122 protein-coding genes, 1 tRNA gene and 2 pseudogenes (2 of these 125 only partly in view) are annotated in these 111,028 nt (G+C 65.1%); 55 read left to right on the forward strand and 70 right to left on the reverse strand.

The genetic code is table 11. The annotated features are described in order from the left end of the window. From AB0J29_RS11240 to AB0J29_RS11250, 3 genes are all read left to right on the forward strand, one after another. Positions 1–840: the 3' portion of an ATP-binding cassette domain-containing protein gene (locus tag AB0J29_RS11240; protein WP_364782974.1), read on the forward strand. The gene continues 252 nt to the left of window position 1, outside the view; the window shows 840 of its 1,092 coding nt (coding positions 253–1,092); its start codon lies beyond the left edge, outside the window; the stop codon is at positions 838–840. 513 nt (positions 841–1,353) lie between these two features. Further along, on the forward strand, positions 1,354–2,181 hold the full coding sequence (locus AB0J29_RS11245; protein ID WP_364782977.1) for a DUF1460 domain-containing protein: 828 nt from the start codon (positions 1,354–1,356) through the stop codon (positions 2,179–2,181). 405 nt (positions 2,182–2,586) lie between these two features. Further along, positions 2,587–3,822: a DUF5933 domain-containing protein gene (locus tag AB0J29_RS11250; RefSeq protein ID WP_364783343.1), complete on the forward strand. Its 1,236-nt coding sequence runs from the start codon at positions 2,587–2,589 to the stop codon at positions 3,820–3,822. On the opposite strand, the gene AB0J29_RS11255 is transcribed toward AB0J29_RS11250, so the two are convergent. Next, complete coding sequence (locus tag AB0J29_RS11255; protein WP_364782980.1) at positions 3,819–4,307, reverse strand: hypothetical protein; 489 nt, start codon at positions 4,305–4,307, stop codon at positions 3,819–3,821. The two genes, AB0J29_RS11250 and AB0J29_RS11255, sit on opposite strands and share 4 nt — an antisense overlap. A gap of 177 nt (positions 4,308–4,484) precedes the next feature. Beyond that, positions 4,485–5,342, reverse strand: coding sequence for a 3-hydroxyacyl-CoA dehydrogenase (locus tag AB0J29_RS11260; protein WP_364782983.1), 858 nt, complete (start codon positions 5,340–5,342; stop codon positions 4,485–4,487). A gap of 142 nt (positions 5,343–5,484) precedes the next feature. On the opposite strand from AB0J29_RS11260, the gene AB0J29_RS11265 reads away from it, so the two are divergent. Then, entirely contained in the window at positions 5,485–5,847 is a 363-nt protein-coding gene (locus tag AB0J29_RS11265) for a helix-turn-helix transcriptional regulator (RefSeq protein ID WP_364782986.1), read from the forward strand. On the opposite strand, the gene AB0J29_RS11270 is transcribed toward AB0J29_RS11265, so the two are convergent. The 5 genes from AB0J29_RS11270 to AB0J29_RS11290 all read right to left on the reverse strand — a co-directional run bounded on the left by AB0J29_RS11270 (position 5,848) and on the right by AB0J29_RS11290 (position 10,935). After that, positions 5,848–6,441 (reverse strand): ATP-dependent Clp protease proteolytic subunit, encoded by a 594-nt coding sequence (locus tag AB0J29_RS11270; protein ID WP_364782989.1) that lies wholly within the window; start codon positions 6,439–6,441, stop codon positions 5,848–5,850. After that, positions 6,438–7,043 carry an ATP-dependent Clp protease proteolytic subunit gene (locus AB0J29_RS11275; RefSeq protein ID WP_364782992.1) on the reverse strand — a complete coding sequence of 202 codons (606 nt, stop codon included), beginning with the start codon at positions 7,041–7,043 and terminating at the stop codon, positions 6,438–6,440. Before AB0J29_RS11275 ends, AB0J29_RS11270 begins: the two co-directional genes overlap by 4 nt. 75 nt (positions 7,044–7,118) lie before the next feature. Then, on the reverse strand, positions 7,119–7,394 hold the full coding sequence (locus tag AB0J29_RS11280) for a DUF2277 domain-containing protein (protein WP_364782995.1): 276 nt from the start codon (positions 7,392–7,394) through the stop codon (positions 7,119–7,121). Between the two features lie 99 nt (positions 7,395–7,493). Next, positions 7,494–9,293: a thiamine pyrophosphate-requiring protein gene (locus AB0J29_RS11285; protein WP_364782998.1), complete on the reverse strand. Its 1,800-nt coding sequence runs from the start codon at positions 9,291–9,293 to the stop codon at positions 7,494–7,496. A 385-nt stretch (positions 9,294–9,678) separates the two neighbouring features. Further along, on the reverse strand, positions 9,679–10,935 hold the full coding sequence (locus tag AB0J29_RS11290; RefSeq protein ID WP_364783001.1) for a serine hydrolase domain-containing protein: 1,257 nt from the start codon (positions 10,933–10,935) through the stop codon (positions 9,679–9,681). Positions 10,936–11,303: 368 nt separating this feature from the next. On the opposite strand from AB0J29_RS11290, the gene AB0J29_RS11295 reads away from it, so the two are divergent. From AB0J29_RS11295 to AB0J29_RS11310, 4 genes are read left to right on the forward strand one after another with little or no spacing between them, the layout of a single operon-like run. After that, positions 11,304–12,104, forward strand: coding sequence for an SAM-dependent methyltransferase (locus tag AB0J29_RS11295; RefSeq protein WP_364783004.1), 801 nt, complete (start codon positions 11,304–11,306; stop codon positions 12,102–12,104). A 52-nt stretch (positions 12,105–12,156) separates the two neighbouring features. Then, a complete protein-coding gene (locus tag AB0J29_RS11300; RefSeq protein ID WP_364783007.1) occupies positions 12,157–12,720 on the forward strand; it encodes a hypothetical protein in 564 nt (187 codons plus the stop codon). Further along, positions 12,721–12,972, forward strand: a complete 252-nt coding sequence (locus tag AB0J29_RS11305; RefSeq protein WP_364783010.1) for a BON domain-containing protein — start codon at positions 12,721–12,723, stop codon at positions 12,970–12,972. 21 nt (positions 12,973–12,993) lie between these two features. Further along, positions 12,994–13,737 (forward strand): metallophosphoesterase, encoded by a 744-nt coding sequence (locus AB0J29_RS11310; protein WP_364783013.1) that lies wholly within the window; start codon positions 12,994–12,996, stop codon positions 13,735–13,737. On the opposite strand, the gene AB0J29_RS11315 is transcribed toward AB0J29_RS11310, so the two are convergent. After that, entirely contained in the window at positions 13,715–14,383 is a 669-nt protein-coding gene (locus AB0J29_RS11315; RefSeq protein ID WP_364783016.1) for a TetR/AcrR family transcriptional regulator C-terminal domain-containing protein, read from the reverse strand. The genes AB0J29_RS11310 and AB0J29_RS11315 overlap by 23 nt on opposite strands. Positions 14,384–14,455: 72 nt before the next feature. On the opposite strand from AB0J29_RS11315, the gene AB0J29_RS11320 reads away from it, so the two are divergent. From AB0J29_RS11320 to AB0J29_RS11350, 7 genes are all read left to right on the forward strand, one after another. After that, a complete protein-coding gene (locus AB0J29_RS11320) occupies positions 14,456–15,934 on the forward strand; it encodes an FAD-dependent monooxygenase (protein WP_364783019.1) in 1,479 nt (492 codons plus the stop codon). 138 nt (positions 15,935–16,072) lie between these two features. Then, positions 16,073–16,600, forward strand: coding sequence for a hypothetical protein (locus AB0J29_RS11325; protein ID WP_364783022.1), 528 nt, complete (start codon positions 16,073–16,075; stop codon positions 16,598–16,600). Positions 16,601–16,713: 113 nt separating this feature from the next. Further along, on the forward strand, positions 16,714–17,385 hold the full coding sequence (gene atpB / locus AB0J29_RS11330) for a F0F1 ATP synthase subunit A (RefSeq protein ID WP_364783346.1): 672 nt from the start codon (positions 16,714–16,716) through the stop codon (positions 17,383–17,385). A gap of 83 nt (positions 17,386–17,468) precedes the next feature. Beyond that, positions 17,469–17,726: a F0F1 ATP synthase subunit C gene (locus AB0J29_RS11335; RefSeq protein WP_040687366.1), complete on the forward strand. Its 258-nt coding sequence runs from the start codon at positions 17,469–17,471 to the stop codon at positions 17,724–17,726. Positions 17,727–17,732: 6 nt separating this feature from the next. Continuing rightward, complete coding sequence (locus AB0J29_RS11340; RefSeq protein WP_364505816.1) at positions 17,733–18,236, forward strand: F0F1 ATP synthase subunit B; 504 nt, start codon at positions 17,733–17,735, stop codon at positions 18,234–18,236. A gap of 3 nt (positions 18,237–18,239) precedes the next feature. Next, positions 18,240–18,848, forward strand: a complete 609-nt coding sequence (locus AB0J29_RS11345; RefSeq protein WP_364505814.1) for a hypothetical protein — start codon at positions 18,240–18,242, stop codon at positions 18,846–18,848. 43 nt (positions 18,849–18,891) lie between these two features. Next, entirely contained in the window at positions 18,892–19,620 is a 729-nt protein-coding gene (locus tag AB0J29_RS11350; RefSeq protein ID WP_364783025.1) for a Mut7-C RNAse domain-containing protein, read from the forward strand. A 98-nt stretch (positions 19,621–19,718) separates the two neighbouring features. Here the strand turns inward: AB0J29_RS11350 and AB0J29_RS11355 are convergent, their stop codons facing one another. The 6 genes from AB0J29_RS11355 to AB0J29_RS11380 form a co-directional block, all read right to left on the reverse strand. After that, positions 19,719–20,279, reverse strand: a complete 561-nt coding sequence (locus AB0J29_RS11355) for a UTRA domain-containing protein (protein ID WP_364783028.1) — start codon at positions 20,277–20,279, stop codon at positions 19,719–19,721. Then, positions 20,161–20,460: a hypothetical protein gene (locus tag AB0J29_RS11360; RefSeq protein WP_364783031.1), complete on the reverse strand. Its 300-nt coding sequence runs from the start codon at positions 20,458–20,460 to the stop codon at positions 20,161–20,163. The genes AB0J29_RS11355 and AB0J29_RS11360 overlap by 119 nt, the downstream gene beginning before the upstream one ends. Positions 20,461–20,635: 175 nt before the next feature. After that, complete coding sequence (locus tag AB0J29_RS11365) at positions 20,636–20,953, reverse strand: hypothetical protein (protein WP_364783034.1); 318 nt, start codon at positions 20,951–20,953, stop codon at positions 20,636–20,638. A gap of 66 nt (positions 20,954–21,019) precedes the next feature. Next, the gene (locus AB0J29_RS11370; protein WP_364783037.1) at positions 21,020–22,357 is read right to left on the reverse strand and encodes a glycosyltransferase 87 family protein; all 1,338 of its coding nucleotides are present in this window, start codon (positions 22,355–22,357) and stop codon (positions 21,020–21,022) included. 199 nt (positions 22,358–22,556) lie between these two features. Beyond that, positions 22,557–24,155: a hypothetical protein gene (locus AB0J29_RS11375; RefSeq protein ID WP_364783040.1), complete on the reverse strand. Its 1,599-nt coding sequence runs from the start codon at positions 24,153–24,155 to the stop codon at positions 22,557–22,559. 563 nt (positions 24,156–24,718) lie between these two features. Next, positions 24,719–25,120, reverse strand: a complete 402-nt coding sequence (locus AB0J29_RS11380; protein WP_364783043.1) for a nuclear transport factor 2 family protein — start codon at positions 25,118–25,120, stop codon at positions 24,719–24,721. Positions 25,121–25,390: 270 nt separating this feature from the next. Here AB0J29_RS11380 and AB0J29_RS11385 point away from each other — a divergent pair, with 270 nt between their 5' ends. The 5 genes from AB0J29_RS11385 (at position 25,391) to AB0J29_RS11405 (ending at position 29,264) form a co-directional block, all read left to right on the forward strand. Then, the gene (locus AB0J29_RS11385) at positions 25,391–26,425 is read left to right on the forward strand and encodes an alpha/beta hydrolase family protein (protein ID WP_364783046.1); all 1,035 of its coding nucleotides are present in this window, start codon (positions 25,391–25,393) and stop codon (positions 26,423–26,425) included. A gap of 78 nt (positions 26,426–26,503) precedes the next feature. Beyond that, positions 26,504–26,752, forward strand: coding sequence for a CopG family transcriptional regulator (locus AB0J29_RS11390; protein WP_364783049.1), 249 nt, complete (start codon positions 26,504–26,506; stop codon positions 26,750–26,752). Beyond that, positions 26,749–27,207, forward strand: a complete 459-nt coding sequence (locus AB0J29_RS11395; RefSeq protein ID WP_364783052.1) for a PIN domain-containing protein — start codon at positions 26,749–26,751, stop codon at positions 27,205–27,207. The genes AB0J29_RS11390 and AB0J29_RS11395 overlap by 4 nt, the downstream gene beginning before the upstream one ends. Before the next feature lie 348 nt (positions 27,208–27,555). Next, positions 27,556–28,641 carry an S-(hydroxymethyl)mycothiol dehydrogenase gene (locus tag AB0J29_RS11400; protein WP_364783055.1) on the forward strand — a complete coding sequence of 362 codons (1,086 nt, stop codon included), beginning with the start codon at positions 27,556–27,558 and terminating at the stop codon, positions 28,639–28,641. Further along, complete coding sequence (locus tag AB0J29_RS11405) at positions 28,638–29,264, forward strand: MBL fold metallo-hydrolase (protein WP_364783058.1); 627 nt, start codon at positions 28,638–28,640, stop codon at positions 29,262–29,264. Before AB0J29_RS11400 ends, AB0J29_RS11405 begins: the two co-directional genes overlap by 4 nt. Positions 29,265–29,317: 53 nt before the next feature. On the opposite strand, the gene AB0J29_RS11410 is transcribed toward AB0J29_RS11405, so the two are convergent. Further along, positions 29,318–30,160 (reverse strand): alpha/beta hydrolase, encoded by an 843-nt coding sequence (locus tag AB0J29_RS11410; RefSeq protein WP_364783061.1) that lies wholly within the window; start codon positions 30,158–30,160, stop codon positions 29,318–29,320. Positions 30,161–30,253: 93 nt separating this feature from the next. After that, positions 30,254–31,093, reverse strand: coding sequence for a DUF72 domain-containing protein (locus tag AB0J29_RS11415; protein WP_364783064.1), 840 nt, complete (start codon positions 31,091–31,093; stop codon positions 30,254–30,256). Positions 31,094–31,190: 97 nt separating this feature from the next. On the opposite strand from AB0J29_RS11415, the gene AB0J29_RS11420 reads away from it, so the two are divergent. After that, positions 31,191–31,502 (forward strand): pyrimidine/purine nucleoside phosphorylase, encoded by a 312-nt coding sequence (locus AB0J29_RS11420; protein ID WP_364783067.1) that lies wholly within the window; start codon positions 31,191–31,193, stop codon positions 31,500–31,502. Between the two features lie 20 nt (positions 31,503–31,522). Here AB0J29_RS11420 and AB0J29_RS11425 read toward each other — a convergent pair whose 3' ends face one another. From AB0J29_RS11425 to AB0J29_RS11435, 3 genes are all read right to left on the reverse strand, one after another. Next, entirely contained in the window at positions 31,523–32,392 is an 870-nt protein-coding gene (locus AB0J29_RS11425; RefSeq protein ID WP_364783070.1) for an NAD-dependent protein deacetylase, read from the reverse strand. 148 nt (positions 32,393–32,540) lie between these two features. Then, entirely contained in the window at positions 32,541–33,089 is a 549-nt protein-coding gene (locus AB0J29_RS11430) for a YceI family protein (RefSeq protein WP_364783073.1), read from the reverse strand. A gap of 297 nt (positions 33,090–33,386) precedes the next feature. Further along, positions 33,387–34,088, reverse strand: a complete 702-nt coding sequence (locus tag AB0J29_RS11435; RefSeq protein WP_364783076.1) for a TetR/AcrR family transcriptional regulator C-terminal domain-containing protein — start codon at positions 34,086–34,088, stop codon at positions 33,387–33,389. A 53-nt stretch (positions 34,089–34,141) separates the two neighbouring features. On the opposite strand from AB0J29_RS11435, the gene AB0J29_RS11440 reads away from it, so the two are divergent. Together AB0J29_RS11440 and AB0J29_RS11445 are read left to right on the forward strand one after the other, a co-directional pair. Further along, positions 34,142–35,599, forward strand: a complete 1,458-nt coding sequence (locus AB0J29_RS11440; protein ID WP_364783079.1) for an MFS transporter — start codon at positions 34,142–34,144, stop codon at positions 35,597–35,599. Positions 35,600–35,776: 177 nt separating this feature from the next. Continuing rightward, positions 35,777–36,571: a hypothetical protein gene (locus AB0J29_RS11445; RefSeq protein ID WP_364783082.1), complete on the forward strand. Its 795-nt coding sequence runs from the start codon at positions 35,777–35,779 to the stop codon at positions 36,569–36,571. Between the two features lie 145 nt (positions 36,572–36,716). Here the strand turns inward: AB0J29_RS11445 and AB0J29_RS11450 are convergent, their stop codons facing one another. Continuing rightward, positions 36,717–37,283 (reverse strand): TetR/AcrR family transcriptional regulator, encoded by a 567-nt coding sequence (locus AB0J29_RS11450; protein WP_364783085.1) that lies wholly within the window; start codon positions 37,281–37,283, stop codon positions 36,717–36,719. A 66-nt stretch (positions 37,284–37,349) separates the two neighbouring features. Here AB0J29_RS11450 and AB0J29_RS11455 point away from each other — a divergent pair, with 66 nt between their 5' ends. Continuing rightward, complete coding sequence (locus AB0J29_RS11455) at positions 37,350–38,222, forward strand: alpha/beta fold hydrolase (RefSeq protein WP_364783088.1); 873 nt, start codon at positions 37,350–37,352, stop codon at positions 38,220–38,222. A 5-nt stretch (positions 38,223–38,227) separates the two neighbouring features. Here the strand turns inward: AB0J29_RS11455 and AB0J29_RS11460 are convergent, their stop codons facing one another. Further along, the gene (locus tag AB0J29_RS11460) at positions 38,228–39,358 is read right to left on the reverse strand and encodes a serine hydrolase domain-containing protein (RefSeq protein WP_364783091.1); all 1,131 of its coding nucleotides are present in this window, start codon (positions 39,356–39,358) and stop codon (positions 38,228–38,230) included. A 126-nt stretch (positions 39,359–39,484) separates the two neighbouring features. Next, positions 39,485–40,138: an SDR family NAD(P)-dependent oxidoreductase gene (locus tag AB0J29_RS11465; RefSeq protein ID WP_364783094.1), complete on the reverse strand. Its 654-nt coding sequence runs from the start codon at positions 40,136–40,138 to the stop codon at positions 39,485–39,487. A 227-nt stretch (positions 40,139–40,365) separates the two neighbouring features. On the opposite strand from AB0J29_RS11465, the gene AB0J29_RS11470 reads away from it, so the two are divergent. The 5 genes from AB0J29_RS11470 to AB0J29_RS11490 all read left to right on the forward strand — a co-directional run bounded on the left by AB0J29_RS11470 (position 40,366) and on the right by AB0J29_RS11490 (position 47,540). Next, positions 40,366–41,910 carry an LCP family protein gene (locus tag AB0J29_RS11470; RefSeq protein ID WP_364783349.1) on the forward strand — a complete coding sequence of 515 codons (1,545 nt, stop codon included), beginning with the start codon at positions 40,366–40,368 and terminating at the stop codon, positions 41,908–41,910. 125 nt (positions 41,911–42,035) lie between these two features. After that, on the forward strand, positions 42,036–43,250 hold the full coding sequence (locus AB0J29_RS11475) for an Ig-like domain-containing protein (RefSeq protein WP_364783097.1): 1,215 nt from the start codon (positions 42,036–42,038) through the stop codon (positions 43,248–43,250). 226 nt (positions 43,251–43,476) lie between these two features. Next, on the forward strand, positions 43,477–44,073 hold the full coding sequence (locus AB0J29_RS11480; protein ID WP_364783100.1) for a TetR/AcrR family transcriptional regulator: 597 nt from the start codon (positions 43,477–43,479) through the stop codon (positions 44,071–44,073). A 96-nt stretch (positions 44,074–44,169) separates the two neighbouring features. After that, positions 44,170–46,623 (forward strand): glycoside hydrolase family 3 C-terminal domain-containing protein, encoded by a 2,454-nt coding sequence (locus tag AB0J29_RS11485; RefSeq protein WP_364783103.1) that lies wholly within the window; start codon positions 44,170–44,172, stop codon positions 46,621–46,623. Further along, positions 46,620–47,540 carry an alpha/beta fold hydrolase gene (locus AB0J29_RS11490; protein WP_364783106.1) on the forward strand — a complete coding sequence of 307 codons (921 nt, stop codon included), beginning with the start codon at positions 46,620–46,622 and terminating at the stop codon, positions 47,538–47,540. Before AB0J29_RS11485 ends, AB0J29_RS11490 begins: the two co-directional genes overlap by 4 nt. On the opposite strand, the gene AB0J29_RS11495 is transcribed toward AB0J29_RS11490, so the two are convergent. After that, entirely contained in the window at positions 47,529–48,542 is a 1,014-nt protein-coding gene (locus tag AB0J29_RS11495; RefSeq protein ID WP_364783109.1) for a helix-turn-helix domain-containing protein, read from the reverse strand. The genes AB0J29_RS11490 and AB0J29_RS11495 overlap by 12 nt on opposite strands. A gap of 104 nt (positions 48,543–48,646) precedes the next feature. Between AB0J29_RS11495 and AB0J29_RS11500 the strand changes: the two genes are divergently transcribed. Continuing rightward, positions 48,647–49,069: a nuclear transport factor 2 family protein gene (locus AB0J29_RS11500; protein ID WP_364783112.1), complete on the forward strand. Its 423-nt coding sequence runs from the start codon at positions 48,647–48,649 to the stop codon at positions 49,067–49,069. A 756-nt stretch (positions 49,070–49,825) separates the two neighbouring features. Here the strand turns inward: AB0J29_RS11500 and AB0J29_RS11505 are convergent. The 5 genes from AB0J29_RS11505 to AB0J29_RS11525 form a co-directional block, all read right to left on the reverse strand. Further along, a complete protein-coding gene (locus AB0J29_RS11505; protein ID WP_364783115.1) occupies positions 49,826–50,371 on the reverse strand; it encodes an Rv3235 family protein in 546 nt (181 codons plus the stop codon). A 148-nt stretch (positions 50,372–50,519) separates the two neighbouring features. After that, positions 50,520–51,707, reverse strand: a complete 1,188-nt coding sequence (locus AB0J29_RS11510) for an ROK family protein (RefSeq protein ID WP_364783118.1) — start codon at positions 51,705–51,707, stop codon at positions 50,520–50,522. 62 nt (positions 51,708–51,769) lie between these two features. Beyond that, complete coding sequence (locus tag AB0J29_RS11515; protein WP_364783121.1) at positions 51,770–53,011, reverse strand: ABC transporter permease; 1,242 nt, start codon at positions 53,009–53,011, stop codon at positions 51,770–51,772. Continuing rightward, positions 53,008–53,778, reverse strand: coding sequence for an ATP-binding cassette domain-containing protein (locus AB0J29_RS11520; RefSeq protein ID WP_364783124.1), 771 nt, complete (start codon positions 53,776–53,778; stop codon positions 53,008–53,010). The genes AB0J29_RS11515 and AB0J29_RS11520 overlap by 4 nt, the downstream gene beginning before the upstream one ends. A gap of 75 nt (positions 53,779–53,853) precedes the next feature. Continuing rightward, positions 53,854–54,936, reverse strand: a complete 1,083-nt coding sequence (locus tag AB0J29_RS11525) for a substrate-binding domain-containing protein (RefSeq protein ID WP_364783127.1) — start codon at positions 54,934–54,936, stop codon at positions 53,854–53,856. A 1,045-nt stretch (positions 54,937–55,981) separates the two neighbouring features. Here AB0J29_RS11525 and AB0J29_RS11530 point away from each other — a divergent pair. The 3 genes from AB0J29_RS11530 (at position 55,982) to AB0J29_RS11540 (ending at position 57,613) form a co-directional block, all read left to right on the forward strand. Then, positions 55,982–56,434: a hypothetical protein gene (locus AB0J29_RS11530; protein ID WP_364783130.1), complete on the forward strand. Its 453-nt coding sequence runs from the start codon at positions 55,982–55,984 to the stop codon at positions 56,432–56,434. Positions 56,435–56,716: 282 nt separating this feature from the next. Then, positions 56,717–56,965 carry a hypothetical protein gene (locus tag AB0J29_RS11535; RefSeq protein ID WP_364783133.1) on the forward strand — a complete coding sequence of 83 codons (249 nt, stop codon included), beginning with the start codon at positions 56,717–56,719 and terminating at the stop codon, positions 56,963–56,965. 69 nt (positions 56,966–57,034) lie between these two features. Then, positions 57,035–57,613, forward strand: coding sequence for a TetR/AcrR family transcriptional regulator (locus AB0J29_RS11540; RefSeq protein WP_364783136.1), 579 nt, complete (start codon positions 57,035–57,037; stop codon positions 57,611–57,613). 172 nt (positions 57,614–57,785) lie between these two features. Here AB0J29_RS11540 and AB0J29_RS11545 read toward each other — a convergent pair whose 3' ends face one another. The 3 genes from AB0J29_RS11545 to AB0J29_RS11555 form a co-directional block, all read right to left on the reverse strand. After that, positions 57,786–58,283, reverse strand: a complete 498-nt coding sequence (locus AB0J29_RS11545) for a CGNR zinc finger domain-containing protein (RefSeq protein WP_364783139.1) — start codon at positions 58,281–58,283, stop codon at positions 57,786–57,788. 443 nt (positions 58,284–58,726) lie between these two features. Continuing rightward, positions 58,727–60,016, reverse strand: coding sequence for a diguanylate cyclase (locus AB0J29_RS11550; RefSeq protein ID WP_364783142.1), 1,290 nt, complete (start codon positions 60,014–60,016; stop codon positions 58,727–58,729). Positions 60,017–60,040: 24 nt separating this feature from the next. After that, positions 60,041–60,850: an SAM-dependent methyltransferase gene (locus AB0J29_RS11555; protein WP_364783145.1), complete on the reverse strand. Its 810-nt coding sequence runs from the start codon at positions 60,848–60,850 to the stop codon at positions 60,041–60,043. Between the two features lie 246 nt (positions 60,851–61,096). On the opposite strand from AB0J29_RS11555, the gene AB0J29_RS11560 reads away from it, so the two are divergent. Genes AB0J29_RS11560 through AB0J29_RS11570 form a run of 3 tightly spaced genes read left to right on the forward strand, consistent with a single transcriptional unit; the run spans position 61,097 to position 63,794 of the window. Further along, the gene (locus AB0J29_RS11560) at positions 61,097–62,140 is read left to right on the forward strand and encodes a cation diffusion facilitator family transporter (RefSeq protein WP_364783148.1); all 1,044 of its coding nucleotides are present in this window, start codon (positions 61,097–61,099) and stop codon (positions 62,138–62,140) included. Between the two features lie 50 nt (positions 62,141–62,190). Beyond that, entirely contained in the window at positions 62,191–63,282 is a 1,092-nt protein-coding gene (locus tag AB0J29_RS11565) for a MerR family transcriptional regulator (RefSeq protein ID WP_364783151.1), read from the forward strand. Next, positions 63,279–63,794 (forward strand): hypothetical protein, encoded by a 516-nt coding sequence (locus AB0J29_RS11570; protein ID WP_364783154.1) that lies wholly within the window; start codon positions 63,279–63,281, stop codon positions 63,792–63,794. The genes AB0J29_RS11565 and AB0J29_RS11570 overlap by 4 nt, the downstream gene beginning before the upstream one ends. Before the next feature lie 152 nt (positions 63,795–63,946). Here AB0J29_RS11570 and AB0J29_RS11575 read toward each other — a convergent pair whose 3' ends face one another. Together AB0J29_RS11575 and AB0J29_RS11580 are read right to left on the reverse strand one after the other, a co-directional pair. Continuing rightward, positions 63,947–64,675 carry an NIPSNAP family protein gene (locus AB0J29_RS11575; protein WP_364783157.1) on the reverse strand — a complete coding sequence of 243 codons (729 nt, stop codon included), beginning with the start codon at positions 64,673–64,675 and terminating at the stop codon, positions 63,947–63,949. Positions 64,676–64,783: 108 nt separating this feature from the next. Next, entirely contained in the window at positions 64,784–65,689 is a 906-nt protein-coding gene (locus AB0J29_RS11580; RefSeq protein WP_364783160.1) for a sigma-70 family RNA polymerase sigma factor, read from the reverse strand. 72 nt (positions 65,690–65,761) lie between these two features. Here AB0J29_RS11580 and AB0J29_RS11585 point away from each other — a divergent pair, with 72 nt between their 5' ends. Next, positions 65,762–67,534, forward strand: a complete 1,773-nt coding sequence (locus tag AB0J29_RS11585; RefSeq protein ID WP_364783163.1) for an MFS transporter — start codon at positions 65,762–65,764, stop codon at positions 67,532–67,534. A gap of 96 nt (positions 67,535–67,630) precedes the next feature. On the opposite strand, the gene AB0J29_RS11590 is transcribed toward AB0J29_RS11585, so the two are convergent. From AB0J29_RS11590 to AB0J29_RS11600, 3 genes are all read right to left on the reverse strand, one after another. Further along, on the reverse strand, positions 67,631–68,662 hold the full coding sequence (locus tag AB0J29_RS11590) for a HEAT repeat domain-containing protein (RefSeq protein ID WP_364783166.1): 1,032 nt from the start codon (positions 68,660–68,662) through the stop codon (positions 67,631–67,633). After that, positions 68,656–69,303, reverse strand: coding sequence for a HEAT repeat domain-containing protein (locus AB0J29_RS11595; RefSeq protein ID WP_364783169.1), 648 nt, complete (start codon positions 69,301–69,303; stop codon positions 68,656–68,658). Before AB0J29_RS11595 ends, AB0J29_RS11590 begins: the two co-directional genes overlap by 7 nt. A 592-nt stretch (positions 69,304–69,895) precedes the next feature. Next, positions 69,896–69,969: transfer RNA gene (locus tag AB0J29_RS11600), tRNA-Met, on the reverse strand. Between the two features lie 100 nt (positions 69,970–70,069). Here AB0J29_RS11600 and AB0J29_RS11605 point away from each other — a divergent pair. Continuing rightward, a complete protein-coding gene (locus AB0J29_RS11605) occupies positions 70,070–70,474 on the forward strand; it encodes a VOC family protein (RefSeq protein ID WP_364783172.1) in 405 nt (134 codons plus the stop codon). 1 nt (position 70,475) lies between these two features. Here AB0J29_RS11605 and AB0J29_RS11610 read toward each other — a convergent pair whose 3' ends face one another. Continuing rightward, complete coding sequence (locus AB0J29_RS11610; RefSeq protein WP_364783175.1) at positions 70,476–71,219, reverse strand: hypothetical protein; 744 nt, start codon at positions 71,217–71,219, stop codon at positions 70,476–70,478. Positions 71,220–71,254: 35 nt separating this feature from the next. Next, positions 71,255–71,743: a MarR family transcriptional regulator gene (locus AB0J29_RS11615; RefSeq protein ID WP_364783178.1), complete on the reverse strand. Its 489-nt coding sequence runs from the start codon at positions 71,741–71,743 to the stop codon at positions 71,255–71,257. Positions 71,744–71,824: 81 nt separating this feature from the next. On the opposite strand from AB0J29_RS11615, the gene AB0J29_RS11620 reads away from it, so the two are divergent. Then, the gene (locus AB0J29_RS11620; protein WP_364783181.1) at positions 71,825–73,042 is read left to right on the forward strand and encodes an FAD-dependent monooxygenase; all 1,218 of its coding nucleotides are present in this window, start codon (positions 71,825–71,827) and stop codon (positions 73,040–73,042) included. Positions 73,043–73,209: 167 nt separating this feature from the next. Here the strand turns inward: AB0J29_RS11620 and bla are convergent, their stop codons facing one another. Beyond that, on the reverse strand, positions 73,210–74,082 hold the full coding sequence (bla, locus tag AB0J29_RS11625; RefSeq protein WP_364783184.1) for a class A beta-lactamase: 873 nt from the start codon (positions 74,080–74,082) through the stop codon (positions 73,210–73,212). Between the two features lie 345 nt (positions 74,083–74,427). Between bla and AB0J29_RS11630 the strand changes: the two genes are divergently transcribed. Both AB0J29_RS11630 and AB0J29_RS11635 read left to right on the forward strand, forming a co-directional pair. After that, the gene (locus AB0J29_RS11630; protein ID WP_364783187.1) at positions 74,428–75,132 is read left to right on the forward strand and encodes a flavodoxin family protein; all 705 of its coding nucleotides are present in this window, start codon (positions 74,428–74,430) and stop codon (positions 75,130–75,132) included. Positions 75,133–75,460: 328 nt separating this feature from the next. Further along, positions 75,461–76,192 (forward strand): VIT family protein, encoded by a 732-nt coding sequence (locus AB0J29_RS11635; protein WP_364783190.1) that lies wholly within the window; start codon positions 75,461–75,463, stop codon positions 76,190–76,192. A 78-nt stretch (positions 76,193–76,270) separates the two neighbouring features. Here the strand turns inward: AB0J29_RS11635 and AB0J29_RS11640 are convergent, their stop codons facing one another. Both AB0J29_RS11640 and AB0J29_RS11645 read right to left on the reverse strand, forming a co-directional pair. Then, positions 76,271–77,848, reverse strand: a complete 1,578-nt coding sequence (locus AB0J29_RS11640; RefSeq protein WP_364783193.1) for a Na+/H+ antiporter — start codon at positions 77,846–77,848, stop codon at positions 76,271–76,273. Positions 77,849–77,883: 35 nt separating this feature from the next. Then, on the reverse strand, positions 77,884–78,900 hold the full coding sequence (locus AB0J29_RS11645) for a DUF418 domain-containing protein (RefSeq protein ID WP_364783196.1): 1,017 nt from the start codon (positions 78,898–78,900) through the stop codon (positions 77,884–77,886). 214 nt (positions 78,901–79,114) lie between these two features. On the opposite strand from AB0J29_RS11645, the gene AB0J29_RS11650 reads away from it, so the two are divergent. Beyond that, positions 79,115–79,585: a MarR family transcriptional regulator gene (locus tag AB0J29_RS11650; protein ID WP_364783199.1), complete on the forward strand. Its 471-nt coding sequence runs from the start codon at positions 79,115–79,117 to the stop codon at positions 79,583–79,585. Beyond that, positions 79,582–79,950, forward strand: coding sequence for a DUF5313 family protein (locus AB0J29_RS11655; RefSeq protein ID WP_364783202.1), 369 nt, complete (start codon positions 79,582–79,584; stop codon positions 79,948–79,950). Before AB0J29_RS11650 ends, AB0J29_RS11655 begins: the two co-directional genes overlap by 4 nt. A 78-nt stretch (positions 79,951–80,028) precedes the next feature. On the opposite strand, the pseudogene AB0J29_RS11660 reads toward AB0J29_RS11655, so the two are convergent. The 7 genes and pseudogenes from AB0J29_RS11660 to AB0J29_RS11690 form a co-directional block, all read right to left on the reverse strand. After that, positions 80,029–80,124, reverse strand: a pseudogene (locus tag AB0J29_RS11660) (hypothetical protein); the annotation flags it as partial. Between the two features lie 566 nt (positions 80,125–80,690). Then, entirely contained in the window at positions 80,691–81,572 is an 882-nt protein-coding gene (locus AB0J29_RS11665; RefSeq protein ID WP_364783205.1) for an aminoglycoside phosphotransferase family protein, read from the reverse strand. Positions 81,573–81,618: 46 nt separating this feature from the next. Continuing rightward, positions 81,619–82,434 (reverse strand): hypothetical protein, encoded by an 816-nt coding sequence (locus tag AB0J29_RS11670; protein ID WP_364783208.1) that lies wholly within the window; start codon positions 82,432–82,434, stop codon positions 81,619–81,621. A gap of 115 nt (positions 82,435–82,549) precedes the next feature. After that, positions 82,550–82,690, reverse strand: a complete 141-nt coding sequence (locus AB0J29_RS11675; RefSeq protein WP_364783211.1) for a hypothetical protein — start codon at positions 82,688–82,690, stop codon at positions 82,550–82,552. Between the two features lie 3 nt (positions 82,691–82,693). Then, the gene (locus tag AB0J29_RS11680) at positions 82,694–83,785 is read right to left on the reverse strand and encodes an ionic transporter y4hA (protein ID WP_364783214.1); all 1,092 of its coding nucleotides are present in this window, start codon (positions 83,783–83,785) and stop codon (positions 82,694–82,696) included. 84 nt (positions 83,786–83,869) lie between these two features. Next, positions 83,870–84,265, reverse strand: coding sequence for a nitroreductase/quinone reductase family protein (locus AB0J29_RS11685; RefSeq protein WP_364783217.1), 396 nt, complete (start codon positions 84,263–84,265; stop codon positions 83,870–83,872). 44 nt (positions 84,266–84,309) lie between these two features. Continuing rightward, complete coding sequence (locus AB0J29_RS11690; protein ID WP_364783220.1) at positions 84,310–84,543, reverse strand: hypothetical protein; 234 nt, start codon at positions 84,541–84,543, stop codon at positions 84,310–84,312. Between the two features lie 86 nt (positions 84,544–84,629). Between AB0J29_RS11690 and AB0J29_RS11695 the strand changes: the two genes are divergently transcribed. Beyond that, positions 84,630–85,289, forward strand: a complete 660-nt coding sequence (locus AB0J29_RS11695; protein WP_364783223.1) for a PhoU domain-containing protein — start codon at positions 84,630–84,632, stop codon at positions 85,287–85,289. Here the strand turns inward: AB0J29_RS11695 and AB0J29_RS11700 are convergent. Further along, positions 85,286–86,194: a LysR family transcriptional regulator gene (locus tag AB0J29_RS11700; protein WP_364783226.1), complete on the reverse strand. Its 909-nt coding sequence runs from the start codon at positions 86,192–86,194 to the stop codon at positions 85,286–85,288. The genes AB0J29_RS11695 and AB0J29_RS11700 overlap by 4 nt on opposite strands. A 70-nt stretch (positions 86,195–86,264) precedes the next feature. On the opposite strand from AB0J29_RS11700, the gene AB0J29_RS11705 reads away from it, so the two are divergent. After that, on the forward strand, positions 86,265–87,413 hold the full coding sequence (locus AB0J29_RS11705) for a TDT family transporter (protein ID WP_364783228.1): 1,149 nt from the start codon (positions 86,265–86,267) through the stop codon (positions 87,411–87,413). Between the two features lie 58 nt (positions 87,414–87,471). Here the strand turns inward: AB0J29_RS11705 and AB0J29_RS11710 are convergent, their stop codons facing one another. Further along, positions 87,472–88,332, reverse strand: a complete 861-nt coding sequence (locus AB0J29_RS11710; protein ID WP_364783231.1) for an RNA polymerase sigma factor — start codon at positions 88,330–88,332, stop codon at positions 87,472–87,474. Between the two features lie 113 nt (positions 88,333–88,445). Beyond that, positions 88,446–89,318 carry a haloalkane dehalogenase gene (locus AB0J29_RS11715; protein ID WP_364783234.1) on the reverse strand — a complete coding sequence of 291 codons (873 nt, stop codon included), beginning with the start codon at positions 89,316–89,318 and terminating at the stop codon, positions 88,446–88,448. Positions 89,319–89,941: 623 nt separating this feature from the next. Here AB0J29_RS11715 and AB0J29_RS11720 point away from each other — a divergent pair. The 3 genes from AB0J29_RS11720 to AB0J29_RS11730 are packed head-to-tail and all read left to right on the forward strand — an operon-like array spanning position 89,942 to position 91,232. Continuing rightward, on the forward strand, positions 89,942–90,721 hold the full coding sequence (locus AB0J29_RS11720) for an HNH endonuclease family protein (RefSeq protein ID WP_364783237.1): 780 nt from the start codon (positions 89,942–89,944) through the stop codon (positions 90,719–90,721). Between the two features lie 35 nt (positions 90,722–90,756). Further along, positions 90,757–90,981, forward strand: coding sequence for a hypothetical protein (locus tag AB0J29_RS11725; RefSeq protein WP_364783240.1), 225 nt, complete (start codon positions 90,757–90,759; stop codon positions 90,979–90,981). 2 nt (positions 90,982–90,983) lie between these two features. Then, positions 90,984–91,232: an HNH endonuclease family protein gene (locus AB0J29_RS11730; protein ID WP_364783243.1), complete on the forward strand. Its 249-nt coding sequence runs from the start codon at positions 90,984–90,986 to the stop codon at positions 91,230–91,232. A gap of 172 nt (positions 91,233–91,404) precedes the next feature. Here the strand turns inward: AB0J29_RS11730 and AB0J29_RS11735 are convergent, their stop codons facing one another. Next, a complete protein-coding gene (locus tag AB0J29_RS11735) occupies positions 91,405–91,848 on the reverse strand; it encodes a hypothetical protein (RefSeq protein ID WP_364783246.1) in 444 nt (147 codons plus the stop codon). An 86-nt stretch (positions 91,849–91,934) separates the two neighbouring features. On the opposite strand from AB0J29_RS11735, the gene AB0J29_RS11740 reads away from it, so the two are divergent. After that, the gene (locus AB0J29_RS11740) at positions 91,935–92,741 is read left to right on the forward strand and encodes a helix-turn-helix transcriptional regulator (protein WP_364783249.1); all 807 of its coding nucleotides are present in this window, start codon (positions 91,935–91,937) and stop codon (positions 92,739–92,741) included. Between the two features lie 83 nt (positions 92,742–92,824). Here the strand turns inward: AB0J29_RS11740 and AB0J29_RS11745 are convergent, their stop codons facing one another. From AB0J29_RS11745 to AB0J29_RS11765, 5 genes and pseudogenes are all read right to left on the reverse strand, one after another. After that, on the reverse strand, positions 92,825–92,992 hold the full coding sequence (locus tag AB0J29_RS11745; RefSeq protein ID WP_364783252.1) for a hypothetical protein: 168 nt from the start codon (positions 92,990–92,992) through the stop codon (positions 92,825–92,827). Positions 92,993–93,138: 146 nt separating this feature from the next. Then, positions 93,139–94,347 carry an FAD-dependent monooxygenase gene (locus AB0J29_RS11750; RefSeq protein ID WP_364783255.1) on the reverse strand — a complete coding sequence of 403 codons (1,209 nt, stop codon included), beginning with the start codon at positions 94,345–94,347 and terminating at the stop codon, positions 93,139–93,141. Between the two features lie 221 nt (positions 94,348–94,568). Next, positions 94,569–95,216, reverse strand: a complete 648-nt coding sequence (locus AB0J29_RS11755; RefSeq protein ID WP_364783258.1) for a PadR family transcriptional regulator — start codon at positions 95,214–95,216, stop codon at positions 94,569–94,571. Positions 95,217–95,271: 55 nt separating this feature from the next. Then, entirely contained in the window at positions 95,272–95,505 is a 234-nt protein-coding gene (locus AB0J29_RS11760; protein ID WP_364783261.1) for a hypothetical protein, read from the reverse strand. 19 nt (positions 95,506–95,524) lie between these two features. Beyond that, positions 95,525–95,767 (reverse strand): annotated as a pseudogene (locus tag AB0J29_RS11765) (MFS transporter); the annotation flags it as partial. Positions 95,768–95,980: 213 nt separating this feature from the next. On the opposite strand from AB0J29_RS11765, the gene AB0J29_RS11770 reads away from it, so the two are divergent. From AB0J29_RS11770 to AB0J29_RS11780, 3 genes are all read left to right on the forward strand, one after another. Further along, positions 95,981–96,856 (forward strand): oxidoreductase, encoded by an 876-nt coding sequence (locus tag AB0J29_RS11770; RefSeq protein ID WP_364783264.1) that lies wholly within the window; start codon positions 95,981–95,983, stop codon positions 96,854–96,856. A gap of 99 nt (positions 96,857–96,955) precedes the next feature. After that, complete coding sequence (locus tag AB0J29_RS11775; protein WP_364783352.1) at positions 96,956–97,378, forward strand: transcriptional regulator; 423 nt, start codon at positions 96,956–96,958, stop codon at positions 97,376–97,378. A gap of 71 nt (positions 97,379–97,449) precedes the next feature. Beyond that, entirely contained in the window at positions 97,450–97,755 is a 306-nt protein-coding gene (locus AB0J29_RS11780; RefSeq protein WP_364505906.1) for a DUF3817 domain-containing protein, read from the forward strand. Between the two features lie 154 nt (positions 97,756–97,909). Here AB0J29_RS11780 and rdgB read toward each other — a convergent pair whose 3' ends face one another. The 10 genes from rdgB to clpS all read right to left on the reverse strand — a co-directional run bounded on the left by rdgB (position 97,910) and on the right by clpS (position 104,952). Further along, a complete protein-coding gene (gene rdgB, locus AB0J29_RS11785; protein ID WP_364783267.1) occupies positions 97,910–98,521 on the reverse strand; it encodes an RdgB/HAM1 family non-canonical purine NTP pyrophosphatase in 612 nt (203 codons plus the stop codon). Continuing rightward, positions 98,521–99,291, reverse strand: a complete 771-nt coding sequence (gene rph, locus AB0J29_RS11790) for a ribonuclease PH (RefSeq protein ID WP_364783270.1) — start codon at positions 99,289–99,291, stop codon at positions 98,521–98,523. Before rph ends, rdgB begins: the two co-directional genes overlap by 1 nt. Before the next feature lie 41 nt (positions 99,292–99,332). Next, entirely contained in the window at positions 99,333–100,097 is a 765-nt protein-coding gene (locus AB0J29_RS11795) for a cyclic nucleotide-degrading phosphodiesterase (RefSeq protein ID WP_364783272.1), read from the reverse strand. A 78-nt stretch (positions 100,098–100,175) separates the two neighbouring features. Next, positions 100,176–100,907 (reverse strand): rhomboid family intramembrane serine protease, encoded by a 732-nt coding sequence (locus AB0J29_RS11800; protein WP_364783274.1) that lies wholly within the window; start codon positions 100,905–100,907, stop codon positions 100,176–100,178. A 103-nt stretch (positions 100,908–101,010) separates the two neighbouring features. Continuing rightward, positions 101,011–101,973 carry a cysteine synthase gene (locus tag AB0J29_RS11805; protein WP_364783277.1) on the reverse strand — a complete coding sequence of 321 codons (963 nt, stop codon included), beginning with the start codon at positions 101,971–101,973 and terminating at the stop codon, positions 101,011–101,013. Between the two features lie 8 nt (positions 101,974–101,981). Then, on the reverse strand, positions 101,982–102,254 hold the full coding sequence (locus tag AB0J29_RS11810) for a MoaD/ThiS family protein (protein WP_364783280.1): 273 nt from the start codon (positions 102,252–102,254) through the stop codon (positions 101,982–101,984). Positions 102,255–102,305: 51 nt separating this feature from the next. Then, positions 102,306–102,728: a M67 family metallopeptidase gene (locus AB0J29_RS11815; RefSeq protein ID WP_364783355.1), complete on the reverse strand. Its 423-nt coding sequence runs from the start codon at positions 102,726–102,728 to the stop codon at positions 102,306–102,308. Between the two features lie 182 nt (positions 102,729–102,910). Further along, positions 102,911–103,972, reverse strand: a complete 1,062-nt coding sequence (locus tag AB0J29_RS11820) for a P1 family peptidase (RefSeq protein ID WP_364783283.1) — start codon at positions 103,970–103,972, stop codon at positions 102,911–102,913. A gap of 66 nt (positions 103,973–104,038) precedes the next feature. Then, positions 104,039–104,608, reverse strand: a complete 570-nt coding sequence (locus tag AB0J29_RS11825) for a DUF2017 domain-containing protein (protein WP_364783286.1) — start codon at positions 104,606–104,608, stop codon at positions 104,039–104,041. A 23-nt stretch (positions 104,609–104,631) separates the two neighbouring features. Beyond that, positions 104,632–104,952 carry an ATP-dependent Clp protease adapter ClpS gene (clpS, locus tag AB0J29_RS11830; RefSeq protein ID WP_364505654.1) on the reverse strand — a complete coding sequence of 107 codons (321 nt, stop codon included), beginning with the start codon at positions 104,950–104,952 and terminating at the stop codon, positions 104,632–104,634. A 120-nt stretch (positions 104,953–105,072) separates the two neighbouring features. Here clpS and AB0J29_RS11835 point away from each other — a divergent pair, with 120 nt between their 5' ends. The 3 genes from AB0J29_RS11835 (at position 105,073) to AB0J29_RS11845 (ending at position 109,414) form a co-directional block, all read left to right on the forward strand. Further along, positions 105,073–106,368, forward strand: coding sequence for a nicotinate phosphoribosyltransferase (locus tag AB0J29_RS11835; protein ID WP_364783358.1), 1,296 nt, complete (start codon positions 105,073–105,075; stop codon positions 106,366–106,368). 311 nt (positions 106,369–106,679) lie between these two features. Beyond that, positions 106,680–107,246 carry a nicotinamidase gene (locus tag AB0J29_RS11840; RefSeq protein ID WP_364783289.1) on the forward strand — a complete coding sequence of 189 codons (567 nt, stop codon included), beginning with the start codon at positions 106,680–106,682 and terminating at the stop codon, positions 107,244–107,246. 122 nt (positions 107,247–107,368) lie between these two features. Then, complete coding sequence (locus AB0J29_RS11845) at positions 107,369–109,414, forward strand: ATP-dependent DNA helicase (RefSeq protein ID WP_364783292.1); 2,046 nt, start codon at positions 107,369–107,371, stop codon at positions 109,412–109,414. Positions 109,415–109,560: 146 nt separating this feature from the next. Here the strand turns inward: AB0J29_RS11845 and AB0J29_RS11850 are convergent, their stop codons facing one another. The 3 genes from AB0J29_RS11850 to AB0J29_RS11860 all read right to left on the reverse strand — a co-directional run. After that, on the reverse strand, positions 109,561–109,956 hold the full coding sequence (locus tag AB0J29_RS11850; protein ID WP_364783295.1) for a RidA family protein: 396 nt from the start codon (positions 109,954–109,956) through the stop codon (positions 109,561–109,563). Positions 109,957–110,069: 113 nt separating this feature from the next. Further along, positions 110,070–110,615, reverse strand: coding sequence for a DoxX family protein (locus AB0J29_RS11855; RefSeq protein WP_364783298.1), 546 nt, complete (start codon positions 110,613–110,615; stop codon positions 110,070–110,072). A 112-nt stretch (positions 110,616–110,727) separates the two neighbouring features. Continuing rightward, on the reverse strand, positions 110,728–111,028 hold the final stretch of the coding sequence (locus AB0J29_RS11860) for an NCS2 family permease (protein ID WP_364783301.1). Its footprint extends 1,061 nt past the window's final position; only the last 301 of its 1,362 coding nucleotides appear in the window; its start codon lies beyond the right edge, outside the window; it ends in the stop codon at positions 110,728–110,730.

Genomic DNA, 111,028 nt, shown 5'->3' on the forward strand with positions numbered 1-111,028 from the left:
TCGTATGCCGTCTTCCCCAATAAGAAGGTCGCCGACAATATCGGCTTCGGGCTGCGGGTGCACGGTGTGCCCGCCGAGGAGATCCGGCGCAAGGTCGCATGGGCCGCGGACCTGCTGCAGCTCACGCCGTACCTGGATCGGTATCCGGCGAAGTTGTCCGGTGGCCAACGCCAGCGGGTCGCGGTGGCGCGCGCGATCGTCATGGATGCCGATGTGCTGCTCATGGACGAACCGCTGTCCAATCTCGACGCGCTGCTGCGGCTTTCGTTCCGCGCCGAGTTGAAGAAGCTGGTCGGCGAGCTCGGCACCACCACGATCTATGTCACCCATGACCAGGTCGAGGCGCTGTCGCTCGGCGATCGCGTCGCGGTCATGCGCGACGGGGTGATCGTCCAATGTGGTTCACCGACGGCGGTATACGACGGTCCGGCGACCGAATTCGTCGGCGGCTTCCTGGGCAGCCCGCCGATGAACTTCCTCACCGGGATCGTCGACATCGGCGACGGCGGACCGCATATCGATCTCGGCGGACAGTCACTGCCGGTCCCCGCCGCGCTCGCATCGTTCAACGGTAAGAAGCTCGATCTGGGCATCCGGCCCGAGGCCATTGTCGTCGACGAAGAAGCGGGCACCGACTCGGTACGCGCCGAACTCCAGGTACTGGAGCCGCTCGGCTCGTCCACCCTGTTGACCACCGATGTCAGCGGACAGACCGTCAAGATTCAGGCGCGGCCGAGTTTCCTGGCCGACCAGGGCGATGCGCTGAACCTGCACCTGCCACCACATGCCTGCCGCTGGTACGACCCGGAGACCGGATTATTGCTGGAGGACTCAGTGTAGATATCCGGTCGATACTTCGCCGTGTCCGATCGATTCGACGGTCGAATATTTCGGGGTAACCCGCCGCGGAAACCAGCCGCGTCGGCGAGCGATCGAGACAGTTTCGACTGCCCCGGATACGCCACATGCCCCGGACACACGAAGACCCCAGCCGCAGCTGGGGTCTCCCGTGGTTACGCCGACCGTTGTGCGAGTGGAAACCTCTGCACCCCGGCCTCGATCACTGAGCCTGCCACACTTGCCGGGAATCGTCACGTCGAGTGCGGCCGCCGGCGGGACCCAGGCGCGCGCTCGCATCTGTGAGCCCGGTCGAATCGCGCTCGACCAGGCAATATCCGTCGACCAACCCCGCTTCTGAGATAACGAGACAGCAACATCGTGATCATTCCGTGTCCAAACCGTTCGACTCGGAATGCAGGGTTCGCAACCGAATCCCCTGCGGATCAAGGAGTCGCCATGGCGCTTTCCAGCTCGGCGACCGAAGCGCGCCTGACTCGGACTACCGTGGCGGAAATGACCGTTTTCCCGGCTGGAGGACCTTTGCGCAGCATCGCCCGCGTACTGCTCATCATCTCGGCACTTGTCGGGATTGCCATGCCGACGGCGCCCACCGCATTCGGAGCACCGAGCAGCGACGACGTCAGTGCCGGAAAGATCGATGAGTTGCTGGCGCTGCGGGCTGCCGCGCCGGGTGCGAGCAAGGGCGAGCTGATCGAACGGCTGTCCGCTCGCCTGCTCGGGACGCCGTATGGCGCGGATATGCTCATCGGTTCGGCGGACCAGCCCGAACAACTGGTCATCGATCTGCGGCGGGTGGATTGCTTCACCTATCTCGACTATGTCGAGGCGCTCAGCAGGTCGACCGATCGGGACCAGTTCGTGGCGAATCTGATCGCGACCCGCTACACCGACAGCCGCGTCGAATTCCGTCAGCGCAAGCACTTCTTCAGCGATTGGTCGCACACCACGCGCATCGCGGCCGCCGATATCACCGGCGCGCTGAGCCCTGCGGCGGTGACCGTCACCAAGCACCTCAACGCGAAAGCCGATGGCGGAACGTATCTTCCGGGCCTGCCGGTGGTCGATCGCGAGATCACCTATATCCCCAGTGTCGCGGTGGACGCGGGCGTCATCGGTGGACTGCGCACCGGTGACTACGTCGGTGCGTACGCCGACCAGGCGGGACTCGATGTCACGCACGTCGGCATCTTCGTCATGACACCGAGCGGCCCGGTCTTCCGCAACGCATCCTCACTCGCCGCCAACAACAAGGTGGTCGACTCCCCGTTCGCCGACTACGTGCGGACGACCCCGGGCATCACGGTGCTGCGGGCGCAGTAATCGCGCAGACAAGGAAACGGAACCAGCCACCCGACAGTGGGCAAGTAGGTTTCCGCGGCGGCCGAATTCGTCGGTCGACTCATGCTGATAACGGGAGACCGAAAGTCGTTGTCGCCCCTGTCCTTCGGTACCGATCGGCCCGAATCGACTGGTGACCATCGACCTTCGAGAACGACACCCCACGACCTCGTCAGCACCGCTACACCGCGATCGAGTTGGTCGACGCCGAATATACAAGGGCGCAGGGAGTTCCCACGTTGCGTTCATCGGGGCACACAGCGATGTTCACATCCTGTTTACGATGTCGGGATGTTGATTCAGGACGCGCAAGATAGATCGGTCGCACCTCCGGGGGAAGTGGGGACTGCGCGTCGGGGTCGAGCTCGGTTGGTCTGGGGCAGTGTCATCGGCGCGGTCGTGGTGTTGATCGCGGGGCAGTTGATGGCTGTGCATATCAATGCGCTCGGGCCGCTGACCAGCCTTTCTTGGGATTATGTCGGGCGGCCCAAGTCGGCGACCACACCGTGGGCCGGATTTCTGCTTGCGCTCATCGGTGTTTCGTGGAATGTGCGGGTACGCGCGCTGGCGGCCGCCGTCGGCATCGATGTGGTCTTCGTGATCATTCGCGCGATCGAGGGGCGGGCGTTCACCGTCGGGAACGGTCCGACCATTGTGCTCACCGCGCTCGCGGTGATCGCCGCCGTGCGCTGGACCGGTGCGCGGCGCGAAACCGCGCTGCGCACAATCGCTCTCGGTGCGCTGCTGATTCTGGCGACCAAGGTCGGCGAGATCTGGCTGGACATCACCGCATGGGCCTGCCCGACGGTACTCGATCCGTACGCGGAACTGGCCGATCGCGCGCTCGGCAATCCGTCGTGGCTCGTCGGACAGGCACTCGACGCGGCCGGACCGGTGCCGTTGGCCGTGGTGCGTTGGGTGTATTTCGAATTGCCGGTCGCGGCCATTGTGGTGGCCGCATGGCAGCTGCGTGGGGTGACTGCGGGCGTATGGCCGCGGCACTATCTGGTGCGCACCTTCCTGACGCTCGGCGTGGTCGGCCCGCTGTTCTATGTGGTTTTCCCGGTAGTCGGGCCGGTGCTCGCGTTCGGCCCGCAGGGGCAGGGTTTCGAACTCGCCGATGTCTGGCCGAATATCGTTCCAGCACTGCCATTCTCGGTCGATTCGATGCCGTTCGACGGCATCACACCGCGTAACTGCATGCCGTCACTGCATACGGCCTGGGCACTGTCGCTGTTCATCCACTCCCGGCGCGGGCCGCTCTGGTTGCGCTGGGGTGGCGCGTTCTGGCTGGTCTGCACCCTGGTCGCGACGCTCGGCCTCGGCGCCCACTACGGCGTCGACCTCTTCGCGGGCGCAACGCTGTGCCTGACCGTCGAATCCACGCTGCGTGATCCGGACCGTGGGTGGGACCGCGCCCGCATCCAGGTCGTGGCCTTCGGCATCGCGACCTTCGCCGGACTGCTGCTGTGCGTGCGCTTCCTCGCACTGCCGATGGCGACCTACCCGCTCCCGTCCTGCGTCGCGATCCTCGGCGTCTTCACCGCCCTGGCCTGCGCCTTCTACCGGACCTGGTTCGCGGAAAAGGTCTCGAACGACTCGGAAAAGGTACTGAGCCACTAACTTCGGCGCAACGTGCCGGTCGTGGCACCGCCCTGCCCCGCCCGGTAGGTGACGGTGCCATCCGGCCGCAATTCGACCGTCGAGGACATACCTTCTTCGCATCCGACGCCAGCGCTCACGCGCGCGGCGAATACGAGTTCGGTCTCGGTACCACTGATCAGCCGGCCGATGCGTTCACAACGGTTGCCGGAACTCTGATCGGTATCCGACGAGGTGGCGACCTCCTCGGCATTCTTACCGGACTTGATGGTGAGCACGATGTCGTGTGTGGCGACACCGTCGGTGGCAACGCCCTTCCATTCGCCCAGAAAGACTTTCGGTACCGCCCACACCGCGGCCATCGGCGTCGTATCGTCCGGGCGCTCCATCGGAGCCGCGACACTGCCCGAGTCACTGCCACGCGAGACCACGAACGCCGCGATCGCAACCACAACGGCCGCAACCACAACGCCACCGACTACCGCGAGCCGCTTCGCATCAGCCATTGTCCTGCCCCACCAAGCCGAGTCTAATTCCGCACTCGGCACCAGACCTCACTTTCCGCGCCCCCGAGCCCGAATAGTGCTGTCGCAGAGCGAGTGTCCATCGCGCACGGGGTGTGAGCCATGCGGGATCCGCACTGGCTCTGTGTCAGCGTGGCGGGCGTGGGTAAGGCGGGTGAGCTAGGCGGAGTATTTGTAGAAGCCTTCGCCGGTGGCTACGCCCAGCTTGCCCTGGTCGATGTAGTTGGTCTTGAGCCAGGCCGCGAGTCGCTGTCCGTCCGCATCGCCGCTATTGACCAGGATGTTGTAGGGGGTGGTCAGGCCGATGATGTCGAGCATCTGGAATGGCCCGACCGGTGCGCCCGTGCCGATGCGCCAGGTCTTGTCGACCGCCTCCGGTTCGGCGAATCCGCCCGCGCCGAGCGACATTGCCGCATTGAGCAACGGCACGAGCAACGAATTGAGAACGTAGCCCGCCTTTTCTTTGTGCAGTTCGATCGGCTCCATGCCGATCGCGGCGGCGAACTCGACGACCGTTCGAAAGACCTGCGGATCGGTCTCGGGTGTGCCCATCACCTCGGCGGTGTTGTACCGCCACACCAGATTCGCGAAGTGCAGCGCGAGGAATTTGTCGGGGCGGCCGGTGTAGTCCTTCATATCACTGGGCAGCAGGGTGGACGAATTGGTCGCGAAGATCGTCTTCTCCGGCGCGAGTTCGCCCAGCTGCCGGTAGGTCTGCTCCTTGATGGTGAGCACCTCCGGCACCGCCTCGATCACGAGGTCGGCATCCTGCACGGCCACGGCCAGGTCGGTGGTCAGGGCGATGCCCGCCGCGGTCTCCTCGGCCTTGCCGTCACCCCCACCGGGAACTTCACGGCGATAGGTTGCCGCGAGCTTGGCCAAACGGTCGCGGGCACCGGCGATGGCCGCATCGCTGATGTCGTAGGCGGTGACATCGAATCCGTGGAATGCGGTCTGGAATGCGATCTGCGATCCGAGTACCCCGGTTCCGAGGACGGTCACCTTGTGGATGGTCATTGCTATCTCCTTCCTCCGCGCTGCCCTGATCTCGACTCGATACGAAAGGCAGTGTGTCCGTTGGACATGGGGCCTTCGTCGTTCTGTCCGCCCACAGCGTAATGGCCGTCCGGACCGGCGGTCGCGGCCGTAGGCTCTTCCCATGACCGAGCTGCACTCGATCCAGGGCGGACGCGACGACCGACCTCGGCACGCCGAGGAACCGCTGTGGCGTGAGGTGCTCGGCGAACGGCTGCGCACGCTGCGCAGGGAGCAAAGCGAGACGCTCGTCGAAACCGCTGGCCGAGCCGGCATTTCGCCGCAGTACCTGTCCGAGGTGGAGCGCGGCCGCAAGGAGCCGTCGAGCGAGATGATCGCGGCACTGGCCGGTGCGCTCGGCACCACCCTGTTCGGTCTCACCGAGCAGGTGGCCGACGAATTGCGCAGCCAGCGTCGGCTCACCTTCGCCCGACAGTCCGCGCCGCGGGCTCAGGGCACGCCCACCCTCCTGGCGCTCGCGGCCTGATCAGTCCGCCCGGGCACCCAGCACGGTGTCGACCAGGCCGTAGTCGACGGCCGCCGATGCGGTGAAGACGCGGTCGCGGTCGGTGTCGTGGCGCAGTCGTTCGGCAGGTTGTCCGGTGTGCCGCGACAGGATGGACTCGATTTCGGTGCGCATTCGGACGAGTTCGTCGGCCTGCAGGATCAGGTCGGGAATCGCGCCCTGCCCGCGGGCGGCGGGCTGATGCAAAACCACCCGGGCGTGCGGCAGCAAGGACCGGCGACCGGGTGCGCCACCGGCCAGCAGTACCGCGCCGACCGCGATGGCCTGACCGACACAGGTGGTCGCCACCGGCGCCTTGATGAACTGCATGGTGTCGTACACCGCGAGCATGGCGGACAGATCACCGCCCTCGCAGTTGATGTACAGGCTGATCTCCTGCTCCGGACTCTCCGACTCCAGGTGCAACAGCTGTGCGATGAGCGCATTGGCGACGCCGGAATCGATCGGAGTGCCGAGGTAGACGATCCGCTCGGCGAGCAGATGCGAGTAGATATCGGTGATCCGCTCGCCGCCGCGCGGATGCTGGGCGATCACATTGGGAATGGTGTACGTCATGCCGAAATTCCGATCCGCTGGCGCGCAGGCACGATCTGCCCGAACGAGTCGACAATGTGGTCGATGAAGCCGTACTCCTTGGCCTGCGTCGCGCTGAACCAGCGGTCGTGCAGCGAATCCTCATAGATACGGTCGTACGGCTGGCCGGTATCCCCGGCGATAATGCCGAGCACCGTCTCCACGGTGTAGCGCAGGTCATCGGCCTGTACCTCGACATCGACGGCACTGCCGCCGATTCCCGCCGAGCCCTGATGCATCAGCACCCTGGCGTGAGGTAGGGCGAACCGCCGCCCCGGCGTACCCGCCGATAGCAGGAATTGTCCTGCGCTGCAAGCCAATCCGAGTGCCAAAGTGGCTACCTCGCACGGCACCAGTCGCATCACATCGCGAATAGCCAGCATTGCCGGGACCGAACCACCCGGGGAATGGATCCACAAGGAGATTCCGGCATCGGCATCCTCGGCCGCCAAGGTGAGCAGCTGTGTCATCAGCAACGTGCCGTTATCGTCGTCGAGTGGGCCGTCCAGCACCAGAATCCGCCTGCTGAGCAGCTGCTCCCTGGCGCGCCAACTGAACAACGGTGTCTTGTCATCGTGAGCCATGACTCCACCGTGCCCGGCGCCTACCGGAAAAATCTCGTCGCGCTGCCCTCAGCAGATCTGCTCACAGCAGCGTGATCAGTCGTGCGAATGCGCGTGGATGCGCGCCTGCACCTCGGGCCGCCGCAGCGGCGGCACGGTCTTCGGCGGCACCTTCCGCTCGGGCAATTGTTCGAGCAACCGCATGGTCGCGGCCGCGATATCGGCGACGGCGGCGTCGACCGCGGGCCGCGTAGCCGCGGAAATGCTGGACAGCCCGCCGACCTTGCGGACGTACTGCAACGCCGCCGCATGCACTTCGTCCGGGGTGGCCGCGGGCTCCAGCCCACGCAGAGCGGTGATATTTCGGCACATGTCCCGAGGCTATCTCGGGTCGGCCCGGGTTTTAAGGGCCGACCCGAGAGTAGGCCGGGGCCGTCAAGAGATCGACGATATCCGCGGTCGATGCGGTGGTCATGTCGACGACCGCCGATGCGGGGCGAATTCCTGCGCTTTGGTCTTGGCGCCCTGCCACATCAGATGCCAGCCATCCGGATCGCCGCGCATCACCGCCTCCGCGGTGTCCTTCATCTGCTCGAAGCTCGCATGCGGCGGAATCGGCGGAACCTCGGGATCGCAGCGCACATCGAGCAGCACCGGACGATCCGCGCTCAGCGCCTGGCTCCATGCGTCGGCGAGCTGGTCCGGATTGTCTATCGCGACCGAGGGCAGACCCATACCGCGCGCGAGATCGGCGTAGGAGGTCTCCGGAAGTATCTGCGACTCTTCGAATTTCGGCGCGCCGCCCATGGCACGCAGCTCCCAGGTGACCTGGTTGAGATCGTTATTGTGGAAGACGCAAACGACCAGCCGAGGATCACGCCACTGCCGGTAATAGCGTGCGATTGTGAGCAGTTCGGCGAGTCCGTTCATCTGCATGGCGCCGTCGCCGACCAGTGCGATCGCCGGCCGCCCCGGATGCGCGAACTTGGCGCCGATGGCATAGGGCACCCCGGATCCCATGGTCGCCAGGGTGCCCGACAGCGAGCCGCGCACACCGAGGCGGAATCGCAGGCAGCGGGCGTACCAGTTGGTGGATGAGCCGGAGTCCGCGGTGACGATCGCATTATCCGGAAGCTGTTGCGACAGTTCCCAAACCACGCGCATCGGGTTGACGGGCCTGGCCTGCAACATCGCTTGCCGCTCGACCGTCTCCCACCAGCGGGCCACATTCTCCTCGATCCGCTTCCGCCAGGATCGACCCGGCTTGCGGCGCAGCAGCGGAATGAGTTCGGCCAGTGTGGCTTGCGCGTCGCCGACCAGATTGACCTCGGTCGGATAGCGCATGCCGATCATGGTGCCGTCGATATCGATCTGCACCGCGCGCGCCTGACCGAACTCCGGCATGAACTGGGTGTACGGGAAATTCGACCCGATGATGACCAGGGTGTCGCAGTCGCGCATCATCTCATAGCTCGGCCTGCTGCCGAGCAACCCGATCGACCCGGTGACGAACGGCAGATCGTCGGGCAGCACATCCTTGCCGAGCAGCGCCTTCGCCACACCCGCACCGGTGATTTCGGCGAGTTCCACCACCTCGCGCGCGGCCGAGCGGGCGCCCTGGCCGACGAGCATCGCGACCTTGGATCCGGCGTCGATGATCTCGGCGGCGCGTTCGATCTCGGTGTACGGCGCGATCACCGTCGTGGTCACCGGATGCGGCGGGCTCGACGGCACCTGTTTGAACTCGTGTTCGGGCGGTTCGTAAGGTTCGTCCTGCAGATCGGCGGGAATGATCACGGCGGTCGGCGCATGCCGGGTCATCGCCGTGCGGAATGCTCGGTCCAGCGCGTTGGGCAGCTGGCTCGAGACATTGACCTCGACCAGATAATCGCTGGCAACATCCTTGAACAGGCTCTGCAGATCGACTTCCTGCTGATAGCTGCCGCCCATGGCACTGCGCGCGGTCTGGCCGACAATCGCGACGACCGGGACATGATCGAGTTTGGCGTCGTAGAGACCGTTGAGCAGATGGATCGCACCCGGTCCCGAGGTGGCCGTGCAGACGCCGACCTTCCCGCTGAATTTGGCGAAGCCGGTGGCTTGGAAGGCCGCCATTTCCTCGTGCCTGGCCTGCACGAACTGCGGTTTGTTGGCCGCGCGGCCGAAGGCGGCGACCAGACCGTTGATGCCGTCGCCGGGGTAGCCGAAAACTTGGTTTACGCCCCACTCCCGTAGTCGTTGCAGGACGTAGTCACCAACCTGTTGTTTCATGAGGATCTCCTGTTGATATCCGGGTTGGTCAGACCCGTGATACCCAGCGAATGGGCAGGTAATCAGCAGATGTGCCGAGTGGGGTGCGAATGATCGATCTCCCACTGGCGCGACTCGCGGCCGACCGCACCCGGCAGGTCGCCGGAGAAGTGCGTTTCGATCCCGGATCCCGGGCCACGTACTCCACCGATGCCTCGAACTACCGCGCGGTGCCGGTCAGAAAACCGGTGCGACCTGCACGATGCTCACTGCAACCGAGATCGCGAAACCCCGGTTCTGGCAGCTGGTTTCAGCTGTCGCACGCATATCGAACACCTGGATCCGCGAGCCCGGCCGCAGCATTCCGCAGAAGTACTCGCCGCGGCGATCCACCGCCGCAACGAAATCATTCGGTGTCGAACAGCCGATCGGCCGGCGCGAGTTGGCTGATGGTGTCGGAAATCTGGGCGACCAGGGCCCAGGGGCGTTCAGTATCGGTGGTGGCCTTGCCGCTGGTGAGGATCGCGCCGGAAAGTCCGCGGGTGGGGTCGGCCCAGCCGTATTGGGTTGTCAGGCCGGTGCGGCCGAAGTGGGACTGGGTATTTCGCCCGAACTTCGAGCGACGGGCGCCGAGTTCGAAGCCGGCGCTGCTGACGCGTCCGGCCAGACCGGGTATGCGACGGGCGGGTCGGATCGCTTCGCGGAGGGTGTCCGGCTCGATGATCCGAACGCCGTCGAGTTCGCCACCGCGGGTGAGGATTTCGTAGAATCGGGACAGTTCATAGGCGGTGGTGACGATATTGCCCGACGGCAGTTCGGCGGCCAGGAAATCCCGATTCGCGGATCTGGCGGTCGCACCGTCCATCCGGCCACCGAGTGCCTTGCGCGTCAACAGCATCGACATTCGCGACGGTGGCGGGCCGGTCTTCACGCTTGGCACGACCTTGTCGACATCCTCCGGCCGGACCCCGAAGTTGTTCCAGCGAAAGCCCAATGGTTGGAGCACCTGTTCGGCGAGATGCTCACGCATCCGCTTCCCGGTGGCGCGCTGCACCAGCAGCCGTTGGATCAAACCGCTGGTCAACGCGTGATAGACCCGGAATCGCCCAGGCGGCCAACTCGGCACCAGATCGGCCAACCCCTGCACGGCCAACTCCTCGTCGAGCACCAACTCGACGCCCTTGTACGGCGGCGTAATGAACGGCACACCCGCCGAATGCGACAACACATCGCCGATGGTGATCGCGTCCTTGCCGTGCGCCGCGAACTCCGGAATGTATTTGCATACCGGATCATTCAGCCCGAACGCACCCTGTTCGATCAGCATGAACATCAGCGTCGCGGCGACGCCCTTGGCGGTGGAGAATCCGCAGAACAGCGTCTCCGGCGTCGCGAGCACCTTCTCCGCATCCGGACCGTCGCTCGGCGCATTCCCCCAGCCGTGTCCGATCGCCCGGTTCAGCACGATCTGCCCATTGCGCCGCAGACACGTCTGAATCGCGGGCGTCGCCCCCATTCGATACCACGCCTGCACCGAGGCCCACAGCGCCGCGACGTCGCCGTTCGTCAACCCCGCGGCCGCCGGATCGTCCTCGTGCCCGACCGTCGTCACCGCGTCCAGATCATCGGCGACGGTCACCATCGTGCCAGGTAACACCTTCACTCGGCCAGCATATCGACGCCGATCCGGCCCCCGGTCGAGCCCACGCCGCGGCCTTGGTTTCGCGATGCGAGGTACCGGCGGGCAGCAGGTATGGCATGGCGCACGGGGGCGTCTGAGGACACAGTCGGTGCCGGTGGCGGACTGCACGCTATTCGAGGTACTGCCTCGGGTCCGGGAAGCCCGAAGCGCGAGCCCCGGTACCCGATGTCGGTGGACGCCGCCGACGCTGGCTCGCACGCCGGTGCGGGTGAAACCAGCTCATGCAGGCGATATCGGGCGTGATTCGAGCGTTGGTCCGCAGGGTAACCAGCTGCGTAACTAGGCTTTTCGCACACATATACTTCGCTGGACATAGCGCGGAGGGTGAAATGACGGGTATCGGGTCGCTGCCGCGGATCGACCAGAGCAAGGCGAGCATTTCGCGCGTCTACGATGCGCTGCTCGATGGGAAGGACCACTACCCCGTCGACGAAAAGGTTCACGACCAGTTGCGCGCGGCCATGCCGAAGATCGGCGATCTGGCGAAGCTCAATCGCGAGATCCGGGGTCGTGGCGTGCGCTATCTGGCAGGTGAGGTCGGACTGCGGCAGTATCTCGATCTCGGTGCGGGCCTGCCGACCGCGGAGAACACCCACCAGATCGCGCAATCGCTGCAACCGGGGGCGCATGTCGTCTATGTGGACAATGATCCGATCGTCTTGGCGCACGGTCGGGCGATGCTGCAGGAAAACGCTGACACCGTCGTCGTCACCGCCGATCTCCGGCACCCCGATATGGTGCTCGAGCATCCGGATGTGCGGCGCTTGATCGACTTCGGCCAACCGGTCGCCATCATGCTCGTCGGCGTGCTGAACTATCTGCACGACAAGGAGGATCCGGCAGGCGTGGTGGACGGATATCTGAACGCCGTCCCTTCGGGCAGCCATCTGTTCATCACGCACTTCTATGACTGCGGCCCGCAAGCCCAGTTGATCGAGAATGCCTTCCTACACTCCCTCGGCACCGGCCGCTTCCGCACCCAGGACCAGATACACGATCTGTTCCGCGGCCTGGACCTGGTCGACCCCGGCCTGGTCTACCTGCCCCAATGGCGCCCGAACCGCATCGTGCGCGATAAACCGACCGTCATCGAACGGCTGATGGTCGGCGGCATAGCCCGCAAACCCTGACCGCGCCACCGCGGCGGCGATTAGCCGATCGAACCGCGGGTATGGCGCAGATATGGTCCCGACGATCGACGAACTACTGCACGCGCTCACCCGCGCGGTGAACACTCTTGCGGATGCCGGTATCCGCTTCGCGGTCGCGGGTGGTTGCGCGGTGTACGCGCGCGGCGGGCCCGCCTCGGAGCACGATGTCGACATCCTCATCAAGCCCACCGACCTGTCGCGGGCCCGCGGTGCGCTGGTCCGCGGCGGACTGCGGATCGCGGATCCGCCCGAGGACTGGCTGACCAAGGTCTATGACAACGGCGTCCTCATCGACCTGATCTACCGACCGAACAACCGTGCCGTCACCGACGAGCTACTCGATCGCGCGGACATGATGCGCGTCGGCCCGGCGGTGGCACCGGTGATCAGCGCGACCGATCTGATGATCGATAAGTTACTGGTCTTCGACGCGCATCGACTGGACCTGAGCCCGCTGCTGGCGATCGCGCGCGATCTGCGCGAACAAGTGGAGTGGGAGCGGGTGCGCAAGGAAACCGATGTTTCGCCCTATGCCCGAGCCTTTCTCGGACTGCTGGATGATCTCGGAGTAGTCGAGCCGAAGCGGGTGGTGTAAATGGATCGACCGCAGTATCTGGTCGCGCACCTGCGCCGAGCGCTGGCCGAGGATCCGCGCACCGCGGAACTCGGTGTGCAGGTGACGATCCGCGGCGATGTCGTCGTCCTCGACGGCGAGGTCAGCACTATCGAACGCAAGCTGCGAATGGAAACAGTAGTGCGCGAACAGCTTCCGCGCGCCCGTATCCACAACGACGTGCACGTCACGCCGCCGTGCGCGCCGGGTGCCGCCGAGGCGCTGGCGGACTGAGCCCGGAAAGGAGCGGGGCACATGCGGATCGCGGCAATCGGTGACGTCCATCTCGGCGTCGAGTCGGGCGGCGAACTCCGCCCGGCATTCGCGCAACTGCCCGACCGCGCCGATGTGCTGCTGCTGGCCGGTGATCTCACCAGACACGGCACGGTCGACGAAGGTCGCGTCGTGGCGGCGGAATTCGCCGATCTCGGTGTCCCGGTCGTCGCGGTGCTCGGCAATCACGACCACCACAGCGACGCGCAGGACGAGATCACCGCCGAGCTCACCGAGCACGGCATCACCGTATTGGAGGGCACCGCAACGGAATTCGCGGTCGACGGACAGACCCTCGGCATCGCGGGGACGAAGGGCTTCGGCGGCGGCTTCGCGGGCAAATGCGCGAGCGTCTTCGGCGAACGCGTAATGCGGGAGTTCGCCGCGCACACCATCGACCTCGCGGAGATGCTGCGCGCGGCACTGGCCGGCCTACACACCGATATCACCATCGCGCTGACCCATTACTCCCCCATCAGCGACACCCTGCACGGCGAGCCGCGCGAGATCTACCCGTTCCTCGGCTCCTATCTACTCGGTGAAACCATCGATGACCAGCACGCCGACCTCGCCATCCACGGACACGCGCATGCGGGCATCGAACGCGGCACCACGCCGGGCGGCATCCGGGTGCGCAATGTGGCCCAACCGGTGGTGCGCACCGCCTACGTTGTCTACGAACTGACGCCGGAAACAACAGCGGTTACGCCGACACCGTTCGGGTAGCGAGAATTCCGGCCAGGATGACGCGCAGGCCGCGATCGAATTCCACATCGGCATCGGCCTCGAAGAGATCGGCCACCATGCGCGCGGCCCGCGGATAACGCTCGGCATCGACGGCATGCTCCAACCGCGCCGGATCGTAGGGGTTGCCGTCGGCGTATTCCGCGCCGGATTGGGCCTGTTCCTCGATGACGAACCCGATCGTGTAGTGCAGCAGGATCGGAAACACCCGCTCGGCATCGACCTCCGAGAAGCCCGCGTCCTCGAGTGTGCGCAAGGTCAGTTCCACGGTGCGCCACATGGCTTCATCGCTGACATAGGTTCCGGCCAGCACCCTCGCCCCGTCCCGATAGCGCAGCATCGACCGGCGCAACCGTGCGGCCAGCGCCACCACCCAGTCCTGCCAGTCCTCCCCCTGTCGCGGTGCCTCGACCCCCTCGACAGCGGCGACGAAGAGCCGCCTGGCCATCGCATCGAGCAGTTCGCGCTTGTTCTTGACATGCCAATACAGCGCGGGCGCCTGCACATCCAGGGCCGCGGCCACCTTCCGCATGGTCAGCCCGTCGAGACCGACCCCGTCGAGCAGACCCAATGCCGCCTCGGCGATCACCTTCGCATCGATCTTCACCGCCACCTCCTGCCGTTCCATTCTTGACAGCTTAACAATGTTCTGCTCTCCTTAACAACGTTAAATCATTTAACAACGTTAAGGAGAGCGGACATGGAAACGACCGATGTGGTGATCGCCGGCGCCGGACCGACCGGGCTGATGCTGGCCTACGAACTGCGCCTGGCCGGTGTGGACGTCGCGCTCGTCGACGGACTTCCGGCGCGTACCGGCGAATCGCGGGCGGGCGGCATCCACGCCCGCACCATGGAAATGCTCGATCAGCGCGGCCTGCTCGACGACCTGTTCCCGCTCGGCCGCGCCATGCAGGCCGGGCACTTCGGCGGGCTGCGCATGGACTTCAGCGACTTCGATACCCGCTACCCCTTCACCCTGGCCGTCCTGCAGTCGGTAATCGAACGCGAACTCGACCGGCACGCAACCGAACTCGGCGCGACCGTGCAGTGGGCTGCACCGGTCGTCGGCTTCGATCAGGACGCGGCGGGCGTCGAGGTGGAAATCGGCGGTCCGAATCCCCGCCGGATTCGCGCGGCCTACCTGGTCGGCTGCGATGGCGGCCGCAGCGCGGTGCGCAAGCTGGCGGGCATCGACTACGTCGGCACCGACGCAACGGTGACGGGCATGCTCGCCGATGTCGAACTGACCGATCCGCCTGCGGGGACCGTCTTCGCACACCGCGCCGGTGCGGGTGACTTCTCGGCGATCCAATTCGAGCCCGGCTGGTACCGACTGCTCGTACAGCGCCACGATCTCGTCCTGAAGCGCGACGCCGAACTGAGCTTCGAGGACTTCCGCGCCAACTTCACCGAACTCGCCGGCACCGACTTCGGTATGCACAGCCCACGCTGGATCTCGCACTACGGCGACGCCGCCCGCCAGGCCGACCGGTACCGCGTTGGCCGCGTCTTCCTGGCCGGGGATGCCGCGCACATCCACTACCCAGCGGGCGGTCAGGGCCAGAACCTGGGGCTGCAGGATGCGATGAATCTCGGCTGGAAGCTCGCCGCCACCTTGCGCGGCAACGCATCCGACGAGCTCCTCGACACCTACGAGTCCGAGCGCCACCCCATTGCCGCCCGCGTCCTGCACAACACCCGCGCCCAGACCGCACTCGGGCGCCCCGGCCCACACACCGACGCACTGCGCGACATCATGAGCGATCTGATCGATATGGACCAGGTGCGCCACCGCCTCGGCCTGATGATCAGCGCACTCGATATCCGCTACGACATCAAGGGCGAACACCCGCTCATCGGCCGCCGCGTCCCGGATGCCGACATCACCACCGCGGCGGGCGCGACCCGGGTCCACGAACTCCTCCGTGCGGGCCGCCCAGTGCTGCTCATGCTCGACGGAAACGATCTTCCGGCGCGGCCCGAATGGCACGACCGGATCGAAATCGTTGCCGCCACCAGGCACAGCAAGCAGTGGACTATCCCGGGCGTCGGCGAGATCCCGACCCCCGCCGTTGTCCTGCTGCGACCGGACGGCTACGTCGCCTGGGCGAGCGAGAAACCCGACGCCGCGGGATTGCCCGAGGCGCTCACCGTTTGGGTCGGCGCACCGGCCTGATCGATATCCCTGCCCTTTTCCGCCCACCATGTCCAATTTGCGAAATTTGTCGCAAATTAGCGCATCGTAAATTGCCGAGCGCAAAGTCTGGTCGATCTTGTTCCGTAGTGGGTATTCAATTGATCTTGATGACTCGGGATGGACACTGGCATCACAAGGACACGGCTCGAAAATCCGCCGGAGAAAGATCAAAAACGTTGCCCAGCAAAGGCGTTGTTGATGTGTATGCTATCGATCAATCACGATCCACTACGAGGTGGGCTGATGACCGAGGACGGTGTCGAAGTGGATATCAATGCACTCCGAATGCGCCGTGCGACTGTCTTCGCATTAGGCGTCGGCGTACTGACTCTGGCGGCGGCCGGGGCACTCGACCGACTGCTGCTCGGCCTGTTCATCTGCATCGGACTCGGACTCGGTTGGTTGAATGCGCAACTGACCCGATTGACGGTCAACCGCGTCGCCGACGCCGAGAAACCGAGGAAACAGGGCCTCTACCTCTCCTCGGCGACTCGACTGATCGCAATAACCGGCGGTTCGCTCGCCGTGGGGTTCCTGGCAAGGCCGCATGGCATCGGAATCTTCTTCGGCATGGCCGCCTTTCAAGTGATTCTGGTGTTGGTCACCGTCTTGCCTGAAGTGAAGGAGCTTCGCCAGCAATCATGACGAATCAACTCGCCTTCATCGCCCGATCGGCGCTTCCGGTCCTCGCCCAGGAAGCGCCCGCCGAAGAGCCGAAAATTAAGGTCGGCGAACATGCGGTCGCGCATCTGTGGGGTATGGACTTCAATGTCGACACGATCATTTCGACCGCCATCGCAGCGGCGATCGTGCTCGGCTTGGCGTTCTACCTGCGGGCCAAGCTGACATCGGGCGTCCCCAACGGCGTGCAGCTGTTCTTCGAGACCGTGACGGTCCAGATGCGCAACCAGGTGGAAAGCGCCATCGGCATGAAGGTCGCGCCGTTCGCGCTGCCCTTGGCCGTCACGCTCTTCATCTACATCCTGTTGTCGAACTGGTTGTCCGTGCTGCCAGTGCAGTATGGACACGGCGAATTGATCGCACCGCCCGCATCGGATGTCAATTTCGTCTATGCGCTGGCCCTGTTCGTCTTCATCATGTATCAGGGTGCTGGTGTATATCGACGCGGCCCGGGTGGGCATGCCAAACAGTTGCTGAAGGGCCATACCGGATGGGGCCCGATGGTTTTCATCAATGTCATCGAGGAAGTCGCCAAACCGCTCTCACTGTCGCTGCGATTGTTCGGCAACATGTTCGCTGGCGGCGTTATGGTCTCGGTGATCGCGCTGTTCCCGTTCTGGATCAGTTGGGGACCGAATGCCATCTGGAAACTCTTCGATCTGTTCGTCGGAGCGATCCAGGCATTCATCTTCTCGCTGTTGACCGTCCTCTACTTCAGCCAGTCGATGTCGCTGGAGGACGAACACTAGCCCCGGCGGCCGCTGTCGGGTCGCTCGAAACAACAAAAGATCGGCGCCGCCGATCGAGTTCAGTAGAGAACAGGAAGTGAAAAATGGCAGACGCAACCACGGCGGCCATCGTCCAGGGCGCGCTCATCGGCGGCGGCATTATTATGGGCGGTGGCGCCATCGGCGCGGGAATCGGTGACGGACTCGCCGGCGCCGCGTTGATCAACGGCGTTGCCCGTCAGCCGGAAGCCGAGGGTCGCCTCCGCGGTAACTTCTTCCTGACCGTGGGTCTGGTCGAGGCGGCGTACTTCATCAATCTAGCGTTCATGGCGCTTTTCGTATTCGCTACTCCAGGTAAGTAATTCAGTATGACTCCGCGAACGGATGTTGTTGCCGAGGGGAACTTCCTCATTCCCAACGGCACATTCTTCGCCGAGCTGTTGATCTTCCTGATCGTGCTCGGGGTCATGTGGCTGTTCGTCGTTCCGCCGATACGTAAGGTATTGGCGGAACGCGAGGCGAGAGTCGCGGAGACCGCGGTCGACAACAAGGAAGCCAAAGCCTTGTTCGCCGACGCCGAAGCGAAATATCAGGCGGCCGTCGCGCAGGCGCGCAGTGAAGCGGTCGGGATCAGGAACCAGGCAAGGCACGAGGGCCGAATTATCCTCGAGCAGTTGCGAAGTGAGGCGCAGGAGGAGGCCGACAGGATCGTCGCGGAATCCGCGACGGAACTGCGGGCCCAGGCGGATCAAGTGGCCGCTGAGCTGCGTGAGGCTGTCGAACCGCTCGCCGAGACATTGGCCGATCGTGTGCTCGGCATCAAGGATCGGCACGCCGGCTTCAGCGCCGGCCATCAGTCAGAACGAGCGTAGCCAATGAACCTCAACAGCGGCATCCTTGCCGAAGGGGCCATCCGCGCAGCCCAGTCCGAGGACTCGGGCATCTTCCACATCACCTTCGACTGGCCGATCTTCTTCAGCCAGCTCTTCGGTTTCGCAGTCATCATCTTCGTCATCGTCAAATATGTGGCACCGCCGGTCAAACGGCTGATGACGAAGGCGCAGAACAATATTCAGAAACAGATCGAGGAGAACCAACAGGCGGCGGACCGCCTCGTCGAGGCCAAACGATCCTATGACAACGCGGTCACCGACGCCCAGGCCGAACTCGAGCACATTCGCGAGGACGCGCGCGCCGACGCCGAGCGCATCATCGCCAAGATGCGCGAATTCGCCGATGCCGAGGTCGCCCGGGTCCGCAGCCAGGGCCGCGATCAGATCGCGCAGATGCGCACCCAGCTCATCCGCGATCTGAAGGAGGAGCTCATCACCACAGTGATGGACAGCACCGAGGAAAAGGTCCGCTACGAGATCAGCGCCACCCACGTGGCGGCCGATAGCATCGACAAATTCCTCGAGGACCTCGAGGCCATGGCCAACGCGGAGCCGCCGGTCCGACGCCGCGCCCAGCCCTGGGCGCTGTGAATCCGGGTGGTCGCCGGACCGCATGCCCTGGCATGCTGGCCGCGTGACCACCGCGCAGATCACGGTCGATTTCGCGCCCGAATTGCGGCTGTTCGTCGCGGCCGCACAGCGGCACGGTCCCTCCGCCGTGCCGATCGACAGCGTGTCGACGCTCGGACATATCGTGGAATCGCTCGGCGTACCGCTCACCGAGGTCGGCGAGCTGCTGGTCGACGGTCGGTCGATGAGCCCGGCGCAGCTGCCCGCCGACGGCGCGGTGGTATCGGTGCGCGCCGTGGTGCGCCCACAACGATTCGCGGAACCGATGCGATTCCTGCTGGATATCCATCTCGGCACCCTGGCGCGGCGACTGCGGTTGCTCGGTGTGGACACCGCCTACGAGAATCCGGATATCGGTGACGCCGCCCTCGCCACGCGTTCGGCGACCGAACATCGGATCCTGCTCTCCCGCGATCGCGGCCTGCTGCGCCGCCGCGAAATCTTCGCGGGCGCATACATTTACAGCCACCGCCCGGCCGAACAACTCGACGACGTCCTCTCTCGTTTCGCACCACCCCTGGCCCCATGGACCCGCTGCACCGCCTGCAACGGCCCACTCCGCATAGCGGAGAAACAAACCCTGCGCGGCCACCTACCAAGCGACACCGAACGCACCTACAACGCCTTCGCCCAATGCCTGGACTGCGGCCGAACCTACTGGAAGGGCGCCCACCACGCCCGCCTGGACGACATCGTCACCCACGCCCTCGAGAACTTCGGCACCAGCCCATGATGGGGCGCACTTACTCGCGCCCCGCCCGCACGCCGCCCACGGTTTCCTACGCCGCGCACGAACCGTGCGCGCCGCGCGAATCGGTGCGCGGGAGGCGCTCAGGCTCCGAAGGTGCCTTCCACGCGGCTGCGGGAGCCGGGGTGGACGAGGCTCACCAGGGCAGTGGCGTACCAGGTGTGGCGGCGGATCTGGAGGAACGGTTCAGTGCGGCGGATGCGCAGTAGCCGGCAGTCCTCCTGAGTGCCCTGTACCGCCTCGACGACGTGTTCGCCGCGGCCGAGTGCGGCCACCTCGCTGAGGTACCGGTTCGGGGTGAGCTCAGCGAAATTCTGGTCGAGGTAGCCGGGTGCGGGCGCGGGGTCGACGTAGCGGTCCGCCACCTGGACAGGCACCTCGTCGTCGAAATGCATCAGCAGCGAATGGAATACCGAATGGTTCGGCCCATCGTCGAGCACAGCAGTTGCGGCAACTCGTGCTCGCGCGCGAACCCGCTTGTCCCCCTGCCGAGTTGGACAAACGCGCAGGTTTGCGGCTGAACGGCTACGAGGCGTGGTGCGTCGGGTGGTAGTGCTCCCAGGCGTCGGCCAGTGCCTTGCGTACGTCCGCGGGCAGGTAACCCCGGATTTCGGCACACAGATGGACGCTGTTCCCGCAGTCATCACACCAGATCCGGACAGTGCGCGGGTCCTTGGCGACAGCGTTGGCGATCCAGTCGGCGCGCATATTCCCGTGGTCGACGGTGGCCACCCATCTGTCCCCATAACCATCGACATCCTGATGGATGGCATTGACCATGGTCACCGCGAACATCGGATTAGGCTGAGCCCTCTTCTTCGTCATAGCGGTAAACCTCCAGCCCGGTCGAGCGATATGTTCGTGCGACTTCAGCAACCCGTTGGTGACCGGTTGCTTCGCGACGCAGAAAGCAACCGTAACCCCGGCCGACGTGCCCGGCAAGAGGCCGATTTCGGGTGGAAACCGAAGGGAATCCGCAGGTAAAGAGATCGCAAAGGCGTTAGACCTGTTGACGATACGGCGCGGCGGCGGCCCGTGCCGGCGCGCTGAACGCCTGTCTGATCTGTGGCCACAGCAATCGATCCAGACACGAGTATTCGGGGAAGAATCCGTTGCAGTCCGCATTGCGCGGCCCGATCTCCAACAGCAGCGCCGCCACACCCAGCGCGCTATGCGCCTGATCCGGGCTCGTTCCCGAGATGGGATAGCCGACGGTGTCGACCGAAGTGCCGGATGAGAATCCGGCCGGTGCGATCCGCGCGGCCGGATTCCGCAGTTGCGCGGCATTCTCGGGCGCGGCCACCGACGGTGTGATCACATGACAAGCCACGAGAACGACCGCCGCCCGATGCAATACGCGGACAGGTCCTCCCCGCCATGCACGTCAGACCACCTTGTCCGCCAACGGTTTCCGCCGTCGGTCAGGGGAAGGGGTTGGGCACGAAGGGGACTCCGGATCGCGGCGGCGCGCCAGCGGGAATCGGATCGAGCGTTCGGCCGAGTGCTGGCGCAGGGCCGACCAGCCGTGCCTGCGTAGGTGTATCCACGCCGCGATCAGGACGATGAGGAATTCGATGACGTAGCCGTTGATCAGTACCTTGGTGACCGGCCACCACGGCGGCAGCAGGAACACCCCGACCGACACCCACGTCTTGCTCCAGTGGTAGCTCCACGAGGCGGTCACGGTGAACAGCACCGCCGCCGCCACCCACCAGCGCCAGTTGTCCAGCCCCTTGTGCACGAGGAAGACGAACAGCGGCACGAACCACACCCAGTGGTGTCCCCAGGAGAACGGCGACACCGCGCACGCGGTGAGACCGGCCAGAGTGATCGACAGCAGCCGCTCACCACGCTGATACAGCGCCGACGTGACGATCAGGCTGGCGACCGCGACCGAGCCCGCGATGAGCACCCACAACCACATCGGCGCGGGCCCACCGAGCAGATGCGCGATGACGCCACGAATGGACTGGTTGGCCGGGTGGTTGTCCACGGCGATCCGGTTGGACTGGAAGAACGTCGAGGTCCAGTACTGCCGGGAATCGGTGGGCAGGATCACCCAGGCGAAGGCGACCGAGGCGACGAAGGTGACGCACGCGGTCACCGCCGAGCGCCACTGCCGCAGGGCCGCGAGGTAGGCGACGAAGTAGATCGGGGTGAGTTTGATGCCCGCCGCGAGTCCGACGCCGATGCCGAGCAGCTTGCTTCGTTCCGCGCGTAGCGCGTCCAACAGCACCAGCAGCATCAACACCAGGTTGATCTGCCCGAAGTAGAGCGTCTGGCGGACCGGCTCGATGAATGCCAAGGTAGCCGCGATCAGCACGCTGACCACCACCAGCCGAGTCGTGATCCGATAGCCCAGCAGCCGCCAGCTGAGCAGCACACAGGCGATGAGCACCGAGAGATTGAACACCAGCCAGGTGTTCGTCACGTACCCCCACGGCACCAGGTAGATCGGCACGAACGCGATCGTGGAGAACGGCGTGTAGGTGTACAGCAGGTCGCGCATGGTCGGTTCGGTGTACAGCGGCAGACCGTGCACGATGCGAAACGCACCGTCCCGATAGATGTGCACATCGAGGCCACCAACCAGGAATCCGCCCTTGTCCAGGAAGGGATCAATGGTGGTGAAGAGCAGGATCGCCGACAGCACGGCGCTCCCGGCGAGCAGGTATATCGCTGGTCCCGTACGCGGAAACTCCAGCTTCCGGGTGTCTCGCACCGATCCGCTACAACCGAGGCAATACCGTCGCAGGATTGGCGGTACAGGATCCTGCTGGGTGATAAGACCTCATGACTGGACCGATCCATCCCTTCATCCCGCACCAGCTGTACTACGGCGATAGCCAAATTCTTCAACGTACGTAATGACCCGAGCCTGCATCATGCCCCCGAAGTACCGGGGCAAGCAAGCTGCTGGATCATCGTTGCCTGCTGGCCCTGGCCCGCCTGCGCTCCGCCTGTAGTTCGGCGAGTTCTTGTTCGAGCATCTCGGCGATGCGGAACTGTCCGGTGTCGTGAATATCGGGGGTGCGAACCACTTGCAGGTGCGAATCCGGCTCGGCGGATGCGTTGCCCTTGGCGCGCGCGTTCGCGTTCTCGGTTGTCCTGCTGTCCTTCCTGCCCTCGAGCGAACTGGGCTTGCGCGCCGTCGCCGCAGCCGAACCATTACCCCTTCGCAGTGCCGACACAACCGACTTGCTCTCCGCGGCCGGGTTTTCCGTGCTGGCCGCGGCCGGCTTGCGCGCGGGCGCCTTGGCCGGCGGTGGTGGGGTCTCGACCTTCGCGACCGGCTTGGTCTCGTCCGCGGTGATCGGCTCCGGATCGGCCGGTGCGAACGGGTTGTTCTTCGCGACAACCGGCTTCGCGACCACCGCCTTCGCGGCCACTGGCGCCGCCGGCTCCTTCACGACCGCCGGACGGGGCTCGGTCTTCGCGGGCGCGGGCCGTCGCTCGGGCGCCGCATTGTCCGGCGCCTGGCCGTTGGTCGGCACGCGACGCTTCTCAGGTGCGTCCGAGACATCCTGTGCGACCGGGTTTTCCCCGTCGACCGACTCCTCGACGGTGACCTCTTCGGCCTCCACGATCGCGTCGACTTCCAGCTCGGCGTCTTGTTCCGCACCTTCGGCGCTGGCCAGCGCCTCCTGTTCCGCGGACTCCTTCTCCGCCCCCGGCGCCACCAGGGCCGCCTGGGTGTTCGCGCGATAGGACGCGATCGATGGCATCGTCCGCTTGAGTTGTTCGGCCGGATCGGGCAATTCGCGGACCTGCTCGGTGGCCCGGTAGATGGCCAAACCGTAGCGTGCGCTCGCCGCGTCGTGGATGAGCAGGGCGACACCGATCATCACCGGCGCGACCGCGTGCACACCGGACTCGTACCATTCCCCGTCCCGCAGGTACGGGTAGGTATTGAGCGTGACAGTCAGTGCCAGCAGGGCGATTTCGGCCGCGGCGACCTGTCGGCGATTGTCGATCACGCCCCACTCGGCGACCTTATTGGTGCCGACCATGATGATGATCAAGCAGACGCTGATCATCGCCTCGATGAGATAGCTGAACCAGTACAGCGGATCGCCCGGCCCACCCGGCGCGATGTTGTGTTGCACATTGACCGCAGACCACAGCATGCCCGCCGCCACCACGCCCGCGAGCGCGCGCAGTGACCATCCGCGGTGCCGGTACAGCGACGCCAATTTGGCGTGCGGGCTGGACTCCCGCCGCTGTGCCGCAATTGCCTTGCGGGCTACCAATAGATCTCTGATGTCGGCCTTCTCGATCGCTTCGGTGGTCTGCCTAGCGCGGTCGGCCGCGGCGGCCGCGGCCTGGACCTGTTTCCATCGCTGCGCGCGATCCTCGCCGCGAATCTTCTCCGCGAGCTCACGCTCGGCGACTAGTTCATCCTCGGAGAGCGCCTCGGTCAGCGCGGGATCGAACTGGTAGGCCAGTCGGCCCCGAGCCCGCTCGACCCTTCTCGCGAGCTGTCCGACCTCGTCCTCGACGGGATGATGCTCGATGGTCAATTCGACTCCCAGCGGGAGAGATTCGATGGCAGACAAATGATCACGCGTGGGAACGACACCAGACATTCATAGTCGATCCACCGTTGCCAGCGAAACTATCAATTCGCCGCCGGTGGGTCGTCATGCGGCGTGCCGCGCGCGACACACGCATCCGAAGTTTCGATTCAACGACGATTCGGTACTCCGGAATGCCGCCCACGCTGCGCGGAACGTACGGTTCACCGGCCCGGATTCGCTGCGGCCGCTTGCCACAAGCAGACAGCCAACCAGTCGGTTCGTCCAGGGGTGCCGACACATTCAGGCGTGTCGATCACTCCGCGTCATGCGGTTTCGCTGCACACGCTGACGTGAACCCAGCCCACAACATCGCCGCACGCGGTGTGGCGGCTGGGCAGTGGGTCACACTGCCGACGACGTGGCCAACCCACGCCCGGACGCGGGCCGAAGCTCCTACAAGACAGAGAAGTTGACCTCCGCCTCCCAGCCTCGGGCAGGCCGCGAACGAATGCGGCGAGATCAGTTGGCATGCGGCGATCATCCTCGGGGACCGCTGCCGGGCCCGTTCAGGCCGCGACCGACAGTGCCTCATGCCAGTGCCAGGTGTCGGTGTATTGATGCAGGGCGAACAGCTTTCCGTCGGCGATATGCCAGATGTGGGCGAATTCGGCGGCCACATGCTTGCCGGTGGCGCGCGCGGTACCGCGGTAGTGGCCGGTCACGATGACGGTGTCCGGATGGGCGTCGAACCATTCCTCGGCGAAGGGCGCGATCTCGTATTCGCGGAATACCGGCTGCCAGATGCCCGCGAACGCCGCTTGCGGGCTGTGTGCCTGCGTGACGGTCACGCTGGGCATACCGGGGGCCACCCACGCCTGGAAGCGCGGATGCAATGCGTCGAGGAGGCCGACGGCGTCTCCGGATTGCGTTGCTTTGTAGAACTTCTCGACTACGTCTCGATTGGCCATATCCTCACATTAGAGGGATCGTTCTATATCGACCAGCGGCCGCGGCCGGTGATCCGCGGCACAACCCAGGCGCGAATGAGTTCTGCGCCGAGCGGAGCAGCGCCGAGCGAGCGGCCACGCTGACTCGCCAGTTGGTGCGGATGCTGTATCGCAGTGCGAGAACGCCTGCGGCCGAGCCGATCATGGCGAGGCAAGCGACCCACAGTCCGGCTACTGTCGCAGACGGGCGTGCGACTTCGGAGAGGCCGAGCCGGGAGAGGTTGGTAGCTGATGGGTGTTGGTGGTCTTCGCGTGGCCTCGGTTATCGCCGCCGCGGTTGTGCTCGGGACCGGATCCGTGCTGGCCGGACCTCGTTCGAACGCGGCACCTCCGGAACCCGGATCGGTGGTGACCGGGGATGGTTCGAGGATTACCGGGGTCCGGATTCGGGATGATCGGCATCTCACGTTGACGGCGTATTCGGGGGCGATGGGGAAAGAGTTTTCGGTGGAGGTGCAGCGCCCTGCGGATAGCAGCGTGCCGCGGCCGACGTTGTATCTGCTGGCCGGGGTCGATGGTGGGGTCGATGGGGCGACGTGGACCACGAAGACCGATGTCATGGGATTTTTCGCGGATAAGAATGTCAATGTGGTGCAGCCGCTCGGTGGGGCATACAGCTATTACGCCGATTGGCGGGCAGCGGATCCGGTGCTGGGGGTCAATAAGTGGCAGACGTATTTGACCCAGGAATTGCCGCCGTTGATCGATGCCGCATTGGGCACCAATGGGCGCAATGCCATTGCAGGGATCTCCACTTCGGGTACATCGGTGCTTTCGCTGGCGATTTCGCGTCCTGGGCTGTACAAGTCGGTCGGCGCATTCAGCGGGTGCGCGCAGATCAGTGATGCGGTCGGGCAGGCGTTCGTCGGGCTGTCGGTGCGCAAGGGTGGTGGCGATCCGGTGAATCTGTATGGGCCGGAGCAGGATCCGATGTGGGCGGCGAATGATCCGTATGTCAATGCCGAAGGCCTGCGCGGACTGAATTTGTATCTGTCGGCGGGGAGCGGATTGCCCGGGCCGTATGACAATCCCGCCGATCCGCATACCCAGAGTTGGGCAGAGGGCGGGCTGCCCCTCCAGGTGACGATGGGTGGTGCGATCGAGGGCGCCACGGCCTGGTGCACGCGCAACCTGCGGGATCGGCTGCATGAACTCGGCATTCCCGCCACCTACGACCTCGAACCCACCGGCACCCACTCCTGGGGGTATTGGGAACGCGCACTGAAGGATTCATGGCCGGTTCTCGCTGACGGACTGGGCACCTGACGTCTCAGCTTCGCACTCGGATTCGGCGCGACCACGGATCGACAACACCCGCGTTGGCATATATGACACAATACTCATATGACTCTCAAACGCACTATGGTCTACGCGGAAGCGAGCGATCTGGCTGTCATCAAGGAGGCGGCGGCACGAAGCAACGTCAGCGAGGCCGAGATCATCCGCAATGCGATCCATCTGGCAGCCCTGCGCGTACAACGTCGATCGGAGCCGCTGCGGCTGAGACGATTCGCCAGCGGCGATCCCGCGCTGGCCGAACGCGTCGACGATTACCTCGCCGACGACTTCGGCCGCGACACAGAACAGCCATGATTCTCAGCATCGAGGGCCCCGGGATTGTTGTTGCTGACACCTCCGGCCTGATCGCTGCGTTTGATACCTCGTCACCAGACAGTGACGGCGCGTTTCACGTTCTCGAAACAGCGGGTTTGGTCGTGCTCTCGCCCCTTGCGCTCGCTGAACTCGACCACGTCGCCCGCCGGGCCGTCGGACGTCAGGTCTCCATCAACATGATCGAGGACCTCACCGCACAAGCACGCACAGAACACTTCGAGATTGCGACGGTGACGCCCGACGTACTCGACCAGGCGAACGCCGTCCGCAGGCTGTACCCGTCGTTGCGTCTCGACCTCGCCGACGCCGTCATCGTCGCGTTAGCCGCCGACTACGAAACCAACGCTGTCCTCACCTTCGACCGGCGCGACTTCCGAGCTCTAACGCCGCTCACTCAGCACAAGACCTTTCGCGTGCTGCCCGACGATCTCTGATACCTCGGCACATGCCCTGCATCGGGCATCGCACAGCCGAACGGCCACCAGCTGCGCGGATCCCGGCGTGGGCGAGATCTCCATCAGGTGGATGGACAGATGCGGCGCACCGGATGCGTCCGTCCCTCGGCGGTCGCCAACACCCGTTCCGGCACCGCTTCGGCCTCGAGGCTTGCAGCGGGCGCACCGCATCAACGCGTCGGCGAACAGCACCACGGCATCGAAAACATGCTGGTGGTTTCCGCTCGCCACAGTCACTCTCCTAGGCTTTAGCACGAGTGGATCCGGCATACATGCCGCAATACTTGTATTGGCACTCGGCGACATCTCTAGCTCCTAGGAGGATTCGTGTCCGAAACCGTGCGTGGCGTGATCGCCCGGAGCAAGGGTGCACCGGTCGAACTCGTCGATATCGTGATCCCGGATCCAGGGCCGCACGATGTGGTGGTTCGCATCCAGTCCTGCGGGGTGTGCCACACCGATCTGCACTACCGCGAGGGCGGTATCAACGACGAATTCCCGTTCCTGCTCGGGCACGAGGCCGCGGGCATCGTGGAGACCGTCGGGGATGCGGTAGCCCATGTTGCGGCGGGCGATTTCGTCATCCTGAACTGGCGCGCGGTCTGCGGTGAATGTCGCGCGTGTAAGCGCGGCCGCCCGTGGTACTGCTTTGCCAGCCACAATGCCAGCAAGAAGATGACCCTCACCGATGGCACCGAACTCAGCCCCGCCCTCGGCATCGGCGCATTCGCGGATAAGACGCTGGTGCACGAGGGTCAGTGCACCAAGGTCGACCCGGAAGCCGATCCGGCCGTCGTCGGACTGCTCGGCTGCGGCGTCATGGCGGGTATCGGCGCGGCGATGAATACCGGCAATGTGTCGCGTGGCGATACCGTCGCGGTCATCGGCTGCGGCGGTGTCGGCGATGCCGCCATCGCGGGTGCGCGACTGGCCGGCGCGCGGACCATTATCGCGATCGACCGCGATCCCCAGAAGCTCAGCTGGGCAACGGAATTCGGCGCCACCCACACGATCGACGCGACCAAAGCCGATGTCGTCGAGCAAATCCAGGCATTCACCGACGGCTTCGGCGCGGATGTGGTCATCGACGCGGTCGGCCGCCCGGAAACCTGGAAGCAGGCCTTCTACGGACGCGACCTGGCGGGCACCGTCGTGCTGGTCGGTGTCCCGACCCCGGATATGACCATCGATATGCCGCTGATCGACCTGTTCTCCCGTGGCGGCGCGCTGAAATCCTCCTGGTACGGCGACAGCCTGCCCGAACGCGATTTCCCGATGCTGGTCGATCTGTACCGGCAGGGCCGACTTCCCTTGGAACGCTTCGTCACTGAGCGCATTGCCCTGGACCAGGTCGAAAAGGCCTTCTCCGCAATGCATGCCGGTGCGGTACTGCGTTCGGTGGTGGTCTGGTGAGCCTGCGCATCGACCGGATCGTCACCTCCGGCACCTTCGCACTCGACGGCGGTACCTGGGATGTCGACAACAATGTGTGGTTGATCGGCGACGATACCGAGGTGGTGATCGTCGACGCGGCACATGATGCGCGCGCGATCATCGAGGCCGTCGGCAATCGCAATGTCCGTGCGGTCGTCTGCACCCACGGTCACAACGACCACGTCACCGTCGCACCGGAACTCGCGAATCGGCTCGACGCCCCGATCCTGCTGCATCCGAGCGACGATCCGCTCTGGCGCATGACTCACCCCGATGTCGACTACGAATCGCTGGCCGACACGCAGCGAATCACCGTGGCGGGCACCGATATCGAAGTCCTGCACACCCCCGGCCACTCCCCCGGCTCGGTCTCCCTGCACCTGCCCGAGGCCACCGCCCTTTTCACCGGCGACACCCTGTTCAACGGCGGCCCCGGCGCCACCGGCCGCTCGTTCTCCGACTTCGACACCATCATCGATTCCATCCGAGACCGACTCCTGACCCTCCCGGCGGAAACGACCGTCCACACCGGCCACGGCGACGGCACCACCATCGGCGCCGAAAAACCCGCACTGGCCGACTGGATCGCCCGCGGCCACTGAGCCCGGGGCAGGCACCTCCTCAGACATCTATCCTCTGCGACGCACCGGGCCGTTCAGTGCCGAGCGACATCGGTCCAGAAGGCGACAAGGTCGGCGCAGACGCGGGCCGGGAGCTCCGCGTCCGGTAGATGGCCGACACCCTCGTACACCGCGGTGCGCGCGTCCAATTCCTCGGCATAGCGTTCATGAACGCTCGGCGGCCAGAGATCGCCGGAGTTGCCGTAGGCGAGCAGGATCGGCAGGCCGATGGCGCGCAGGGCGGCGGTGTAGTCGGTCGGGCCTTCCATGGCCCGCATGATGCCGACCATATTGGCCTTCTTGGTCGTAAAGATACGGTTCCGCAGGAATTCGAGCTGGGCGGGTGGGACCAGTGCCGCAAAACTCTGCCGCAGCTGCTCCCACAGCGCTTGCTGGCCACCGCTTTCGATGAGTTGGGCGACCAATTGCGGTGGCGCGAAGGTGATATCGGAGGGCGCCGACGGTCCGGAGGCGAGCAGGGTGAGGCTGCGGAAGCGGTCCGGGTGGGCGGCAAGAGCAGCGCGCGCGACGTAGCCGCCGAATGAATAGCCCACCAGGTGAACAGGTGTGCGGTCCGAGATCTGGTCGACGACGAGAACCAGGTCATCGGCGAAATCGGCCATGGTGTATCCCGATACGTCATCGGGACCGTCGGATTGCCACTGTCCGCGCTGATCGTAAGCGACACAACGGAATCCGGCTGCGGACAGTATCGGCAGCATGGGCTCGAAGTCCTCTTTGGAGCCGGTGAAGCCGGGGACCAGTAACACCGTGCCGTGCACCTCGACGCCATGCGGCGGCGCGGATTCCCAGGCGGCGAGCGTGCCCGCCCCGCCACGCAGGGTGCAGGATGTGGAGTGCGCGGTGGCGTGACTCATCGGTTTCCTCCATCGGCGTGCTCGGCACTTATGCGGCAACACCGGGTATTTTAACCGAACGAGCATTCGGGATTGTTATTTATTCGAGATATTTCAGAATAAGGTCATCGGTTCGGTCGGGATGGGTTCGGGCAGCGGCTCGAGTTCGGGCAGGCAGGCGCGGACCTCGTCGTGGAAGCGGCGGGCGAGGTGTAGCGAGGAAGCATTGTCCGGGGTGTGGATGAAAACCGTGGGTGAGCGGCCCTCGCGCAGCCATGCGCTGACGATCTCGAGCCACGGCTGCCAGCCGGCAACCGTGCGCTCGGCCGAATCGCGCCCGTGATAGCGGACGATCGGGTACTCCGTGAGCGCTCGGGTGCGGCGCGGCACCCGTGGTTTCTTCGCTCGCGCCTCGGCCTCCGCGGCACTCTCCGCGGGTCCGTCGAAAAGCACCCTGGTGTCGAAGGGCACCCATTCGGCGCCGACGCGCGCGAGCACGTGCTCCAATTGCCGTGCTGCGCTGTCACTTTCGAAGAATGCCGGATGCCGGACCTCGACGGCGGATCGATACGAGCCGGGCAGTGTGCGCAGGAATCCGGCCAATGTCCCGAGCTCGGTCGGACCGAACGAGCCAGGCAACTGCACCCACAGCGCATGGATGCGTGGGCCGAGCGGCTCCATCGCATCCAGGAAGGCGCGCAGTTCGGGCTCCGCACCGTGCAGCCTGCGCTCATGCGTGATCGGCTTGGGCAGTTTGATGACGAATCGGAAGTCGGGATCGGTCTGCTTCGCCCATGACTCCACCGTGTTGCGCGTCGGCGTCGCGTAGAACGTCGTATTGCCTTCCACCGCAGTGCACCACGAGGCATAGTGCCGCAACCGCTCGGCCGGAACCGGTTGATACTCCTGCCATGCCGCGTGCGTCCACATCGCACATCCCACGTGAAGCCGCATGACAGCGACGCTAACGCACCCACCGGCTACCCGTCCGGGCGGTCGGCCGTGGTCACGTACGCTGACGGCGGCAACTCCACACCTTGGGAAAGAGATCATGACGCGGTTCGAGAACGTCAGTGTGGCCAAGAAGGCCAATGTGTACTTCGACGGCAAGTGCATCAGCCACAGCATCGAGCTGGCCGATGGCACCACAAAGTCGGTCGGTGTCATCCTGCCGTCCACTCTGACGTTCAATACGGTCGAGCCGGAGATCATGGAGCTGATCCAGGGCGAGTGCACGGTCACCCGGGCGGGCGAGACCGAAGCCGTGACCTATCGCGGCGGCGAATCGTTCGAGGTGCCGGGCAATAGCTCATTCGAGATCGAAGTGGTTTCGACGGTGCACTATGTGTGCCACTTCGGCTGAGCCGGTCAGCCCGGAGGGTCTCAGGCTGTTGTGCCGAGTGCCTCGGCCCGCGCCGGAGCAAAGGAATCGGCCACCGCGGTCAGCACCTGCGCGCACCCGGCATCGACGGTGAGCGTGGCGAGTTCATCGCCCCGGGTCCGGCCACGGTTCACGATGGCGACCGGCTTGCCCTGTTTCGCCGCATATCGCACGAACCGCAGCCCGGACATCACCGTCAACGACGATCCCGCCACCAATAGCGCGTCCGTCGCCTCGACCAACTCGAATGCGGCGGCCACGCGCTCCTTGGGGACGTTCTCCCCGAAGTACACGATGTCCGGTTTGAGCATCCCGCCGCACCGTGCGCAGTCCACCATCCGAAAACTCGCGGTATCGGCCACCACCGCATCCGCATCGGGCGCGACCTCCACCCCGGTCGCCGTCGCCGACGCCGCGAAACCCGGATTCGCCGCCTCCAACCGCTCGGCCAAGGTCATCCGGGAGATCAGCGCCTCGCAGCCGAGGCACCGCACGCGCGCATACGTCCCGTGTAGATCGATGACCCGGCGGTGCCCCGCCTTCGTATGCAGCAGATCGACATTCTGCGTAATCAATCCGGACACCATGCCCACGCGCTCCAACCGTGCCAACGCCCGATGCGCTGCATTCGGCCGTGACCGGTCCATGGCCCGCCACCCGATATGGTTGCGCGCCCAATACCGCTGCCGAAACGCCGCATCCCCCACGAACTGCTGATACGTCATCGGCGTCCGCGCCGGCGACCCTGGCCCTCGATAATCCGGAATCCCACTGTCCGTCGACACCCCGGCGCCGGTCAGCACCGCGACCTGCCGCCCCGCCAGCAGCCCGGACAACCGCTCGACAGCGGATGCATCGAATAGCACGGACATGGAATTCAGCGTAAGCGCGGGGGACGGCAGCCGGCGGGGTGGGTAAGCGCCGGGGGACGGCAGCCGGCGGAACCCGGGGGGGAGAGAGATAAGCACAGCCGCCCGGTCGCTGACCCCGGGCGGCGTCGCGGCACTGCGCCCGTGCTGATCAGGCCTGGAGGCCGACCTCGACCTCCAGGGTGAGGGTGATCTTGTCGCCGATCACCGCACCGCCGTCGGGGAGCGGCATATCGATGGTGATGCCGAAGTCGCGGCGGTTGATGACGGCCTTGGCCTCGAAACCGGCCACCGGGCCCTGGCCCATGCCCGGGTTGACACCGAGGAATTCGACATCGAGGGAGACCGGGCGGGTGGTGCCGCGGATGGTGAAGTCACCGTCGACGACGAAGTCCTCGCCATTGACGCGGAATCCGGTCGACTTGAAGGTGGCCACCGGGAAATCAGCGGCGTGGAAGAAGTCGGCGGTGCGCAGGTGGGCGTCGCGCTGCTCGTTGTCGGTGGTCACCGACTCGACCGCGATCTCGGCCTCGGCCGAGGCGGTGCCGTCTTCATTGATGACCAGCTTGCCGGAGAAGTCGGCGAAGCGACCGCGGACCTTGCTGACCATCAGGTGGCGCACGGTGAATCCGAGGGTGGAGTGGGCGGGATCGATGACCCAGGTGCCTGCGGTCAGGTCCTTGGCGGTGGTGGTCGACATTGTCGGTCTCCTCATGTAGTTGATATTTCAATTACTTGCTTGCGAATCGGGTATTCAGTTCTGGCACTACCGGACCAGTGCGCCGTTGCACGGGGGATCAGGTCGCGGCGGCGACCTCCACCGCGACCCGGTCGATTCCGGCGATCGACCGGGTCGACGACGGTTCGGCGGGCACGGTGAAAATTCCGAACTGCATGCCGCCTCCTCTCGCGAAGTGTGACACCCATTTGGTGGATATGGCAACCAACAGGGCGGTGACGTCATCTATTCCCGAGCATCCACCCAGCCGCTACCGGGTCATCTGCGCAGCCGCGACTCCAGGCCGTCCAGCACGCAGAGCAGCCCGAAATCGAACGCCATCGCGCGGACGGTCCCAGGATCGGCGGGTAGCGCCTCGCGGTATTCCGCGAGCATCTCCGGATAGTCGGCAGCGAGTGAATCCATGGCGTCGAGCATCATCTCGGAATCAAAACCCTTGTCACCGAATGCCTTCGCGGCGGTAACCTCCGGGACGACCTGCCCGAGTACATAACTCGTCAGGGCGCTACTCGCGAGATAGATATCGATGCCGGTGAATCCGGCACTGATGAAGGCGCGGCGCAGTCGGTCGGTGAGTTCGAAGGCCTTCGGGCCGACGCTCGGCAGAGAGCCGATCAGGGTGGCCACCCAGCGGTGCTCGAGCATGGTGAGCCGGAAGTTGTAGGCGAAGGTCGTCGCGACCTCGCGCCACGGCGTCTGGTCCGGATCCGGGATGTGGACCAGACCCCAGATCTCGTCGAGGGCAAGTTCGAGCAGTTCATCCTTATTCGCGACATGCCAGTAGAGAGTGGTCGCGCCGACATTGAGCTTGGCGCCCAGCTTGCGCATGCTCAGTGCGTCGAGGCCTTCGGCATCGAGAACTTCGAGTGCGGCGCCGACGATCTGGTCGCGGCGCAGTCCGGCCACCTTCGGCTGGCGCGGCTCGCGAGTCCACACCGAGGAGAACTGCTGCTTTATCACCCGGTCAGCATAATTCTCTCGCACATCGTGCGATCCTATCGTACGGTGTTCGAATGGAATCGAACGTTGTACGAGATCCGCGCCGCTGGTGGATCCTGGGGGTCCTCTGTCTGTCGCTGCTGGTACTGATGATCGACGGCACCGTCCTCAATATCGCCATCCCGTCCCTGATCCGGGAACTCGACGCGACACCGTCGGATGTGCAGTGGATCCTCGACGCCTACGTCCTCGTCTTCGCCGGACTATTGCTCACCGCGGGCAGCCTGTCCGACCGGTTCGGCCGACGACGCATGCTGGTGCTGGGACTGGCGCTGTTCGGCGCGGCATCCTTCGCGGCCGTCTTGGCGAGCGAGCCGTGGGAGGTGATCGGCGCCCGCGCGCTCATGGGTGTCGGCGGTTCGCTGCTGATGCCATCGACCCTATCCATTCTGATGACCACCTTCGCCGAGGACGAACGGCGCAAAGCGATGGCGGCCTGGTCCACCGTCTCGATGGTCGGCATCGTCCTCGGGCCGACACTGGGCGGCTTTCTGCTACAACACTATTGGTGGGGTTCGGTGTTCCTGCTGAACATCCCGGTCGCAGTACTCGCGATTGTCGCCGCACTGGTTCTGATGCCGGAATCCACCGGTGAACAGCGGCCGGTCGACCTGGTCGGCGTGCTGCTGTCCGTCATCGCGCTCACCTCGACGGTCTATGTGATCATCGAGCGCGAGTGGAATATTCCGATGATCGGACTCGCGGTCGTCACGGGACTGGCATTCGTGGTCTGGGAGAGCCGGTCGGCTCATCCGATGCTGCCGCTCGCGGTGTTCCGCAATCGCGATTTCACCGGCACCTGCTGCACACTGCTGCTGATGGTGTTCGGTATGGGCGCGATCATGCTGATGCTCACCCAGTACCTGCAGTTCGTCCTCGGCTATGGGCCGATGAAGGCGGGTCTGGCGCTGCTGCCGTATGCGGTGGCCGCGGCGGTATGCAACGGTTTGGGTGCGACGCTGGGCAAAAAGCTGAGCAACAAGACGCTGATCGTCTCCGGTCTGCTGGTGATGGGCGGGGCATTCGCGATCCTGGCCGTCGGTTCCGGATATTTCGCGGTCCTGGCCAGCATGCTGGTCATGGGGATCGGCGGCGGTCTGGCGGGTCCGGCCGCGTATGCCGCGATCATGAGCGCCATTCCGCTCGAGCACGCGGGCGTCGGCTCCGCCATGAACGACACGCTGCAGCAGGTCGGCATGGCGATCAGCATCGCGATCCTCGGCAGCGTGCTGGCGGGTGTGTTCACTTCGCATATGCCCGACGACGCACCCGCCGCCGCGCGTGAATCCATCGGCGCCGCTTTCCAACTCGGCTATGTCGACCAGGCCAAGGCAGCGTTCACCGACGCCATGTCGACCGGCGCGTGGATCAGTTCGGGCTTCAGCATCGCCGCCGCCCTACTCGGACTGGCACTGCTGCGCACACGACCCGCCCCGCAGGTCGACACGCCGGAAGAAGTAACCGTGTCATAGCTGACATCGATTTTCGCTCGGAATCCGCTCGCCTCGCACCGCAGGCTCGGCTAGGCTCCCCTCGATCTCCTTGCCGCGCATATGACTACATTGCATGGGGAGTATCTCGGGCAGGAGAGTCGAGCCTGCGCGGGCATTGCGAAGAGCGAAAATGCTGATGACTGAACGGAATACCGAATGAAGCTTTGCGATAGCACTGCGGCGGCGATCCTTGTCATCGGTGCCGTGACCGTGGGCGCCGGAGTTTCGCATGCCGAGCCGATCGCCGCGCCCCCGCGGCACGACATCACCTACTCGGTCAAGCTAGTCGACAAGACCGTCGTCGCCAGCGTGCGCGGCGGCACCTTCAGCCTGTCCAAGGCAGCGGAAAGCGAGCTCGCGGCGGGCGGCGACAAGCGACTGGTCGACCAGGACGGCACACTGGTCGATAAAGACGGCAAGGCCGCCGATATCGCCGATGTCGTCGACGTCGTCGATCTGGCCGACACCGACGGCCATGTCGTCCTGACGCTGCCGCTGCGATTCCGGGTCGCCGATACCGAGATCCCGGTCGAGCCGGCGCTCGAGAAGGACGGCACGGTGCTGGCACTGGCGCCGCAGAAACCGGCCGGACTCGAGATCGCGCAGCCGCTGGCCATCAAACCGGTCGCATCGATGACCGAAGACCAGCGCGCCCGTAATGAATTCGCCACGCAATTCAGTCTGGCCACGGCGGTCGGCAGCTTCGTCGGAACTGCCATCGGCGCTGGCGTCGGCTGCGTCGCCACCCTTGCCGTCGGATGCATCGCCGGCTTTGTCACCGGTGCGACCATCGGCGGAATCATCGGCACAATCGCCGTGGGCGGGCCGGTCCTGATCACCTCCGGCGTGGATTTCGTCAATACGATGTTGGCTCCGGACGGCACCACCCGGTTCGCGGATAAGCCGACGACGGCCCAGGCCGCGCCGACGACTCCGGCCGCACCGAAGTAGTTCCGCCGATCCGGGTCGAGCTGCGGCGAGGCGTGCAGGGTGGCGGCCCTTGGTACTGCTCATCACTGTGGACTCGCGTACCGAAAGTGGGCGAGCAATGCCGAGACGAGTCGAATCATCACTCACCGACCAACATTCGACTCGGCTATACGCGGTCACCGGCCAAGCGAAAGGCCAGCGACTGCCCTGCCGCGCGTAGCGGTTCGGTGGAGCGCAGGGTTCGACTGAGAATGAACGCGCCCTCGAGTGTGCTCAACAGCGCGAAGCCGAGTCGGCGTGCCTCGGGGGCGTCCAGACCGCGACGAGTGAAGTAGTCGGTGCATTCGCGTACCCACGAATCGATGACTTCGGCCGTGACCTCGCGCAGCACCGGTTCGCTATCCGCGATCTCGCCAGCGATGGTGACGACGGGGCACATATTGATCCACCCGGCCCGCTCCATCTGCTCGGCCGCCTCGGTGAAGGCGGCGGGCACCGCCGCGCGCACATCCTCATGCGGATCGAGCAGCAGCGGCAGCAACTGGATGTAGGCCGCACCCGCCGCACGCAGCGCCTCGGCGGCGATCTGCTGTTTACCCTGCGGAAAGTGGTGATACAGCGAGCCCATCGGCGCATGTGCCAGCTCGCTCACCTGCTTCACGGTCGTCACGCCGTAGCCCTGTCGGCGCATCAGCTCGGCCATGGCGGTAAGGATCCGCTCCCTGGTTGACATCGCAGCATCCACACCGTAAGACTAGAGCATGCGCTCTAGAGCAACTACTCTAGTGGAGGTTCGCCGATGCCAACTGTCGAAATAGCCGCCGGTCGAATCGACTACGTCGAACGCGGCACCGGGCCCGCGGTCGTGCTACTGCACGGGCTGTTGATGAACCACACCCAGTGGGATCAGGTAATCGACCTGCTGCCCAACGGCTTTCGCTATGTACTGCCCGACCTGCCGCTCGGTGCGCATGCGACACCGATGCATCCCGATGCCGATCTGTCGCTACGCGGACTGAACCGGATCATCGCGGACTTCCTCGCCGCGCTGGACCTGCGCGATGTCACGCTGGTGCACAGCGATTGGGGTGGCGGACTGTTCCTCACCGCATACGGTTTGGATGAGCGCGTCGGCCGGATCATCGCGTTACCGTGCGAGGCGTTCGACAACTTCCCGCCGGGCCTGCCGGGCAAGATGGTCACCATCGCGACAGCGCTACCCGGCGGCATTTCGTTCGCCCTGCGGCAGTTGCGAATTCGCTGGCTGCGCACTTCGCCGCTGTTGATGGGCTGGATGGCACGGCGGCCACTGCCCGATACTCTCGTCCACGGCTGGACCGAGCCCGGATTGCGCGACAAGGCGATTCGGCGGGATCTGCTGAAGTACGCGAAGTCCGGTTTTCCGAAGCCGGAACTCATCGCGAACACCGAGGCGCTGCAACGCTTTTCCGGGGACGCGCTGATCCTATGGTCGTCCGCGGGCAAGGTCATGCCGCGCGAACACGGCCGCAGGCTGGCCGAATTGCTACCGAAGGGCGAACTGGTCGAGATCGACGACGCCTACGTCCTGTCCATGCTCGACCGTCCGCGAGCCGTCGCCACGGCCATGTCGGCCTTCCTGTCCGGCGCGAATGCGTCGGCCGCGCCGCACAACCACACGCTGGAGAGTTGACCCCCTCACCCGCACAAAGCGGTGTCGACAAGGTCATCCATGATGGGCTTGTAGCCGAGGCCGAACAGGGGTGGGAGTTGGTTGAGGCTGATGGTTATCGTCCGGGCGGGGGTGTATCCGCCGAAGACGAAGAATCCGTCCATGGCGCCGCCGTGACTCCAGATATCGATGCCACAGGCGTTGATGCGGTGGAACAGCCCGAGGCCGGCATCGCTGGGCTGGGCCGGATCCATGGTCTGGATCGTGTGCTGCATTTCGGCGAGTTCGGTTGGGTGAAGCAGTTCTCCGGCGAGTAGGGCGCTGAAGAAGCGGTTCAGATCCGCGCCGGTGGCGACGAGCGCGCCATCGGCCAGGCCCCAGCCCGGGTCGATATCGGTGATGTCGACCCGGGTCCCGTTGACGACCTGATATGCGCGTGGGTGTGGACCGCGAATCACGTTCTCCAGTGGGAATTCCGGCCAATAGGTGTCGCGCAGTTCCAGCGGGATCAGGATCCGGTTGGTCACCTCGACCCCTACCGGCCGTCCCGTGACCTGCTCGATCAGCTTTCCGGCCAGCAGGTAATCGGTATTGGAGTAGCCGAACCTCGAACCGGGCGGGAACTGCGCGGGCGCATCCAGACCGATTCGGATCAGTTGATCCGGGGTTCGGTACTGCTGTAATGCCTCGAGGGACCCCAGATTCAATCGAACGAGATAGTCCGGAATACCGCTGGTGTGCTGCAACAGATTTCGGACGGTGATCAGATTTCCGTCGCCGCCCGGGCCGCGCACCACACCGGGCAGATAACGCTCGATCGGAGCGTCGAGTTGAATTCGCCCCTCCCCCACCAACTGCAGCACCACGGTCGCCACGAATGTCTTGGTATTGCTGGCGATCCGGACCTGCGCGTCATCTGGAAACGCAGTGCGGGTCACGATATCGCCGACGCCGCTGTTGATTTGGGTCGCGTCGCCATCGACGGTGACGATCAACTGCGCACCCGGAACGATAGCCAAGCGGACCAGACTATCCAGCCGGGCTTGCAGCACAGAGAAGCGCATCGGGCCCGGTTGGGCCGAGGTCGTCCCGAGATTCGGCAGCACCGAAATCATCAGTGCGGCAACCAAAGCCGTCGCTACCTCGAGCCGCCGCATCCCTGCTCCTTCGCCACGGCCCCGGCGGCCGATCCTGCGGTGCGGACGGTGCTGGCCGCACGAGTCCCATTCGGCTCGAAGGAGACTGCGGCGCGGGCGCGTCGTTGGTGGGTATATCCGGGCGGATCAGCCGTTATAGGACACATGCGGTGTCCAGTCGTCGAGGGGGCGGACGGCTGCGGCGTGCAATGCCGCGGCGACCCGCTCCCGGGTGAATGCCCCCTCCCCGAGTAACCCATTGATCTGCACCGCGACGGCGCGGAAACCCTCGGGTGCCAGGGTGGTGTCCAGACTGGTGACGAGATTGCGCACCGCCGCCTTCTGTACGCCGAGCGATGGCGCCCCATGCCACGGCTTATCCGCCGCCGCGCTTCCCGTGACGAGCACGCGGGCACCGGCGGCGAAGAACGGCCGTGCGGCCTGCACCGCGGGCAGCAGCGCCGCGGCGCCGATCGTGAAGTCCTCGATCAACTCCGCGACCGTCAACCGCAACGGATCCGCCTCGCGGAAAACGCTCGGGTTGAAGTGCAGCACATCGATCCGCCCGTGCCGCTCGCCCACCTCGGTCACGATACGAGTGATATCGGCGGGATCAGCCAGATCCACACCGACACCTTCGGCATCGAAACCTTCGCCCCGCAACTCATTCGCCAACGGTTCGGCCTCCGCGACGAGGCGACAGCCCAGCACCACTGAATGCCCGTCGCGCGCGAAAAGACGGCCGACGGACAGCCCGATGCCGGGTCCGGCACCGATTACGAGCAACACGGGAGCAGCCATACCTAAGAGACTAGATCGTTGATCTGGGCAGATCACATGTCCGATTCTTGCCTGCCCGGAAGGGCGTCGGTAACACTGAAATGGTTGAGCAGACCCTTCGTGTGACCTGCAAGCAGTCATCAGCGGTGCAACTAGTCGGTGGCGGGTATGAACCGGACGTGCCCCGTGTCGAGTGACTCGAGACGAAAGCCGAGGCGGCGAGAATGATCCGGGACCAGGCCGCCGCCATGGATGACGACACCGTCGAGCTCCCCAAAATCATCGAGACTCGCCACGCCAGACACCGACGAGCGGCACCCAAACCCCATCGCGGCCGCACAGCGGCCAAGATCGCGATGCGCGTGCTGACATCGATGGCCGCTCTCGCCGTCCTGTCCGGCACTGGATTCGTCTGGTCGGCCAAGACCGAATTCGATAACGGCTTCACCCACACCGACGCGATCGGCAAGGACGCGCCGCGCTCACTCGGCGGCGACCTGAATATCCTGCTGATCGGGCTGGATACCCGCAAGGACCTGGACGGCAAGGATTTGCCGAAGGAGATCCTGGACCAGTTGCACGCCGGCGATGGCGACAACGGCGGCTACAACGCGAATTCGCTCATCCTGCTGCACATTCCGGCGGATATGCACAAGATCGTGGCCTTCTCCATCCCGCGCGACGACTATGTCGCGGTCTCCGGCATTCCGGGCTACGACCACGCCAAGATCAAGGAAGCCTACGGGCTGAAGAAGGCCGCCACCGAGACCAAACTGGAAAACTCGGGCATGAAGGACATGGTGGCCCTGGAGCGGGCGGGCCGCGAGGCGGGGCGGGCATCCATCGTGCAAACAGTGCGCAACCTGGTCGGCGTCCCCATCGACCGCTTCGCCGAAATCTCGCTGGCCGGCTTCTACGACCTGGCCGATAAGCTCGGCGGCGTCGATGTGTGCCTCAACCACGCGGTCGACGACAGCTACTACTCCGGTGCCGTCTTCCCCGCGGGCCCGCAGCACCTCGATGCCGCCAACGCGCTCTCCTTCGTGCGCCAACGCCACGGATTGGAGAACGGCGACCTCGACCGCACCCACCGCCAGCAGGCCTTCCTCACTTCGGTCGCCAAATCGCTGAAGGACACCGGCACGCTGACCAACTTCGGCAAGCTCTCCGGACTCATGGACGTGGCACACCGCGATATCGTGCTGTCCGACGGCTGGAACCTGCTCGACTTCGCCCGCGACCTCGGCTCGGCGGGCTCGATCTCGGTCGAATTCCGGACGCTTCCGGTGCGGCGCTACGACAATATCGACGGTCAGGACGTCAATATCGTCGATCCGGCGGCCATCAAGAAGGAAGTGCGCGCCGCCTTCGGCATCGAGACCACGCCGACCACCTCGCTGCACACCCCGACCGGGATCGTCGATGTCCGCAATGCGAGCGGATACACCGGCCGGGCCGCCCAACTGTCCGCCGCGCTCACCAAACGCGGCTATCCGGCGGGCACGGTCGCCAATAGCACCCGCGCCGACGGCACGACCACCACGATCACCTACGGCATCGGCGCCGAGGCCGATGCCACACAGCTGGGCGATCTGCTCGGCCTCACCCCGACCGCATCGCCGAATGTCGAATTCGGCCACATCACCGTGCTCGTCGGCAGTGATTTCACGATGCCCGCCGAACTCGTGCCGACCACCAGCGCGACCCCGACCAAGACCTCCGCCGAGCCCGTACCCGATGCGGGCAAGCCGGTCGCGACCACGATCGGCAGCAGTGTGCCCTGCGTTAACTGACGCCGATGTCCGCGCAGGTCACACCCGTGGCGGCGAAATGGGCTCGAAATGGCCGGTAAACTACGGCACGGGCCAGTACATCGCAGGTGCACCACACGGAACGCACGGCGCAACACAGGAGAGTCATGTCGAGTCGCCGCTTCCGTTGGAGAGCAGCTGCGGGTTTTGCCTTGGTGATGACGTTGCTCGTCGCCGGATGTTCGTCGAAGTCGGAAGCGCCGACCACCAAGGTCGGACCGCCGCCGCCGGCGATTGTCATCACTCCGGGCGGTGGCAATAATGTCGATCCGCTCGCGCCGGTCGTGGTGACCGCGAATGACGGCATGCTGACCTCGGTGAGCCTGACCAATGAGGCGGGCCGCGCGATCGAGGGCATCTACACACCGGACAAGACGGCGTGGAAGCCCACCGAACCGCTCGGTTACGGGCACACCTATACGATCAGCGCCGAAAGCCTCACCATCACCGGCCGCGTCGGCCCGACCACCTCGACATTCGACACGCTGGCGCCGAACAACCAGACCAAGGTGTATCTGACCACCACCGGTGGCACCCCGCTGACCGACGGCGGCACCTTCGGTGTCGGCACCGTCGTCGTCGCACACTTCGACGAGGACGTCCCGGATAAGGCCGTCGCGGAGAAGCGGCTGACCGTGACGACCAACCCACCGGTCGAGGGCTCCTGGTATTGGCTCGATAAGCGCAACGCGCACTGGCGGCCGCAGCAGTACTACGCACCGGGCACCAAGGTGACCGCCGCGGCGAACATCTATGGCGCGGACCTGGGCGGCGGTCTCTACGGCCAGGAGGACAGCAAGACCACCTTCACTATCGGCCCGTCGCATGTCTCCATCGCCGATGACAACACCAAACAGGTGCAGGTCTTCGAGAACGGCACTCTGATCCGCACCATGCCCACCTCGATGGGCATGGGCGGCAGCGAGGTCATCGCGGGTAAGACGCTGACCTTCTGGACCCAGCCGGGCATCTACACCGTGATGGATAAGGGCAATCCGGTGATCATGGACTCCTCCACCTACGGTCTGCCGGTCAATTCCCGGCTGGGCTACAAGGAGGCCATCGGCTGGGCCACCCGTATCAGCACCGACGGCATCTATCTGCACCAGCTCGATTCCACTGTGTGGGCGCAGGGCAGCCAGAACCTCTCGCACGGCTGCCTGAACCTGAGTGGCGCGAATGCCCAGTGGTTCTACAACTTCGCGATTCCGGGCGATGTGGTGGAGGTCCGCAATACCGGCGGCGCACCGCTGCAGGTCTGGCAGAACGGCGACTGGGGCATGCCGTGGGACGAGTGGGTCCAGGGCAGCGCGCTGCGCTGAGTTCTTTGCAGCGCACAGCACTGACTCTCCGGTGCGCCGCCTGCTGTGCGCCGGTTCACGATGGTCGGCGTGGGCTCGACGATCGACTGGCCGGAGGCATTTAACTTGCTCTGATTCCTATCAACGCTAGAGCTAGCGTTGATAGAGAGTAGACGCGCCGAAACCGCCGCCGTCAATGGCAATTCGCTAGTCTGCGAACAATGGACGCAGCAGAAGAGTGCATCACATGAGACGGGCCCAGGGCCGGGTCGGTCACGAGGTTCGACGCCGGGCAATCCTGGAGGCGGCCCTGGAGGTTTTCGCGGAACGCGGCTACCAGGGTGCGACCATCGCGATCGTCGCGGAGCGGGTCGGGTTGAGCCAGCAGGGCGTGTTGCACTATTTCCCCAATAAGCAGACGCTGCTGGCGAATGTGCTCGAGCTGCGCGATCAGAACGATCTCGACGTGCTGCTCGCCACCGCGCAGGGCCATGCGACAACCCTGGATTTCCTTGCCGAATTGGTCGAACGCAATGCCGAGCGGCCCGGAATCGTGCAGTCGTTCACGGTGCTCGCGGCCGAGAGCGTCACCGAGGATCATCCAGCGCGCGAGTACTTCGTCGATCGGTATGCGCAGGCCCGGGAGCGGCTGACGGCCTTACTGGAGCGCGACCTGGGCGGCGATCCGCCGCACGGCGTCTCACACCGGGATGCTGCCGTGCTGCTGATCGCAGCCCTGGATGGTTTGCAGCAGCAGTGGCTGCTGTCGCCGGATGATGTCGATATGCCTGCGCTGCTGCGCAAGTTCCTGCAATTGATCCGCCCGGACGACGGTTCAGATTGATAACGTATCGGTAACATTACCTACCGATTACTAGGTAGATCCACCATACTTCGAGGTAGATACCCCCGCGTCAGACAAACAAGGGAGTCGACCGATATGGCGAATCACCGCGCCGACCGCGAGGCAGTAGTCGAAAAGGCATTGGCCGCACTGGATCTGGATGCCCGTTGCCGCCTGCTTGCCGGACAGGACATGTGGTCCTTGCCCGCGGTTCCGGAGATCGGGCTGGCGTCCGTCGTGATGTCCGACGGTCCGATCGGCGTGCGCGGCGTGCACTGGAGTCCGGAGGATCCCTCGATCGCCCTGCCGAGCCCAACCGCGCTGGCCGCCACTTGGGATCCGCCACTGGCCCGCCGGGCCGGGCAGCTGCTCGCGCAGGAGGCCCGGCGCAAGGGCGTGCATGTGCTGTTGGCTCCGACGCTCAACCTGCACCGAAGCCCTTTGGGCGGCAGGCATTTCGAGTGCTACTCGGAGGATCCGCTGCTGACCGGGGCAATCGGTGCGGCCTATGTGACCGGGGTGCAGGAGGGCGGTGTGGCCGCGACACCGAAGCATTTCGTGGCCAATGACTCCGAGACCGACCGATTCACCGTCGATGTGCGGGTATCCCAGCGGGCATTGCACGAGCTGTATCTGGCGCCGTTCCGCACCGTGGTCGAGCAGGCCGAGCCGTGGGCCCTGATGGCGGCATACAACAGCGTCAACGGCGTCACGATGACCGAGCACAACGCTTTGCAGAACGAAATCCTGCGTGCACGTTGGGGTTTCGACGGCGCAATCGTCTCGGACTGGACGGCGGCTCGCAATACCGTCGGCGCGGCCGTTGGCGGGCTCGATATCGCGATGCCGGGACCGCAGTCGGTCTTCGGTCGAGCTCTCGCGGAAGCGGTTCGCGCAGGGCATGTTCCAGCGGAGACGGTCGAGCGGATGACTCGGCATGTGCTTCGACTGGCGGCTCGGGTCGGCGCATTGGCCGGGGCGCCACCAGAAGTCGTGACGCTCCCCACAACGATCAATGGCGATGCGCTGGCTCACGAGATCGCGCAACGCTCGATTGTGCTGCTGCGCAACGAGAACGATGTGCTCCCGCTCGGCAAGATCGGCCGCATCGCGCTGATCGGCCAGACCGCCGACCAGCCGAGAGCGCTCGGCGGTGGTAGCGCACAGGTCTTCCCGCCCCATACCGTCGCACCGCTCGATGGACTGCGGGCCGTGCTCGATGCGGATACCGAACTCGTCTATGCCGTCGGCGCGGATCCCCGAGTCAAGATTCCCGCCGCCAAGGAAGGTTTCCAGCTGCGCGTCCAGCTATACGGATCGGGTGACCGCCTGCTCGGCGAGCATCCGCTGCCGGAGGCCGCAATCGAGTGGATCGGGGAATTCCCGGACGGTATCGCGGTCGGCGAACTGCATCGGGTCGTTGTCAGCGGGACGTTCACCCCACGGGCGACGGGAACGCATACCTTTGCCATCACCGGCATCGGGCCGTTCCGGCTGACCGTCGGCGACGCGATCTGTTTCGACGACCGGATCGTCCCGCAGGGCGATCCACTGGCCGCCTTCCTACGCCCGCCCGAGATGCCGATCGATATCGAACTCACCGCGGGGCAGCCGGTTTCGGTGAACCTCACGCATACCGTGACGACGATGCCAGATGTGCCGATTGCCTTCGCGAAGTTCTCGCTCGGTCATCAGGACCCGAATATCGATCCCGAGGCGCTCATCGAAGAAGCGGTCGCCGCAGCGGCCGCGGCCGATGTGGCCGTGGTAATCGTCGCCACCACCCCCGAGGTGGAGAGCGAAAGCTTCGACCGCGCATCGCTGCTACTGCCCGGTCGCCAGGACGAGCTCGTCGCACGGGTCGCTGCCGCCAATCCGCGCACCGTGGTCGTGGTGAATTCCGGCTCCCCCGTACAGATGCCGTGGGCCGAGGATGTCGCGGCGATCCTGCTGACGTGGTTTCCGGGACAGGAAGGCGGTGCCGCACTGGCCGATGTGCTCATGGGCCGGGCCGAACCGAGCGGACGGCTGCCCACCACCTGGCCCGCGGATCAGGACGATGCGCCGGTACTGAATGTCACCCCCACCGACGGCGCCCTATCCTACGCGGAGGACATCTATATCGGATACCGTGCGTGGCAACAACATTCGACGGCACCGGCGTATTGGTTCGGACACGGGATCGGTTACACCACCTGGGAATACGAGACCGCCACGTTCGCTCCCGATCCGGAGGCCGCCGGCGCTCTCGGCACACTGACCGTCCGGGTTCGCAATACCGGCGATCGCCCCGGCCGCGAAACGATCCAGACGTATATCGCCCATTCATCCCGACCGGACCGGCGACTGGCCGCCTTCGCGGTCGTGCAGGCCGAGCCGGGCGAAACCGCTGAGGTGGCGATCCCGATCCCCCGCCGAGCCGCCGAATCCTGGGATGAGACAACGGAAACCTGGGTACAACCCACCACGGCCTACGACCTGCTGACCGGTCGATCGGTTGCCGATATCCGCTTGGCCATCGCCATCGATCTCGAAGGACCGCACGCATGAGATTTCGCCGAATCACCTTGGCTCTCATCACATTCGCATTCTGCGCGGCCACGATGCCAGTGGCCGCCGCCGAGCCGGGACCGTATCCGACCGCCACCTGGGAGCAGGTGCAGGCCGAGGAGACCCGATGGGCACAGGAGGGCAAGGTCGACGCGCCGACACCACCCGGTGTCAACCGGTACGACTGCGTGCCGACCGTGCCGGGCGCGGTTCCCGTTGTCTTACTGCATGGTTTCGCGGGCGACGAGTATCGAGCCTGGGGCTATCTCGGACCGGCCCTTGCCAACGCGGGTCTGTGCGTTTATTCCTTCTCTTATGGCGGCAGCAATGCCATGCAGGGCGGCGGGAACGGTCCGGTCGCCGATTCGGCGGTCGAGATCAAGCAGAAACTGTCCGCCCTGACCACCCGACTCGGCGTCACCGAGGTCGACCTGATCGGCCATTCCGAGGGCGGCATCTTGGCACAGTACATCGTGAAAACCGATTCGGAGATCGCCGGCGGCGTCCGTTCGGTGACCACCATCTCTTCGCCGACACGCGGCGCGCTCGGCGATCTCGGTGCGACTCTGCTCAATACCGGAAATCTCCGCGACAAGCTGCCGGTACCGCCCGCGGTGCGGGATCTACTGGCCGGGTCGGCCTTTCTACAAGAGCTGAACTCCGGACCGGTCACCGTCCCCGGCGTCGCCTACACCACCATCAGCAGCCGGTTCGACCCGATCACGGCATTCGGCCAGAACCCGGCCATGATCGCGGAGCCCGGTGTCGACAACTACGTCCTCCAAAACGTTTGCCCCGGCAGCAAAGCCGGACATAACGGCACGGTCTTCTCACCCACCACCGCCGCACTCGTGCTCAATGCCCTCGATCGTTCCACGGTGCGCCCGATTCCGTGCCAGGACGACTCAACCGGCTGATTCACGACGGCGATTGTCTCGGACGCAGGCCCGGATCGCTTGTGCGCCAATGATATCGATTCCGGTCAGGTCGGCGGTGGCGAGCTGCGACGGCGTCGGGAAGAGGTAAGTGAGACCGAACTGCCGCAATCCGGCTATGGGGACGCCACCGGCGGTGACGAGATCATCGAGAACGTCACTGTCCGACACGATGCCGCGGATGTCGTCCTCGAATGAGTCCCACGGGTGACCAACGAGCAGCCGCTGCACCCTGGCCACCAAGTGGATCAGCCCTTCGATATGCGGCACATGTACCACGAGCCGCACGGCATCTGTTGCAGCCGTGGTTATTTCGATGACGCCCGGATCGCCGTCCAGCACGATCGTGCGCCGGTAGCACGTCGGTGTGGCGCTCTCGACACCGGCTATCGCGGTGCGAGCGAGTTGCGCCAGTCGCCGATCGACATTCGTCCCCTCGGCCACCGGCACCCGCAGTGCCAGGCCACCATCCGCGACAAGACGATCGGTGCGTCGGCGGCGTTTGCGCAACTCGACAGGTGTGGCACGAAATATCGCGACCATCACCCGGTTGAACTGACGTAGACTCCCGAATCCGGCGGCAAAGGCGATATCGGTGACCGACAGATCGGTATCGTCCAGTAGTCGTCGCGCGAAATGCGCACGCCGCGAACGGGCCAGCTGATCCGGCGTCGCACCGACCTGTTCCTGAAACATGCGGCGCAGATGACGTTCCGAAACCGCGAGTCGCGCGGCGAGTGCCACCTCATCGCCCTCGTCCAGCGCACCGGCGGCGATGAGATCGATAGCGCGACATACCAATTCGGACGCGCTCGCAAGCTTTCGATCACCCCGATAGGGCCGACAGCGGTGGCAGGCCCGAAACCCTGCTGCCTCGGCACCCGCAGCCGAGGCGAAGGTGACTATATTCTCCGCTCGCGGACGTCCCGGGCATGGCGGCAAGCAGTAGATGCCGGTCGTGACGACGCCTTCGAACGATCCCATCCCCCGAGTCTGCGCGCCGGACCACACACCGACCAGCCATATCCGGACACGACCTGTCCGAATATGGCGTGATCGGCGGCCGCGTCTGATCCAGAGTTGGCCGAATGGACACGCAGACGAGCAAAGATGTGATCATCCGGGCCTGGCGCGAATTCGCGACACAAGACCCCGACCGTATTGCCGCGGTATTCACCCCGGACGCCGAATGGCTCGCACCGCCGGAGAACGCCACCGCCCGCGCCATCGGCGGCGCCAATCACCTGATCGGCCGTGACCGCATCGTGCGGTTCCTGACCAAGGAGTTTCCGTCGGTATTCGTTTCCGATCGAAGCGTGCAGTTCGCCGCCATCATTGCCGAGGGCGCGACGGTCGTTGTAGAGGAGCGAATGCGGGCGACGTTGCTGAACGGCAATCTCTACGACAACGACTACTGCTTCATCTTCGAATTGCGCGACGGCCGGATCCACCGTGTGCGCGAGTACATGGACACCCGTCGTGCGGAGGAGATGTTCAACGCCACCGACTGAGGGTGTCGTCTCTTCGACGGCCGATTATGCTCCAGCTCACTTCCCGATATGGCACTGCTTGGTTTCGCAATTGGCCGACGCGCGTCCGCGACCGTCCACCGGGCCGCCGCCGGTCACCGGTTGATCGGGTCGAATCGCCAGCTCTGTGGCGCGGCTGCGACGAGGTCGCCGCGGCCGGATCGATGTCGACGCCGGGTCGCTGAGACCGGCTGGGCCGAAACGGGAGCCTCGATGATGCGGAAGGCGGCACGGCACGCGCGGCCGTGGCCATGGCGGCTGCGCATTGCGAAACGCCACGATCATGGGCAGATATCGACCCGATTTGCCGACTCGCTATACCGAGCGGCGGCGGACGGCGTAGTTTTCAGCGAACCGGCCATATGGTGCCGGGCAGCTTGCTGGGGAAGCTTCGAGGAAATATGAACGTTCCCAATGAACCGATGTCGATGGTTCTGTACTACGTCTTCTTGCTCTTCTATGCCGCACAGGATGCGCTGGGCGGAACCATCCGGGACTGACCGAGCCGACGTATCGCACCGAGCAGACCGAGTGGCTGCTCGGATACCGTGGCGTTGTCACCGAGCGCAGGTGACAGCGCGGCGGGCTCGTTAGCGGACTGGAACAGCACAGCCGGCCACGGTGCCGACCAAGGTCCGCACCGTGGCAACCACTGACCGCACATCGGATTCACCGCACGGGCGGATTCTCGGCCGTCCGGCCCACGCGGCGATACCACCGATGCGGGCCGAACACCCCTCATCGCACCCGGAAGACAGTCAACTTCCAGTCCGTTGAACGGGTGCGGGCGATGCGGGCGGCGATGGCGAAGTGTTGGCGGCCGCGGTCGTAGCTGGCGAAAACTTCCGCGGTCGAGGCGTCGATCATCATGAGGCTCGCGCGGTAGAGCACGGCGACGCCGAGTACGCGGCCCGGTGCCAGGTCGGCCCGGACTATGGTCCGCACTGCGGCGACCACCGCGGGCGTGGCCATGGTGGTGAGCTGGGCGACGGGGCGGCGGTGATCGAGTATCTCGAGTGCAAGCCGCAGCACACGCTCGACGAATAGCTTTGCCGTCGAATCCAGTTCGACGACCGGCGCCAGCTCACCATGCCCGGCACTGAGCGCCCGCCGCACACCCGGCGGGCCGGATCGTCCGGTCTGATCATTCCGCGGTAGCGGCGTACGGCACGGTGACGCACGCCGCAGTTCCTCGAATTCCGCACGGCTCCCGGCCGGACGGTACGGCAATAACGGTGGCTCGGTCCTCGGCGCATACGAAAGCCCCGACGAATGTCTCTCCATACAGCACCCCCAATTGAGTTCGACCTACTCCCCGAGCTCGGACCGCGACAGCATTCCACGAAAGCACCGCATGATCAAGATCAGGTGGCACTGGTGGCGGACGCTTCTCGGGCCGATGCCTGCACAGATTCGACCTGATCTTGATACGTCAGATGCGGGCGAAGGTTTGGAGGGGGTCGGTGAGGATGTCGGCGAAGGCGAGTTCGGCGGCGCCGACCAGGGGGGCGTCGTCGGCGAGGGCGGAGGTGCGCAGGCGGACCCGTTCGCGCACCGCGAGCAGTCCGTTCACCGCGAGCCTGCTGCGGACCTGGGCGGCGGAGGCGAGGTAGACCTCGCGGAGCACGCCGCCGAACACAACCATGGTCGGGTTGAAGATATTGACCAGGTTGGCGACACCGTATCCGAGCCACTCCCCCACCTGGTGCAATGCGTCTCGGGCGGTAGCGTCGCCGCGCGCGGCGGCATCCACGATCGCCTCCACCGCCGCACGCCCGGTGAGATCGGTCCGCCCGGCAGCCGCGATCAATGCGAGTTCGCCCGCCTCGGCCTCCAGGCAGCCATACGACCCGCACGTGCAGGCCCGTCCACCCGGATTGACGATCATGTGCCCGACCTCACCGCCATAGCCGCCCTCCCCACCGAGCAGCTTGCCGCCCATGATGATTCCGCCCCCGATACCGACCTCGCCGTGCAGGTAGATCATGTCCGCGACACCGATGCCGACACCGCGCTCGCGTTCGGCGAGCGCACCGAGGTTGGCATTATTACCGACCGAGACGCGCAAACCTAGACGCTCCGAAAGCCGCGCCCCGACCGGCACATCCACCCAGCCGATATTCGGTCCGTACCGAACGACACTGTCCTCTTCGCGCACCATCCCGCAGAACGCGACTCCCACACCTACACAGACGGTCTCGGGTCCGGACTCGCGAATCATGGTCTCCGCGATGGTCGCCAGCGCACCGATCACATCATTCGGATCGAATGTGCCACCGGGACTGCGCGTTTCCCGCCGATCGAGAATCACCCCGCCCAAACCGACCCGAGCCACCGCCAGCCGGTCCGACCCGACATCCAGCGCCAACCCGTATACCCGCTCCGACTCGGGCCGCACCACCAGCGACGGTCGCCCCGCCTTCCCCGTCTGCCCCGGCAGCTCCTCGCTGACCAGACCAGCCGCGGCGAGGTCAGCGGTCAGCGCCAGGATGGTACTGCGATTGAGCCCCATCCGCTCGACGAGCGCCGCCCGCGATATCGGGCCGCTCGAGTGGACATGCCGCAACAGCACGGCAAGGTTCTGCCGCCGGATCTCGTCCGGGGAGGGTGCAGCTCTCATGCGGGCGAACCTCCTCCCGGTCGCTAGCGACTGCTGATAGGTCGCTCGATATGGTCAGTCGGTCAACTTCCTGGCAACGCACGCTTGCGTGACAGCGCATCCACTCCCGCCGCCAACAGCAGCACGAATCCTGTCACAACGAATTTGGTGCCCGCGCTGTAGCCCATCAGGCCCATTCCGTTATTGATCACCGCGACCACCGCCGCTCCGAGCACCGCGTCGAGCATTCGACCGCGCCCGCCGAACAGACTCGTACCGCCGATCACCGCCGCTCCGACAGCGGTCAGCAACACATCGCTACCGCCGGTATTCGGGTCGACGGAATTGGCCCGCGATGCCGCGATCAGTCCGCCCACCGCGGCCATGGTGGAACACAGTACGAAGGCACTGATTCTGATCCGGTCGACCGGAATGCCCGCGCGCCGAGCCGCTTCGGCGCTACCGCCGACCGCGTAGATATGCCTGCCGAACGAGGTGCGGTTGAGCACGAACGTCCAGAGCAGGAGCAGCGCAACGATCAGCGGCACCACGATCGGCATGCCCGCGAGCGAGTTGATCGCCGGATTGCGGCTGCGTTCCTGATTGAGGATCAGCACCGCGGCACCGGCCACCACGGCCACCGCCGCGATCCGCAAAGCGATCACCGGTGCGGTCTCGCCCGTAAGCCCAAGTTTGGTGCGCGCCCGGAGTTTTCGGTATTGGATCACCGAGAATCCCGCCAGCAGCACCACATACATGATCCAACCGAGCCAAGGCGGCACATTCTTATTGGCAATCGCGACGATCGTCTCATCGTGGATCGAGATATTGCGCCCGTTGTCCATGATCTTCAGCGCGACACCCTGCAATGCCAGGAACGCCGCCAATGTCACTACGAACGAGGGGATTCCGATCTTCACCACGATCGTGCCGATGATCAGGCCGATTGCGACGCCGGTGAGCAGCGAGACGAGAACCGCCGCGTACCAGGGCCATCCCTTATCGGTGAGCAATACCGCGAGTACCGCCGCACACACGCCGCTGGCGAATCCGGCCGACAGGTCGATCTCACCGAGCAGCAACACAAAGATCAGTCCCATGGCGATCACCGCGATGGCCGCACCCTGGGTGAAGAGATTCGCGAAATTGCCCTGCGTCATGAAAACCGGCCGTGCGATCCAGAACACCACCGACAACACCGCGAGCGCGATAATCGACGGCAGCGCACCCATATTCCCGCTGCGCACCCGCCCGACATACGAGTTGACCAGCTCATGCACCGGCGAGGGCGTGGCCTCGAGCTTATCCGTAACCACGGCGCTCATACACTTGCTCCATTTCCGAGGCCGAGACTTCCACTGCGACCGGCGGTGATCAATTCGACGACCTGCGCGTGCGTCACGTCGGCAGTGCGCACCTGGGCTGCCATCCGGCCGAGATACAGCGCGGCGATCCGATCCGAAACTGCGAAGACGTCGTTCATATTGTGCGAGATCAAAATCACCGCAAGGCCTTTGTCGGCAAGTCGGCGAACCAGTTCGAGCACCTGCTGGGTCTGCGCGACACCCAGCGCGGCCGTCGGCTCGTCCAGAATCACCACTTTGCTGTTCCACAGCACGGCTTTCGCGATCGCGACCGTTTGGCGCTGGCCACCGGACAAACTCGCCACCTGCTGTCGCACCGACTTCACCGTCCGAACCGATAGGCCCGCCAAGGTCTTTCCGGCCAGTTCCTCCATGCCGTATTCGTCGAGAACCAGCCCGTGCTTCTTTTCTCGACCGAGGAACATGTTCTGCACGATGTCGAGGTTGTCGCAGAGCGCGAGATCCTGGTAAACGATCTCGATTCCGAGATCGGCGGCATCGCGCGGATTGTGCACGTGCACCGGCTTACCTTCGAACAGGAATTCCCCCGAATCGATCGGATGGGTGCCGCCGATACACTTGACCAGGGTGGACTTGCCCGCGCCGTTATCGCCGACCAGCGCCGTCACCTCACCCGAGTACGCGGAGAACGCGACCTCGTGCAGTACATGGACGGGACCGAAACTCTTCTCTATCCCGCGTAATTCGATGACCGGTATCTCCGGCATGGGCGTAGCTCCTCGAGTTGGGGCGCCCCTTCCGCGATCCCCTCATCGAATCGCGGAAGGGGCGGGATATCACGATCAGCGGACCCCGTTATCCGCGCAGAGCTTGGCGAAGTCGCCGGTGCACAGTTCGGCCTTGGTGACATAGCCGTCCGCGACAACGTCGTTTACGTTGTCCTTGAATATCGCCTTCGGTTCCAGCAGCACCGCGGGCACTTTCGCATTCGCCTCAGGATCGTCGACGGTGCTGTTCGCCTCGCCCTTTTCACCCCGCGCGAGCTCGATCGCCAACTTCGCACCCGCATCGGCCTCCAACTTTATGGCCTTGTAGACAGTCATGCACTGATCGCCCGCGAGCACGTTCTGCAAGCCCTGGACCGTGGCATCCTGGCCGGTCACCGGGATCTGGCCGTTCAGCTTCTGCTTCTTCAGCACCGCGATCGCGGCATTGCCGAGCCCGTCGTTGGCCGCGACGACCCCGCCGAGATTCGGTGTGCCGGTGAGCATTTGCTCGAAGATGGTGCCCGCCTTGGTGTTATCCCACTCCGGCACCGCCTGATCCGGCCCCTTCACATACTCACCGGCATCGAACTTCGGCTTCAGCGTGCTGTCGTAACCGTTCTTGAACAGCGTCGCGTTGTTGTCGGTGGGGCCGCCGTTGAGATAGGCGACGATCGGATTGACCGCCTTCTTATCGGTGAGACACTTGGCCAGCCCGTCCCCCATCAACTTGCCGACCTTCACGTTGTCGAAGGACACATAGAACGGCGCCCCACCGCCGAGAGTCAGTCTGTCGTAATCGATTACGGTCACACCCTGCGACTTGGCCTTCTGGATCACGGCCTTGCCGGTCCCGCTGTCGAGGTTGGTGATCATCAGCACCGAGGCGCCATTGGTGATCATCTGATCCGCGATGGTCTGGAAAGCGTTCTTATCCCCCTGCGCGTTCTGGATATCCGCCTTGATCCCCGCCGCATCGAAGGCCGCTTGCAGATACTTCCGATCCGCCGTCTCCCACCGTGCCGATGTCTTGCTGTCCGGCAGGATCACACCGATCTTGGCACCTCCACCACCGGAGTCCTTGCTGTCGTCCCCGCAGGCCGTGAGCGAGGTGAGAAGCGCAACCGATACGGCCGCGATGCCGAGGATCCCCTTACGCATGAGGGCGAGCCTTTCGTCGAACCACCGCCCGACCAGGCCGGGCAGCGAATGTTGTTTGATGCAACATATTTCACCGTGACCCGAAGCACAGCCGTTTCGCAAAGATATTTGTTGTCCGCCATAACAATCCGGCCACGGCCGGTGAGCGACAATCCACGACCTGGTCCTCGGAAGCCTGTGTCCACATGGATAAGTCGATGCAAGTACGGACCATGTCCAGGGTCTGGGATATGGTGCGGACCTTCGTGGCACAGCCGATGTCGGGCAGGTCGGTCTCGAACCTTCTGGCCTCGGAGTCCTTACTTCGGATGACCGAAACCCGCCGAGGTATTGCCGTGCGTGGTAATGGCTTGGCGGGCCGGCCATTTGCAACCACTTCGTCGGACCAGTGGATCGCGATCGGAGTACGGTCGGCCCCGAGCTCGGAGGCGAGAACGTAGACCGCGGTGGGGACGCCAGCGTCCAGCCGACATACCACGCCGCAGAATTCGCGCCTCGCAGGCGACACGAACTCGCTTGTCCCGTCGTTCGGGTCGATGATCCATCGTTGGTTCGCCGGATGTGGTCAGCTGCGGATCAAACTCTTCTGCAACGAATCTGGATCCTGGAAGACACTGTTCGATTGTGCCGACGATCGCCTCCTGCGTCGCCGGATCAGCCTCGGACAGCGTCGTGTCGTCAGCCTTCCGGTCGAGCTACAGCGCTGCCAGATCCGCGGCGATACCGACCGAGCAACGGCATCAGCTGCTCCTCCAGCGTTATTCACAACGATCCAACGTCACCCACGCGACCCTCCCGCACGTTGTCGCGTTTCGTTCAGCCTGGTGCTCGATCACCCACGACAGCGGCCGTTACCTGCGATAACCGCCCTTGCCCGCTCCCAATCGCCAATGAATCTCGACCGACAACGCCGCGCCGCCGTGTCCGCACCGGTCGCCGCGCGTGTCGACACCCCGTCTATCGGGATGGTTGAAACGAATACTTGGGTAGGTTCGACAGACAAGTGGTTCGGCTTCCGCACAATCGACATTGTTGAGGAGTTCGCATGCGACACATCGTGAAACGGGTTGTTGGAGTGTTGGCGGTGGCGGGGTTGGCTCCGGTGCTATTCGGCGCAACGGCGCAGGCCGATGACGGGGATAAGGTGTACTTCTCGTCCGGGTCCATGAACTGCTCGATTGCGGGAGATGGGGCTGTTGGGTGCGATTTCACGAATCAGGTGCAGGTTCAGTACAAATTTTTGCCGTTGATGCTTCCGGCGCGGGACATCGTGATCGATCAGGCGTGGTTGCCTGCGCATCCGACGTTTGGGGCTGGGGCGCATACGTTGCCGGGTGGTAATCCGGATCTGGTGAATGTGAAGACGGGTGCTGGTACGTGGGGTGCGTTTATCGAGCACGCGGGGGCGCGGTGTGAGTCGGGATTTCATGGCAGCTTCAGTTGCACGTCCAAGGGGCGGAGCTGGAGTATTTATAGCGGGATCATTTCCGTTTCGTAGCGGTCGGACCCTGGGGCGGCGACGTCCCAGGCTTGTCCGGTGCAATATCCTCCAGCAGTGGGGATAGCTGTCCGATAGCGAACTTCGATCGAACTCGGCAGTTGGAGCATGGCGAGTCGGGCGGCGCGGTTCATGAGGCGGAACTTCCCGGTGGGTAACAGGTTTGGGGCGTCAGCGGGTACGACGAGGCATCAGGGTTGTTGGGGATGCGCGGCTGAGTGTGATTAAGCGGCATTCCGGGGGGTAGTCCGGGTCGGCTACGGCGGCCAGAAGCTGTATGTGGTGCCGGACAACTCCTCCCCGCACCACCACGCCATGGTCCGAACCCGGTTGGCAGACAACGACATCGAGCCGGCCTTCCTCCCGACTTACCGGTCCTGGCCGAATTGGATCGAGGCCGAGTTCGCGGCCCTGCGCTACTTCGCGCTCAACAGGACCGATCATTGCAGCCACGACGACCAGAGCGCGGCCATCGCCGCTTACGTTCGCTGGCGCAACGCCCGCGCCGAGCCGACGACGACTGTCGCCTAGCGGCACTAGATGCCATGTCGACGAAAAAGATACCTTCGGCAGGATGTCTAGCGCTGCTAAGATATTGTTATGTCCGCCATCAAAGAGCGCCGTGAACGTGAACGCGCCCAACGCCATCAGCTGATCATCACAGCAGCCCGCGAACTCGCCGAGGCCGAGGGCTGGGAGGCGGTGACGACGCGAAGGCTCGCTGAGCGGGTCGAGTACAGCCAGCCCGTGCTCTACAGCCACTTCAGCGGCAAGGATGCCATCGTCCGCGCCGTCGCGATCGATGGGTTCGGCGAACTCGCCGCCCACCTACGCCGCGCCCGGCTGGCCAACCCCGAGCCACGGCAGGCCCTGCACGCCGTCAGCCGCGCCTACCTGGAATTCGCTACCGAGCGACCCGCCCTCTACCTGGCCATGTTCATCATGCCGACCGACGTGAAGTTCGCGCACGCCGAGACACCGCCCCCACTGCGCGCCGCCTTCGACGAATTCGTCAGCTGCTTTCGCCCGGACAACGCGCGACGCGAACTGTTCGCCGAAGTCATCTGGAGCGCGTTGCACGGCATAGCCACCCTGTCTGCCAGCGGCCGCATTCCCCCGGACAATCAGGGCGAGCGGCTCGACTTCCTCATCACCCAGCTCGCCGACACCCCGAGCTGACCGGCCGCACGCGATAGAAGGGGCCAGTGGACGGGCGAGGATCAGAGCCGAGCCACTGAGTGTGCCCGCCGATCGGTATGGCGCGTTGCGCGACGCCCGAGTTGGAATACCACGTGTCCTGGCACTCGCGATTGGTCGCGTTGCCGGTACGACTTCGCACGTTGACCAACTCCTAAACGGTCCGCGCCCGATGTTCCGCCACATGCACCCGATTCGAACAGCGCGTCGAGCAGAACCGACGTCGACCATTGCGCGACGTATCGACGAAGACCAAACCGCAACCCTCTCGAGCGCAACGTCCGATACGACCGGGATCCGCACAGAAGAGCTCCGCGAGCCCGGCCGCGGTGTAGGCCTTGACGCGCTGGTCGATCGCAGCATCCTCGCGGGCGTAGTGCAGATGCGGCGCGCGACCGTCATGGGTGGAGATGTAGGGCTGGCTGGTCGTCTCGGCCAGTAACGCATTGAGCAGGTCGACGGTTGGGGCGGTGAAGACCTCATCGAGCCGCACAATCCAGCGGCGCAGGTCGGCGGTCTGCCGGGCATCGAGGGTGCCGAGCGGCTTGTATCCGGATTCGGCGAGCAACTGCAGCAGATCGTGCCGCGGGTCGGCGTTTACCAGGCGGGCGGCGAGTTCTGCCGCCGCACCTCCGTAAGGGTTGAAATGCATTAAGTCATTACATCAGGCTGGAACGCATGATCGCCATCTGCCCGTCTTGCGCCTGGTCATCCCCCACCCTCGTGTCCGCACACGGCGCCACCAGCTACCTGCGCTGCATCTGCGGGCGGTGGCTGATCAGCGAGCACGGATCGGTGGTGGCGCTGGCAGGGAGCAGCACAATGGGCCTCGCCGATGCCCGCCCCTACGGAGCCAGCACTGACCAGACCTGCACATCGAGCCGCCGCCCCCGATGCGGGTAAATTCCCGAAGCACAACGTGCCGCTGATGATGCGGTGGATGGCGCAACGGCCGACGCTGTATTCCTCGGCGAGACTGGCGTTGTCGTCTGGGGTCGTGATATCGGCGGTGAATCGGCTTGCCTGCGGCGAGTGGCAGTTTCGGCTGCTCGCCCTCGAGGCGGCCTTTTGTCCACGATGATCTTCGGTTGGTGGCTAAGGCAATTCGTGCCGGAGGCGGCGTCCTCCCGTGGCCTTGTTGCGGTACATCGCGGTGTCGACGGCATGCATCATTTCGTCGATGTCGGTGGGGCGGTCCTCGGCGAAAACGGTTCCGATGCTAGCGCCCACGACCACCGGCCGCCCGGCCACCTGCATCGGGGTGGCGAGCCCGGCGAGCAGGAGCGCCGAAACTGTTTCCAATTGTTCTGTGCCTGTGCACTTTTCGATGAGCACGATGAACTCGTCGCCGCCGATTCGCGCAACCAACCCGCCGACGGATTCGACGGATTCACGAAGGCGCTGGGCAACGTCGCGCAACACCCGGTCCCCTACCGTATGTCCCCACACATCGTTCACTTCCTTGAACCCATCGAGGTCCAGATAGCAAACACCAACCGGCGGAATGGCATTCGCCAGTCGATCGAAGAAGAGCACACGGTTGGGCAGGCCGGTCAGGCTGTCGTGATTGGCATCGTGCCACAGCCGATCAGCGAGTTGTTTTCGCTCGGTGACATCGACGGCGACACCGATCAGGAAGCGGACCTGTCCACTGTTGTCGCGGACCGCGGACATGGACAGGTCGATGCTGGTGATGGTGCCGTCGCGTCGGAGATGGTCGGTTTCGAGGCGGAAGCGGTCGGTCCGACCGCTGAGTAGGTGCTCCAAATTGCCATAGGCGTCACTGATATTCGCGGGGCCGAGCAATTCGGCGACCGACCGGCCGGGCATCACGGCTGCGGGTAGGCCGAGCATATCGGCCATGGCCGCATTGACCTCCAGCACCCGGCCGGTAACGTCGACCGTCCCGATACCAACCGACGCTCCCGCGAAGACCGCTTCGAACCTGGCCTCCGACAATTGCCTTCGCACCTCGGCCTCCTGCGCGGCCGAAAATGCCGCAGCGAGTATGGTTTCCTGCTCCCCCAACGCCGCGTTCCGCAGCGCTGAGGTGAAGCCAGCGGCGAACTCGGCAGCGACAACTATTGCACGCTCGCGAACTGCCACGTAATCGGATTCGGTTCCGGTGGGGCAGATTTCACGAACCATATCCCGGCAGATGACCAGAATCGAACGGCTGACGGCAATCTGGTCACGGTAGTTCGCCGCGACGAGCACGGCGGCGGCGTCCTGCGCGACCGCCACCTCCCGCGTCCCGCGCACCGCCGCGACGAGCACATCGGCGAGTTCCGCTAGCAGAGTTTCGATTTGGCTTCGGGTGAGGACCGGAGCGACGGCGCCATCGAGCGCATCCGCCCATCGAACCGCTAGCTCACGGATCCCCACACGAACCCCCTGCCACCGCTCCGGTCAGACCTTCCGGCCGACGCCCGCCAGGCCGAGCGATCGGCCCGGCGTCTCGTGTAGGTCACGTTCGGATTCCGGCCGCCAGGCGGGTAGTGCGACAACGCCGGGTTCGACCGGCTCCCACCCTTCGAACATCGCGGAAATGGCGTCCTTCGAGCGGAAGTGGATGCCGACATGAGTCGTCTCGGCCGCACGGCGGCCGAGCTTGCCCGCATCCTCGGCGCGTAGCTCCGATGTCAGGTGCGAGATCGCGACGTAACTCCCGGCGGGGACGGCCGCGCGCACGGCGCAAACCTTCTCGACCGGCTGGTCCTCGTCGGAGAGCAGGTGCAACACCGCCACCAGCAACAGGCCGACCGGTTGCGTGAAATCGATGAGGCCGGTCTCGCGGACTCGCGCGAGCAGCTCATCGGGCTTGCGCAGATCCGCCTCGACGGCCGCGGCCTTGTCGTTGCCCACCAGGATCGCGCGGGCGTGGGCGACGGCCACCGGATCGATATCGGCGTACAGCACGCGAATCTCCGGATCCAACGCCTGTGCGATCTCATGCACATTGCCCGCGGTCGGAATGCCCGAACCGATGTCGAGGAACTGACGCACCCCTTGGTCGACCATGAAGCGAACGGCGCGGCGCAGGAAAGCCCGGTTGCTCAGCGCCAGGCGAGGCAGGTCCGGCACCAGTTGCTTACCGATCTCGGCGGCCTTGCGATCGATCTCGAAGTTGTGTGAGCCGCCCAACAAGGCGTCGTACATCCGTGCCGGGCTCGCCTGTTGCATATCCACGCCCTCGGGCGCCCACGCCGGCCTGTCCATCGCATCCCCTCTGCCTCTTCACCATCGGACCAACCCGTCCAGGTCCGCACCGCCGGATACCGCGTTGTTGATCACCGATAGGCGTAGTCCGCATAGTAGTCGGGCCGATTGGTCCGAATGATCACGAATTCGCCACTGTTGGTCGGCACTTTCGCACTGTGATCCATATTCACACATGCGCATGAGTGCAATGTAGGCTACGCTGTCGAACGGCAGCATTCTGCATGCGGAAAGGAGCGTTCGACTATGGGCGAGCAGTGCGTGTCGCCGGAGCGGTCGGCAGCGGTGGTCGAAGAGGCTGAGCACACGGATCACGACCACGCGCATGACCACGCGCGCTCGGGCCATTCGGACAACCACGGCCACAGCCACGACCACGGTGTCTCGGCGGATTCGAATCCGCGCTGGCTGGCCATCGCGCTCGGCTTGATCGTCACGTTCATGCTGGTCGAGGTGGTCATCGGCCTGCTGGCGCATTCACTCGCGCTGATCTCCGACGCCGCGCATATGCTCACCGATGCCGCCTCGATCGTGCTCGCGATGATCGCGATCCGGTTGGCTCGACGCCCGGCGCAGGGGCGGTACACCTATGGGTTCAAGCGAGTGGAGATCCTGTCGGCGCAGGCCAATGGGATTACCTTGCTGCTGCTCGCGGCGTGGTTCGTGTACGAGGGCATCAACAGGCTGATCAATCCGCCGGATGTCGAGGGGCCGCTGGTGTTGATCACGGCGTTGGTCGGGATCGTGGTCAATATCGCCGCCGCGTGGAGCATCAGCCGCGCCAATCGGACCAGCCTGAATATCGAGGGCGCGTTCCAGCACATCCTCAACGACCTCTATGCCTTCATCGGTACCGCCATTGCGGGCGCGGTGGTGTGGTTGGCCGGATTCGCCCGGGCCGATGCGATCGCGGCGCTGGTCGTCGCGGCATTGATGATCAAGGCGGGCTGGTCCCTGGTTCGGGAATCGGGGCGGATCTTCCTGGAGGCCGCGCCCGCCCACCTGAATCCCGACACCATCGGCGCGCGCATCGTCGCGATCCGGCAGGTCACCGAGGTCCACGACCTGCACGTCTGGCAGATCACCTCCGGACAGCCGTCGCTGTCCGCGCATATCCTCGTCGACGATGCGGCCGACTGCCATGCGATTCGATCGACGATCGAGACCGTGCTGCACGAAGAATTCGCAGTGGAACATACGACGTTGCAGGTGGACCACTCGTCGGACCTGGAGGTCTCCACCGACGAAACGCACTGCGCGGAGGCGCACGGGCCGGTACACCGGTCCTGATCGACACCGCTGATTGACCTTCGAGTTACCTGAGACTCCATGATGAGCGGGTGGCGGGCAATGGGTTGATCACGATCGGCGGGCTGGCGCGGGCCTGTGGGCTTACGGCCAGTGCGCTTCGGTTTTACGACGATTGCGGGTTACTGGTTCCGGTTCTGGTGGATGCGGTGACCGGATATCGGTACTACAGCGAGGCGCAGGTCGATCGAGGGGTGATGATTCGGCGGCTGCGGGGAATCGGGGTGCCGCTGGAGGTCGTTTCGGAGATTGTGCACGGGGACGGGGCACGGGCGGGGCGGTTGCTCGACGAGCATGTGGCGGAGCTCGGGCAGCGGGCTCGGGAGGCCGCTGCGGTCGCGCGGGTGATCAAAGAGGAGATCGGGGCGGGCGTGGTGCTGTCCGCGGCGGTGTTGGCGTCGGCCATCGATCAGGTGCGTTCGGCGGCGGCGCTGAATCGCGAAATACCGGTGCTTACTGGGGTTTTGGTGGAGTCAAGTGCCGATTCGGTGACGTTGACAGCCACGGATCGGTATCGGCTGTCGACGCGGGCGCTGGTGCCGGAGCGGCCGAGTGGTGGGGCGTGGTCGGTGGTTGTCGATGCGGGCGAGTTGGGCGGAATCGGTTCCTGGCTGCGGGAATTGGATGAGGTGAGCCTGCGTGCCGCCGACGATGGACTTGTCTTGACCGGCGATCGCTCCGAGCGTCGATGCAGCACCATCGATGCGGCGTTTCCGGACTATCGGGCGATGTTGGCAGGGCTGGGGGCGGTTCGAACGCGGGTGGTAGTCGGGCGTGATGCGTTGCTCACCGTGCTCGAGAATGGCGCTGCCGCGCAGGTTATCTTCTCCGTCGATGGGTCCGAATTTTTCGTGACCTGCGATCGGCACATCGGGCACGGCTCACCACAGCCGCAGCCGACTGCGCACCTGCGCGTCCCGGCAGCCATCACCGGACCTGATATCGAATTTGCCTTCTCCCCCAAAACATTACGGCCCGCATTGATGAGTGCGATCGGTCCGGAAATCATGCTCGATATCGCTGCGGCCGACGCACCAGTAGTCGTTCGCTCAGCCACCGATGGTGACTTGACCACGCTCGTAATGCCCACTGCCATCGCGAATTCGAAGGAGCACAGCGCATGAATGCCACTGACACGACGCAATCGGCACAGGAGACGATGACCGCCATTACGCGGGCGGTCGAACTCGGGCGGACGGGATCCGCGGCGGCCGCGCGCGACACACTGCTCGAGATATGGGCGGCTCTCGGACCGCAGGGCGATCCACTGCATCGGTGCACACTTGCGCATTACCTCGCCGATCTATACGACGATGCGTTACAGGCACTTTGCTGGGACGTGCGGGCGCTCGATGCAGCGGACAGTCTCACCAATGAGCGATTGCAGCGCCACGATGCGAATCTGGACGTGCGAGGTTTCTACCCCTCACTGCACCTGAACTTGGCGGACAACTATCGACGGCTCGGTTCATTCGATGCCGCGCAGCGCGAGATCGACGCGGCGCAAGAATATGTGGATGCACTCGCCAACGACGGTTACGGCGCAATGATTCGCACCGCAATTGATGAAGTCACCGAAGCAATTCGAACACGGACGACCGCTCGGCGGGCGTCCGCACCAAATGGAGCCGGATAGCTGTTGGGAAGACCACCGCGGATCGCATCCACAGCGCGGCCACGAGTGCGGCTTGGGCACCGAGATCGCCGAATTCGGACCCGCCGCAACCGAGAACGGCACCCGGACCAGGGTGTCCCGATGCCCGCCCAATGCAAAGCCGCACCAGACGCTCAGCTCAGCAGGGAACGCGCTGTCGGTGCGAGTCGTAGCTGATCTTCCCGCCTGGACTGTAGCTCCGACAATTCCGGCCGTACCTCCTCGGTCCAAGTGCGTGAACGAGACAACGCATCGAGGTGGGCCTCGAGTGCGGCGGAATCCTCGAACAGCGCAAACCAGACGAAGACGGTTTCCTCCCGAACTGGAAGCCCGGCAAAGGTATTGGGAGTGGGATCGGTCTGGAAGTACGCGATCGGAGCGGCACCGGTCTCGACCAGCAGTGGCCGCACCCGGTATTCGAAGAACTCGGCGAACTCGGCCAGCGGACCTTCCGGGTAGTAGACGGTCGCCAGCACCCGCGATCGAGGCAGCTCGGTTGCCGCTGCACCTGGACGCTCGGTCGGGAGCGTGAAGTTGGACGTTGTAGTGCTGGGCCGCAACAGCAGTGCGTTCGTCGTATCGACCATGGTCGCGCGAGCGGCCGGTGCGTGTTCGCGCCAGGCAGCACCGTCGATATAGAACGCCGTCAATGCGGCACCGCGAGAGGGCATGTCGTGGAAGGCGCGGAGCCAGACGAAACGGTCCGGGGCGTTCTCATCGCGGAATTGCGCGATGATACGCATTCCGACCGCCTCCTGAGTCTCCACGAGTTCCCGATCGAACAGCTCGATGAGTACATCCCGCGTTCCTGGGTGAAGGGTGTACTGCCTGAGTTCGACTACCGGCCACAGGTTTTCGGTCATGAACCTCATCGTGCCGAGCTCGATTGCCGATCGCGATCGGCTGGCTGCCCTTTTTCGTCGGATTCCTGCCAAATGGCGGAGAGCGCGGTTCGTGAAGCTGTTCCGGCACTATCCTTCGGGCCGCACCGTCTCATCAGGGACCGCAAGAGAGACGTGCGCGATGCGGTTCGGGTCGGCCATGATGTCGATAGTGGTTATGCGTCGATCGGTGATGGTGAAGACGAGGAGACACTCCAGGTATCCGTGCGGTGCGACGACCAGTCCCATGTGGCCATCGATCAGGGCGGGGCGGGTGTAGCGGGCTCGGGTGGCGTACATCAGGGCGCTGGAGGTGACAGGGCGGGCACCACGCAACCGGACCGGTTGTCCGATCGGGGCGGCGACAGCGTCCGCGTGCAGTTCGACATCCGGGTCGAGAACGGCTATCAGCGCGTCGAAGTCACCGGCGCGGGCGGCCCGCAGGAAGGCATCGACGACCACACGTTCGTCCGCGATGCGGCTGGTCTCGGCCGCGGGTACGCCACGGACGCGGCGGCGGGCGCGGGCCGCGAGTTGCGCGGCCGCCGCAGGGGTGCGGCCGAGGATGGGCGCGAGTTCCGCGTACGGCAGATCGAACAGGTCGTGCAAGACGAAAGTCAGCCGCTCGGCGGGGGTAAGAGTGTCGAGCACGACCAGCAGTGCGAGCCCGACCGAGTCGGCCATAACGGCCTCCTGCTCGGGATCCATGACGTCCGCGGCAATGGCGGGCAGCTCGGTCGGTAGCGCGCCGACCGGATCCTCGCGGCGGGCTTTGCGGGCGCGCAGCATATCCAGGCAGATGTGGGCGACAACCGCGGTCAGCCAATTGCGCAAGTCGCGCACGCCCGCGGTGTCGGCGCGGTCGAGCCGCAGCCATGCCTGTTGGACGGCGTCGTCGGCCTCACTTGCCGACCCGAGCATGCGGTAGGCGACCGCGCCGAGGTGGGCACGGTGGTCTTCGAAGCGCTGCGCGAGCCACTGGTTCTCGTCGGTCATCGGCGATCTCCTTCCGCGTCATGTCGAGGTGTCGTGCCCCGTCATATCTATGACGGCCGAAACCGCGGTGACATGACACGCCCGCGGATCCATCTCGAACAGGAGGGCGAGCTGATGCACAAGACAACAGACCTGCTTCCGATGCAGTCAGCCATGGCGCCGATGCCGGATCGACGGCGCTGGCTCGCATTGGTGGTGTTGCTGGTGGCCGGGTTCATGGACCTACTCGATGTGACGATCGTGAATGTGGCACTGCCGACGATCCAAAGCGATCTGAACGCACCCTACGCGGATCTGGAGTGGGTGGTGTCGGGTTATCTGCTCGGATTCGCGGCCATGCTGATCACCGGCGGCCGACTCGGCGACCTGCTCGGCCGCAAAACCATCCTGCTTGTCGGCCTCACCCTGTTCACGCTCGCATCGCTGGCATGCGGAATCGCCCCGGGCCCGCCGTGGCTGATCGCCGCACGAATAGCCCAGGGCGCGACGGCCGGGCTGATGATCCCGCAGATCCTGGCGATCATGCACGTATCGTTCCCCGCCGCCGAACGCGGGAAGGTACTCGGTATCTGGGGCGGTGTACTCGGCTCGGCTTCGGTGGCCGGATTGATCGTGGGCGGAATCCTGGTGCAGGCCAATCTTTTCGGCTGGGCGTGGCGGCCGATCTTCCTGGTCAACGTGCCCGTCGGGATGCTGGCCATTCCCGCGGCCATGGTGCTGGTCCGGCAGTCCCGCTCGGCCACGGCGGATCGATTGGATCCGCTCGGTACCGTCCTCGCGATCGGCGCGGTGCTACTGCTGGCGTATCCGCTGACCGAGGGACGCGCGCTGGGCTGGCCGGTGTGGACCTTCGCGCTGATGGCCGCCGCCGGACTGGTCCTTGCGGTATTCGTCGCCTACGAGCGGCGCCGGAGCGCGACGGTCGGATCGCCGCTGGTGGTGCTGAATCTGTTCCGGGAGCGCTCATTCAGCGCCGGTATGGCCGTATGGCTGTTGTACTGGATCGCCCTCGGCGGCTATTTCCTGGTGTGGACGCTGTATCTGCAAGCGGGGCTGGGCTGGACCCCGCTGCGGGCCGGGCTCAGCGCATCGCCGTTCGCGATCGCCGCTGCCGCCGGGGCGGGAACCAGTGTGGAGGTGTTCGTGCCGCGCTTCGGGCGCAGGGTGCTGTTCGCGGGCGCGATGATCAACGCCGCCGGATTCGGTCTGTACCTCTATCTGGCCGCGCACTACGGCCCCGCAGTCACCTCCGCGCAGATGTTCGCACCGCTCGCGATCAGCGGATTCGGCTTCGGACTCTTCGTCGCCCCCACGGTCGACCTGATCCTGTCCGGTGTTCCTGCCCACGACGCCGGATCCGCGTCCGGACAATTGTCGACCATCCAACAGATCGGCATGGCACTCGGTGTCGCGCTGGCCGGGGTGTTCTTCTTCACCCAACTCGACAACACCTCCGCCCACGGCACCACCTCGGCCATCCCCGCCATCCAGCAGCAACTCACCAACCTGGACATCCCGGCCACCGCTCAGGACCAGATACTCACCCAGTTCCGTGCCTGCGTCCACGATCGCTCCGCCGCAACCGATCCCACCGCCGTACCGACCAGCTGCCAGCCCGCACCTGGACAACCATTCTCCGAACCACTGCGCCAAGCGCTCACGAAGGCGGGACTAGCAGCCAACGCGCACAACATGTCTCGCAGTTTCGCGCAAACCCTGTGGTGGGCCATCGGCATTCTGATCGCCGTCGCGGCGGTAGTGCTCGCGCTTCCGCATCGCTTGTCCGGTGGTCCGACCGCCGAAACGAGCAGGCCCGGTTCCCTTGCACTGGATGCCGTACCCTGAGACGATTCGATGATGCGGTGTGGCGATATGGACCGCGCGTAGTTATACGGTTCGACACCGCGACCCCGGCGCGCATGCGGCGATCGTGATCCCCGCTCACCAGCGTCGCCACAGCTCGTCGTCCGGCCGTTCTTCGAGCGTTTCCACGAGGGCCGAGGCGAGGAGGGCTACGGCCCGGTCATCGTCGCGGGCCAGTTGCTCCAGGGTGTCCAGTGCGATGGTCCCCGGCATCTCCGCGAGTGCCTGGGTCAGTCGTATTCGCACCGCCGAGTCCGTTGTGTGTGCGGTGAGCTCGTCGACCAACGCTCTCATGATTCGGTCCGCCCACTTCGGGTCCAGCGCCAACGTTCCCAAGAGCTCGGCGGCCTCGATATCGTTCGGGCCCTCGACCACCGTGCCGACAAGTTCCGGCACAGCTCGGGTCACGCCCCGCGCCCCCAGCGCGAGAGCAGCATGTCTACGGACCGTCGCGTCCGCGTCCCCGAGCGCGTCCGTGAGCGCCGCGGTCGCCGCGTCGCCCGGTAGCTCGGCGAGCGCCAGCATCACGCGCCGCCGGACGTCGACGTCTGCTGAGCCCATGCCGGATACCAAGCGCGCCACAGCGTCACCGCCGGCCCGTGCGAGGGCCCACCGCAGGGCCCCCGCAACGTTCGGATCGGATTCGGTGAGGACCGCCTCGGCCAGCAGCTCGGCAGGCACCGACACGTCCTCGGCCGGGGCCAGGACGGCCTGCTGCCGCCGGGCGGCGCTGTGCGAACCGAGTCCGTGCAGGAGTTCGATGATGCGCAGGACCTCTTGCCAGCCGAAGGGCTCGGCCGCATCGACCATACGGAGACGCTCGAGGAGTTCTTGCTCCCGATTCAGTCGTTCTTCGGTCTTTCGAATAAGGTCGCCGACCAGTGCGGACGGGGTGAATCCGACGTCGTCGAGCGCGCGTCCGATCTGGTTCAGCGACAGTCCCAGAGCCCGCAGCCCCTCCACGTGGAAGATCCGCCGGATGTCCTCGGGCGAGTACTCCCGGTAGCCACCCACGGTGCGGCCGGTCGGCCGTACCAGCCCGAGGGAGTCGTAGTACCTGAGCATCCGGGCGCTCACCCCCGAGCGGCGCGCCACCTCACCGATCAGCACGCGGTCGTCTCCTCCCGCTCCGGACCGAGCGCGACGACCCGTCTCGCCGCATCAACGACAAGGTCGAATCCGGCATCCGGGTCACGCAGCAGCCGCTCCGTGGCGCGCGCATGCGCACGCACCATCGGGTCGTGACTTGCCATCGCCGTCCGCAGAACCGGCTCGACCACGTCGCCGAGCGCGACGAGCGCACGGCTCAAACTCAGCCGTACCTCCCGGTCACCGCGCCCGAATTGCATGGCCAGTTCCGCGGCCAGCCCTTGCTTCGCTCCGTCGGGCACGAGAACGACGGCAGCGCGCCATGCACTCCGCGCGACCTCGTCGTCGGCATCGTGCAGCAACGACCGCGTGATCGCCGGCCACGCGCTCGGGTCCCCGATCTTGGACAGCGTGTGCAACGCTTGGCTGCGGGCCTGAGCATGCTCGGAACCGAGTTCCACGCGCAGTTTCGGAACCGTGATCTCGGACGGGAGACGGGTAAGCGCCCACGTGAGCATGTCGCGCACGAAGAAGTCCGGCTCGATCGCGCACCGTTCTACCAGCGCATCGACGAAACCGGGCTCGGGATGCGTGCCGACTGCCAGCGCCGCCGCGAGCCGCGTCGACGAGCTCCCCGCCGCCAAGGCGTCGAGCAGTCGCATGTCCTGTGGATTCCTGTGTGTCGAGTTGATGGGGACCACCTCCGACAGCCAGTGAAGACCTTGACACAGTGACAATGTCAAGTACTTCGCCAGGCTCCGCACCGAGGTATGACCCGACAACGCATCAACACCGGCGTAGACGCGCACTCCTCTGGCCGCGTGCGTCAGCCGCGAATGCCCGAGTGCCGGATGTGCACTACTCGAAAGTGTTGAATTCCCATACCGCTGGGATGAATTGCGCTGCAACAGATCTCGCCTCTGGAATCGAGAGGCGGTTGTCGCGACCGGCTCGGCAGGCAGCGCGCGAATCATGAGTTCGTCCAGGATTTTGTGGTGCGCATTGTCGAGGTGGCGTGGTTGCCGCAGGCGTTGCCGAGCGTCTGGCAGGCATCAGCGAGCGCGTTGACATCGTCCGTGCGGTCGTTGCAGGTCTGAACGGTGATCTCGATCTCGGGTGACCGCTGATTATCGAGCAGATCGACTACTTGCTGTACCTCTCCGACTATCGTGCGGAAATCGGTGGACGCCTTCCAACCACATCAACACAAATGGAAACGGCCCGGAACATATTGTTCCGGGCCGTTTCCACTAGTAGCGGGGACAGGATTTGAACCTGCGACCTCTGGGTTATGAGCCCAGCGAGCTACCGAGCTGCTCCACCCCGCGTCGGCATGGACAACGCTACCGCATGGGGTGGGTGGTTACCTAAACGGCAGGTGGAAGGGCATAACCGGCGGGTAATCCGGGTGGGTGCGAGTATGGGGCTATGCCCAGTGCCATTGCCCATGTGCGACTGACGGTTTGCGATATCGACCGGTCGCGGGCGTTCTACGAGAAGGTGTTCGGATGGCCGGTTGCGCTAGAGGTGCCCGCCGATGCGGATGAGGCGACGCGGGAACAGCTCGGATTTCTGTTCGGTGGGGTGATCTATCGGATGGAGCACGGGATGATCGGGCTGCGGCCGGTCGGCACCGACAGCTTCGACGAAAACCGGGTCGGGCTCGATCATCTCGCGTTCCCGCTCGGATCACTGGCCGAATTGGAGGCTGCCGCAGCACATCTCGATGCTTGTGGGGTCGCGCGCGCAGACATCAAGGACATCGGGATCAGCTATATCCTCGAGTTCCGGGATCCGGACAATATCGCGTTGGAACTGATCGTCCGCAAGTAGGTCAGGCCGCTTTCGCCACCTTCTGCACCGCGGCGACGAAGAACTGCTCGAAGGCCGACTTGTCGAGCGAATCATCCAGCGCGGCAACGCGAACCGCGACTGTGGTGCCCCGCACCTCGGCGTAACCCAGATACGCATTCTGGGTCAGTGGAGCGCTACTGGCATCCGTCTTCGCGGTGCTGGTCGAGTGGAAGGCGATCGCGTTCGCGCCCTTCAGTTCCTGGGGCACCGGCTGATCCGTGACGCGCTGCGTCGCGGAGACCTGATGGCCGTCGTAGGTCGCGACCACCTCGACCGAACCGCAGCGCTTATTGCCGTCGGCGATCCGTTGTAGATCCCCGGTCCGCCCGGAAACGAATTCCACAAAAATTACGCCCGACTTACCGGTCGCCGCGGAGATGGCCGACTGCCCGAGCAGTTCCTTGGTCGCCGCTCCGAGATCCTGCTGGGTGGAACCACATTCGGCCGGTGTGAAGGTGGCATTCTGCTGGGTCGCGGTGAGATCGCCGACCGTCGACTGCAGCTGCTCCGGTGGCAGATCGAGTTTCTTCGTGTTCGCCGGGAATTCCTCCTGGGTCAGCACCAACTGTTCGCGAGGCGTGCTGGGCGCCGCGGATTTCCAGCCATCGGTCGAGTCCGCTTTGCTGCTACAGCCCGCGACGAGTACCGCGCCCGCCGCCATTGCCAATGCCCACCGTGCCTTACGCAATTCGATCATGGTGACGATCATGTCAGCCGTCGCCACGGGCAATCCTCAACACTCACTTGCGGGAAGATATTTCAGCGCTCCGGGAGACCCGTGATCCGGGCGCGGTGGCGCTCCTGCAGCTCGCGCGAACGACGCAGATAGTCGATAACGAGGCGCAGTTCCGCTGCGCTGTAGCGCGTTACCTCGCCCGCACCCTCCTCCGCGATCGGACCGTAGATCCGCATGACCTTGACCATCGCGGCATCTGTTATGCGGATGACCACCTTGCGGCGGTCCCCCGGTTCGGGATGCCGGGCGACGTAGCCGAGTTTGGCGAGACGGTCCAGCATGGTGGTCACGCTGCCGCTGGTCAGGTTCAGTTCGGCAGCAAGGGCGCCGGGGGTGGATTCGCCGTGCCACAGGATTTCCAGACAGCGCAGATCGGTGCGGTTGACGCCGAGATTGGTCGCGGCGGCCTGGTCCACGGCATCGACGGCGGCCTGGAGCGCCTGCGCTTCGCGGCCGACCTCGGCGCGCAGTTGCGCCACCTCACCACGCGCATCCGAATTTTCTCTTGACATTCAAGCCTCTTGATTATCAAACTATTAGTATCTTGATAATCAAGATACATCAGAGCCAAGAGAGATCTCGGGAGACGCACCATGAAGAAGGCACTGATCGTCGGCGGTGGGATCGCCGGACCGGTCACCGCGATGGCATTGCAACAGGCGGGGCTGGAGCCGATCGTGTGCGAGGCATACGCGGAGGCGGCGGCCGAGCAGATCGGCGCGTATCTGACGGTGGCGGTCAACGGAGTGTCGGCACTGGCCCTGCTGGAGGCACATCATGTGGTGACCGAGATCGGGCACCCGACGGCCACGCTGTCATTCGCGACCAGCGGCGGCACGCACATCACCGATATGCCGATCGGCGGCACACTGCCCGATGGCACCGTCACGCACAGCATCAAGCGGCGCGATATGTATCGAGCGCTGAATGTGGAGGCGACGCAGCGAGGTGTGCGGTTCGAATACAACAAACGACTGGTGGATGCGACGTCGTCCGCGGACGGCGTCCGCGCGACCTTCGCCGACGGGACAACGATGGACGCCGACGTACTTATCGGTGCCGATGGAATCCGTTCCCGCACAAGGGAAATAATCGACCCATCGGCACCGAAGGCGCACTTTCTCGGCATCTACGGGCTCGGCGGATTCGTCACCGATCGGGCGCTGCACAGCAAACTCGGATTGCGGCCCGGTGTGTACAGCATGATCTTCGGCAAGAAGGCATTCTTCGGATATTTCGTCGCACCGGACGGCGAGATCTGGTGGTTCGCCAATATTCCTCGAGCACAGGAGCTTTCGGAGTCGGCGGATTCGGCCTACTGGCGAGCGCACCTCATCGAAAAACTGTCGGCGGATCGCGGCCCGGCCGCCCGGATCGTCGCTGCCACCTCGGATGGCACCTTCGTCCCCGCCTTCAACCAGTACGATATGCCGACGGTCACCAAGTGGCACAACGACAATATGGTCATTGTCGGCGATGCCGCGCACGCTGTGGCGTCCTCCTCGGGACAGGGCGTATCCATGGCGGTGGAGGATGCCGTGACGCTGGCGATCTGCCTGCGCGATATTCCGGATACCGCCGCGGCCTTGGCCGCCTTCGAGAACCGCCGCCGCGAACGTGTCGAAAAGGTCGTCGCCTACGGCGCGCAAACCAGTAGCGACAAAGCATCCAACGGAATCGCGCGCCTACTGGTCCGGCTTCTCACGCCCTACTTCCTGCGCAAGGCCGCCAAAACCGGTATCACCCCGCTGAACTGGATGTTCGACCACCGGATCGACTGGACAGCACAGCCGGTGACGCAAACCGCGTGACAACCTCGCATAGGGCGCACGCTATGCGAGGTAGCCACTGGATATCCGAGAGCTCGGTGGGTCGCCGAGAGTTCGGGGTGATGGACAGCCGAGCGCAAGGTCGAGGCGAACGTCTTTGCAAGCTGGTGCGCATGGTCGTGGCGGGGTCGAGCAGGGCACGGCACCGACTACCGCAGTAGACCCACTGCCTCTTTTGCTGCCTCCGCGACCAATGCGTTGTCCGCCTTGGCATCTGGGCTGGAGTGGGTGGTCAGTACCGCGATCACGATCGGCGCGGCCCCACCTGTGGGCCAGGTGACCGCAACATCGTTGGCCGAGCCGTAGTCGCCGGTGCCGGTCTTGTCGCCGGTCCGCCAATCATCAGGCAGGCCGGCGCGAATCCGAGCGCCGCCGGTAGTGCTGGCGATCAGCCATGCCGTCAGCTGTGCACGCTCGGGCGCGGCAAGTGTGTCGCCGACCGTCAGTGCCCGATAGTCGGCTGCGATTGCCGCGGGCGTGGTGGTGTCCCGCTCGTCGCCGGGGATAGCGGTATTGACCTCCGGCTCCAAGCGGTCCAGCCGGGAGACCTGATCGCCGATGGACCGCAGGAACTGCGTCAGCGCCTGCGGGCCGCCGAGCAGTTTCAGCAGCTCATTGCCCGCGGCATTATCGCTGCGGGTGATCGCCGCATCGCACAGTTCCAATACCGACATACCACTGTCGATCCGGGTACCGGTAACCGCCGAACCGTGCGCAGCCGCCACATCCGCCTCGGTGAAGTGGATTATCTGATCGAAATACCCGGTGGCAAGCGGATGTTCGCGCAATAGCGCCGCGCAGGCGAGCGCCTTGAAGGTCGACATCATCGGGAACCGCTCGTCCTGGCGGAAGCCGACGGTCTTTCCGGAACCGGTATCGACGGCGACGACGCCGAGCCTGGCCTGATGCTGCTGCTCGATACCGGCCAACTGGCCCACCGGAGTCGGCGCCGGGTCCGGATCCTTCGACTCGGTCCCGCATGCACCGAGTAACAACACCGTCGTCACGAGGACCAATCCCATGCGAGCCGAACCCCGCCCGCGTCTACCGATCTTTGTCATGTCGACACGACAGCACAGCGCCGATCCACCTGTCCAAGACCGACGTGGCCGAAAGCCGATATCGAAACCGATATCGCCGCAGCGTAGCGCCCCCTGACCGTGAGCGCGGGGCACCGAAAATAACGGTGTAGTGCCGAGGGTCAGTCGTCGAACCGGTCACCTGCGGCACCGCCTTACCGCGCAGGGTCCGTTCCGCCAAGGCCGCGAAGGCAGCGGCTGCGGCCCGCCGGGTCCGGCTATGCACTCCGCGCGTGTCGCCCGCCAGCACCGGTTGCCGGTGCGCCCGGTCCAGCACACACTGCGGACATGACAACCTTCGACGATCTTCGGGCGCTATTCATCAACTGCACCCTCAAGCGCTCCCCCGAGCTGAGCAATACGCAGGGTCTCATCGACGTCAGTGCCCACATCATGGCGACGAACGGCGTCCAGGTTTCGCAGATACGTGCCGTCGATCACGACATCGCGACCGGGGTCTGGCCGGATATGACCGAGCACGGCTGGGCCACCGATGAATGGCCGGTGTTGCAGCGGCAGGTGATGGACGCCGACATTCTGGTGTTGGCCGGTCCGATCTGGCTCGGCGACAACAGTTCGGTCACCAAACGGGTGATCGAGCGCCTGTACGGCAATTCGTCGATCCTCAACGAACGCGGCCAGTACGCCTATTACGGCCGGGTCGGCGGCTGTCTGATCACCGGCAATGAGGACGGCATCAAACACTGTGCGATGAATATCCTCTACAGCCTCCAGCACCTCGGCTACACGATTCCGCCGCAAGCCGACGCCGGGTGGATCGGCGAGGCCGGACCCGGACCGTCGTATCTGGATCCGGGCTCCGGCGGTCCGGAAAATGATTTCACCAACCGCAATACCACCTTCATGACCTGGAATCTGCTGCATCTGGCCCGGATGCTGAAGGACAACAGCGGCATACCCGCCCACGGAAATCAACGCTCCGAGTGGGATGCGGGCTGTCGGTTCGATTTCGAGAATCCCGATTATCGCTAGGGTTCAGCAGGGTCCAGAATCATCGCCGGAAAACCGCATGCGGTAACCAGATTCGCGTCGTCGAACGCTGCGATACGGGTGATCGCACAATCGGTGGTGGTGAGCACCGCGACTCCGAAAGCCCGATAACCGCCACCTGTTTCGCGTGCGTAGGCAACCGCGGCAGGGCGTGGTCGACACCGACTGCCGGGGTGCACGGGGTGCCGAATCTGTTCGTCGCGGGCAGTTCGGTCTTCCGACCACCGGCTGTGCGAATCCGCCCTGACGGTCGTGGCGCTGGCAGTTCGGCTAGCTGATACTTTGCGGACTTTCGCATAGTCTGCGGCCTATGGACGAGACGCCTGGTAGAAAAGGTTTGCCGCACCCAGATGAACCACATCGTGAAGGTCTGGCCTCCAGGCTGAACTGGCTGCGCGCGGGCGTACTCGGCGCCAACGACGGCATCGTCTCGACCGCGGGTCTGGTTGTCGGTGTCGCCGCGGCGACGACCAGCGCCTCGGCCATCTTCACCGCGGGCATTGCCGGAATCACCGCGGGCGCGATCTCCATGGCCGCCGGCGAATATGTGTCGGTGAGTACCCAGCGGGATTCCGAGCGGGCGCTACTGGCCAAGGAACGCACGGAACTCAAGGAAGAACCGGACTACGAGCTGGCCGAACTGACCGATATCTACCGGTCGAAGGGGCTGACACCGGAGACCGCGCGCAAGGTGGCCGAGGAATTGACCGCGCACGATGCCTTTCTCGCCCACGCCGAGGCCGAACTGGGTCTGAACCCGCACGAGTTGACCAATCCGTGGGCCGCGGCCGTCTCCTCGGCGGTCTCGTTCACGCTCGGTGCACTGCTGCCGCTGTTGGCGATCCTTCTGCCGCCGACCGCGGCGCGCATTCCGGTGACAACCGTTGCGGTGTTGATCGCGCTGGCGGTCACCGGATCGGTCAGCGCTCGGCTCGGCGGTAGTAATCGCGGGCGGGCGGTATTGCGGGTGGTGATCGGTGGTGCGCTGGCGATGGCGATCACCTATGGCATCGGTCAATTGGCGGGTGTCGCCGGGTTGTGAGAACCGGCGTTCCTACCGTGATGTACTCGACGCGATCAGATCCGCGGGCGGCGGCGCGAAGCAGCTATCCGCGCGGATTTACCGCCGTCCGAGATCGAGGCGGCGGGTCACCCGATCGACCAGATCCGGGGGCATGCCGGGTTCGCGGCGGGCGGCCATCGCCTCGCGGCGGCCCGCATCGAGAACCTCGTCTTGGATGTCACGAAGCTTGGCCATCAGCTCGAGGTCGCGCACGGCCTCGGCCTTGGCATCCGCGTCGGCGGCCTCCGGGTCGGCGCGAGCCAGACGCTGACGCAATTGGTTACGCAGGCGCTGGTAGATCTCGTCGGGGAGGTCTTCGGAGTCGGCGATCTGCTTGAGACGGTCGAGTTCCGCGCCGACGACGCGTTCCCACAAGCTCCGTTCGAGCAGCCGTTCCTTCTTGGTGTCGGCCTGAACACCGGTGAGCCGCACGATAAGTGGCAAGGTCGGGCCCTGTAGCAGCAGTGTGAACAGGACGACGGCGAAGGCTGTGAAGAGGATCTGGGTGCGGCCGGGAAACGGTTCGCGGGCATCGGTGAGCAGCGGAATGGCCAGTGCTAGTGCGATGGTCGCGACACCGCGCATGCCCGCCCACCAGGTGACGACTATTTCCTTCCAGGTATAGGGTTCGTCGGCGTCCTCGTCGCGCCACCACCGGTTGCGCAGGGAAAGGGTGGTCAGCAGCCACACCAACCGCAGTCCGACCACCACCGCGATCACGACGCTCGCACCGCCGAGCAGTCGCGGCCAGCCTTTGCCCGTATCGTCCAGTACGACACCGAGTTCCAAGCCGATCAACCCGAAAGCGAAACCACTTATCAGCATTTCGGTGATCTCCCAGAAGGCATCACCGACCAGGCGGTAGTCGCGATCGCCGAAATTGGTGCCCGCCTCGGTCAGATACAGCGCGCACACCAGTACCGCCAGCACCGCCGACCCCGAAAACGCCTCGGCCACGCCATAGGCGGCGAATGGCAGCAGCAGGCTCAGCGCCACCTGCCACGATGCCTCCTCGAGCCGGCTGGTCAACTTGCTGCCCGCATAGCCGAGCACCATCCCGACAACGATCGCGACCACCGCCGAGATCACGAACTCACCGACCGCATGCCAGGCCGAGAACTTGCCGGTGAGCACGGCCTGTACCGCGACGGAGTAGATGACGATCGCGGTCACATCGTTGAACAGCCCCTCACCGCCCAGCGTCACCACCAGACGGCGCGGTAGGCCCAGCTTGCCCGCCATGGCCGTGGCGGCCACCGGATCCGGCGGCGCGACAACGGCACCGAGCGTCAGGCCCGCCGCCAACGGCAGCGCCGGATACCAGGCGTGGAAGACCGCCGTCACCGCCACGGCCGTAGCGAGCACCAACCCGACCGCGCGCAATGCGATCGGACCCCAGTTCTCCGCGAACTGCCGCCACGAGGTCCGCCGCGCCGCGGCGTACAGCAGCGGCGGCAGCACCAGCGGCAGGATCAGCTCGGGCAGCACATCGACCCGGGGAACCGCAGGTATCAGCGCGAGCACACAACCGAATACGGTCATCAAGACCGCTGACGCGATACCGAGCCGCCGAGCGAGCGGTTCGGCCAGGATCGTGGCGAAGAGCAAGACGAACATCAGCACCAACTGGTCCATGACGCCCCAGTCTGCGGTGAGTTGCTGAGATTTCCCTAGCGACCGCCCCCATACGGCACTGTGAGTTTTCGGCGTGTGCGGACATTGGGCACCAGCTGCCACCAGGTCGCACAGCGCCACACCCATTCGAGCGGGCCGTAGCGGAACCAGCGCAACCAGTGGTAGCTCCATAGCGCCTGCACCGCGATGATCGCGCCGGCCAAGCCGAGCAGTGCGCTGTAGCGATTGGAATCGGATAGGCCGAGCCACGGCTCGGCGACCAGAATCAGTCCGGTTGCCGAGACGTAATTGGTCAGCGCCATCCGCCCCATCGGCTCGAGCATCTCGGCGAACACCGCACCGGATTCGGTGCGCAGGAACAGCAGGAATCCGGTGAGATAGGCGAACGCCCCGAGCAAACCGGCCACCGGAGCGACGCTGCTGGTCCACAGCTCAACGTACGGCGTGCGGTATTCCCACACCCCGGCGGCGATTGCGGCGGGCACAGCCAGCAAAAAGACCACTGCGAGACACCAGCCGTAATCGCGCAGGTTATCCGCGAGGCCGAAGCGGTCGGCGGCGAGTCCGAGCAGGAACAGGCCCGGCACCAAGCCGAGCCCGCCGCCGAGTGTGCACGGAACCCCGATCGTGGCGATCAGCCCGGCGAGCAATATCACCCAGCGCGGCAGCCCGGCCGCGGGTAGCAGCACCACCAACCCGACGATCGCATATGGCAGCAGAGCATCCCCCGGCTGGAACACATGGTGGATCAGACCGAGCGCACCGAGTGCGATGAGCCGACGGGCAAGTATCAGTCGTGGACGGTCGGTGTGCTCGACGGTGTGGTCGAGGAACAGCGAAAAGCTGAGTCCGAACAGGAACGAGAAGATCGGAAAGAACCGTCCCACGAACAATACGGACAGCAGGTGCCACACCGGATCCACGGTGCCGGGCCCGATCGTGGCCCGCATATCGGTGAGCTGCCAGATCTCGACCACCAGAATCCCGCACAGCGCGAAACCGCGCACGGCGTCGAACTCATGGAGGCGCGGGCGAGCGCCGTCGGGATCCATACCAATAGGCTATCGAGGGCCCGATCCGGATCCCGGGAAGACAGCTCGAGAGGTTCGCACTGGGCGTCTCGGCCCGGACTGCGATGACCAGCGAATGTGTCCACGGCATCGCGAACCTGCCGCATCCCTTCTTACACATGCAAGTGAACTCGAGCACTAATAGTTCGTGCATTAACCATTCGTGCACTAAGGTTGACGGGAACGAGGAGGTGCCATGGAAATCGACGATCCGTTGCGGCTGGATCGGCAGGTGTGTTTCGCACTGGCCGTGGCCAATCGTGCGGTGCTCGGCGTGTATCGGCCGCTGCTGGAACCGCTCGGACTCACGCATCCGCAGTATCTGGTGATGTTGGCGCTATGGGGTGAGGCGCCGATGTCGGTCAAGGCGATCGCCGAGGCGATTCAGTTGGATTCGCCGACGCTGTCGCCGCTGCTCAAGCGGCTGGAGTCGGCCGGGTTGATCACTCGGGGCCGCGATAGTCGAGACGAGCGCAACCTGGTGGTGGATCTGACCCCGGATGGAAAGGCGCTGCGCAAGCAGGCCGAGCGGATTCCGCCCGCCGTGGTGGAACGACTCGGCGTGACATTGGCGGACCTGGAAGAGCTGCGCAAAGTACTGACCCGGGTCAATGAGGCCGCGCGCCGAGCGGCCGACCCGGCCATATCACGAGGAGTGCACGCATGACCCGACCCAATCCCCTCCAGTGGATCGGCTATGCCTTCGGGCGGCGCCTGCCGGATTCGATGCGCGAGTGGGTGCGCAACGACCTCACCGGCAAGTACGCGACGCTACGTCATATCGTGCGCGGACTGGTGCCGTTCTCGCCGCTGTTCGTCGTATTCCTGTTGTTTCCAGGCGAACTGTGGTTGCGCGGGTCGATGGTGTTGTTGGCGCTACTGCTCGCGCTGTTCTACACCGTATCCTTCATGCCGATGAACCGTGCCCATCGCCTGGCCAAACATGGTCTGCCAGCGGATTTGGAGAATCCGAAGCGGGCGCGGCAACGGGCGCTGGAGCGGGCGACATACGCGGCGCAGCATCCACATTGAGCGCTCAGCGCTGACTACACCTAGCATCGCGAGCCGAACACGGTTGGTGGCACCGGTTTTCGTCATCAGGTTGCCGATGTGCGTCTCGACTGTGGTGACGCCGAGATGCGGACGTTCGGCGATTTCGGCATTGGTCAGGCCCCCGAGACCAAGGTGAGCCCTTCGGCTTCGCATCCGGTAAGCCCTTGTGGTGCAACGGAATCCGGGATTCGATCGGCCTGCCACGCGGTCACGGCGGGATCCATCACGCAGACCATGATGCCCCGTCGGTACGGACCTCGACTCCTGACAGCGGAGGATGTCGATCCTCCCGGAGGCCGCAGTCCCGGGGTTCGCAGCGGGTTCTGAGAACAACCAGCCAGAACGACGTCGATGCCTATCTCGCGGACAATCCCCGATTGGCCGACGCCGCAATCGAACTCATCGGCATTTCCGGTGACCCGCTCACCGGAAATGGATCGTGCGTGTGGTCCTATCGCTATTGTTCTGGCCCGCAACCGATCCCAGCGCCGAATGAGCACTCGTCGAACGTTACCTCCTGCCCGCCATCTGAGCGTTCCCGAGCTGACCGTCCTGATCTGAACACCAGCAGCACGTTCACCAGAAGCGGCGGCGTGCCGAGCGGCGAGCGGTAAAATTCGGTGGCCTGGTCTCTGTCGACCTGGTGCGCAAGCCATTTCGCCAGGGCGCGTCGGCGGGGCGGGTCGCGTGGAGTCGCTTCTTTCGCATGGCCGGGCGAGTCAGCGCATGGCCCACGGGGCAATGGCCTGCACGGCAGGCCAGCCGAAATCGTCGGTGTCCTCGTCTTCGACAAACCAGAGCCAGTTCTGTACGGCGCGAACCAGGGTCCAGGCACGGGCACGATCCGGATCGAGTCCGGCGATCTCGACGACGGCGGCGAAGCGATCGTCGAGGGCGGATTCGGTGTGCCGGTTCCACAGCAGCGACAGCGTGGTGAATTCGAGATCGCCCGCCAGGGGCTGCGGATCGATGACGAGCCAGGGTTCGCGGGTGCCGCCGAGGACATTCTCGTAGTGCAGATCCTCATTCACCAGCAGGCGGCCCGCGCTCGGGCCGAGTTGAGCGCAGACATCGACGGCCGCGTCCAGCATCCTGCGCGGGAACGGCGCGCCGAGGCGCTGCCAATCCTTCGGTAACTCCGCCGCCAGGCGCTCGGCCTCGGTGCGCAGGTCGCGAGAAAGACCGGGCGGAGCGGGGATGGCGAGCCGACGCAGCAGCACGGAGATGATCCGGACCGCATCGTCGATGGGCTCGAAATCCAACGACCGTTGGGGATCGAGTCGTTCCAGCAGAAGTGCGCCGTGCTCGGCGTCGCTGTCGAGCAACCGCACCGCGCCATTGCCCGCCCAGGCGGTCAGTGCGACGGGTTCGTCGCGGGTCTCGGGAGTGAGATGACCGAGTTTGAGCACAACCCGACTGTCATCCGCACGCACAGCAGGCAGCACCAAACCGCCATAACCGTGCATAGGTGCGCCCTCGAACCGAAGCTCCCAACGCTCGGCGTACCGAGCCGCGAGTTCGGGAAGACCATCCAGCCAGGCCCGAGCCGCGGGTTCCATCTTGGCGAGACGATCGGCGAAGAATTCGGGGACAACGATCACCAATCGAGCATCTCAGCCATGTCGAATGAATTTCACCGTCGGTCGGCTACGGCAGTCCGGGCAGCGGCGGCAGCGGGGGCAGCGGGGGCAGGCCCGGGATGATGATCGGATTCTGCGGGACCGGATTGGGGTTCGGATTCTGCGGGACCGGATTGGGGTTCGCATTGTCCGGGACCGGATTAGGGTTCGGATTCTGCGGGACCGGATTGGGGTTCGCATTGTCCGGAACCGGATTGAGGTTCGCATTATCGGGGACCGAATTAGGGTTCGGATTCTGCGGGACCGGATTGGGGTTCGCATTGTCCGGAACCGGATTGGGGCTAGGGTTCTCTGGGACCGGAACCGAGTTGTTGGGCACCGGATTCTGCGGAGCTTGGTTCTGCGGAGCTTGGTTCTGCGGCGCCTGATTCTGCGGCGCCGGCGGAGGTTCCGCAACGCCCTGACCTCGCGGTATGCAGGTCCAGCTGCCATCCGGTGACCGGCCCCATTGCGCGACGATCCCGTCGTGCGAGCAATCGTCGCCGACCTGATGCTGATTGCGCGCCTGCTCCCGCGGTGCGCAGACCCACAGGCCATTGCGTATGTCCCACTGGGCGACGACCCCCTCGTGCGAGCAGTCATCGCCGCGCTTGCGTGCCGGTTGCGTCGCCGAGACCGTCGGGCGATTCGACCGCGGCGCGAGCGGCGGCGCGGAGGCGGGGCGGGCGGTGGTCGATTTCGGTGCGTCGTTGTTCGAATCCTGATTCGCGCGCAATAACAACGCGATCGCGACCGCCAATGCGAGCGCGGCGGCGAGAACGGCCGCGATGGTCAGGACGCGCCCATTATCTGTTGGTGTCCTAGTGCCGCCGGGTTTCACCATTACACCGCCTTCGTGCCGAGTAGGGACTACCTTCACGAAAAGCTCTTTGGGCAGGCTACCGAAGACGCGCTGCGAAAGATCAACTTTTGCGATAGCTGTTGATGCAGGTAATGCCTTATTTGATGCCGACGTGCACCTCGACGGCGTCATCGCCGGTTTCGTGCAGCGCCTGGCTGATCCGACTGCTGAGATCGATGCGCGGCGCGACGGCGGTAACCGCTCCGAGCGAGACCAGCGAACCCAGCTCAGGCCGCACCGGCTACGGACTAGCGGCGAGGAACACAAAAGCGCAGAACAGGGCCACATGGACACCGCCCTGCAGCAACGTCGCGCGACCCGGCACCACCGTCAGCACGCCGACGACGACCGTCAAAGCCAGCAACACCATCTGCGTCGCACCGAGCCCGAGAACCAGCGGACCTTCTAGCCAGATGGTTGCTATGGCGATCGCCGGAATGGTCAGACCGATGCTCGCCATGGCGGAGCCGAGCGCGAGATTGAGGCTGATCTGCACCTGACCGCGGTGCGCGGCACGCACGGCCGCAACCGTTTCCGGCAGCAGGACCAGCAGTGCGATGACCACACCGACCGCGGACTGCGGCAGGCCCGCCGACGCGACGACCGATTCCACCGACGGCGACACCACCTTGGCCAGACCGACGACCGCGACCAAGGCGACCGCCAACATGATCAGGCTGAGCACCGTCGCGCGCACCGTGGGCAGCTCGGCGCCCGCATCGGCGCGCGCACCTTCCTCGACCGGCAGGAAGTCATCCCGGTGTCGCACCGTCTGCACCATCACGAACAGGACATAGAGCGAGAGCGAGGCCACCGCGGCGAAGACCAACTGCGCGGCGGAGAACTCCGGCCCCGGCTTGCTGGTGGTGAAGGTCGGCAGAACCAGACTGAGGGTGGCCAACGTCGCCACGGTGCCGAGTGCGGCGCCGGTGCCCTCGGCATTGAATACCGCTACTCGCCTGCGGACCGCACCGACCAGTAACGACAAACCGAAGATGCCGTTGCAGGTGATCATGACCGCCGCGAACACGGTGTCGCGGGCCAGGGCCGCGGACTTCTCTCCGCTGGTGACCATCAGCGTGACGATGAGCCCGACCTCGATCACCGTCACCGCCACCGCCAGCACCAACGCCCCGAGCGGCTGACCGACCCGATGCGCGATGACCTCGGCGTGATGCACCGCCGCCAGCACCGCACCGACGAGCGCGGCGACCACCACATCCACGGCTATTGCGGGCAGCGATCGTCCCCAGGTCGCGGCTAGAGTGATCGCGGCTAACAGAGGGACGAATACGGTCCAGCGGGAAGTCAACGCACCAGGCATAACTTCCATCGTGTCAGCAAATTGGCCGCATTCGATCGCGCGCGATCCGGGTATGCGGCTTTCGCGCACGTCAGAAACTACGCCGAGGGTCCGTCAGTCGTCGAGATCGATCCGCACGGTCAGCAAGTCCGTGCCGACCAATCGAACGGCCGCGCTATTGGCCTTGGGCAGCGATCGCAGCCGGGCGCGCGGATCATCATCGGGCAGCACATGGGCGGTACCGGTGCGCCAATGCCCATCCAGCCGCACTCGAACCCGATTGTCGACCTTGATATTTCGAATGTACTGCGACCGGTCCCCGAATTCGGAGACGAGCCAGAATTCCTTGCCGACCCGTCGGCCCCCGATCGGCGTAATCCGCGGCTGCCCACTCACGCGCCCAACCGTCTCGAGCAACTGCTGCGTCGGCATCCTGCGCAGCATCGGATTCCCCACCCGCCGCTGAAATGTGGTCACGACTCGGTGTTGAACATCACGCAAGTTCGCCATATCCCGACGCTAGCACCATACGATCGAGATGAGGTGGATCACGTTCAGACGATCGAAACCGGGTGGACGCCATTGTCGATCGGCAGGAAACCGTCGATATTCGCATCACCCACATGCTGTTCACGAAGACCTCGCCGCCGTGGTCGACCATGAGCGCGATATCGGATACGTCTCAGCCGTGGCGATTCGGACCAGCGCGGATCGTGGGACAGGCCGGTCATGTCGAATGCCCGCCACACCCCGTCGATATAGGCATCGGCGACCATGTGGAAATCCATCGGATGCAGCCCCAGCGCGTGCGTATTCCGGTCAACGCGATGATCGAGCGGGATTCGTCTACTCGACGGCGCGGCGATAAGCGACAATGTGCCAAGTGCGGACCCAGTTCACTCGCGAGCTCATCGCGTTGACCAATGATTTGACACTCATGTGTCGACTCGCCCACGATGCCGCCGAGCGTGTCACGGCCGCGCTCGGCGAAGCCGATCTCGCCGCCGCGTATGAGGCTTTCGCGCTCGACGAGCAGCTACAGAAGATGTACGCCTCCTGCGAGGCCAGGACCGTGGTGCTGCTCGCCCTGCAGGCACCGGTCGCGCGTGACCTACGGCATGTGGTCACCGCCATCCAGATCGCCGGTGAACTGTCCCGGATCGGCGCGCTGATCAGCCGCGTCGCCGACCAGGTCTACACCTGCCATCCAGAACCCATTGCGCCCCAACCCCTCATGGATATCCTCACCGCCATGGGTCGCCTGGCCGCCCATCACACTGCCCTCGCGGGCGAATCGGTCGCCACCGGGCGCCAACCCGTCAACCCCGAATCCGGTGCCCCCGCAATGGATCGGCTGCACCGACAACTGCACTCGGCTCTGATCGAGCGAACCGCCACCGCAGCCGCCATCGATCTCGCCCTGGTGGGCAACAGCCTCGAACGCTGTATCGACCACACCACCCACATCGATCGCCTGATCCGCTTCCTGGACACCGGAATTCCGCCGACAGCCCAAATTTCCGACGCGGTTTAGGCGGTGCGTCGGGCGATGGCGTAGAGGTCGCGGGCGGGGCCGGTGAGGCGGTGGCCCACGGGCCAGATCGCGCGCAGGGTTCGGGTCAGATCCACGCCATTGATGGTCGGGGACGCGAGTGTGCCCGCGGCGATTTCGGCGGCCACCGCCAGGGAGCTGAGAACGGCGGGGCCGACGCCGGAGGCAACCGCGGTTTTGATCGCGGTGGTGGAGGACAGTTCCAGCGCGACCGTGGGTGCCCACCCCGGAATGACCCGCGCGACAGCGTTTTCGAACCAGGTCCGGGTGCCCGATCCGGGTTCGCGTTGGATCAACGCGGTGGCGGCGAGTTCGGCCAGGTCGACCGAGCCCCTGCGGGCCCAGCGGTGTTGCGGGGCGACCACGACGACCAGTTGATCGCGGGCCACGATATGACTCTCCAGCCCACGGAAGTTCCGCGGGCTCTCGATGAAACCGATGGCGTCCTTGCCGTCGAGCACCGCCTGCGCGACCTCCACGGAATTGCCGGATTGCAGTGCGATCGCGGTATCCGGCGCGGTGGTGCGCAGGGTCATGAGCCAGCCCGGAAACAGGTATTCGGCAATGGTTTGACTCGCCGCCACCCGCAGCTGCGAATCGCGTTGGGCGCGCAAGGTGTCGATGCCCGCATCCAATTGCTGCGCCGCATCGATGACTCCTCGTGCCCATTCGGCGATCAATGCCCCGGCGGGCGTCGGCCGGGAACCGAGGGTGGTGCGCTCCAGTACCGGCATCCCGACCAGCTTTTCCAGATAGCGGATGCGGGAGGATGCCGAGGGCTGGCTGATGCCGTGTGCCTGCGCCGCGCGTCCGAGACTACCGAGCTCGATGACCGAAAGGAGCAGGTCGAGCGCGGCCAGATCGGGGACACGGGGCGATAAGGGCATAGAACGAGTCTATGCACCCATAGAAATGCGACGGCTACTCGACATCGCCGATGCCGACGAACCTGGACTGATGACCGCCACCGCTACGTTCCGCCCCGTACCCCCGCGGCCTCCGCTCGGCGAGCCGGAACACGGTGTGCCCCACCCGGTCGCGTCCCGCTCGCTGCGGCACCTCGGACCCAACTGGTTCGCCGCCGTCATGGGCACCGGCATTGTCGCCAATGCCGCGGCCACCCTACCGCTGCAGTTTCCTGGACTGCGCGGCGCGGCGACGGTCGTCTGGGCGCTGGCCGCACTGCTGCTGGTGGCATTGAGCGCCGCCTGGATCGTGCACTGGGTGCGCTATCCGGAGCACGCCCGCGGCCACAAGGATCACCCGGTCATGTCGCATTTCTATGGCGCACCACCCATGGCACTGCTGACCGTCGGCGGGGGCACCCTGACGCTCGGCCGCGATGTGATCGGTCTGGATGCCGCACTCGCCATCGATGGGGTGCTGTGGTCGCTCGGCACCGCGCTCGGCCTGCTGACCGCCGCCGCCATCCCCTACCGGATGTTCACCCGCCACCACACCGAGCCCGCTGCCGCCTTCGGCGGTTGGCTGATGCCCGTGGTACCGCCGATGGTGTCGGCCGCGATGGGCGCACTGCTGGTCCCCTATCTGCCCGAGGGCCAGTTCCGACTCACCATGATCCTGCTGTGCCTGGCCATGTTCGGCCTGAGCCTGATTGCCGCGCTGATCACCGCCACCATGATCTGGTCACGCCTGGTGCACCACGGGATCCCGCAGTCGGGCATGGTGCCCACCCTGTGGATCGTGCTCGGCCCGCTCGGCCAATCCGTCACCGCCGCAGGCTTGCTGGCCAATGCCGGTCCCTCGGCCCTGCCCGACCTCTATGCCAAGGGTCTGACCGTCTTCTCGGTGATCTTCGGCGTCGCCATCTGGGGTTTCGCGATGCTATGGCTGGTACTGGCCGCCGCCGTCACGGTAAAGACCGCTCGCGCGGGCGAATTGCGGTTCAACCTGACCTGGTGGGGCTTCACCTTCCCGCTCGGCACCTGCATTACCGGCAGCACGGTGCTCTACAGTCACACGGCTGCCGATATCTTCGCTGTCACCGCGGTCACGCTGTATGTCGGACTGGTCGGCGCCTGGGCAGTCGTCGCCGCCAAGACCGTTCGCGGTGTACTCACCGGGCCGCTGCTCCGACCGGCCTGATCGTCAGGCCTTGAAGTACACGAACTGATGGCTCGCCGCGCGGCCAACGCGCAATCGTTCAGTCGAGCATCGGGAAACTGCCGGAATTCAGTAGTCCGGCGATCGCGTCCATTTTCGCTTGCGGCGCAGCGTAATCGGGGTGCACCCGGATTACCGCGGCGGCGTCGTGCAGCCGGATCATCTGCTGTTCGGCCTCGATGACACCGCGGCCGCCCGGATGCACCGCATGCCGGGCGAATACCGGCCGCTTCGGATCGACGCGCCCGAGCGCCACGGCCTTGTCCACCCGGCGCGAGCAGCGACAGAACGCCTCGGGATTGGCCACCCCGCAGGTCGCATTCAAGAATGTGCCGATCCGTTTCTTGGCTCGTTCCAACCGCTTTCGAAATGCGGGTGCGGTGATACCCAGAATCCAGGCCGCCTCGGCGGAGCCGAGTTCGAAAACGTCGCCGAGGACGAATGCGACCCGCTCGTCGCGGGTCAGGCACTGCAGCATGGCCTGAGTGCAGTTGAGCCGCACCTCATGGGTGAGCAGCTCGGCCTCGGGTCCGCGATGGTCCTCGGCGGCGAGCCCGTCCGCCAATCCGTCACGGTAGGCGTCGAGACTGAGCTGTGCCGCCTCCTGGGGCGTCTGGCGCTCGAGGTTCAGCAGATAGTTGACACCGATCCGGTAGGCCCAGGTCAGCAGCTTGGCCTCACCCCGCCACGTCGCGAGATTGCCGACCACGCGCAGCAGGATTTCCTGCGTCGCATCCTCGGCCTCGGCGGGCCGCGACACCATGCGCAGCGCCAGTCGGTACAGCGGATCCTGGAGCTGCCGCACCACATCCGAGATGGCGGCGCCATCACCGGCAATAGCCCGATCGACCAGCTTCCGCTCCCGAGCGATGTCGTCGGTGCGCTCGGCGGAATCAGCCATGGGCACGGCTGCTCGGACAGCGTCGTCGGAGGGCGATAGATCGGATTCCACCGCACAATCCTTCGGCGGTGTCCGGCATTTGCGCAAGTCCGGGTCCCTACCCGATGTGCGGCTCACCCGTTCGCGGTCGCCGTCGTCAACGAGTGGGCGCGCAACCACGTCGCGACCGCGGTCCCGATGGCATCGGGCTGATCCTCCGGAGCGTGATGTCCCCCGGCACCGACCGAGACGGCCTCGGCGTTGGCGAACGTCTCGGCGGCCCAAGCGACCACCTCCGGCGAACCGAGGCCGACGCCATTGTCGAGCCCCATGATGAGCTTGGGCACCTCCGGTGACTCCGCCGCCCACCGGTCGTATTTCTCCACCAGTGCGACCACATCAGCGGGTGCGCCGTCCAGTGGAAATTCGCGCGACCAGGCCAACATCGGCTTGCGCGATTCCGGCGTCGGGAAAGGTGCGCGATACACATCGTGATCTTCCGGCCGCAGATCGACAATGCCCTTCGGCAGGTTGAACTCGATGAACATATTCTCCGCCAGCACCATTCGCTCCCCCTCGGCCGTCCGGAATTTGCGGAACAGTTCGGCACCGAGCGGTGGGAGTTCGTCCCAGCGCATCGGCCGCAGGAACGTCTCGATCAGCGCGATGCCCCGGATGCGTTCGGGATGCCGTGCCGCCCAGTGCATACCGAGCGCGCCGCCCCAATCGTGGCCGACAATGACGACCTGGTCGAGGTCGAGTGCGTCGAACCAGGCATCCAGATAGCGGGCATGATCGGCCAGGCGATAGGCACTGTCCGGCTTCCCGGACGCACCCATCCCGATCAGATCCGGTGCGAGCACCCGGGTTTGCCCTGCGACGTGCGGGATCACATTGCGCCACAGGTGCGATGAGGTCGGGTTGCCGTGCAGGAAAACCACCGGAACCGGACTGGCACCGAGGTCGGTGTAGTTGATGAACGAGTCGAGAACGTCGACGGTAGCCATGATGGGGTCCTTCCTAGATCCGGCTGTTGCTGCCTACACCCGGTTTCGACACACATTCCGGCCCCGCTGTGACGGCCACCTGATGTGATGCTCGCCACCCAGTCGGGAGCCGCGCGAACGGCCGATCTCAGCACAACCGCAGGTACACCTAACTTCCGTATGTGATCCGTACATGTTCCAACTGGCCGACGCTTCATTCAGGAGATTCTCAGAATTGAATAGAGCGATTGCAAAGGAATTTGCAATAATCTACTGTCTGTCTACGTAAGAACAAGGAAGTTCCCGCAGACGGTCACGAGGAGTTGCCGCAGTACGACACGGCTCGACGAGACTTTCCTCATCAGCCTCGTGGCGCCGCGTGAACGGATCATCCGGCCTGGACAACCGGCCCGTTCATTCGGCCTCGGCGCGAACTCATTCGTGACAGAACCACCCCTGGAACGGCGCCGGCACGCCGAATCAGGGGTGGTTTCGTGCCTGCCATCGAGTCCCCTTGCCACACAGTACGTTCTCCGACTAGATGTGCCGAACGTCATACGCGACAATCACATACGGGACGAGCGGCCGCAGGTAGCTTGACGCCCGACAAATTCATCGATGCGAGGCTAGGAAGTTCGATCTTTGTGAAGTGGTTGCCGTCCCGCATCGCGCGTCGCGTACTCGCTGTTTGCGCGCCCATCGTATTGGCTGTCGTTGTCGCCGTTGCCTATTCTTTTATCGACGAGTGGACCGGCGAGACCAGCAAGGGATCCGGATCAGCGAATGCCGCGACGGTTTCCGGCAAAGACATCACCGACCTACTCGGCCAGCTCGTCGACGCGCCCGAAGAGTCGATGGAGGGCTACAGCCGGGCGAAGTTCCCGCACTGGGATTCCAATAAGCCCGAGCACGGCTTCGGTCCCGACTTCGCTCAGTACAGCAAGTGCAGCAGCCGCGACGTAATGATGCTCAGGGACGCGACGGGCCAGGTCGAACTCGACCCGAAAACCTGTAAGCTCACGGTCGGCCGCGATGGTGGCTGGCAGGACCAGTACGGGGTGCTGGATGCGAAGACCGGAAAGCTCAAGCCGTACAAGTTCATTACCGACCCGGCCGGTGTCGATGCCGAACACATCGTGCCGCTGGCCGAGGCATGGCGTTCGGGTGCGAATAAGCGCGATGAAGATACCCGCCGCCGCATTGCCAACGACGCCGTGAATCTGATCGCCTCCGATCCCTCGGCCAATAGGTCGAAGGGTGACCAGGACGTCGCGAACTATCTGCCGCCGGGGAAATTCCGGTGTGGCTATCTCGAGCATTACGTCAAGATCAAAGTAAAATACGCGCTGACCGTTGATCCCGCCGAACACACCGCACTGCGCACCGCAGTCGACGACTGCGTCAGTCGAGGAGAGTTCAAATAAGCGACATCATCGAGATTTCCGCCAAGGCCGCCGTCATGACCGAAGAGGAAGGGACGGTCTCCGGCGAGCTCGATGTGACGATCGATGCGGCGGGTAAGGGTCTGGTCCGCTATCGCAAGACCGAGACCTGGTACACCATCGGCAATCTCGAGGCGGAGCCGCCGCGCACCTGGACCACCGTCGGTGAGCTGGCGGCCGCCATCCGAGCCGCCGCCGGAATCCGTGATGCCGCCGGCAATATCGTGCCCTTCGAGGCCTGAGATTGCTTCCACTGGCCGCGCCGAACGTGCGCGGGCCGCAGACTTCCGACGATGTGCAGATCGACCATGTCGTGGCGCTGTCGGATGCCTGGCAGACCTGCGCACAACAGCTTTCCGAGGAGCATCGCCGCGACCTGGCCAACGATCCGCTGAACCTGCGGGCGGTCGACGGTCCGACCGATCAGGACAGGGCGATGCCGATGCCGCGAGCCGGCTGCCGTCGCGCAAGAACTACTGCTGCACCTAAATGACCAGGCAGATCCAGGTCGAGACAGCCTATCGGCTCTGGGCACCCCGGCCGAAAAGGACACCATGACACGCGCACTCAGCGGCCGCCCCTGATCCGTCCGCACTACGGCATGGCGTCGACGAATCGGGAACCGCTGTGGGGGCGGACGATTCGGCTGAACCGCAAGGTATCGGTCATCGCACACCTTCGATGAATTGGTGGTCGGATGCGATGCGGCCGTCCGGGTCGAGGCCGATCACTTCGAAGCCGCCGCCCGCGACGGAACCGTCGGCGCGCGAAATCATCGACCAGGGCAGGCCGATCAGACCGGCGGGCAGTCGGGTGGCCGCGCCCACCTCGAAGGTGTATTCGCCGGATGCCACGAACATCTCGTAGGCGCGCGACACCCGGGCCTGCATCGCGTCGTGGCCGCGCACTTCCAGGGCGGGCATCGCGAAGTTCAGGTTCGCCGCCGCCGCGCGGATCTCCACCGGCGGGTCGACCAGCGTCTGGGTGCCAAAAGGGGCCCAGATCTCCCGGATCAGCTCGAGGCGCAGTTCCGGATCGGATTCGTTCCATTGGGCCATGTAGCGCTCGGCGAAGCGGGTCAGGTCGTTGTCATCCCATTGCTTGTTCATGGCACCGAGTTTTGCGAGCACCGCGGCGCGGCGCGATTCCCTCCAGGGAATGGCGCGGACACCGCGGGTCGGATATCACTGAAATCATGACGACAGTGGTGGAGCCGAATCAGTTCGCTCAGCAGTTGCGACAGTGGCGCACACAGCGGCATGTGAGCCAGCTCGACCTGGCCATTCGCGCGGACACCAGCCAGCGCTATCTGAGCTTCCTCGAGCAGGGACGCTCACGCCCGGGACGCACCATGGTGGTGCGGCTGGCCGAGTCGCTGGAACTGTCACTGCGCGAGCGCAATGCACTGCTGCTGACCGCGGGCTTTGCCCCGATCTTTCCCGAATCCGATTTGGATACACCGGAATTGGGTCCGGTGCGAATCGCCTTGGACAGCATTCTCGATGGGCATCTGCCCTACCCCGCGGTCGTCACCCGCCCATACGGCCAACTGGTCGCCGCCAATGCCGCCCTCGATCTCCTCACCGAGGGGGCCGCGGCGGAACTGATCACCCCGCCGATCAATGTGCTTCGCCTCGCCCTACACCCCGACGGCCTAGCGCGACGCGTGCTGAATCTGCCCGAATGGGGCCGCCACGTCACCGAAAGCCTGCGCGGCAAGGCACTGCACAGTCCGGACCCCCGCCTCGACGACTTCATAACCGAACTCGAAAGCTATCTCCCCGACACCACCCCCGGCCCCGACCACCTCGGCTTCGCCGTCCCCCTCCGCCTGCGCAGCCCCGACGGCGAACTCCGCCTGATCACCACCATCACCAGCTTCGCCACCGCCATAGACATAACGCTGTCCGAACTCCACCTCGAAGCCTTCCTCCCGGCCGACGCCCGAACCGCCGAAATCCTGCGCCGCCGATCCGATCAGCGCCGGGAGCAGGCCAACTAGCACTGTGCGGCGTTCAGCGAATCCGGCACTCGACGCGATGCCGAAGCAGCAGACCTCCGCCTGACCCGAGCCAGGCGGCTGACCTACAAACTCAGCACTGGCAAGTGCTGCTGGAGCATGCGACCCTCAAAGCCTTTGCACAGCCCGGATTTCTGATCGGGGCAATAGGCCAAACCGACAAGACCGGCGAGCAGCACCCCGAGATCGGTGCCGCGCGACCGCAGCGCGGCACCGATCCACACCAGCACCATCTGCTATGGCCCGGCTAGCTGCAACGCAGGATCGGTATGCACTAGCTAACGCCCAGTTCGGTTCCCATCTCCTACGTGACGACCGAACCGGCCATCGGGTTCGACATAGTGCTGCCTGCCCCGGGAAGAGGCAGGCAGCACCAGCGCTACGCCTTCGCGGTCACCAACTCCTGCTGCACCGGCGCATCCCAATCGATCCGATACCGCTGCTCGACACCCATGGTCTTCTCCGGGTTCATTCCCTTGATCAGCAGTGGCATCAGCATGGACATCATCCGGCGCGCCACCGGCCCCGGCGTCTTGCTGTGGTTGATCTTGCGCGCCCGAGCCGTGACACCCTCCACCCGCGACCGTCGCAGTCTTTCATAAGCAGCGAAGGCCGAGGCATGATCCGGCAGGTCCCGCAGACAGCGCGCCAACTGCACCGCGCTCTCGATGGCCAGCGACGCCCCCTGACCCGAACTATTGGACGGCGCGTGCACCGAATCCCCGACCAGCACCATGCGCCCCCGATACCAGGTCGGCACCGGCGGCATAATGTGCAGTGCCCCAGTCGTTTCCAGACTTTCGAGGGTGGTCCTGCGGGCGAATTCGCCGCCCGGGGTGTCCTCGGCGTAGGTCTCCCGCAGAATCGCCAACCAATGCTCGGCCGGAATCGCACGCGCCTCGGTCAGCGACAGATACTCCTTGTGCGGCAGGTTGGCACCCCACATGATCTTGTTGTCATCGGTTGTGCCGTAGAGGTAGTACGCCTTCTTTCCGAAGGCGAAAACCATTGTCTCCGGTGGAATTCCGAAATCATTGTCGACCATGGCGCCGAGTCCGATCATCCCGGTGTAGTCCGGTCCCGGATTATTCGGGTCGATCAGCCCGCGCACCGTGGATCGAATACCGTCCGCGCCGATCAGCACATCGGCGGTCGCGCTGGTGCCATCGGCGAAATACGCGGTGATGCCGTCCGCGTCCTCCGCGACGCGCACGAGTCGCTTGTTGTACTCGAAGGGTATGCCGGCGGCGACCGCGTGATCGTGCAGGGTCCGGTGCAATTCGTTGCGGTCGACCATCTGCAACGACGGCAGGTCTTGCACTTTCGGCATCTGCAACACTTTGCCGCCGACCGTCATCTGCGTATGCGATATCGGACTCGCTATCTCGCGAACGAGGTCGCCGGCGCCGACAATGTCAAGGGCGGCAACACCATTCGGCGCCAATGCCAGCCCGCTGCCGATGCCGAAGGTCGGACCGGGATAGGCCTCATAGACGCGAGCGGCGATGCCTGCCTTGCGCAATGCGGTGGCGGTGACCGGTCCGGCGATACCACCGCCGATAACGATGGCCGTTTCTGTTGTGGACATGGGTGTACTCCAGTTATGTGCGATACGGGTTCTTCGAAGCCCGAACCGACCGTCCCATCGCACACCCAGTTATCCTGTGGTTGCCAGCCTTGTAGCCGGGTGCGCGCATGCGGACACGGTTCGAGACGGTTACATCGGGCTCGGCGGCGGTGTTGCCGCACCCCGCCGGGCCTGGTTTCGACTATTCACTCCGCCCGGTGCCTACCGGGTCGTGAGCGGGACTATTCCGTCATCCCCCTTTCCACCAGTTCCGCGACCTCGGCGGGCGACATGCCGACGGCATGCACATGCCGCCAGAGATCGACGCCAGGGAAGGTCCCCGTGGCGATCTCGTCACGCAGCGACGCGGCCCACGCCATCTCGGCCTCCAGCATCGCCACACCGTATTCGGCTTCGACGACGAACAGCCTGGGCAGATCGGTGGCCGCGAGTTGATCGAGTTCTCGGCGCCGAGCCTCGATGATGCGCCCCAGCGCATCGATACGCCGGCCGAGCAACTCGACGACTTCATCCGGCGGCAATGCCGCCACGAATGAGAGTCCGGCCGTGAACCGGTGGCGTTCCGGCGCCGGCTCGGCAATCAATTCCGTTGTCCAGTCGGCCATTTCGGCGCGACCGGCATCGGTAATCGCATAGATGGTGCGTTCCGGCCGAGCACCGTCGCGCTCACTGCCGACGACCTCGAGGAAGCCCGCCTTCTCCATGTTCTGCACGACGGTGTACAGCGAGCCCCATTTGATGTCCATGTCGCGGTCCTTGCCGCGCTCGAGCATCCGCGAGGCGATTTCGTAGCGGTGCATCGGCCGTTCGACCACTGTCGCGAGCACCGCCAGCGCCAGCAGATTGTTCACTTTGCGCTTCTTGGCCATAGACACTTCCTTACTCGTCTACAAATATACGTCGACGAGTATTCGGGCACAAGTACTAGGCGCGGATGGGGTCCCGTTCTCCGGTCTCTTCGTCGAGCAACTTGGCGGCGATGTTCTGCAGCGCCCGATCGAACAGCGCGCGGTCGGCCGGATCGGAGCAGTCCCAATCGTCGAGTTCGATGCCGAGCCAGCGCCGCCACGACGCCTGGATCCGGTCGACCTCGGCCTGTCCGGCTTCGGTAAGTCGCAGTCCCGCACTATCTTCGGTGAGATAGCCGCGGCCGATCACCCGGTCGTAGATCGGAGCGATCGCCGAGCTTACCCGCGAGCGCGGTCGCCACCGCCTCAGCCAGCAAATAGGCAGTGACCACCCAGGCCATATGCCCGGCCTCACCCAGATCGGCAACGATCGTCGGCGGCGCGGTCGACACAATTGTCTGATCCAGCGCCGCTAATAACATCCCCAGCACAATCGTGGCAAATACGACATTGATCCTCGCCCGACTCAACGACTCTGGACCACTCTCGGCGACAACCACTGCATCGCTCATCCCCTCAGTATCTCCACCCCAACGCACCCAACTCCAGCGATACGACAGCAATCGCCGCGAACGCAGTACCGCATTTCCTCTTCGACGTTTTGGTGATCAAAAGTCCAGACTGAGGCACAACGCTTCGTCGCACAGCAACTCGGTGCACACCAGCCAACTGTGGGGTGGACCGGACACTTCCTTCAAACCTTACTCCGGAGTAGGGTCGGCCTCATGGCGTGGAACCCGCGAGAGATACCCGACCAGAGTGGGCGCACCTTCATCGTCACCGGGGCCAATGGCGGCCTCGGCGTCGAGACCACCACGGTGCTGGCGAGTAAGGGCGGCACGGTGATCATGGCCGTGCGCAATGTCGAGAAGGCGCAGCCGATCGCCGACCGGATCGGCGGCGACGTCCGGGTCGAGCGGCTCGATCTGGCCGATCTGGCATCGGTGCGCGAATTCGCCGACAAGACCGGCGAATTCGATGTGCTCATCAATAATGCCGGTCTGATGAACATTCCGTTCTCCCGCACCAAAGACGGATTCGAGACCCAGTTCGGCGTCAACCACCTCGGACATTTCGCGCTGACCGGACTGCTGCTGGATCGCCTCCGCGACCGGGTGGTGAGCCTGGCGAGCATCGCGCACAGACAGACCCCGAAGCTGTGGATCGATGATCTCAATTACGAGCACCGCCGCTACCGGCGCAACCTCGCCTACGCCCAGTCCAAGCTCGCCAACCTCATGTTCGCCCGCGAACTGCAGCGGCGGCTGACCGCGGCGGGCTCCGATAAGCGCTCCTACGCGGTGCACCCGGGCGTCTCGGCGACGGATCTGTTCGCCAAGACCGAAACCCCGATCGACCGGTTCAGCAAGCCCTTCATTCGCATCATCGGTCATCCCCCGGCCAGGGCCGCCCAGTCCACCCTGTTCGCGGCCACCATGCCCGATGCCGACCCCACCACCTACTGGGGTCCGAACCGATGGTTCCAGAGTCAGGGCCCGGTCGAGCCCGCACCGTCGAGCACGCTGTCGAACAATCCGGAACTCCAGCGCCGCCTGTGGGAGGAATCCGAGCGCATGACCGGAATCACCTACAAGTTCTGAGGACTCGACCTGCTCCTACGTACCGTGTAGTAGACGGGTACCGTGGTATGCGTGTCCGCTCCCCCTCGCCGCTCGGCACACAATCGCCCGGCCCTTATCATGCTGGTGATCGTGGCCGCCCTCGCCTGCCTGGCATTGGGCTGGTGGCAGTGGGAGCGGTACGAATCCGCGAGCGGCACCGGCCAGAATCTCGGCTACGCATTGCAGTGGCCGCTGTTCGCCGGGTTCGCGGTGTTCGCCTACTTCCGGTTCGTACGGCTGGAGTCCGAATCCGAGGCGGATGCGAACACGGCGGAGAAAGCCGAACCGGCCGCCGCGAAGGCCCGCCGCCGACCCACGAAAGCCGATGCGCCGCGCGAGATTCCGGCCGGACTGCTGCCCGAGCGGCCCAAGGCGGCCCGCGACGACGATCCGGTGCTCGCGGAATACAACAAATATCTGTCCGAGCTGCACGCCAAAGATATCGACCAACACATCCGGGATGCGGGCCTGGCCCACGACACACAGAGGAGCGCCGGTTGACCACCAGCGAGAACTCAACCGAAACCGCCGCGACGCGCGCACCGGAGCCGACGGCCACGACTGCGAACGTCGTGAAGATCAAGCCCGCACTGCTGCGCTACCGCGTGCTCGCTTGGACGACGGGTCTGTGGCTGCTGCTGCTCACCGGCGAGATGATCGCCAAGTACGGCTTCGACGTGCACACCCCGAACTGGATCGCGGTCGTGCACGGCTGGGTCTACTTCGTCTACCTGCTGGTCACCGCCGATCTCGCGGTCAAAGTCCGCTGGCCGATCCCGCGCACCGTCGGCACCCTGATCGCGGGCACCATCCCGCTGCTGTCCTTCTTCGTCGAACACGCCAACGCGAACAAGGTCAAGCGGGACTTCAACCTCTGACCCGCGAACGCCGCACCAGTTATGGGGCCGCAGCAGTGCTGCTGATCCAGGACTCAGCGAACAACCACACCAGCTCCACGCCCCACAACAGTGCGGCTGATCCAGAACTCAGCGATCGACCACACCAGTCCCTGGATCCACAGGGGCGGCAGATTCAGGAATCCGCGAGAGCCGCGAGTACGGGCAGGAGCCGGGTGAGCGCGCGACCCCGGTGCGAGACGGCATCCTTTTCGGCGGGGGTCAGCTGGGCAGCCGTGATATCGCCGCCCGCCGGAATGAACAGCGGGTCGTAGCCGAATCCGCCGTCGCCCACGGGTTTCGGTCCGACCGTGCCGGGCCATTCACCGCGTACAACGATCTCGGTGCCATCCGGCACCACCAGCGCACAGGCGGAGACGAACTGTGCGCCACGGCGCTCATCCGGTACGTCACCGAGTTGGGCGAGCAGCAGCGCGTTATTGGCCGCATCGTCGCCGTGCACCCCGGACCAGCGCGCCGACAGCACACCGGGCATCCCGTTCAATGCGTCCACCGCGATCCCGGAATCGTCTGCGACACAGGGCAATCCGGTGGCGGCCGCACCATCGCGCGCCTTTGCCAGCGCATTCTCCTCGAAGGTCGCGCCGGTCTCGGGCGCCTCGTCGTAGGCGGGCACATCACCGAGTCCGACGACCTCGATGCCCGCGATACCCGCCTCGGCGAGAATCCGACGCAGTTCATTCAACTTCTTGGCATTGCGGCTGGCGACCAGGACCCGGCGCGCCATCACTTCTTCTTCGACTCGGCAGGCTGCGGCAGCACACCCGGATACGGCAGCGCGAGCGCCCGCTTCTGGATGGCGAACAGCTGCTCGCATCCGGCGAGCGCGGAGTCGAGCAGCTTGTCCAGGGTGGAGCGCGGGAAGGTGGCGCCCTCACCGGTGCCCTGGATCTCCACCAGGGTGCCGGTATCGGTGGCGACCACATTCATATCGACCTCGGCGCGCGAATCCTCTTCATACGGCAGGTCCAACCGCACCCGACCGTCGACGACGCCGACGCTCACCGCGGCAATCGCACACGAGATCGGCTGCGGGTCGGCCAATCCGCCCGCCGCGCCGAGGTAAGTGACCGCATCCGAGAGCGCGACATACGCGCCGGTGATGGCCGCGGTCCGAGTGCCGCCGTCGGCCTGCAGCACATCGCAGTCGATGGCAATGGTGTTCTCGCCGATGGCCGCCAGATCGATGCACGCGCGCAGCGACCGCCCGACCAACCGGCTGATCTCCTGGGTGCGCCCCCCGACCTTGCCCTTCACCGATTCCCGTCCGCTGCGGGTATGTGTGGCGGCGGGCAGCATCGCGTATTCGGCGGTGAGCCAGCCGAGTCCGGAATCGCGACGCCACGGGGGCACGCCCTCGGTGACGCTCGCGGTGCACATCACCCGGGTCTGCCCGAACTCCACCAGCACCGAACCGGCTGGATGCGTGGTGAAGCCACGGGTGATCCGTACCTCGCGGAGTTCATCGTCCGCCCTGCCATCGGCTCGTCTCGACACGGGCCAAGCCTAGTCACATGGTTACCGCGCGCGGCAACCGGTCAGATATCGAAGGTCTCGCCCGGTGCGACGGCGTGCACCGGTCCGGAGAACTGCGCCTTCGCCTCGGCGATCACGTCCTCGCGCGATGTCCACGGCGGAATGTGGGTGAGCAGCAGCTCTTTCACGCCCGCACGCGCGGCGATAAGGCCCGCCTCGGTGCCGGAGAGGTGAATGCCGGGCGGCCGGTTGGCCGGATCGTGCGTCCACGACGCCTCCGACATCAGGATGTCGGCGCCCTGCGCGAGTTCGAGTACCGCATCGCACATCGCGGTATCGCCGGTGTAGACGAAGGTCCGCCCGTCCGACGTCGCGATACGCAGCCCGTACGACTCCGGCGGGTGATACATCCGACGCGCGAGCACCGTATGGCCCGGACCGAATTCGACCGCTTCGCCCTCGACCCACGGCTGGTGATCGATGACGTCGGACCAGTCGTCGCAGGCACCGCCGACTTCGGCGGAGGCATTGCCGATGCGCACCGCACTATCGGACGGACCGCGCACGATCGCCCTTCCCACCGGGGGTGTCGGGTGGTAGCGCCGCCAGACCAGCAGTCCGGGCAGATCCAGGCAGTGATCGGCATGCAGATGCGAGAGGAAGATATCGACCTCACCGGGATCGGCGTAGCGCTGCAATGCGCCGAGCACGCCGGGTCCGAAATCGATGACCACCGGCGACATATCCGGCCCGGTCAATAAGTACCCCGACGCTGGGGAGTCCGGGCCGGACACACTGCCCGAGCACCCGAGGACGGTAAGGCGCATTCCCCCATGCTGCCACGACGAATTCTGACTCAAGAACCGATCCCCCACATTCCGCTGCGCGCCACGCGACTACCGCGGCTACGCATTGACTCCGGATCGATCCCCGCGACGGTGTCGACGTTCATCCCCGGAGACTACCCAACCGGCCAGCACTCCACCCACTGCCCCGAAAAGATGCCCCTGCCAAGAGATTCCGGGCTGTCCGGGCAGCACACCCCACAGCACCGACCCGTAAATCGCCAGCACAACCAGGCCGACGAGGATCTGCACGAGATTGCGCGCGAACCAGCCGCGCGAGATCAGGAAGGTCAGCCAGCCGAAGATCAGCGACGAGGCGCCCAGATGTACCGATCCGGTGGCGCCGTTGAGCCAGACGCCAACTCCGGCGACGATCCAGATGATCGCGGTGGCGGCGAGCCCGCGCCCGATGCCCGCGAGCAGCGTGATGAAGCCGAGGACGAGAACCGGAAGCGTATTCGCGAACAGGTGATCCCAGCCGTGGTGCAGGACCGGGGCCCAGAGAATGCCCCACAGGCCGTGCGCCTCGCGCGGTTCGATGCCGTTGTTATCGAGTTGGTTGTGGTCGAGGTTGTCGACGCCTTCGATGCCGTAGAGCAGGGCGACGAATGCGGTGATGATGATGCCCGCGCGCAGCCAGAGCTGTTTGATCGGTGCGAAATTGTGCGGTTCGGCGGGCGTACCGGACGTCGGCACGCTCGGTGTCGAACCGATCGGCTGCCCCAGTTGGCCGCGCAGTGCGGCGATCCGCTCGGGATCGAACGACGAACCGATTCCCGAACCGCCGGTCATCGCAACCTCCTCGTCGAGCGGGCCCCTCGGCGCGCGAGGGCCCGCTCTTTCGAGAGTACCGGGCCGTATCGCGACCGGGCGGGGCGATGAATCCGGTCGGAACTCAGGCCCAGAGTTGGCCGTCGAGGCGTTTCTCGGCCTCTTCGAGCGTCCCGTCGTACGCGCCGGTGGACAGGTACTTCCACCCACCATCGGCAACCACGAATGCGATATCCGCCCGCGTGCCCGCCCGCACGCATTTGCGCGCGACACCAAGTGCCGCATGCAGAATCGCGCCGGTCGAAATGCCCGCGAAGATGCCCTCTTCCAACACCAGTTCGCGCGTGCGCTTCACCGCGTCGAAGGGACCGACCGAGAAACGAGTGGTCAGTACCGACTCGTCGTATAGCTCGGGAATGAAGCCCTCATCGATATTGCGCAGTCCGTACACGAGTTCGCCGTAACGCGGTTCGGCCGCGACGATTTCGATGCCGGGCACCTTCTCGCGCAGGAAGCGGCCGGTTCCCATGAGCGTTCCGGTGGTGCCGAGACCGGCGACGAAATGCGTGATCTCGGGCAGGTCGGCAAGGATTTCCGGGCCGGTCGTCTCGTAGTGCGCCAAGGCATTGGCCGGATTGCCGTACTGGTACAGCATCACCCAGTCCGGATGCTCCGCGGCGATCTGCTTGGCCAGTGCGACCGCCTGATTCGAACCGCCCGCCGCCGGGGAATCAATGATCTCGGCACCGAACATGGTCAGCAGCTGACGGCGCTCGACCGAGGTGTTCTCCGGCATCACGCAGACCAGTCGGTAGCCCTTGAGTTTGGCCGCCATGGCCAGCGAAATTCCGGTGTTTCCGCTGGTCGGCTCCAGGATCGTGCAGCCGGGTGTCAGCAGGCCATCGGCCTCGGCCTGTTCGATCATCCGCAGGGCCGGCCGGTCTTTGATGGAACCGGTCGGGTTGCGGTCCTCCAGCTTGGCCCACAGCCGCACCGGGTGGTCACCGTCCCACTGCGGGGACAGGTTACGCAGCCCGACCAGCGGGGTGTTGCCGAGAGTCGCGATCAGCGATTCATAGCGTGCCACGGGGTCGATCAGCCTCCGGCGACGGCGGGCAGGATGGTGACGCTGGCGCCCTCGGGCACCTCCGCCGCGAGACCGCCCGCGAAACGCACATCTTCGTCGTCGACGTAGATGTTGACGTAGCGGTTCAGCTTGCCGTCCTTGAGCAGCCGCTCCGCGAGGCCCGGATGGTTGGCCTCGAGGTTGTCGATCAGCGCGGACAGCGTCGAGCCCTGAGCGTCGACGCGCTTCTCGCCTCCGGTAAGGCCACGCATGATGGTCGGGATGGACACGGTTACCGGCATGGGAACTCCTCGAATTCGACGAACATAGCCTGAACAGTTTTGGAATATGGCCTAGACGGTCTCGTACGCATCGACGATCTCGACCGGCTCCTCGGTGACCACACCGTCCACGATCCGGTAGCTGCGCAGCTCGTGCTGCTCCGGATCGCGGGTGGAGATCAACACGTAATGCGCGAACGGCTCGGACGCATAGGCGATATCGGTGCGGCTCGGGTAGGCCTCGGTGGCGGTGTGTGAGTGGTAGATCACCACCGGGGTCTCGTCGGCATCGTCCATCGCGCGCCACACCTTCAGCTGTTCACCGGAATCGAACCGGTAGAAGGTCGGCGAGCGCTCGGCATTGACCATGGCGATGAACCGCTCCGGCCGATCCGCCCCCTCCGGACCGGCGATGACGCCACAGGCCTCGTCAGGGTGATCGGCGCGCGCATGCGCCACCATTGCCTCCACCAGGTCGGTCCTGATCACCAGCACAACATCGAACCCTTCCGCATCCAGCATATTCGCACCCGACAACCACCCAGAATATTCGGCTATTCCCACCCACCCCTCCCTCGGTCCCTCCCCGGTGCTCCCGCGCACACTTTCGCGGATGCCACACGGCATGTCGGGCGGCAAGTCGATATGCGAGGGCATTCGACGCTCTGCGCGACCCGCTAGGAGCGCGGAAAGAGGTCGGAGTAGGCGGGGATGGTTGCTACGGAATGGGCGGTGAGGATCGCGTCGACGATGGCGCGCTCGACGCAGACCGCGGCGGCGGTGCAGACCTCATCCAGGACCAGGAGGTCGGTCGGGAAGGCGGGCGGCAACACAGCGGCGGTGGTTTCGGCGGTGCCGGTCGAGAGGGCGAAGAGGGTGTCGCCGTCGAGGGGTGAGTGGGCGGGGCGGATGGCGCGGGCGAGCCCGTCGTGGGCGGTGGTTGCCATGCGCTGACAGCCGGTCGGGTCCAAGGGTGCGTCGGTGGCGACCACGCCGATGGTCGTGTTGAGGACGGTGCCCTTGACCGGGAGGGCGTTGGCAACGGCCAGTTGCTCGGGCGTTGCCGATCGCAGGCCGAATGCGTCGGGGCCTTCCGTACCGACGCCCCAGGGCAGGCCGGTGCGCGGGTCGAAAACCGAGCCGACGGGGTTGGCGACGACCAGCGCCGCCACCGTGACGCCCGCGGCGGGACCCGCGCCGAGCACAACGCTCGCGGTCCCCACACCGCCCTTGATCGAACCGGCCCGCGCGCCGACACCCGCACCGACGCACCCACGCTCGAACTCCTCCGCCGCCGCATCGGCGGCCAGGAAGCCGAAATCGGCGGTCGGCCGAATTCTCCAGTCCCCCACCGGAAGATCGAAGATCACCGCGGCAGGGACGATGGGCACCACCCGACTCGGGTCGGTCGGATCCATCGGGATGCCCTCGTGATGCTCCTCCAGCCAACGCATTACGCCGTCGGCGGCCGCGAGTCCGTAAGCGCTGCCGCCGGTGAGCAGGATCGAATTCACCTGACGCACAGTGTTACCCGGGTCGAGCAGATCGGTTTCCCTGGTCCCCGGTCCGCCGCCGCGCACATCGACGGCGGCGATCGCCCCGCCGGGCACGCGCACGACGGTGCAGCCGGCCGCCGCGCCGGAACCCAGCGTCGCGTCCGGATCGAGCACGTGATGGTGCCCGACCAGCAGGCCGGGCACATCGGTGAGCGAATTCCGTGGTCCCGCTTGCGCATTCACCGTATGTGCTCCTGAGTGCTCGTCGACGATCTCCATGCAAGCATGCCGACCCCACAGGGACGACCGTCAGGGCGCGAGCGCCTGCAGCAACGAATCCTGCATCCACGTCAGCCAGTGGTACACGTCCAGATGCGGCCCACGCGGATCATCGGGTTCGAGGTGATCCGGTGTCTCGGCATCGACTCCGAGCACCGTGCCCAATGCCAACCGCACATCGGTCAGCGCAGTCAACCAGGCGTCGGCCTGCTCCGGCGTCAGCACAATCTTCCCGCCATCGGTCGGCACCGTATTCAGCACCACCGAGCCGGCCGCGAGCTTGGCGTCGATGATCTCCGGCTCGTGCAGGCCGCGCAGCGCGCTATTGAGATCGGCGCGATCGGCGTCGGGCGAACCCGGTTCGCTCCGGTGGAAGTCCGGTAGCAGCCGGTGCAGCCGGGGATCGTCGGGCGGGGTGGTATTACCGGTCCGCAGCCCGGTGAGCTCGGCGAGCTCATCGTCGGGTGCGGACTGAGCCCGCTCGGTCAGCAGGCCGGAAACGGCGCCGACCAGGGACCGCAGCACGTTCGCCTCACGCGCGTCCATCTCGGATCGCAATTTGAGGCCGCTCAGCGAGTTTTTCCGGCTCCACTTACGCACTGCTGTCAGGGTAGTCGTACCGGTCAGTCGTCCCGTTGCATGGTCGCCCAGAGTCCCGCGGCGTGCAGCCGTCGCACGTCCTGTTCCATCTTGTCCCGCGAACCCGACGACACGACTGCCTTGCCCTCGTTGTGCACTTTGAGCATCAATTCGGTCGCCTTCGCTTTGCTGTAGCCGAACAGCTTCTGGAAGATGTACGCGACGTAGTGCATGAGGTTGACCGGATCGTCCCAGACGACCGTCACCCACGGACGGTCCTCGGCCTCCAGGATCTCGGTGTATTCGACCGCCTCCGGAGTCGCCTGTGCCGCCGACAGTGTCGTGTTCGCTTCGCACAAGCCCATAACACTCAGGGTACGACTCGACTCCGGATACACAACACCCGCGCACCAGGAATTGCCGTACATCCCGACGCCACCGGCCTATCATGCCCGCTACCGCTATCTACAGTGGCTTGCGTGGACATGCGCAGCACCGCACTACTGACCGATCAGTACGAACTGACCATGCTCGCGGCCGCCCTCGGCGACGGCTCGGCGCACCGCCGCTGCACCTTCGAGGTATTTGCACGGCGCTTGCCGAATGGTCGCCGCTACGGCGTTGTCGCGGGCACCGGCCGACTGATCGAAGCGTTGGCGCATTTCCGTTTCGAGGAGGCGGAGCTCGACATCGCGGCCGGTTTCCTGGACTCGAAGACCATCGATTGGCTGCGCGAGTTCCGCTTCACCGGCGATATCGACGGCTATCCGGAGGGCGAACTCTATTTCCCCGGCTCCCCGATCCTTTCGGTGCGCGGCAGCTTCGCCGAATGCGTCCTGTTGGAGACCCTTGCGCTGTCGATCCTCAATCACGACAGCGCGATCGCCTCGGCCGCAGCCCGCATGGTGAGTGCGGCCGGTGGCCGCCGGATGATCGAGATGGGCTCGCGCCGCGCCCACGAACTCGCCGCGCCGGCTTGCTCGCGCGCCGCCTATCTGGCCGGCTTCGACGCCACCTCCAATCTGGAGGCCGTGCGCCGCTTCGGCGTGCCCGGCGCGGGCACCAGCGCACATGCGTTCACCCTGCTGCACAGCACCGCGGACGGCGCGCACGAGGCGGCCGCATTCCGCGGGCAGATCACGGCGCTCGGCATCGGCACCACCCTGCTGGTGGACACCTTCGACATCACCAAGGGGGTGGCGACCGCCATCGAGGTCGCCGGACCCGAATTGGGCGGTGTCCGTATCGATTCCGGTGATCTCGGCGTACTGGCCAGACAGGTACGCGAGCAACTCGACGGACTCGGCGCGGCCAAGACGCGCATCGTGGTCTCCGGCGATCTGGACGAGTACGCGATCGCCGCACTGCGGGCCGAACCGGTGGACGCCTACGGGGTCGGGACGTCGCTGGTCACCGGGTCCGGGGCGCCCACCGCCGGAATGGTCTACAAGCTGGTCGAGGTGGACGGGCTGCCGGTCGCCAAGCGCAGCAGCCACAAGGAATCGCGCGGCGGCACCAAGAAGGCGATTCGGCTGTCTCGGCGGACCGGCACCGTGGTCGAGGAGATCGTCTACCCGGCCGCCGGAAGCCAGCCCGCCGCAAACGGATTCGAGGTTCGTGAGCTGCTGGCCCCGCTGGTGCGCGGTGGCGAACCGATCGCCGGGCTGCCAACGCTCGCGGACAGTCGCACGTTGGTGGCCCGAGGGTTGGTCAGCCTGCCGTGGGAGGGCCTGAAACTGTCGGCCGGGGAGCCTGCGATTCCGACGACATTTGTGAATTGACCCGGGCGCGGACGGCTTCGCGCGTGGCCAGCCAATCCACACAGGAGACTGCGACCAGCACGATCAGGAACCCCTTGATCAGCAGCCGCACCCAGTCACCCACCTCGTCGGGTCGGTTGCCGAGCAGAAAGCGGTGGCGAGGTAGGCCGTGTAGCCGATGAAGAGTGCGATCGGAATTCCGACAGTGCGGCTCACATGGACCTCCGAGTGTCGTAGCCCGACCGATCGATCAGGCGCACAATGTAATCCACAGGCAAGAGCCCGAGTGTTCACACCCTCGGCGCTGGAGATCCTGGGAAAGTGAGGTCGACATGAACCGAGCGTTGATCATTGTCGACGTGCAGAACGATTTCTGCGAGGGCGGATCACTGGCCGTCACGGGCGGGGCCACGGTCGCCCGGCGCATCACCGGCTACCTGAACTCCGCGCATTACAGTGCGGTCGTCGCCACCCGCGACTACCACATCGACCCCGGTGGCCATTTCTCCGAGCATCCGGATTATGTGGACACCTGGCCGCCGCACTGCCGGGTCGGCACCTCCGGTGCGGATTTCCACCCCGCCCTGAATACCGAGCAGATCCAGGAGATCTTCTCCAAGGGCCAATACTCGGCCGCCTATTCGGGTTTCGAAGGCGCCACCGAGGACGGCACCAGCCTCGCGGATTGGCTGCGCGAGCGTGCCATCAATGAACTCGACATCGTCGGAATCGCCACCGACCACTGCGTACGCGCGACCGCACTGGACGCCCGCATCGAAGGTTTCGGCACCAGGGTGCTGCTGGACTTCACCGCGGGCGTCGCACCCGATACGACCACCGCCGCGCTCGATCGCATGCGCGGGGCCGGAGTAGACATCGAGGGTTCTGTCGTTCGCTAGCGCAGACCGCCTACCCCGACTGTCGCAGGACACGCCGGGTTCGCGGATGGCAGGTGTGTGAAGCAGGCCGATGATCCGATCGGGCGGTGATGTGTGTCGGTGCGAACAAGTAGGCTCGTCGCGTGCCCGAACTGCCGCCCCTTCCCGAGCTTTTGGCCACCGCTGTGCGCGCGCTCGGCGGGAAGGAGCGCGTCGGGCAGGTGAAGATGGCGGCGGCGGTGGATCACGCCATCGATACCAAGGAGCACCTCGCGGTGCAGGCGGGCACCGGGACCGGAAAGTCACTGGCGTATCTGGTGCCGAGTCTGCGTCACGCGGTGCGCACCGGTCGGACCGTGGTGGTGTCGACCGCGACGATCGCGCTGCAACGTCAGCTCGTCGACCGGGATCTGCCGCGATTGGCCGAGGCCCTGAGCAAGCCATTGGGGCGCGAGGCGAAATTCGCGATCCTCAAGGGGCGCAATAACTATCTGTGCCTGAACAAGATCAACAGCGCAATTCCGGACGAGCCTGCCGAGGCGGAGCTCTTCGACGCATTCGCCATCTCGCGGTTGGGCCGGGAGGTGCAGCGGCTCAACGAATGGGCCTCGAATACCGAAACCGGCGATCGGGACGAACTCGCCCCCGGCGTCACCGATCGGGCCTGGCGCCAGGTCAGCGTGTCCTCGCGGGAATGCCTCGGCAAGTCGCGCTGCCCGTTCGGCCAGGACTGCTTCGCCGAACGAGCCAGGACGGAATCGGCGCAGGCCGATGTGGTGGTGACCAATCACGCCCTGCTCGCCATCGACGCGATCAGCGGCATCCAGGTGCTGCCCGAACACGATGTGGTCGTCATCGATGAGGCGCATGAGCTTGTCGACCGGGTCACCGGCATCGCCACCGCCGAACTGGCCCCAACGGCGATCAGCACCGCGGCCCGGCGCTGCGCCAAACTCATCGACCAGCAGGAAGTCGACCGGCTGGAGGAGGCCGCCGAGGCCTGGCACACGGTGCTCGATGATCTGCCCGCCGCCCGCTGGGACGCACTGCCCGCTGGCATCGCACCGGTGCTCGCGCTGGTCCGCGATGCCGCCTGGAATGCGCGCACCGCGCTCGCGCCACCGGGCGGCACCACCGCACAGGGCGATCCGGAAAGCGCCGCCGCACGCACCCAGGCGCTGGCTGCCATCGATGAGGTGCACGACAGCGCGGTGCGCGCGTTGACCGCCTTCGACGAAGGCGATCCGGCCACGCGCCAGGATGTCATCTGGCTCGCCGCCGACGAGATCCGCGGCGTCACCCGGCGCACGCTGCGGATGGCGCCGCTGTCGGTGGGCGGACTACTGCGTAGCAGACTTTTCGGCACCGCCACCGTCGTGCTGACCTCGGCCACCCTGCAGATCGGCGGCTCCTTCGACGGACTCGCGATCACCTGGGGCCTGCCCGCACAATCGGCCAACCGCAGCGATACCGCGACCGCCAACGGCGCCGAGGCGCCCGCGGACGCGGATACCGTGCGCTGGAGTTCGCTCGATGTCGGCTCGCCGTTCGACCACGCCAAATCCGGCATCCTGTACGTCGCCAAGCATTTGCCCGCGCCCGGCCGCGACGGTCTGGCACCGGCCTATCTCGACGAAATCGAGCGGTTGATCAGCGCCGCGGGCGGGCGCACACTCGGGCTGTTCTCCTCGATGCGCGCCGCGCGCGCGGCCACCGAGGCACTGCGCGAGCGGCTGGATACGCCCGTTTTATGTCAAGGAGACGACGCGACCGGCGCGCTGGTGCGCAAGTTCGCCGACGACCCCGAGACCTCCCTGTTCGGCACGCTGTCGCTGTGGCAGGGCGTCGATGTGCCCGGCCCGTCACTGAGTCTGGTTATCCTGGACCGGATTCCGTTCCCCCGCCCGGACGATCCGCTGCTGACGGCTCGACAGCGCGCGGTGGAGTCCCGCGGCGGCAACGGGTTCATGACGGTGGCAGCCAACCACGCCGCACTGCTGCTCGCGCAGGGAACCGGCCGGCTGCTCCGCAGCGTCGATGACCGCGGTGTCGTCGCGATTCTCGACTCGCGTCTGGTTACGGCCCGTTACGGCGGCTATCTACGTGCCTCGCTTCCGCCGTATTGGGAGACCTCCGACCCGGAGGTGGTCGCGAAGGCGCTGCGCCGCCTGACCGCAGCCACGGTGTGACTCCACTCACTTATCACCGGTCAAGTTCCACATGGAAGGAAATTGACCCCCGGCGATTCCGGTGACAGCCCATCCCACATCGGAGTCGCCAAGGGTCCCAGCGTCATGCCCGGCACGCGGCGCGGGGACACGACAATATCCATTCCTCAGCCGCGCACGGCGACTGCGTCCACCTCGAACAACATACCCGGAAGCGCCAGCGAGGCAACGCCGTTCAGCGTCTGCACCGGCGGCCGGTCACCCCACAGCTCGGCGATCTTCTTGCCGAGCACCGCGAGCTTGTCCAAGTCGTGATCGACGATAAACGTCCGCAGCTGCGCCACGTCGGCGAAATCGAGCCCAACCGAGCGCAAGGCGATCGCGAGATTGGTGAAGGCACGGTCCACCTGCTCGGCGAAATCCGAGCTGGTGGTGTGCCCCTGCGCATCCGAGTCGTACTGTCCGGCGATCAACACCAGTTCGCCTCGAACCTGCGCCACATGGCTGTAGCCGAAGCCGGTCGGGTCATGCAGTTCGGCGGGGTTGCTGATAGCAATGGTCACAGCTGTCTCCTACTCGACAATGGACCGACGATCGGTCCAGCATGATGACGACGCATCGAACGCCACTGTGACAAACAAGCGCGATGACCGAACAAACGAGCTATCCCGACGGATCAGAGCGTCCACTTGAGGATCAACGTGACGATGGCCGCGATCACGGCCAGCACGATTGCGGCCACACTCCAGACCACACCCTGACGCTGCCATGGACGGCCGTAATCGAGGGAGAACTTGCCGGGGCCGGTGAATGCGACAACCGCGCCGACGGTGGCGAACAGCAAGGGCGTTTCATAGCCCTTACCGGTCATCAGGCCGCCACCCCAGGTGGCATTGACCGCATTGATCATGGTGCCGAGCACGATGGCCGAGGCCAGTGGCGTCAGCAGACCGAGCAGTAGCAGGAGGCCGCCGGTGAGTTCGGACAGTCCGGCGAGGGTACCGAACAGTTTGCCGGGGTTGTAGCCCATGGAATCGAAGGCGGCGGCGGTGGCGCGCCACCCCTTGCCGCTGAACCAGCCGAACAGTTTCTGGGTGCCGTGCGCCGCAAGCAGACCGCCGAAGACGACGCGCAGCAGCAGGAGGCCGGTATCGGCGGCGAAGTTGTCGAGAGTCGCGATATTCGGATCGTTGGTGTGCTCGGGTGCGCCGTTGGTGGTCATGCTGGTCCTCATCCGTGCATCGGTTGGGAACAATGACTGTTTAGCCTCGGCAATGAATCGGACTGCGGTCCGATTATCCCACAGTGCAGCGCGACCGCGCGATAGGCGAGGCTTATTCGGCGAGGAAGAAGAAGTATCCGAGGAACATCACCATGAGCGCCCACATCGCCGGATGTACCTCTTTGACGCGCCCCTTCGCGACCATCACGATCGGATAGAACAGCATGCCCATCGCCAGCCCGTTCGCGATCGAGTAGGTCAGCGGCATCATGATGACGGTGATGAAGGCCGGAATCGAGTACTCCAGCCGATTCCAATCGATTTCGCCGAGCGCGCGGGCCATGAGCACACCGACCACGATCAGCGCGGGTGCGGTGATCGCGGCCGAGCCCGCGACCACCGCGAAGATCGGG

Origin of the sequence: Nocardia sp. NPDC049707 (assembly GCF_040674855.1) — a bacterium.
Lineage (GTDB): Bacteria > Actinomycetota > Actinomycetes > Mycobacteriales > Mycobacteriaceae > Nocardia.

What these genes read in the sequence shown, in the direction of transcription:
- AB0J29_RS11605 (WP_364783172.1), top strand. Translation starts at nt 70,070, where the DNA reads ATGCCCAGTGCCATTGCCCATGTGCGACTGACGGTTTGCGATATCGAC.
- AB0J29_RS11745 (WP_364783252.1), bottom strand. Translation starts at nt 92,992, where the DNA reads ATGGTGCTGGTGTGGATCGGTGCCGCGCTGCGGTCGCGCGGCACCGAT.
- AB0J29_RS11525 (WP_364783127.1), bottom strand. Translation starts at nt 54,936, where the DNA reads ATGCGTAAGGGGATCCTCGGCATCGCGGCCGTATCGGTTGCGCTTCTC.
- AB0J29_RS11320 (WP_364783019.1), top strand. Translation starts at nt 14,456, where the DNA reads ATGGAAACGACCGATGTGGTGATCGCCGGCGCCGGACCGACCGGGCTG.
- AB0J29_RS11310 (WP_364783013.1), top strand. Translation starts at nt 12,994, where the DNA reads ATGCGGATCGCGGCAATCGGTGACGTCCATCTCGGCGTCGAGTCGGGC.
- AB0J29_RS11315 (WP_364783016.1), bottom strand. Translation starts at nt 14,383, where the DNA reads ATGGAACGGCAGGAGGTGGCGGTGAAGATCGATGCGAAGGTGATCGCC.
- AB0J29_RS11265 (WP_364782986.1), top strand. Translation starts at nt 5,485, where the DNA reads ATGACCGAGCTGCACTCGATCCAGGGCGGACGCGACGACCGACCTCGG.
- clpS (WP_364505654.1), bottom strand. Translation starts at nt 104,952, where the DNA reads ATGGGCTTGTGCGAAGCGAACACGACACTGTCGGCGGCACAGGCGACT.
- AB0J29_RS11855 (WP_364783298.1), bottom strand. Translation starts at nt 110,615, where the DNA reads ATGACCACCAACGGCGCACCCGAGCACACCAACGATCCGAATATCGCG.
- AB0J29_RS11640 (WP_364783193.1), bottom strand. Translation starts at nt 77,848, where the DNA reads ATGGACCAGTTGGTGCTGATGTTCGTCTTGCTCTTCGCCACGATCCTG.
- AB0J29_RS11280 (WP_364782995.1), bottom strand. Translation starts at nt 7,394, where the DNA reads ATGTGCCGAAATATCACCGCTCTGCGTGGGCTGGAGCCCGCGGCCACC.
- AB0J29_RS11575 (WP_364783157.1), bottom strand. Translation starts at nt 64,675, where the DNA reads ATGACCGAAAACCTGTGGCCGGTAGTCGAACTCAGGCAGTACACCCTT.
- AB0J29_RS11475 (WP_364783097.1), top strand. Translation starts at nt 42,036, where the DNA reads ATGTCGAGTCGCCGCTTCCGTTGGAGAGCAGCTGCGGGTTTTGCCTTG.
- AB0J29_RS11690 (WP_364783220.1), bottom strand. Translation starts at nt 84,543, where the DNA reads ATGGATTTCCACATGGTCGCCGATGCCTATATCGACGGGGTGTGGCGG.
- AB0J29_RS11360 (WP_364783031.1), bottom strand. Translation starts at nt 20,460, where the DNA reads ATGACGAAGAAGAGGGCTCAGCCTAATCCGATGTTCGCGGTGACCATG.
- AB0J29_RS11425 (WP_364783070.1), bottom strand. Translation starts at nt 32,392, where the DNA reads ATGTCCGTGCTATTCGATGCATCCGCTGTCGAGCGGTTGTCCGGGCTG.
- AB0J29_RS11500 (WP_364783112.1), top strand. Translation starts at nt 48,647, where the DNA reads ATGGACACGCAGACGAGCAAAGATGTGATCATCCGGGCCTGGCGCGAA.
- AB0J29_RS11420 (WP_364783067.1), top strand. Translation starts at nt 31,191, where the DNA reads ATGACGCGGTTCGAGAACGTCAGTGTGGCCAAGAAGGCCAATGTGTAC.
- AB0J29_RS11540 (WP_364783136.1), top strand. Translation starts at nt 57,035, where the DNA reads ATGTCCGCCATCAAAGAGCGCCGTGAACGTGAACGCGCCCAACGCCAT.
- AB0J29_RS11295 (WP_364783004.1), top strand. Translation starts at nt 11,304, where the DNA reads ATGACGGGTATCGGGTCGCTGCCGCGGATCGACCAGAGCAAGGCGAGC.
- AB0J29_RS11700 (WP_364783226.1), bottom strand. Translation starts at nt 86,194, where the DNA reads ATGCCCTTATCGCCCCGTGTCCCCGATCTGGCCGCGCTCGACCTGCTC.
- AB0J29_RS11595 (WP_364783169.1), bottom strand. Translation starts at nt 69,303, where the DNA reads ATGCGACTGCTCGACGCCTTGGCGGCGGGGAGCTCGTCGACGCGGCTC.
- AB0J29_RS11495 (WP_364783109.1), bottom strand. Translation starts at nt 48,542, where the DNA reads ATGGGATCGTTCGAAGGCGTCGTCACGACCGGCATCTACTGCTTGCCG.
- AB0J29_RS11270 (WP_364782989.1), bottom strand. Translation starts at nt 6,441, where the DNA reads ATGACGTACACCATTCCCAATGTGATCGCCCAGCATCCGCGCGGCGGC.
- AB0J29_RS11740 (WP_364783249.1), top strand. Translation starts at nt 91,935, where the DNA reads ATGACGACAGTGGTGGAGCCGAATCAGTTCGCTCAGCAGTTGCGACAG.
- AB0J29_RS11335 (WP_040687366.1), top strand. Translation starts at nt 17,469, where the DNA reads ATGGCAGACGCAACCACGGCGGCCATCGTCCAGGGCGCGCTCATCGGC.
- AB0J29_RS11485 (WP_364783103.1), top strand. Translation starts at nt 44,170, where the DNA reads ATGGCGAATCACCGCGCCGACCGCGAGGCAGTAGTCGAAAAGGCATTG.
- AB0J29_RS11355 (WP_364783028.1), bottom strand. Translation starts at nt 20,279, where the DNA reads ATGACTGCGGGAACAGCGTCCATCTGTGTGCCGAAATCCGGGGTTACC.
- AB0J29_RS11460 (WP_364783091.1), bottom strand. Translation starts at nt 39,358, where the DNA reads ATGCGGCGGCTCGAGGTAGCGACGGCTTTGGTTGCCGCACTGATGATT.
- AB0J29_RS11285 (WP_364782998.1), bottom strand. Translation starts at nt 9,293, where the DNA reads ATGAAACAACAGGTTGGTGACTACGTCCTGCAACGACTACGGGAGTGG.
- AB0J29_RS11755 (WP_364783258.1), bottom strand. Translation starts at nt 95,216, where the DNA reads ATGGCCAAGAAGCGCAAAGTGAACAATCTGCTGGCGCTGGCGGTGCTC.
- AB0J29_RS11810 (WP_364783280.1), bottom strand. Translation starts at nt 102,254, where the DNA reads ATGCCGGTAACCGTGTCCATCCCGACCATCATGCGTGGCCTTACCGGA.
- AB0J29_RS11630 (WP_364783187.1), top strand. Translation starts at nt 74,428, where the DNA reads ATGACAACCTTCGACGATCTTCGGGCGCTATTCATCAACTGCACCCTC.
- AB0J29_RS11300 (WP_364783007.1), top strand. Translation starts at nt 12,157, where the DNA reads ATGGTCCCGACGATCGACGAACTACTGCACGCGCTCACCCGCGCGGTG.
- AB0J29_RS11505 (WP_364783115.1), bottom strand. Translation starts at nt 50,371, where the DNA reads ATGGAGAGACATTCGTCGGGGCTTTCGTATGCGCCGAGGACCGAGCCA.
- AB0J29_RS11800 (WP_364783274.1), bottom strand. Translation starts at nt 100,907, where the DNA reads ATGACCGGCGGTTCGGGAATCGGTTCGTCGTTCGATCCCGAGCGGATC.
- AB0J29_RS11340 (WP_364505816.1), top strand. Translation starts at nt 17,733, where the DNA reads ATGACTCCGCGAACGGATGTTGTTGCCGAGGGGAACTTCCTCATTCCC.
- AB0J29_RS11380 (WP_364783043.1), bottom strand. Translation starts at nt 25,120, where the DNA reads ATGGCCAATCGAGACGTAGTCGAGAAGTTCTACAAAGCAACGCAATCC.
- atpB (WP_364783346.1), top strand. Translation starts at nt 16,714, where the DNA reads ATGGACTTCAATGTCGACACGATCATTTCGACCGCCATCGCAGCGGCG.
- AB0J29_RS11465 (WP_364783094.1), bottom strand. Translation starts at nt 40,138, where the DNA reads ATGGCTGCTCCCGTGTTGCTCGTAATCGGTGCCGGACCCGGCATCGGG.
- AB0J29_RS11385 (WP_364783046.1), top strand. Translation starts at nt 25,391, where the DNA reads ATGGGTGTTGGTGGTCTTCGCGTGGCCTCGGTTATCGCCGCCGCGGTT.
- AB0J29_RS11735 (WP_364783246.1), bottom strand. Translation starts at nt 91,848, where the DNA reads ATGAACAAGCAATGGGATGACAACGACCTGACCCGCTTCGCCGAGCGC.
- AB0J29_RS11345 (WP_364505814.1), top strand. Translation starts at nt 18,240, where the DNA reads ATGAACCTCAACAGCGGCATCCTTGCCGAAGGGGCCATCCGCGCAGCC.
- AB0J29_RS11470 (WP_364783349.1), top strand. Translation starts at nt 40,366, where the DNA reads ATGGATGACGACACCGTCGAGCTCCCCAAAATCATCGAGACTCGCCAC.
- AB0J29_RS11620 (WP_364783181.1), top strand. Translation starts at nt 71,825, where the DNA reads ATGAAGAAGGCACTGATCGTCGGCGGTGGGATCGCCGGACCGGTCACC.
- AB0J29_RS11390 (WP_364783049.1), top strand. Translation starts at nt 26,504, where the DNA reads ATGACTCTCAAACGCACTATGGTCTACGCGGAAGCGAGCGATCTGGCT.
- AB0J29_RS11580 (WP_364783160.1), bottom strand. Translation starts at nt 65,689, where the DNA reads ATGACCGACGAGAACCAGTGGCTCGCGCAGCGCTTCGAAGACCACCGT.
- AB0J29_RS11410 (WP_364783061.1), bottom strand. Translation starts at nt 30,160, where the DNA reads ATGAGTCACGCCACCGCGCACTCCACATCCTGCACCCTGCGTGGCGGG.
- AB0J29_RS11775 (WP_364783352.1), top strand. Translation starts at nt 96,956, where the DNA reads ATGCTGGTGATCGTGGCCGCCCTCGCCTGCCTGGCATTGGGCTGGTGG.
- AB0J29_RS11515 (WP_364783121.1), bottom strand. Translation starts at nt 53,011, where the DNA reads ATGAGCGCCGTGGTTACGGATAAGCTCGAGGCCACGCCCTCGCCGGTG.
- AB0J29_RS11450 (WP_364783085.1), bottom strand. Translation starts at nt 37,283, where the DNA reads ATGTCAACCAGGGAGCGGATCCTTACCGCCATGGCCGAGCTGATGCGC.
- AB0J29_RS11680 (WP_364783214.1), bottom strand. Translation starts at nt 83,785, where the DNA reads ATGGAAGTTATGCCTGGTGCGTTGACTTCCCGCTGGACCGTATTCGTC.
- AB0J29_RS11795 (WP_364783272.1), bottom strand. Translation starts at nt 100,097, where the DNA reads ATGCGCCTTACCGTCCTCGGGTGCTCGGGCAGTGTGTCCGGCCCGGAC.
- AB0J29_RS11455 (WP_364783088.1), top strand. Translation starts at nt 37,350, where the DNA reads ATGCCAACTGTCGAAATAGCCGCCGGTCGAATCGACTACGTCGAACGC.
- AB0J29_RS11685 (WP_364783217.1), bottom strand. Translation starts at nt 84,265, where the DNA reads ATGGCGAACTTGCGTGATGTTCAACACCGAGTCGTGACCACATTTCAG.
- AB0J29_RS11560 (WP_364783148.1), top strand. Translation starts at nt 61,097, where the DNA reads ATGGGCGAGCAGTGCGTGTCGCCGGAGCGGTCGGCAGCGGTGGTCGAA.
- AB0J29_RS11415 (WP_364783064.1), bottom strand. Translation starts at nt 31,093, where the DNA reads ATGCGGCTTCACGTGGGATGTGCGATGTGGACGCACGCGGCATGGCAG.
- AB0J29_RS11705 (WP_364783228.1), top strand. Translation starts at nt 86,265, where the DNA reads ATGACCGCCACCGCTACGTTCCGCCCCGTACCCCCGCGGCCTCCGCTC.
- AB0J29_RS11750 (WP_364783255.1), bottom strand. Translation starts at nt 94,347, where the DNA reads ATGTCCACAACAGAAACGGCCATCGTTATCGGCGGTGGTATCGCCGGA.
- AB0J29_RS11510 (WP_364783118.1), bottom strand. Translation starts at nt 51,707, where the DNA reads ATGAGAGCTGCACCCTCCCCGGACGAGATCCGGCGGCAGAACCTTGCC.
- AB0J29_RS11325 (WP_364783022.1), top strand. Translation starts at nt 16,073, where the DNA reads ATGGACACTGGCATCACAAGGACACGGCTCGAAAATCCGCCGGAGAAA.
- AB0J29_RS11650 (WP_364783199.1), top strand. Translation starts at nt 79,115, where the DNA reads ATGGAAATCGACGATCCGTTGCGGCTGGATCGGCAGGTGTGTTTCGCA.
- AB0J29_RS11840 (WP_364783289.1), top strand. Translation starts at nt 106,680, where the DNA reads ATGAACCGAGCGTTGATCATTGTCGACGTGCAGAACGATTTCTGCGAG.
- AB0J29_RS11615 (WP_364783178.1), bottom strand. Translation starts at nt 71,743, where the DNA reads ATGTCAAGAGAAAATTCGGATGCGCGTGGTGAGGTGGCGCAACTGCGC.
- rdgB (WP_364783267.1), bottom strand. Translation starts at nt 98,521, where the DNA reads ATGGCGCGCCGGGTCCTGGTCGCCAGCCGCAATGCCAAGAAGTTGAAT.
- AB0J29_RS11445 (WP_364783082.1), top strand. Translation starts at nt 35,777, where the DNA reads ATGAAGCTTTGCGATAGCACTGCGGCGGCGATCCTTGTCATCGGTGCC.
- AB0J29_RS11715 (WP_364783234.1), bottom strand. Translation starts at nt 89,318, where the DNA reads ATGGCTACCGTCGACGTTCTCGACTCGTTCATCAACTACACCGACCTC.
- AB0J29_RS11670 (WP_364783208.1), bottom strand. Translation starts at nt 82,434, where the DNA reads ATGGTGAAACCCGGCGGCACTAGGACACCAACAGATAATGGGCGCGTC.
- AB0J29_RS11480 (WP_364783100.1), top strand. Translation starts at nt 43,477, where the DNA reads ATGAGACGGGCCCAGGGCCGGGTCGGTCACGAGGTTCGACGCCGGGCA.
- AB0J29_RS11305 (WP_364783010.1), top strand. Translation starts at nt 12,721, where the DNA reads ATGGATCGACCGCAGTATCTGGTCGCGCACCTGCGCCGAGCGCTGGCC.
- AB0J29_RS11275 (WP_364782992.1), bottom strand. Translation starts at nt 7,043, where the DNA reads ATGGCTCACGATGACAAGACACCGTTGTTCAGTTGGCGCGCCAGGGAG.
- AB0J29_RS11695 (WP_364783223.1), top strand. Translation starts at nt 84,630, where the DNA reads ATGTGCCAAGTGCGGACCCAGTTCACTCGCGAGCTCATCGCGTTGACC.
- AB0J29_RS11725 (WP_364783240.1), top strand. Translation starts at nt 90,757, where the DNA reads ATGACCGAAGAGGAAGGGACGGTCTCCGGCGAGCTCGATGTGACGATC.
- AB0J29_RS11555 (WP_364783145.1), bottom strand. Translation starts at nt 60,850, where the DNA reads ATGGACAGGCCGGCGTGGGCGCCCGAGGGCGTGGATATGCAACAGGCG.
- bla (WP_364783184.1), bottom strand. Translation starts at nt 74,082, where the DNA reads ATGGGATTGGTCCTCGTGACGACGGTGTTGTTACTCGGTGCATGCGGG.
- AB0J29_RS11440 (WP_364783079.1), top strand. Translation starts at nt 34,142, where the DNA reads ATGGAATCGAACGTTGTACGAGATCCGCGCCGCTGGTGGATCCTGGGG.
- AB0J29_RS11710 (WP_364783231.1), bottom strand. Translation starts at nt 88,332, where the DNA reads ATGGCTGATTCCGCCGAGCGCACCGACGACATCGCTCGGGAGCGGAAG.
- AB0J29_RS11635 (WP_364783190.1), top strand. Translation starts at nt 75,461, where the DNA reads ATGGACGAGACGCCTGGTAGAAAAGGTTTGCCGCACCCAGATGAACCA.
- AB0J29_RS11430 (WP_364783073.1), bottom strand. Translation starts at nt 33,089, where the DNA reads ATGTCGACCACCACCGCCAAGGACCTGACCGCAGGCACCTGGGTCATC.
- AB0J29_RS11395 (WP_364783052.1), top strand. Translation starts at nt 26,749, where the DNA reads ATGATTCTCAGCATCGAGGGCCCCGGGATTGTTGTTGCTGACACCTCC.
- AB0J29_RS11490 (WP_364783106.1), top strand. Translation starts at nt 46,620, where the DNA reads ATGAGATTTCGCCGAATCACCTTGGCTCTCATCACATTCGCATTCTGC.
- AB0J29_RS11545 (WP_364783139.1), bottom strand. Translation starts at nt 58,283, where the DNA reads ATGCATTTCAACCCTTACGGAGGTGCGGCGGCAGAACTCGCCGCCCGC.
- AB0J29_RS11645 (WP_364783196.1), bottom strand. Translation starts at nt 78,900, where the DNA reads ATGGATCCCGACGGCGCTCGCCCGCGCCTCCATGAGTTCGACGCCGTG.
- AB0J29_RS11585 (WP_364783163.1), top strand. Translation starts at nt 65,762, where the DNA reads ATGACACGCCCGCGGATCCATCTCGAACAGGAGGGCGAGCTGATGCAC.
- AB0J29_RS11770 (WP_364783264.1), top strand. Translation starts at nt 95,981, where the DNA reads ATGGCGTGGAACCCGCGAGAGATACCCGACCAGAGTGGGCGCACCTTC.
- AB0J29_RS11520 (WP_364783124.1), bottom strand. Translation starts at nt 53,778, where the DNA reads ATGCCGGAGATACCGGTCATCGAATTACGCGGGATAGAGAAGAGTTTC.
- AB0J29_RS11835 (WP_364783358.1), top strand. Translation starts at nt 105,073, where the DNA reads ATGCGCAGCACCGCACTACTGACCGATCAGTACGAACTGACCATGCTC.
- AB0J29_RS11530 (WP_364783130.1), top strand. Translation starts at nt 55,982, where the DNA reads ATGCGACACATCGTGAAACGGGTTGTTGGAGTGTTGGCGGTGGCGGGG.
- AB0J29_RS11245 (WP_364782977.1), top strand. Translation starts at nt 1,354, where the DNA reads ATGACCGTTTTCCCGGCTGGAGGACCTTTGCGCAGCATCGCCCGCGTA.
- AB0J29_RS11570 (WP_364783154.1), top strand. Translation starts at nt 63,279, where the DNA reads ATGAATGCCACTGACACGACGCAATCGGCACAGGAGACGATGACCGCC.
- AB0J29_RS11655 (WP_364783202.1), top strand. Translation starts at nt 79,582, where the DNA reads ATGACCCGACCCAATCCCCTCCAGTGGATCGGCTATGCCTTCGGGCGG.
- AB0J29_RS11255 (WP_364782980.1), bottom strand. Translation starts at nt 4,307, where the DNA reads ATGGCTGATGCGAAGCGGCTCGCGGTAGTCGGTGGCGTTGTGGTTGCG.
- AB0J29_RS11260 (WP_364782983.1), bottom strand. Translation starts at nt 5,342, where the DNA reads ATGACCATCCACAAGGTGACCGTCCTCGGAACCGGGGTACTCGGATCG.